The following is a 115,343-nucleotide window of genomic DNA, read 5'->3' as shown; positions in this document are numbered from 1 at the left end:
GTGAGCGACGCGCCCAAACATTGGAAGCAAGGGGCGCGGCCACATCGGTCTCAGGTCCATCTGACGAACTTCTCCTTATTGCTGTAACCACCAAAGGTGGAGGCCGGGTCAATGAACATTTCGGTCACGCGCAGGAACTACAAATTTTCTCAGTCTGTCAAAAAGGCATCGGATTGATTGGTCACCTGAAGATCGACCCGTACTGCCTTGGTGGATGGGGGGAGGAGGCTACTCTCAACAGTATCATCAATGCGCTCGAAGGCTTAGATTTGCTGATTTGTTCTCAGATCGGCAATGGCCCTACGAATAAACTCGCACGCCGAGGTGTTCGAGCAACGGGCGCTTATGGCGGCTCCTACATCGAGCAGGCAATCGACGCTCATTATAGCGCGGTGCTTCACGACGACGCTTCAGCACCACGACTTGAGACACACTTTGACTAAACCAGAGGAGCTGAATCATGGCCTTCAAAATCATCGCCTCACAATGCACCCAATGCGGCGCATGCGAATTTGAGTGCCCCTCAGGCGCAATCAGTTTCAAAACTGACAGATTCGTGATCGATCCTAAAATATGCACGGAGTGCAGGGTTGAGTTCGCCGCGCCCAAATGCAGAGCCATTTGCCCCATGCCAAACACCTGCGTCCCTGCCTGAAAAGCCGTACTAAACGATGGCAAAAGGGCTCGCCTGCGAAAGCATTTTGGCGCAGGCGGGCATCCTCCTCGACAGCAACTCTTGCTGCAACAATGAGGTGGCCGAGCGTGGCAGCATCGCCGGGTCGCACGGGTGCGAAATGGAGAAAATTTACCGGTGTGAAAAAGGAGGTACAGCCCATGAAAGCAATGATCCGCAGAAATGGGGTCTGCTTATCAATCTATATGTCCAAAAAGGATGTAGAGGAGCCGGTTGTCGCGGTGGAGAATCATGACTTGTGGGGCGGCTTTGTATTGCTGAGGAACGGGTGGCTCCTCGCCCTCCCCGACCTCCCGCGGAACACCCGCTTACCCATCACAGTCGAGGCAAAGAAGCGATCCGATCACGACTGACGCGGCACGCCGAATTTGCGGGGTTGCGCGACTGACTTGGTGACGAAATAGCCGACGGCGAACGTCCACGTCTGCTTCCGGCCACATAGCGCCATCGGCACCCCCGCCGAGCTGAGCCATAACCCCGGAAAATTCCAGCTCCCGCTGGCCCAAAATCGGGGAGCACCTCAAAGTGGGCCAGAGCTTACTTCAAAATGGATTATTTCAACGGGGCAAGCGAAGAACTTTTCAGCCGTTGCCGGGAACTACTGCGCCGATGCAAGCAAAGGCTTGTCTAATCATACAGACCAAAGCATTGATCTTCCGTCGGGATGCGCTCCACCAATGAGCGTCAGCGCAAAAGGCGGCGTCGCAGCAAGGCTGTCGATAAAAAGAATGGGATGACGATGTAGATGCAAAGTGCGCCGACGTGCAGGCAGACATCCACCACGGGGTGACCGAGCATTATCGGACGTATAAGGTCGATCGAATGCGACAGAGGAAGAAATCGCGCAGCCGTCTGAAAGACAATTGGCAGTTGATCGACTGGAAAGACGGCACCCGAGAGGAACAATATAGGTGTGATAACAAGCGTCTGATAAAAGATGAAATAATCATAGCTCGGAGCAAGGGCTGTGACGACCATCCCAAGGCTTGCAAAGGCCAAACCCGTCAGCGCGATAACCGGAAGGGCATATAGCAGCGACAGCCACTGAGTGTACCCTAGAACGGCCGCGACCATGCCTATACCGGCACCCGCCAGAGCGGCCTTCGTTGCCGCCCAGGCCATCTCACCGAGAACGATATCGCCTAGCCTCAGCTGTGTGTAGAGCATCGCTTCCCAAGTGCGCTGCCCCTCCATCCGGCCGAAAGCCGCGTAAATGGTCTCAAACGTTGCAGCCGTCATCGCACTTGTCGCGACCATTCCAGCTGCCAAGAAAGCAGTATAGGAAACGCCACCGACTCGGCCCACCATCACGCCCAAACCAGCGCCAAGGCCAAACAGGTAGATCAAGGGTTCGGCCAAGTGACCCAGAAGCGACGCCAGCGCCGCCTTCTTCCATGCAAGATAATTTCGACGCCAGACCGCAATCCAGTTCAAGCTGCCCCCTGGCAATGCCGTTACGCTATCTCCACTCATTGCTACTTCTCCATCTCACGTCCGGTTAACCGCAAGAAGACGTCCTCCAAGTTCGGCGGACGCTCGAGAAGGCGCAGACCCCTGTGTCCGCGCAGTTGCGCCCGAACCTGTTCTGGGTCGGGGGTGTAGCAGAACAGGGTCTCGCCACTGATTTCGATGCGCCTTGCGTTTGGCTTGATCAAAAGCCTAAGCTCCTGTGGGTTTCCGCCATAAATCTCGATAACGGGGCAGCCGATCTGCTCCTCTATCAGGTCAAAGGGGCGGCCTTCGGCTATTTTAACTCCACCTTCGAGCACGCACAGCCGATCACATAAGCGTTCGGCCTCTTCCATGATGTGGGTCGTCAGGAGGATCGTCTTTCCTCGTGCCAAGAGCGATCGCAAGCGTTCCCAGATCAGGTGGCGCGCGTGCGGATCGAGGCCGGTTGTCGGTTCATCCAGTATGAGGATCTGAGGGTCATTGATCAGCGCGCGCGCCAATGTGAGGCGCCGCTTCATGCCTCCCGAAAGATCCGCCACCCGCGTATCTGCCTTGGTTTCAAGCCGCGCAAATTCCAGCAAGGAGGGCACGACTGCTTCGATCTCGCGGGCCTTCATGCGGAAGTAGCGGCCGTAGACAAAAAGATTTTCCCGAACCGTGAACTCCATATCGAGATTGTCGAACTGTGAAACGACACCGATACGCGCGCGTGCCGAACGAGCCTGCCCCGGCACCTGCATTCCGAGCACCGAGATGTTTCCCGCATCAGGCAACGTCATTCCCAGAATCATACGGGTAATCGTGCTTTTTCCGGCGCCGTTCGGACCTAACAGGCCAAAACACTCTCCTGGAGCAATCTTGAAAGACAACCCGTCGACTACAGCCTTGCCCTGGTATGACTTTGTAACGCCAGCGAGCTCGACCGCCATGGAAGACATCGAGCCTAAAGGGGAGCCGAATCCGTCTGAAACCGAAAGGCACTGTCGCCCTGGAAGGTTGCTCTGGCGGCGAAGCGTCTCAGCCACAGCTGCCTGTAGATCCGATTGACCGTTCATGTGATTCCTGAGGTTTGCAAGATGCGGCGACACAGCGATCATTCGCCGCTGAAAGTAGCTTCGGGGGCCGCAAGCATTGGAGTTTCGGAGGCTTTCTGCGTCCGAACGGCGCCTGAAGCGTTGACTCCTGAGCCGCGTGACAGCCAGTCACTGTTGGACAACGTGCAGAGGGCATAAGCCTTCACGGGCAGTAAAAGAAAGACGTTCACGAGCGTGTGCAGCGAGAAGCCAAGAAATCTAAGCTGCCTGGCACGATAAGCAGCTACGCCGCATCGTATCAGTGTCAACGATCCAATCGTTCCTATCGTCCACCAGGGCAGTGAACCGGTCAGGGCGAACTGTGCTAGACCCGCCAGTACGGAGAATGCGAGCAGAAGAGGGCCGGCATTCTGCCCGACGACGTCCAAAGTCAGATACCAGTTCATGCCACGGAGGAGGTGAAGTCCGAGCAGGGTATCTCGGAATGTACTCCGTGCCCAACGCAGTTGCTGGCGCAGATAGGCAGCCAAACCGTCAGGAACGACGGTTGCGGCGATGGCGCTTGGGACATATTCGGTACGGAAGCCGGCGCTTAGCATTAGAATGGTCAGATGACGGTCCTCGCCAAAGTCACTCGGCTTTCCCCGATAAAGCTGCGTCTCGTATTGATCAAGAAGCAAGACGAAGGCGGACCGGCGGTACATGGCACAGGGTCCACAGCAACACATCACGGCACCGAAGCGTCCCTGCGCGGCGCGCTCCTCATTGCAGGCCAGCCAGTACTCCATGTCGATCAATCGGGTCAGCCACGAGTCGTTCTGATTGCTTGCTACAAGCTGCCCCATCACCGCCCCGACCGCCGGATCGCGCATTTTCTGACTGAGTTTGGAAACAACATCGCTGGCGAGAGTGGTGTCTGAATCCACATTAAGGATGAGGTCCCCGGATGATCGGGAAATGGCGGCGATTTGCGCTTTGCGCTTTCCGACATTCCTGGGCAGCATGATGAATTCAAATCTCGCGTCACCCGCATAGACGATCTGCTCGGCCACCACCGCGTCACGGTTTCTGGAACCGTCGTCAACCACAACAACGCGCAATACCCCCGGATAGTCCTGGTTGGCGAGGGATGCCAGGCAATCGGACAGGACGCGCGGGCTCTCGTTAAATGAAGGCACAATGATGTCCACACTTGGCAACGAGCTCTCCTCGACGGTGTTTTCCGCTGTTTCCGACTTGAGAGTTCGCCGAGCATGAAGGATCTGTACACTCCTATAGGCGGAGGAAAGCAGTCCATAAAGCGAGACGGCGGCGATGCTGGTTGTTTCAAGCAAGGTCATGGTTTCTCGTCGATTTAGTTTTACTGGGGAAGTGAACGAAGGGAAAATCCACGGCTATGCAGTGCCGGGATAATTGCCAAGAGCGCCGAAAGTGTTTGATCACGCAGCCCGGTGAGCTTGCAGTTCCCGACCTCATCAGGTGGGCAACCGTCGTGCAAAAGCACGATTGCACCTGGCCGAGCGGCAGCGAGTACCGCGTCAACGATAGAATCGACTCCGGGACAGGACCAGTCTCTCGGGTCTATCGACCAGTGAACAGGTCGAAGTCCGGCGTTCATGGATCTTGAAAGGACATCCGCGTTCCAAGCGCCGTATGGCGCTCGTATATGTTGAACCGCAACTTGGGGACACGCCGAGACAATGGCTTCGTTTGTATCCTTTATCTCTCGTTCGATTGCCTCCGAGTCACAGGCCGTAAGATCGGGGTGGGTCATCGTGTGGTTGCCGACCAAGTGACCTTCTGCCGCAACACGGCGGACGAGATCGGGATGGTCTTTGACATAGGCACCGAGGACGAAAAAGGTGGCTGGTACGCGGTGTTCGGCGAGCACATCCAGAATCTGGCCAGTGCATTCCGGATTGGGACCGTCGTCGAACGTCAAGTAGATGCTACGATCGTCGCTCCCGGCCTCATCAAACGGCACTTCGCTTATATAAGAGCGCCGCTTCATAGCTCGCACCCGTTTCGTTCGATCAATGATCCGGAAGGCCACTCGCTCATCGGTCGTCCTATCGGAAATACCAGGACGAGCACGTCTTCGGTGCGCGTGGAGGGCATATCGGGCAGCACATCTGGAAGCGTCGATCGTACACGAACCCCCGTGACGATATTGGAAATACCGTCTCGGCAAAATCTCTCCACGTGGTTCCGCATGGCATGTCGGACGGTGCCGAACGCGAACGGCACCGCCAGTTCCTGCAAAGCCGGAGCCAAAGCGCGGATCGAGTGAGCGATGCCAAGCCCCTCCAGATCCGGGCGCACTCCATACAAGCCAAGTTCGGCGACCAGCAAATCGGTGTCGCCGACTTTTATGAAGCGACGCAGCAAACCCATGTGGCTGGCTATGCCTTTTGAATCGTAAGCAATTGCCCGGCGTTCCGGCCTCGCACCTGCCCAACTGCGGCCAGTCTCAAAAGGTTTGGCATTGAATTCGCCGGTCGGACCATAGGTTGCTCGGAAAAATTCAGACAGTTCCGCATGATCCGACGGTTCGAGATCATTTTCCCATGTTATTTTCCACCGCACTCCAGCAGACATGCAAAGCTCCAATTCGTTTCTCAGCCACAAGTCCAACGCAGCAAAGATTGGTGCAGGCGCACACGCTGATGGGACAGATGGGACCGCTCGTCGTCAATTTGCGACAGATACGATCCGCCTCCGCTAGTTTGCTTTGGCGCCTTGATAAGTTCCGGCCTTTCTAATAAGCACTCCGAAAGATTGGTAAAATTGATTGTTTGGATCACAATCATCTACATCATGGATCGAATATGCGTTTTAAGGGCTTGGATCTAAACCTTCTCGTGGCGCTCGATGCTTTGATGACCGAGCGGAAGCTCACCGCGGCAGCGCGCAGCATCAATCTCAGTCAACCAGCCATGAGCGCAGCCATCGGCAGGTTGCGCGCCTACTTCAATGACGAGCTGTTTGTGATGCAGCAGCGCAGACTTGTCCCGACACCGCGAGCCGAGGCGCTCGCCCCTGCAGTTCGCGAAGCTCTACTGCAGATTCAGCTCTCTGTCATTGCGTGGGATCCATTGGTCCCGGCGGAATCTGACCGGCGCTTCAGAATCGTTCTGTCCGATTTCATGACGCTGGTATTCTTCGAAAAGGTCATAAAGCGCGTAGCGCGAGAGGCACCCGGCGTCAGTTTTGAATTACTCCACATGATTGATTATCCGGACGAACGTCTCCACGGCGGAGATGTGGATTTTTTGATCCTTCCAAAACAGTTCATGTCAGCCCCTCATCCCAGTGCGAAGCTGTTTGGGGAGAAACTCGTATGTGTCGGCTGCCCTAATAATCAACAGCTGCGCGGGAAGCTTTCCCTCGAGCGATTCATGTCGCTGGGACACGTCGCGACCATGTTTGGGCGTACTTTGAAGCCATCCGTTGAACAATGGCTGTTGCTAGAGCACGGTTTTAAGCGGCGTATCGAAATCGTGGTCCAGGGCTTTAACGCGATCCCGATGTTACTACAGGGGACGAATCGGATATCAACCCTTCCCTTGCGGCTTGTCAGACATTTCGAACCGACGATTCCCCTTCAGATCGTAGATCATCCACTGCCCCCTCTTTCGTTCACAGAAGCTATACAGTGGCCCTTGCTTCACAATTCCGATCCCGGCAACATCTGGATGCGTAACATAATTTTGGAGGAGGCTTCGCGCATGGAGGCATCCGCTGAAGGATGCTCTCAAGCGGCCAGAGCGGCCTAATTCTGGTCGAGCTGCATTAGCTCGAAGGATGTCGCTTCAGGTGGTGGCAACTCGCCCACTTCCTGCATTGATCAATCGAATCGGTTTTGGTTTCGCGATTGATTATGATGAAGTGGTGAAGCTGCGAAGTGCCATCGCTGAATTTCCACCCGTTACGATCCTGGAGAAGCACCGTGTGTTTTGGGCCGGCAGGCACGCCGCCCGGCTCCATCAGTGTTCGTGCCATGTCTAAATCGCGATTCCGAGCGAACCTCTCCGCGTCCTGGATCTTGCGCTTCACATGCCAGCCACATGACCAAAGGCACGAGTGATGGCGCCATCATGCGACCATTGAAGTAATTGAGAGCGCGTGGCTTATCAAATCATCCATTCTGCGGATGCTTTCGATCCAATCAATCAATTTTACCAATCTTTCAGCATGCCCCATAGCACAGGGCCAGACGTAGGGTGGGTCCCTCCGTGAGAGCATCGAGCGTGCTCAAGGGTTGCTAGGCCGGGATAATCAGCCGCGCCAGTATTGAAATGATTGAAAGGACTAAGATGGCCGATCAGCTCACAGTAGAAATTATTGCCGCAATCAAAAATCTCGCCCAATCTGAAAACGGTGGGAGGATTCCTGTAGCAATCGGAGAAATCACCGCTGATAGCGAATTGACTTCCCTTGGCATCGATTCCCTGGCTTTGGCCGATGTGCTCTGGGACCTGGAGCAGGCCTACGGCATCAGGATCGAGATGAACACGACCGATGCCTGGTCTAATCTGAAAAATATCGGCGATGTCGTCGAAGCCGTTCGCGGCCTAATCGCGAAGGAGGCATGATGGACAGGCGCGTCGTAATCACGGGAATTGGCGGACTATGCGGATTAGGAACAAACGCTTCATCTATTTGGAAAGAAATGCGGGAAGGCCGCTCTGCAATCAGCCCGATCATCACGACTGATCTCTATGATATGGAAGGCACGGTCGGTGCCGAGATCAAGGCGATACCAGCACACGCCATCCCGCGCAAACAGCTTGTCTCCATGGACCGCTTCAGCCTTCTCGCGGTGATTGCTGCAACCGAAGCCATGAGGCAGGCCGGACTTTCCTGCGATGAACAAAATGCCCACCGCTTCGGCGCCGCGATGGGTGTCGGCGGGCCTGGCTGGGGAACGATCGAAGAAACTTACCGCAGCATCCTTCTGGACGGAGTGACCCGGGCGCGCATTTTCACCGCACCAAAGGGAATGCCAAGCGCGGCTGCCGGCCAGGTCAGCATTTTCTTGGGTCTACGCGGGCCCGTCTTCGGCGTCACCTCTGCCTGCGCTGCGGGAAATCACGCCATCGCTTCCGCGGTAGATCAGATCAGGCTGGGCCGTGCAGACGTCATGCTTGCCGGGGGAAGCGATGCGCCGCTCACATGGGGCGTCCTGAAATCATGGGAAGCACTGCGCGTGCTTGCCCCTGATACCTGTCGCCCGTTCTCCGCCGATAGGAAAGGCGTTGTCCTTGGCGAGGGTGCCGGAATGGCTGTCCTGGAAAGTTACGAGCACGCTGCTGCCCGCGGTGCGACTATGCTTGCCGAGGTTGCTGGAATCGGCCTTTCCGGCGATGCCTACGACATTGTCATGCCCTCCATCGAGGGACCGGAGGCCGCAATGCGCAGCTGCCTCGCCGATGCCGAGCTAAACCCGGACGATGTAGACTACCTGAACGCACACGGCACCGGCACCGTTGCGAATGACGAGATGGAGACGGCAGCGATCAAGCGCGTCTTCGGAGACCACGCTTTTCAGATGTCCGTCTCCTCCACCAAGTCCATGCACGCCCATTGCCTGGGTGCCGCCAGTGCACTTGAAATGATTGCCTGTATAATGGCGATCCAAGAAGGTGTCATACCGCCCACCGCCAACTATCGTGAGCCTGACCCGCAGTGCGATCTCGATGTCACGCCCAATGTTCCGCGTGAGCGCAAGGTGCGCGTAGCGATGAGCAATGCGTTCGCTATGGGAGGCACCAACGCCGTCCTGGCATTCAGACAGGTGTGAAGGGGCGGACGATGTGGCCGTGAATGGTTCCAGCCGCAACCGCGAGGGCCGCTGGAGAGAAGCTAACTGGGGTGCTGTTACTAATGCAGGTCAAATCGCACCAATGGTTAGCCCACAACGGCTCGCCGGGGATTGCTCACAAGGCGGGGCGAGGAAAATATGGTTGCGTTCCGGAGTTATGATCATCCAAAAACCGGCTGGAAAGAGCGCCCGCTCCGGGTCTCGGAGCGGCTCTTCAACTACACCTGCTGTCGATTCCGCTTGCCGGCCGGGCTGGTCACTGCCACTTTCGATCCACTGCTGTCGGACGACCCTCTGGACCACGCAAACGCCGCGTTGTCGACCGATTCCTGCCGGTTCTTCTCTTCTGCGCCATGCGATGTTGAGCGTCGAGAAGAGGAGCTTATCTGAACCTCGTTCAAGCCGGGCGTCAGAGGACTAACAACTTCATCGATGAACGCGATCTGAGAACAGACAATGACACGCACTCAAAAAGAAAAGATGCTGGCGGGCGAGATGTACAACCCGGCGGACGAGGAGATTCAGACGGACCTGTTGGCCACGGGAGCTTGGCTGAAGAGATATAATGATACTCTGGGAAGTACGGCCGAGCATTGGAACGCACTTCTTCTGGAGCGACTAGGAGAGGTCGGAACTGGAGCCGTCATTCGTCCGCCATTTCATTGCGACTACGGCTTTAACATCAGGCTTGGTGCCTACGTTTACATCAATTTCAACTGCGTGATCCTTGACGTAGCAGAAGTGACGATCGGTGCTGGGACGGCAGTCGGGCCGGCTGTGCAGATTTACACCGCCGACCATCCGCATGATCCCGAGCAGCGGCAGGCTGGTCTGCAGCTAGGTCGGCCTGTCCGAATTGGTAAAGATGTCTGGATTGGTGGTGGAGCAATTATTCTCCCAGGGGTGACGATCGGCGACAATGCCGTCATCGGCGCCGGAAGCGTAGTCACCCGCGATATACCCGCGGGGGAAAAGGCCATGGGAAATCCGGCTCGGTTGAAGCGCTGAGGCAAGCCGCTGAGAACGCCATAGTCAAGGCGGTGCTTGTGAACCAAAACTCCCACTTGCCACCAAGCCGATGCGGCGTGGTTGATGCTTAAATCTTGGATATCAGACCGGCCAACGGCAACCACGACGGCTTTCTGACGGATGCACATATGTGGGCTTTGCACGTCTCGTCGAACCAGTGGAAACTGAACTCAGCTGAGAAGGCGAGGTGTTTCGCGATCAATTCAATGAAGGGTTGATGCGACATCTCCACCTGCATTGAGCGGATCTCGGTACAATGGGGCAAGCTGCATCCATAATTTGGATGTGCGCAATCACAACAATCGATTTTAAACATCTTACCGGATGCGATTAGAAGGTTCCGCAAATGGGTCGCGGTACAAAACCTCGTGGCACCTGCGTCCTTGGCACACTACAACGGAGACAGATAAATGTGTGGGATTGTCGGGATCGTAGGGCGGCACTCGGTGTCGCAGCGACTGCTCGAAGCGCTAAAGCGCTTGGAATATCGCGGATATGACTCCGCTGGAATTGCGACGATCTCCGGAGGCAGGTTGGAGCGCTGCCGCGCGCAGGGTAAGCTCGTCAATCTTGAAATGAGGCTGGAGCAACAGCCACTGAACGGAATGATCGGCATTGGCCACACCCGCTGGGCTACTCATGGGGCTCCGACTGAACGCAACGCTCATCCACATATCGTCGACGGTATTGCCGTCGTTCATAACGGTATCATCGAAAATTTCGCGGAGCTGAAGGCCGAACTGGAAGCGACTGGTGCGGATTTCGAGACGAGCACCGATAGCGAGGTCGTCGCGCATCTCCTCGCAAAATCCCGTCGCGGCGGTATGAGCGGCCGAGAGGCCATGCACGCGATGCTAAAGCGGCTGAAGGGAGCCTTCAGCCTTGCAATTCTTTTCCAGGATGAGCCAGCCACCATTATGGCGGCGCGCAATGGACCTCCGCTGGTGATTGGTCATGGCGACGGGGAAATGTTTCTGGGCTCGGACCCTATCACGCTTGCTCCCTTAACCAACGAAGTTACCTACCTGGTTGACGGCGACTGGGCCGTGATCGAGAAAACAGACTTCAGGATCTTCGATAGTGAGGGCAATGTCGTCGCACGGCCTCGACATACCTCGATGGCCTCTGTCGACCGAGTGACCAAAGGCGACTATGACCACTTCATGCAGAAGGAGATCTACGAACAGCCCGAGGTCATAGCCGGTGCTCTCGCCCGCTACATCGATATAGCCAGCAATCGGGCAGTTCAAGTATCAACGGAACTGAATTTTGCAAACGTCAGTAGCCTCGTGATCTCCGCATGCGGCACTGCCTATTTGGCAGGCCTGATCGGCAAGTACTGGTTCGAACGCTACGCACGCCTTTCAGTGGAAATCGATGTCGCTTCAGAGTTCCGCTATCGCGATATCCCCCTGTCGCCACATGCGGCGGCGCTTTTCATCTCGCAGTCCGGCGAAACCGCCGACACGCTAGCATCAATGCGATATTGCAAGGCACAAGGGCTGAAGGTCGGCGCCGTCGTCAATACAAGCGAATCGACCATTGCCCGAGAAGCCGATGTCATCTTCCCGATCCTCGCAGGTCCTGAAATCGGGGTCGCCTCGACCAAGGCGTTCACTTGCCAGCTCGCAGTTCTCGCTGCTCTCGCCATCGGTGCAGGCAAGGCGCGAGGTACTTTAACCGAGGACGAGGAGCGACAACTGGTCATGAGCTTGATTGAAATGCCGCGCATCATGAGGCGGGTGCTGCGGAACATTCGGCCAAAGATCGAACTCCTGTCGAAGGAACTTTCGGGATACTCTCATGCGCTCTTTCTTGGCCGCGGCACCAGTTTCCCTTTGGCGATGGAAGGCGCGCTAAAGCTCAAGGAAATTTCCTATATCCACGCTGAAGGCTATGCCGCCGGTGAACTGAAACACGGCCCGATCGCGCTCGTCGATAAAAACATGCCCGTCATCATTATCGCGCCACATGATCGATTCTTCGACAAGACCGTCTCCAACATGCAGGAGGTGGCCGCGCGCGGCGGCCGCGTCATTCTTCTCACCGATGAGAGCGGAGCTGCGCGTTCGAAACTCGATACCATTCACACGATCGTGCTGCCGGATGTCGAGGAAATAATCGCGCCCATCATCTTCTCTCTACCTCTACAGCTGCTTGCCTACTACGTGGCGGTCACCAAAGGAACCGATGTCGACCAGCCGCGCAATCTCGCAAAATCGGTCACTGTCGAATAATTGCATAGCTCCCGGAGCTAGCACGATTTCGGACAAATACCGAAACCCTCTCATTGGAATTTAGAATAAGTGAGGTCGTATGAATGAAATTTCGCTCGTGGATGTCTTTGGGCGAGTTGGCCAGGAAGTTGGAAGATCCGAATGGATCATGATCGATCAATCAACAGTCGATCTATTCGCGGATGCAACGCATGACCATCAGTTCATTCATGTGAATCCGGAACGCGCTGCGGTGGAAAGCCCATTTGGCGGCACGATCGCTCATGGTTTCCTGACTCTTTCACTTTTGTCGGTGATGAATTTCAGCGGGATGCCAAAAATTCGCGAGCAGACAATGGGCCTCAACTACGGCTTCGACAACGTGCGCTTCATGTCGCCCGTTAAGACTGGGAGTCGCGTACGCGGCCGCTTCGTATTGTCCGACTGCCGTTTTCGGGGCTCAAGCATGCTGGTGACGACCTACGAGGTGACGGTCGAGATCGAAAACGAGAACCGGCCCGCACTCACTGCCAGTTGGATCACGATTGTTCAGTTTGATCCAAAAGATCGGCCAAAGACGTCTCATAGTTGATCCTAGTTATAGGTATTACCCATCGATGTTGTTAACCAACGAAGGCAAACGATCTGACGGGGGATGCCAATGCCGCTCGGGTTTGCATCCGCAGGCGGCACCGGGGCGAAATCAGTCGCCAAGGCGCAAACGGCTCTTTACCTCGACGACAGGCTGTCTGAGCCTTGAGAAGCGGCAATTACACCGTCTTGGCTGCAGACAACTAACCCGTCCACCACCACACCTGACTTCTGTTCTCAATACACCGCCGAAAGGTTGCGCGGCATCTGCCGGCTAATGGACATTCATGGGACCATCCAATGAACACTCATCCGGCCACCGGAACAACTTCGACCTTTTAAGGCTCTTTGCCGCCTGCCAAGTGATGTTCAGCCACGCGTGGAATTGGCTTCACCTGGGCGATTCTTTGAACGGCACAACGGCCTTCAATCTGTTGTTTTCGACGCCGGGTGTTGCGATCTTCTTTGTAATCAGCGGCTTTCTAGTAACAGATTCTTACATCCGCTCATCGTCGGCGGCCTCTTTTTTCGTCAAGCGGTCGCTCCGAATCTTTCCTGCACTGTTCGTCAACATCGCCGTGATGGAACTTGCCCTGTTTGTGACGGGGGGATTAAATGTCACTGGCATCTTGCAGTATCTGTCTTACTTCACGGTCTACATCCTGACCGCTGCACGAATCTGGGCCGTCTACTTCACCTACGAGCCCTACACGATGAGCGGCTTTTACGGCGTCTCGGACCCAAGTGGAGTGCTGTGGACGCTGACGGTGGAGCTGACATTCTACCTCACCCTGCCAACGCTGTTGGAAATTTGGCGGCGGTGGAAACGAGCAGGGGCGCTAGTCGTTGCCGTCGCTGCTCTCGGGTCTTGGGTCATGGCGCAGCACTTCAACATAACTGATAGGTACAATCCGTTCCTGTCGGTGACAGTGGGCCCGACTTTCTGGATTTTTTCGATGGGAGTTCTTGCTCGGCTTTACTGGCATCGCGTAAGCAGGATCTTTGAGGGGAAGCTCTTGTGGTGGCTGGCAATTCATCTCACGATAACGTGGTGGGTAGCAGGGACGTCCGCTGCATTCATCTCTATCAACAATGCGGCGCCTGTCGATGCATTCCGAATCGCTATTCTTGCCGGTCTAGTCCTGTCGGCAGCGTACTCATTTCCGCGCCCTAACCTTTTGCGCGGGCAGGATCTCTCTTACGGGATCTACCTCTACCATATGCTACTCATGCACACGCTGATCGGCATCGGATGGGTCGGCCACTGGTGGCTTTGGATCGTCGAGCCGGTCGGGACCGTGGCATTAGCCGCTCTATCATGGGCGCTGATTGAAAAGCCGGCCATGAAGCTTCGCACATCGTTAGTCGCCAAAAGGCTTTCGGTCGCTTAAACGGAAAGCTCCTGTAAAAGATCGAAACGCAATCGAAGCTGCCACATTGGACGCGCCCAGATCGGGAAAATCGTCATTCGTCCATGTGATCGGGTTTTTGACTGTCGTTCGACTGTTCCTTCGTCCCAATTTCCGGGTCGGGCTATTCCCGCTGAGTTGGCCATAAGGAAAGTTGGCCCCTCCGTGAGGGCCAACCAATATCATTCGATGGGTTCATTATTCTGAGCGCCGAGAGCTAAACAACCACCGCGGAACGCCGGCTGAACGGTCGCGGCACGTCCGTCGCAGTTTTTCCTGGCGCTGGCCGGCCGCGGGATCTTTATCACGGCGGATCCGAGCATATATTCGCGATCAAAATCTTGGTATACCAACATACCGTATTATGATATACGAAACTTCGGCCGCGTTGCGGCTGCAGCCGTTTGGAGGCAAGAGGCGGCTTGCAAAACTCGTAGAGTAAATAAAAGGGGAGCTAAAGCTATGGAAATTGAGCAGCGTACGATCGACTTTATACCTGAGGCAGAACGATACGGAAAAGAACGTGATCTATTTCCGGTCTGGTTTGGGGCAAATGTCAACTTGACCTCGCTTGTAACAGGAGCGCTGCTGGTCAGCATGGGCTTGAACCTGTTCTGGGCCGTCTTTTCGATTGTTGTCGGCGTTTCCATCGGTACAATCCTTGTAGCATCCCATTCCGTGCAGGGTCCGCGGCTTGGCATCCCTCAGATGATCCAATCTCGGGCGCAGTTCGGCGTGTTGGGCGCGATCTTCCCAATGCTTTTCGTCATGTTTATCTATTTCGGCTTCAGCGTCAGCAACACCCTGCTTGCCGCACAGACGGTGTCAGGCGTCGTAGCGGTTCCACGCTCAGTCTCGATCGTGGTCTTCACTCTGCTGAGCTTCGTCATCGCGCTTTACGGCTATAAGCTGATCCATGACACGCAGCGCTGGCTCACCTGGATCGCTTGCGCGATCTACGCTGTTGTCTTCGTGATTGTGCTGAGCAATCCGCCCAGCCTCGACTATTGGCTGCCAATAGCCACAAAGCCAGCGCTTGTCTTTGCCGGTATCGGCGTAACCTGCACCTTTGCCCTGTCGTTTGCGCCATATGTCGCAGACTACTCCCGCTATCTGCCGAGCAATGTTTCTTCGAAGAAGGTGTTCTGGTACACCTTCGCGGGCATCGCTGTTGCACTCTTCGCGATGATGCTCCTCGGTGCGCTGCTGGCGATACAGATCCCCACCTTCAGTGACAACTCCGGTGGTAGTCTTGCTATGCTGTTCGGTAGTTTTTCGCCGATCTTGTATGTGCTGATCGTCTACGCGCTTCTGTGCATCAACGTGTTCAATTTCTACGGCGCGTTCATGGCAGTAGTGACGACCATACAACCCTTTGGAAATATGCGTTTTGGGTCAACGCAGCGGGCGGTTGTGATGATCGCGATTGCGATCGCCAATGCTGTCCTGTCTTATTTTGGCGACGGCGACTTCTCGACCATGTTCTTGAATTTCATCTTTCTGATGAGCTATGCACTCATCCCCTGGACCGCAATCAACCTCGTTGATTATTACGTCTTGCGGCGTGGACAATACAGCGTAGCGGACATTTTCGATCCCGACGGCATCTACGGCCGATATAATCCTATCGCGATCGGCGCGTTCGTGTTTGCTGTTCTGGCCGAAATCCCCTTCATTTCGATGTACTACTATACGGGGCCTGTGGCTGCCTATCTAGGTAACATCGACTTGGCATGGATCGTTGGCGTGCCTGTCGGAGCTTGCCTCTACTACTTCCCGATGCGAGCACGTTTGAGCCAGACGGGTCCTGTGAAGACTGCCACGAGATAGTCAACCTGAGGAGCCGCAGCGATGCGGCTTCATTCCGCAAAGGAACATTCCGTGCATCACCTCCAAACCCTGCCCATGATCGACAGGCCTGCGCTTCTAGTGGTCGATATGCAGAACGACTTCGTACGCGCTGGGGCACCGTTCGAGGTTCCGGCGGCGCGGGAAACCATTCCGTCGCAACAGCGCCTAATCGGAGCCTTCAGAGAACACGATCTGCTAATTGTATTCCTTCAATGGGTCGGAATAGAAAACGATCCGTACCTGCGCATGCAGGATAAGTTCACATGGGCGCGTCGGCTAACTGATGATATCAAGGGATGTCGTCCTGGACATCTGCGCTATTATGCTGACATAGAGGCCCATAGGGATTGTTGTGCCATCATTGATGAGCTCGCTCCCACCGCAGATGAGATTCAACTCCCCAAACGTGGCTACGGTGCTTTCTTGGGAACCGCACTGGATTCCATCCTGCGGGACCGGAATATCGATGGCGTTATCATAACCGGCGTCATGTCCGAATGCTGTGTCGAAGATACCGCGCGACAAGCCTATCAGCTTCATTATCCAGCGGTGGTGATCAATGACGCGGTGGCCACCTACGACTCGCGGGCCACAGCCACAATGCTGGATGTCGTGGATAAGAATTTCGGATGGGTTGCCGACACGATAACGGTGATCGATTGGCTAAAGGCCGCTCGGGGCCAACGTGCTTCCCAATTTATTGACAGGTCGACCAACAGCACGTTGCCTACCTAGGCCGCCACGCGAGTAGGTTTTGAGGACACGCGGCGGCCCGCTGCAGTGGGGACATGGCGATGGCAACTGAGGCGTCCAGCTATCGGGTCGTTCCAACTTCGTCAACATCTTCAAAATGTGTGCCTACACACACCCTTTCCCTCGGATCTGCATGGCTTTTGACTTCTCACGCACAGGCAAGGGACCAACAAGGCATTGCTTGAAGCTTCGGCGCCCAGGGAACGAGTGCCCCTCGCCGTCGCCGCCAACACGCGCCTGTCACGCGACTGCGCCCAGCGAAAGCTTTGTAAAAAGCAGCACGAATTTGATAATAAAAGCCCCCCGAAACCGGGATTTAGCGCTTCAACCCTGCGGAAATCGGGCGATGTAGCTAAACAACATCTCAGCAACGCAGCTCGCCACGAAGAGGCATGGCTACGATGTTGGTGCAATAACCGAGCACATGGCTATCCTTCTAATTGCTCGACCTTGGGAGATTTCGACTTGTTCCTGTGAACGTCATATCTTTTTTCAGGCGCTCTATCGCAATCGCTGTATGTCCATTGCTAGGTACCGTTACCGCCGTCGAAGCTGTGTGTCCGCCCGAAAGGAGTGCTCTCCTTGAGGCTCGTATGTCTCGAATGCCGATTGGCGCGTAGCGCCTCAATGGAAGGCGCGGGCCACACAAACTAGTTCCGGACAATGCGCGGCTCTTTGCTCCCTCTTTTAGATTTGCACCTATGATCTCGCCTTGTGAAAGAGTTCCTTTTTTCTGCGCGCCATCGCGGAAGTATCTCCTGTTTGAGAGAGTACCGATCCGCCCAGTCGTGCCCGGGAAACATCGAGCTTTGATGCGGATGGAACAGGAGGTCACTCAAGAGGCTCGTGTTCGTCTTGGACGCGCATCTTCCGTTTGGCGCGGCGCATTGTGTAAGCGAGGACATCCATACGACACAGTATACAAAATTGTCACGACATCCCGCGGCGTCAGCCACATGGTTTCTTTTTGGTCTCTTATTTTTCGGCGTCTAAATAGATGAAATACCAGCGCGTTCGACTTCGCCCGCCATTTTTGGGCGACTTGGCACGACGATTGAAAATTCTTCTCACGCAAGGACGACAACTCGTGTCGCTGGAGCATCAATTCAGAAAAAGCTCAACCGGCTGAAGGAGGTACCATGGCAACGCTCAATGAGACCTGTTTACACGAAATGCATCCGTGTCGCACCGACGATCCCAACGTTTCCGAAACGGCTCTCAAGAGCAACGCTCTATCCGGCGTTGCCGGAGCAGAACTCACTGCATCGGAGAACACGATGGTGGTTTCATTCGTAAGCCGCGACGGGTCTAGGTGGTTCCCCGAATATTTGAGCCGGATAGACGCAAGCTGCATTGGCTGCGGCCGCTGTTTCAAAGTCTGCTCGCGTGACGTCATGCACCTTGGCGGCATCACCGACTCAGGCGATATTGTAGACGCCGGGGATGGAGCAGACGATGAGGTCGAGCGATTGCTGATGATTGTCGATCATCCGGGCCGTTGTATCGGCTGCGGCGCATGCGCCCGCGTCTGCCCCAAGAACTGTCAGAGCCATATCACGTCATCCGACTGAAGAACCTAACCAGCTTGTGTTTTGGCACCCGTTCGCTCGCTTTTTCGAAAGCGCTTAGCTGGCAGTGAGGGGTTGCAAACGGAGAATACACAGCGCGAAGCTATTCCATTCCAGATCAGGTTTAGGAACTTCAATCTGTTCACATCTTCCGGCAGGGTGTCAACGGCTAACGGAGATTCACACCCAGCCGTTATTCGCGTCAATGGAGAGCCTGACATTTTTTACTCCACCTGTAACACAGCAGACGGTTGGCTTCCCGGCTGATTGCCCGCGCGTGCGACCAGCCCCGGGGCTGGTGACGGAATCGGAGCGGGCTGCCCGTGACTGGACGCTTCAGCGCTCAAACCGCTGCAGCATCCTCTTTAATTGTGTATTCTGTATCTGAAGCTTGCGCGCCAGCTGATCCCGGAGAAGCCGGATCTCTTCATCGAGATTGATTGCATCGTCAGAAGCGGCGGCGCCTCGAGACGGTGCAAGAACAACCGCGATCTCTTCCACTTTCGTGCGCCGCATGCTGCGCTTTCGCGTTTGACCCCCGCCAACTCGAGAGATCTTCGGTGCGGCACGCGCGGCTGTATTGGCCACATCGGGCAAAGCCGGATCAGCCGCTTCCGCCGACTTTGCGTCTTCGATATCTGCGCGATCGTCAACAGCGCTGCCCGCTTTGTCGGCATGATCCGGGTCGACTGACGCCGCCGCGGAACGACTGTCAAGGAGTGGCCTTTCGTCCGCTGGACGGTCTGTGGCGCCAAGCTCGTTTTTGGCTGCCGTTTCAGTCGGCTTAGCGATGGCCATGACGTCAGGCTTCACGTCATCGGTCGAGCCGTATTCTTGCCTCTGCTGCCGTTTCGGGGACACCAGCCTGGCAAGAAGTTTCCATGGAGACGCCATTGTAGTCGACCTCGGATTCTACTGCGCATGCAAACAGGGAGCGAAACGTTCGAGGCAGAACGAACCGCCGCCAAATTCCACTTCAATAAGCATGAGAATGCGGCCAGCGCTTGACCGCCTGCTGCCGATCAACCGAGGTTGAGTCGCTTTCGCAGATCGGCATTTTCAGCGCGGAGCTTTTCCGCCAGCAGCTTTCGCAGTCTCTGGTTTTCCTCTTCGAGTTGCAGAAGATCCGCGATCTCATCAACTGCAGCCACCGACGATGCAGCCGCTGCCTGCACCGCCCTCGGAGCACGATTGACAGGCGCACGTCTGGCGCTTGTCGCACCTTCGTCAGACTTTGCTTTACGTCCTCTCTTCTGCTTTCCGGGGTTAGCAATCGAAGCCGCAGCCGGTTCCAGAGAAACGGCTGCCGAGGCCGTTTCAGGCACAGCCTTCTTGGCGCGAGGTTTGCGGATTTTTTTCGGCACATCGAGCGCCGCGGCGGCCGGCGTGTCAGCATTGATCATCGTAGCGTTTTCGTCGGCCATTGTGGTCTCCTGTAAAGCCGATGCATTTGTCTCCTGCTCGATCGGCACTGTCAATAACGGCCGAGCCCGTTCTTCTTCGGATACAAGCATTTCGGTGCTTCGTGCCTGAGGAGATAATGACATAAACGGCATTGCCTCGTCCTGCAGATCTTGAGCAACGGATTTGAGATCCATGTCTCCCCAGATCGAGCTCGGCTTGGAATTGAGTATTCGCCGACCTGATTTGTACTCGACGGCAAAGCTGCGTTGCACTTTTTTCACTATGAGAAGCCTTATATCTGCGATGATGTGTCGGCGTGTTTTAGCCAATGCTGCTTGCGTCTGCAAATACCGACTCCCGCGTCGCCGGTCTAGGCTGTGGTGACAAATTAACTATTTGAGCCAAAGCATGATGCTTGCCAGCTTGATGAAGCCGAGGAAATTGGCTGCGAGTTTGTCATAGCGTGTGGCGAGGCGTCGCCATTGTTTGAGCTTGGCGAAGAAACTCTCGATGCCCCAGCGCTGCTTGTAGGCGATGCGGTTGTAGGCATGCTGATGCTTGCGATGACGTCGCGGCGGAATGACCGGTTCCCCGCCCTGATCAAGGATGATGTCATGCAGACTATCGGCATCATAGGCGCGATCGGCGAGCACCTGTTTGGCTGGCAGTCCACGAACGAGGTCGCAAGCCGGAGCCATGTCGTTCTGCTGTCCCGGGCCGAGATGGAAACGAACCGGCAGCCCGAGGGCATCCACTACAGCATGGATTTTGCTGCCAAATCCGCCACGGGAGCGGCCGAGAGCCTGGGCTTGCGGTCCCCCCTTTTGAGGCGTCCGCCAGCTGCTTGCGCCTGCGCTCGAATCACGGTGGCATCGATGGACAGCCATTCCATATCCGGATCGGCAGCCACCGCTTCGAATATCCGGTCGAATACGCCTTGATCGATCCAGCGGTAGTACCGCCGTTTGACTGTCTGATAAGGGCCGAAGCGGTCTTCAGGCAGGTCGCGCCAACGCGCACCGGAGCGGGCCAGCCACAAGATCGCATTGAAGAACCGCCGCCCGTCGCTGCGTGGACCCCGCCTGCCTTTGCGACCGCCAGGCACAAACGGCTTCAGCCGCTCCCACTGATCATCCCGGAGAACTTCACCTTCCATCGCTGACCTCCAAAAGTCAGCGTTGAATCTGATTTGCTCCTCAAACGGAATCCCAAATCATTAATTTGTCACCTCAGCCTAGACCCCTTGGCGACGCTCACCCCAACGCTACTCATCACCGAGACGCTGGACCTTGAGATTCAACAGAACGTCATTCACCGAGTGTAGAAGGGCTGCTCGATTGGGGAGGTGGTGAAGGGCAATCCGCGATAGTATGACCTCGATCGGTCTGGGGGTGTGGAATGACCTTGTCCCAGAGTCTTCCAATTAGGAATTTGCTTCGATGGTTGAGGTGCCTCCATTACATCAATATCCCGGCGATCGTGGATACCTCCTTCGACCGTTCCGTGTCGCCCAGCCCATGAACTTCCATTTCATCGCGCTAGTAGATCGGGGGCGGAGACACGACATGTCGGCGACCCTACGCGCCGCCCCGCCTTTGGTGACAATGAAACTTGAATAATTCAACGGTTCCCGGCGAAATTCGATTGGCACGAAAGGTGCTCGCAGAACCCTGTTGCCAACCCTTGAACAGCAAGGCGAGAGGGCGCCACAAACCAGGAGGAATCCGACATGACGAACGTCAACGAAACCAGACTCAATGAACTTGTAGGCTGCGTCCTTGGCGACATTGGCGGAGCGGTCAGCGTGCCGCTGGTACGGATCGGAGATGCTCTAGGGCTATACAGGAAACTTAAGGAGATTGGGCCGGTGAAGGCCGACGAACTTGCCGATGCCTCGGGATGCGCACCTCGCTATGTGCGCGAGTGGCTGGCGGCACAGGCCGCCTCAGGCTATGTGCACCATGAGCAAGGATTGTTCTCGCTCACACCCGAGCAGGCTCTCGTGTTTGCTGAACCTAACAGTCCGGTCAATCTGATCGGAGGATTCGATACGGCTGCCGCTATGGTCGAAAACCAGCCGAAGGTGCAGTCCGCCTTCAAAACCGGTCGAGGCGTCGCTTGGGGGGATCAGGCTGGCTGCATGTTCTGCGCCGTCGCGCGACTATTCCGCCCAGGATATGTCAATGCCCTCGTGCAGGACTGGCTGCCAGCGCTCGATGGCGTCGTCGACAAGTTGAAGGCGGGCGCGACTGTGGCCGACGTCGGCTGCGGACATGGGCTGTCGACGATCCTGATGGCACACGCTTTCCCGAATTCTCGGTTCATCGGTTACGACTTCCATGCGGATTCGATTGCGGCCGCGACCGCCCACGCACGGGCAGATGGCCTGACGAACGTGTGCTTCGAGATCGGCCGGGCGCAGGACTTCGACGGCCGAGATTTCGATTTGATCACCTGCTTCGACTGCCTGCACGACATGGGCGACCCAAAAGCCGCTGCGGCTCATATTCGGAAAGCATTGAATGAGGGCGGCACATGGATGGTCGTCGAACCAATGGCCGCAGACACACTGGAGGAGAATATCAATCCGGTTGGACGGCTCTACTACTCCGCCTCGACGATGATCTGCGTTCCCACCTCGCTGGCGCAGGAGACGGGATTAGCACTTGGCGCTCAGGCGGGAGAGAAACGATTGACAGAGGTGATCCAGTCAGGCGGGTTCAAGCACGTCCGGCTGACGGCCAAGACCCCGCTCAACATGGTTCTCGAAGCAACCTGATGAGAAGTCACGGCGCGCCCTTGTCCTGCCAGATGGACAGGCGCGCCGCACTCAACATCGGAAGCAAATAGCCTTGTAACTCGGACAGTCCTTGCGCGCAATTTGGGGGCGGTCGTCGCCCCCATTCCCCTACTTCACGAACGATATAGGAAGGTTACCAGTTCCAGAGCAAACCGCAGACGTAGAAGCTCACATTCTATGAATTGTCTATCGCAATCCAGGGCCAAGACGACCAACGTCGAAGGGCAGCTTGTCGTTCGGATGTCCTTTGTTGGGGACAGGAAGCCGTCTTCAAAATGACCGGCAGACAATGTTGATCGCTCATCGGTGAAGGCGGCACGCAGACCGATTCGTCCAGACGCTTCCACAAGTAGCTCTGGCCGCGACCTAGATTGGAATAATTGGCCTGCGTGTCTAAAGGCAGTGAAATATTGCCTTGGCGGCGAGATCGCGAGGCGTTCTGAAGCGTAGACGAAGGCGAAAGCCGCCTACTATCTTCTAAGCGCTGCAAGGCATACTCCACAAAGCCCTGACCACAGGGTGCTTTGCAGATCGGAAACCTCAGCTCCAGGCATGCAGAGGTGGCTTCTCGCCATTCAGGAAATACTTACCCAAGATAGCATACTTCCAGCGGACTGGGTCGTGGAGGGTATGGGTGCGGGCGTTGCGCCAATGGCGATCAAGCCCGTGCTCCGCAAGGGTAGAGCGCGTTCCCGCCAGCTCGAACAACTTGTTGGTGGCCGCAATCGCAATTTCAGTGGAGAGGATCTTCGCTTCGGCGGTAACAATCTGGGCTTCCGCAACGGTCTCCGCATTCGGATCCAGGATCGCCCGGTCAATGGCATAACCTGCCTTTTCAAGCAACGCCTGCGCCGCATGCAGTCGTAGCGTCAAGTCTCCGATCGCCTGGATCGTGTAGGGATCATCCCAGGCGTTGTCGACGCCGGAATCCACCCAGGCGCGGCTCTTGGTGCGCACAAAGCTAACGGTCTCGTCTATCGCGGCCTGCGCGATACCGGTATCGACCGCCACTTGGATAATCTGGAAGATCGCTCCGTCCGCAGTTGGCACCTCATACCCCTTGTAGCCGGGCACCACGTGCGTCTTCGGCACTTTGACATTGTCAAGCAGGACCGTCCCCGACAGCGTGGTACGCTGGCCGAAGGAGGACCAGTCGTCGATGACAGTCAAACCTGGCGCATCGCGCTCGGCAATCGCATACCAGGCTCTGCCCTCGCTATCGAGTGCAACGATCGGCACCAGATGCGCGAGCAACGCGCCTGATGAGTAGAATTTCTGGCCGTTGACAACGACATGATCGCCGGCATCGATGAACTTGGTTTCGAAATCCACCGCGCGTTTGGATCCGAATTCGGAGAAGGCATTGCCGAAGCGCGTGCCCCTCAGCACTTCGGCGAACAACAGCTTTTGCTGGGCTGGGTCCGAAACCGTCCGAATCGCGGCCACGACGCCCAGGTGGTTTTGCGCAACTTGCCCGATCGATGAATCGGCCGCCGAGATGATCTCGATCACCCTTGCAAGCGTCGCATAGGAGACTTCGGGACCGCCGAACGCCTTCGGCACGTTGATCGCCCAGAGACCGCTTTGCGAAAAGGCGTCCAGTTCCTTCACCGGCCAGATACGGTCCCGGTCGCGCACGGCCGAATCCTTGATGAACTCTGCCGCAAGTGTCTTGGCAATGGCAATCGCTTCGGCATCAGTCTTGACGATGTGGGCTGGTTCCGACGGGCGCGGAACAGGGGGTACAGCCTTTGCGGCATACTCGGTATTATTAGTGGAAAGGGTCATGGTGGTGTCTCCTCTTGAATTGTGGTTAGCCGACAACGGCCGGGATGGAGGGAGCCACGGCTCTCTTGCCGAGGTAGAAAGACTTGATATCGTCGCGCCCGCGCAGATCCTGTGCGTCACCGGTCAGCACCGTGGCGCCGTTTTCGAGAATGATGGCGCGAACGGCATATTTCAGTGCGATTGCGGAGTTCTGCTCCGCGAAAAGGATGGAAAGACCCTCTTCGCGATTGAGGTGGCGCAGCGTCCGGAAAATGTCCTGGACGACGAGCGGCGCCAATCCCATGGATGGCTCGTCGAGAACTAGAAGGCGCGGCCGCGACATCAGCGCCCGGCCGATCGCCGTCATCTGCTGCTCGCCGCCAGAGGTCAGGCCGGAAAGTACACGACGTTTTTCCTTCAACCTGGGAAAACGTGTGTAGACCTTCTCGATATCTTCGGCGATCTCAGCGCGCGTGCTGCCGCGGCCAAGCCCACCGGAGACAAGGTTTTCCTCGACTGTCAGGCTGCGAAAGCAATGGCGACCTTCAAGCACCTGCACGAGACCGGCACGCACCAGTGCAGCAGGGCTTGTGCGCAGGACATCGAGCCCGTCGAAGCAGATGCTGCCGGAAACGACCTGCCCACGTTCGGCTGGAAGCAGATTGGACAACGCCTTGAGTGTCGTCGTCTTCCCCGCACCGTTGGCGCCAAGGAGCGCCAGGATTTCACCGCGCGCCAGGTGGAAACCGACGCCGTCGAGCGCGGAGATGGCGTTGTTGTACGTCGCCTTCAAACCATCGACCGCAAGCAGGGTGGTTTCCAGAGCCATGATCGTGTTCCTCTTGCCTTGAAAGGCCGGATTGAGAGAGGGCGCGAGGTTGGAGAGGGAGGCACCACCCTCGCGCCCGGTTCTTCAAGCCTCGCCTGTTATCAGGCGCGGCTTGAAGGGATCAGTTGGTCGCCGCCTCGGCGTCCGCCGCCGTACGCAGTTTGATGCCCTTCTCGGCCGCGTAGGCTTCGGAAGACTTCTCGATGATGGGCCGCAACAGTGCCCAGTCCGGCGCGATCCAGTCAGAGACAACGTTCCACTTCTTCCCGTCCCACTGTTGGAAAGTCACGTAGCCGTTGCCCTCATGGTTATCCCAGGTGACATTGATCGAGTGGAACAGGCCCTTGGCTCCGAGCGCCTCGACACTCGCCGGATCGAGCTGAAGGTGTTCGAAGCCCCAGCGGACCTCGTCGCCGGTGAGCGTCCGCTTGCCGAACTTCTCCTGTGCGATGCGGATCGCCTCGACATTAAGGATGCCGTTGACGATACCGAGGTTGTGGTAGACCGAGCCAATACGCTTCTTGTCTTCCAGGTTCCCCTTGCCGGCGTCGTAGATCGTTTTGACGATCTCCTGAACGACCGGGTATTCGGCTCCCGAAGCCTGTGTGGTGATCGCCGTATAGCCCTTGGCTGCATCACCAGCGGGGATGACATCTTCTTCTGAATTGGACCAGACGTTTCCGATAATGTGATCCGCTGGGAAGCCAACCTTGGCTGCGGTCTTCAGCGCAACCGGGTTCATCACGCCCCAACCGCGCAGGACGACGTAGTCTGGCTTGGCGCGCCGGATCGTCAGCCACTGCGACTGCTGTTCGTTGCCTGGATGCGGTACCTCGATCTGCTGCAGCTCGAATCCGTATTTCTTCGCCAGCAGATCGTAGATGGGGATTGTCTCTTTGCCATAGGGCGAGCCGTGGTAGAGCACGGCGATCTTCTTGCCCTTCAGGCTTTCAAGCCCGCCTTCCTTGGAAGCGATATAGTTCACGATGCCGGAAGTTTCGCTGTAGGGATTAAGCAGCAGCGGGAAGACATAGGGGAAAACGCGGCCATCGGTCGAATCCGTGCGCCCATGGTTGATCGTGATCAACGGCACCTTGTCTGCGGTGATGCGATCGATCATCGCATAGGCAATGCCGACGGAAAGCGGGTTCCAGGCGGCAACGTTCGGGTTGCTTTTCAGGCGCTCGTACGCTTCGACGCCACGTTCGACCTCATACTGCGTTTCAGCTTCCGACCATGTCAGCTTAACGCCGTTGACGCCGCCGTCGCGCGTGTTGATCAGGTTCAGATAATCGATGAAGCCACCGAAGAAGCCGGTGCCGCCGGCAGCATAGGGGCCGACGCGATAGCTCTGGAGCGGAAAATATTGTTCGTCAGCATGGGCCATAGGCATGGCCACCGAAAAGGCGAGGCCGGCGGCAAGAGCCGCGATCTTGAATTTGGCGAGGATCGTCATTTTTGGACATACTCCGGGTATCGACCGGGGCAAGGCGCCGGTCCGGGTTGATCTGATGAAGGCTGTTGGCATTCTAGAGCCTTGATGGCTCCGTTTCGATCAGGACCGCACGATCGCGGCGCCGATTCGTTTTCGGACCCGATCCCAAAGGGCGACGAGCCCATCCGGTTCGAGAATCAGAAAGAGGATGATGAGCGCGCCGAGCACGATGCGCTGGCTCATATCCAGCACGCCCGAATTGAAGATATCGCCGAGCAGGAAGGAGCCAAGCCGTGACAGGACCAACGGAAACACGACGATCAGCGCCGCTCCGAAAAAGGCGCCGCGGATCGAGGCAAGTCCGCCGATGATGACGATGAACAGGACCTGGAACGATCGGTCGAGATTGAAACCGGCGGGCTCGACCGTGCGCAAATAGGCGAACGCCCACAGGACGCCGGCGATGCCGATGATGAAGGAGGAGATTGCGAAGGCCATAAGCTTGGTTTTCAGCACTGGCACGCCAATGATCCGTGCCGCTGTCTCATTGTCGCGCACGGCGATGAAATTGCGGCCGGTCTGCGAATTCACCAACCGATAGGCCAGCAAAGTGAGGACGGCGACCACCGTCAGTGCGAAATAATATCGTCCGACTGGGCCATCAAAAACTAAGCCGTAGACCGAAAGCTGCGGTGCATCGATCACGCCGGATGCGGACTCATTGGAGAACCAGCTGAATTTGGTCAGCGCCCACTGCACGAAAAACTGCGCTGCAAGCGTCGATACCGCAAGGTAAAAGCCCTTGAGGCGCAGGCTTGGAAGGCCGAATACCAGACCGATGCCGGCGGCTGCGAGACCAGCAAGAACCATGCTGACGATTAAAGGCAGACCGTCGGCGCGAAGATTGAAGTTAAACGCCGCGAAAGCGCCGACAGCCATGAAGGCAGCACTACCGAGCGAGACCTGCCCGGCATAGCCCGTCAGGATATTGAGCCCCAAACCGGCGAGGCTGAGCGCCAGGAATGGAAGCAGGATAGCCTCGAACAGATAGTCGGACGCGATAAGCGGCACAACGACATAGGAGCTGGCAAGCCAACCCAATGGCGTCGCCCAGCGCGCGGGGAAGCGGTATACCGGAAGATCGTAGTTGATCGTGGACATCGGTCAGACCCTTTCCACAAGCTTCTGGCCGAACAGGCCGGAAGGGCGCACGAGGAGGAAGGCGAGCGCGATGACATAGGCAAACCAGCCTTCGATACCGCCGCCAAAATATTCGCCGATATAGACCTCCGCCAGCTTCTCAGACGCACCGATCAACAATCCGCCAGCGATCGCGCCTAGGATAGAGTCGAACCCGCCGAGGACGAGAACCGGCAAAGCCTTCAGGACGATGAGTGACAGAGAGAATTGCACTCCGACGCGGGCTCCCCACAACAGACCGGCGACCAGCGCCACCAGGCCTGCAGCCGCCCAGACCGTCGCCCAGATCCATGGCAGCCTCAACCCGACGGCCAGTGCGGCGAACTGGTCGTCGGCGACGGCGCGAAAACCAAGCCCGATGCGGGTGTAACGGAAGAAGACAGAGAGCAGCAGCACCATCGAGGCGGCAACGATCGCTGCGAAGATGTCAAATTGACTGATGTAGACACCACCGACGTCGAACGGCACATCCTCGATACCGAGATCAAGGCCATGCACCTGCGTGCCCCAAATCAGTTGGGCAGCCCCCTCGATGATGTAGGAGAGGCCGAGCGTCGCCATGAAGAGCGTGATCGGTGGCTTGTTGGTCAGCGGCCGCAATACCGCGCGCTCGACGGCAATTCCGATGACGATCATGATCGCGAAGGTGATCGCGAATGCGAGCGGGAAGGAAATTCCGCGTTCCGTCAGGCTGACGAAGGTGAGCGCCGCGAACAGGAGCATCGCGCCTTGCGCAAAATTGAGGACGCCGGATGTCTTGTAGATCAGCACGAAACCGATCGCGACCAGTGAATACATCACGCCGGAGAGAAGGCCGCCGACGAGGACCTCGGTGAAGAACAACCAGTCGAAATCAGCCATCAGATGCCCTCCCCGTTTTCGTTCTCAGGGGCGACACCGAGATAGGCATCGATCACGCGCTGGTCGCGCTGGACCTCGTCGGGTGTTCCATCGGCGATCTTGCGACCGTAGTCGAGCACGGCGACGCGGTCGGAGAGGTCCATGACGACCCCGATATCGTGTTCGATCAACACGACTGTCGTACCGAAACGATCGCGTGCGGCGCGCACGAAATCGGCCATCTCGTTCTTTTCCGTTGCCGTCATGCCGGCCATCGGCTCGTCGAGCAGCAGGATATCGGGCTCGGCCACCAGCGCGCGCGCCAATTCCACCCGTTTTTGCAGACCGTAAGGCAGTGTACCGACCAGACGATCGCCAACATGCGAAAGGTGGAGGAACTCGAGCACCTCCAAAGCCCGACTGCGGGCATCCCTCTGTTCCGTGCGGGCTCGACCGAGGCCAACGATCTGTTCGACGAAGCTAGACCGCGTCTTGTGCGCTCGTCCAACCACGACATTGTCGAGAACGCTCAAACCCTTGAACAAGGCCAGGTTTTGAAACGTGCGAGCAATGCCGAGACGGGCAAGTTTCTGCGTCGGGACCTGGGCATGGCGCCGCCCGGAGAGCCACACATAGCCGCGATCGGGTCGGTATACGCCGCTGATCACATTGATGATCGAGCTCTTGCCAGCACCGTTAGGCCCGATAATCGCGAGGATTTCGCCGCGCCGTACGGACAGATCGATATCCTTCAGGGCGACGACGCCACCGAAGGACAGATCGATGCCGGCCAGCTTCAGAACGATGCCGTCCATTGCGCCCGCTTCAATCGGCGACGTCCAGGCCGCGCCTGTTCCTCTGTCCAAGCCTGCCAAGTGCTCCTGAACGTCCGGCGGAAACGGCGCCGCTCCCAAGCCTCCGAAGGCAAATGTCATAGTGTGCACGCCCCTGCTTTCGATGGCGCGCCACGAACCCAGCTGGACTCACAGGCGCACGCCATCCCTCCACGAACCACCGGTTCTTGGCCTGTCATTGTTTGAGGCCGCCGACTTTCCGGCCGGCCGACAACATGTTGCGATTACTCGGCGGCGACTGCCGTCGCCGTTTCGGCTTCTTCCAATTCGCGGATCAACGGGATGACGTGCTTGCCGAAATACTCGACCTCTTCCTGGAAATGCAGGAAGCCGAGAAGGATGAGGTCGGCGCCGGCGCGCTTCAGGCCCACAACTCGTTCGGCGACCTGGCGGGGTGTGCCGATGAGATTGGTGCGGAAACCATCATTGTACTGAACCAGATCCTCGAAAGAGGATTTCGCCCAGTTCCCCTCACCTTCCGGCGAGGATTTTCCGGCATTTTTCACTTCATGGCCGAAGGCGTTGACAGCCTCGGGATTGGCCTTTTCGATGATCTCGGCCAGAACGGCGCGGGCCTCCTCTTCAGTCTCGCGCACGATTGCGAAGGCATTGACGCCGACGCGCACCGAGTGGCCGTTGGCTTTTGCCTTACCTTGAATATCGGCGACCTGCTTGCTGATTTCCTCTGGCGTGTTGCCGTTGGTGAAGTACCAGTCGGAAACACGCGATGCCATGTCGCGCGCCGCGCGCGAGGAGCCGCCCTGGAAGATTTCCGGCTGCGGATCGATCGGCTTGGGCTTCAGCGAATAATTGTTGAAGCGATAGAAATCACCGTGGAACGTAAAATTGTCTTCGGTCCAGATACCGCGCAGTGCGCGGATGAATTCCTCCGATCGGCGGTAGCGCTCGTCATGGTCCAGCCAGTGCTCGCCAATCGCGTGGAACTCGCCGCGGAACCAGCCACTGACGACATTGACGGCGACACGGCCATTGGTGAGGTGATTGATCGTCGCAATCTGCTTGGCCGCCAGTGTTGGGTTCCATGGTCCGGGCAGGATTGCAGCGATCACCTTCAGTGTCGTCGTCGATTCCAGCAGCGCATGGCTGAAGGAAACAGATTCATGCTGGAATTCGGCGCCATAGCCGGCCGTGAATCGGATCTGGCTCAGCGCATAATCGAAACCGCTGGCTTCGGCGATCTGCGCCAGTTTTCTGTTGTAGTCGATTGTCCAGCTCGTACGCTGCTCGATGTTGGAAATGACGAGGCCCCCCGAAACATTGGGAACCCAGTAGGCGAATTTGACCGGCTCTGTGCTGGCATAGGACATGATACACTCCCTCTTGGAACGGCTAGGCTGACGCGGCGACGAGCGCTGGACGGTTTCCATGAGCGCGAGCGGCAGCGGTGTGATCGGAGACCGGCAGGACCTGCGCCAGTTCTGAAACGGCGCGCTCGATACGCTCGCGAACCACTGGACTGGTGATCTCATAATCCGCAAAATCGGTTTCAGTGGCGTAGATCGACGTCGGCAGCGTCAGGGCGTTGAAGAAGCCGAACAGCGGGCGTAGCTGATGTTCAGTCATCAAACCGTGCAACGGTGTGCCGCCTGTGGCAGCGAGAATGACCCGCTTTCCGGCAAGTGCGCGGTAGTCGACAAGATCGAAAAGATGCTTGAGGGCGCCTGTATACGACGCCCGGTAGACCGGCGACCCGACAACCAGCACATCAGCCGCCTCGACTGCGTCGATGATCGCCCGCCCCTCCGCATCCAGCTGATCGGATCGAAGCGCCTTGAAGAGAATGGGGGCAGCGTCAACCAGTTCTATAGTTCGCCCGTCGAGACCCAGCTTCGCTGTGGCTGCCGACACGGTTGCTTCCACTAGAGAGGCCGTTCGCGATGGTCGTTTTACGTTTCCTGCAAGACCCAGAATTTTCATGCCGGCGACACCTTTGTTTGTTGTCTTAGTCTATCGATTTTATAAACTTTAGATAATGACATGATGCCAATATTTCTTTCAATCGTGGAATCTGATTTTGAAATGGCGCCGACTGGACGAAATAAAAACTTCAGCATGGCGTTCTATGTGGCGCAACAAGCTTAAAGCCATGTCGAGAGCGAAGAACTGTCAATACCAAATGGGATGCGCTGGTGCTGGAGCCATAACGGAGCTCTCCCAACGATCGGGAGGCATATTTTCGTCCCGCCTCCCGCCCTTTGGACGGAATAATCCGAAAGTCAAAAAGGCCGAAATGCCATAGCAGTTACTTGGCGACCGGCCACCATTCCTAGACTAAAGAGGAGCATGCTCGATGGTATGCCCGAAACGCCTATCTATATGTAGCGCTATCCCGAATAAACGCATAAGCGACACAAGCAACAAACAATCAGGTCAACCATGACACCTTACCTCACGAGACAGAAGCATGCTGAGGAAAGACTCGGTACAGCGCTTCAACAAATGAATGACGCAATCCGCGACGTACACAAATCCGGTATTGACGTCGATATCAGCATCCTCACCATGCACACGCCGCGTGGCCCGATGGTTCAAGTCGACCTCAAGACGTACCGCGCATATGGCGCGTCGCCAGTGTTGCGATTGGTGGAGGAATAAATGCGGTGAGATCGCTCGTTGATCACCGTGCTGCAATGATCGCGTGGCCGGGTTTCCACCATCGGGGTCGGCAAGCTGACGCGCACGCGTCTCTTCAGAGCAAGGGTGGGACGAATGACTTCAGGCGCTAGCCAATTTATTCGCGCCAGCCGAATAGGCGGAAGCGTCCAGCCCGGCTGAGCCTGAAGCTTGGATGGCCCTATAGTCTGAGGAGCGTTGAAGGGCTTCCCATTAAGCGCGTCCCGTACCCCGGCGAGCTGCTGCAGGCACCCTCCTTATGGCAGCTGCGTAACGACTTCAGCGCGACGCGTGTTTCAAATTTTGTCTAAAACTCCCAGGGCGGCCGCGGTCCTTCGGATCCTTGACGCGTCAAAGTCCTCGTCGCTCTCAAGAGCTGTCACCTCGGCCACAGTGAGACCAGTGGTCTCTGCGACGTCGTCCAAAGAATAGCCGCGAGCCTGACGAGCCTCTGCAAGCAGGGCGCCAATGGACGGGAAAACAGGGGATTTCGCAATCTTCGAGGCCATGTTCATATCTTTGAGCTTCCTTCTGGCGGCCGGAAAACAAACGGTTTTTTAGTTCCACAGCTACCGTCCGCGTCCGGTAGCGGACGATCTCTCCAATTTCCGCGGGCGCTCTTTCTAGCAGTTTGTGCGATGGAGTACAGGTCCGAGGTGGTGAAGGATTGGACGACCCTTGCCTCCGTTCCCTGCGATCGTCATTGGCGCCCGCTAGCAGAATGACGTCTGGCTGCAATCGACATTGATCGCCGAAATCAAGTACAGGGCTTGGACAGAAGACGAGCAGCTTCGAATGCTCTTATGGGGGTCCATGAAAGATTGCGGGACAAATGCGGCCGTTTATGAGGTCGAGCAGCGCGAAGTTCGCGAGGCCGAACGGATCGAAAGGCTGGAGAAGCTCGTACGAGGTGGTTTTTGTTTGACAGAAGCAAGATTAAACTTCGGCATAGGCGGCAAGCTTCTTCGAGTGGCGGAACCGCGATATGTCGTCGATCTCCGCATCGATCAGCCTTGCGAAGAGCTCGCCGATGCCGGGGATCGTTTTCAACAGCTTGACGTTGGCATTGGCCTTGGTCATCGCCCGGATCGTTGCTTCCGACTGTTTGATCCGCATGTCGATGTCGCCGATGAAGGCGAGACCACGATCGATCTGGATGCGGTCGATCTCCGAGACGTTAACTTGAGCCAGCTGGACGCGGCCGGCCTTGCCAAACAAATCGCCAAGCTTCTTCAACTGCGCCGTCTGCTCCGGATAGCGGTCGAACACCGTGACGATGCGGTTCTTCGTCATTGTGCGCAGGCGCACGTAAAACATCCGCTCGCGCAGCGCGACGCGAAGGTCCCGCGATCTCGGCGCCCAGGCTTCGGGTACCAGATCCGCTCTGAGCAGATGTGCCAAGACTGTCGCATCGATCTTGTCGGTCTTGATCTTGGCGTCGGCGATCGCTTTAACCTTCAGCGGATGGGCGAGAACGACATCATCACAAATGTCGTCGAGCCAGTCGTACATCACCATCCAGTTGCGCGTCGCCGGCGCAAGCCAGTTTTTTTATGTCTTAGGAGCAAGGAGTGTCAGCGTTACGAACACGCGTTTATATCGACGGCTACAATCTGTACTATGGTCGTCTTCGCAAGACCGCATTTAAATGGCTGGACGTTCTCACCCTGTTCGAAACACAAATTCTGCCGTCGATCCTCTACCGGCCAGCTCCGGACGCCGCGCCGGCGACGATGACGCTGCATCCGGACTGCGCGATTAAGTATTTCACCGCAAAGATCATCGAAAGTGCCGCGAAGGGTGAGGATTCCGTATCGTCGCAGGCCCGGTGTCATAATGCCCTGACGACGCATTGCGGTGGCAAGCTGTCCTTCGTGATGGGCCGTTATTCGATCTACAAGGCCAACCAGCATATCCCGCAGACGATCCGAAGCGCTGGCCGCGCGACTGCTACAAGATCCAGGTCTGGAAGCTCGAGGAAAAGCAGTCGGATGTGAATCTGGCGCTTCACCTCTAAGACGACGCCCTAAGCGGCGACGTCGACCAGGTGGTGCTCGTCACCAACGATACTGACCTTGTGCCGGCGCTGGAGATGTTGCCGGCGCGTTCGTCTTGCTCGCTGAGATATTTGAATGGCGATGCTATAGTTCCATCATAGGACCTGAAGGGCCTGACGCAGATCGCCGATCAGATCGCCAACATCCTCAAGGCCGACAGAGAGACGGAGGAGGTCTTCCCCGACCCCTTCGATCAAGTGTGCGTCTTTCCTGATCGACTGGCGCGCCCGGGATATGCTGGCTGGATGATAGATGAGACTGTCGGTGTCACCCAGGCTTACAGCGCGCGTGAGCAACTGTAGCCGGTCGAGCATTGTCCTGGCACCGTCGAACCCAGCATGAAGGCCGAAGGCAAGCATGCCGGACCCATCAGACATTTGCTTGCGGGCGATCGTCTGATCGGGATGGGAGTCCAGGAACGGGTAACTCACCCAGGCGACGGCGGGATGCGCCTCGAGCATGCGCGCGATCGAAAGCGCCGAAGCACTATGTCTCGCCATCCGCAGAGACAGCGTCTTCAGGCCGCGCATGATGAGGAACGCGGAGTGCGGCGACAACGTCGCCCCGGTGATGTAGCGCAGGCCGGTCTCATGCAATGTATTCAGCGTTTCCGCGTCGCCCAGCAGGGCGCCACCGAGTGTGTCGCCATGACCGTTGATGTATTTTGTCAGAGAATGCAGCACGATGTCGGCGCCGTGCTCGATCGGGCGTTGCAAGGCTGGCGAGGCGAATGTGCTATCGACCGTGACTTTGACATTCCGTTTGTGGGCTCGCTCTGCGATTGCCGAGATGTCGAGAATAGCGCTCAGCGGATTGACGGGGGTCTCGAAATAGACCAGGCGGGTTTTCTCCGTGATTGCCGCGTCGAGATTGCGCGGATCTGAAAGGTCAACGGAGACGACCTTGATGCCGAAGCGAGGCAGACCTTGCTCGACCATGGCAACCGTATTGGCGTAAAGCGTCTTGTGCACCACAAGCTCATCGCCTTGCGACAACAGTGACAGGACCAGGGCGCTGAAGGCGGCCATTCCGGTCGACACCACGAGACCCGCCTCGGCTCCTTCAAGGTTTGCAAGCCTTCGCTCGAGAATTTCGGTCGTTGGGTTATATTCACGGGCATAGAGCCTGCCGCCCAGCGCTGCCGCCGCGTCATTTGCCGCCACATTCTCAAAGCCGTAGGTCGATGTCATAAAGACCGGAGGCTGGACCGCTCTCGAGAACCCAGCCGGATCGAACGCGTGATGGATTGCACGGGTATCAAACCCAAGCTGCACGCCCTGCGACGGTTCGGAGTGGTCCTGAAAATCGCCGTGTTCGCCGCTGCCAGTCATTGCTTCGCGCTATCCTCTTTGCTTTCGACCACAGTCGCAGCATACTGGTCCGCAAGAAATAGCCAGTTATGCGGAAAGAAAATGGTCCAGTTAGCAAGTCAGGATCGCGCAAGGAAGATGGGCGCGCGCCAGATTTACGAGGCGCTCAAGGACCAGATCGTGAGCCGCGTTTATGACACCGGCGGTCAACTGCCGTCATCTCGAAATCTGGCGAACGAGCTTGGCGTTTCGCGAACGACGGTGACGGTCGCCTACGAGCAGCTTTCGGCGGAGGGTTTCGTGGAACTGCGCCAGGGAGCCAGACCGCGGGTCACTGCCGTGCCCTTCGGACACCGCCTGAGAGGTGCCACGCGGCAGCAACAGAGTGCTCAGCGCCTGTCGGCCTATGGCGAACGACTTAAGGCGACACCGCCGTGGCTGGATTATCTGCCGAGCTCCGTCATGATTGATTTCCGTTATGGAGATCTCGCCCCGTCCGATTTCCCGGCGCGTGCGTGGAGGAAAGCCGTCAACGCGGTCATCGCTCAGCGACCGGGCCGATTGGCCTACGACGACCCGCGGGGATCTTTGCGGTTGCGGCAAGCATTGCAAGGGTATCTATGGCGCGCCCGCACATTGCGGTGCGAGCTGGAGCAAATCATCATCGTGAATGGCTCTCAGCAAGGGTTAGATCTTTGTGCACGGCTTCTGCTCGACCCTGGCAGCGACTTCGTTATGGAAAACCCCGGCTATCGCATGGCGCGCCAGATCTTCGCCAGCACCGGCGCCTCTCCGGTCTCCATAGCTGTCGATGGCGAGGGTTTGCAGACCGAACTTCTGACGGCTGTGCGAGCCCGGCTGGCCTATGTCACCCCTTCCCATCAATTTCCGCTCGGCGGGGTCATGCCAATTTCTCGCCGTCATCAGCTTCTTGAATGGGCGCGGGAAAACGACGCCTATGTGATCGAGGACGACTACGACAGCGAGTATCGCTACGATATCAGTCCGGTGCCTCCACTCCATAGTCTGGAAGCTGGACGCAACGTCGTTTATCTCGGGACGATTTCAAAAACGCTATCGCCGATGATGCGCATCGGATATCTCGTTGTCCCGCAGGAACTGCAAGACGTATGCGCAACCGCCAAGCAACTGTTCGACAGGCATTCACCGGTAACCGAGCAGGAAGCCCTGGCATCCTTGATCGAAAGCGGAGGCTATGAAAGCCATGTGCGGCGCGTACGGCGGCTAAACAGAGATCGCCGGGAGACTTTGTTGAACGCGCTGCAGCGCGCGTTCGGCGACCGGATTACGGTGGAGGGTGCCGATGCCGGATTGCATGTCGTGGTCTGGTTCAACGAATTGCCGAGATCGTCCGAGACACGCTTGCTGCAAATCGCGCGACGCGCCGGTATTGGCGTCTATTGCATCTCACCTCTTTATGACCCGCAACCAGGCACTGTGACGGCGGACAGGCTCGGACTTGTCATGGGCTATTCAGCCTTGAGCCCGAGGCAGATTGACCGGGGGATCCAACTGCTTCTGATAGCGATTGAGACAGTGACAGAAGAATTCTGAAGTCGCATTCGGCATATCCAAACCCAGACAATCACGACAGGCCCTCCCCCCGACGACCGCCAGTCGCATGAAAATTGAAACTGGACCAGAAACAAGTCATCAAACTGGCACTGTCGAGAAGACCAGTTCTCCGCCAAAGTTGAGGAAGAGCGGCGACGGGTGCAATGACTGTTGGGATTTGTCATCCCACAGCCGAGCACCAATATCCGGTAAACAAAGTTGAGATGGTCTTCGCTTGACGGTCCGGACCGAGGCTTGATAGGGCAGATGCATGACTTGGCAGGGTAAGCTGCTCCACATCCATATTGCGCCGGCAGCGTCCTACGAAATGGAAGAACTGGCGGAAGCGCAGCTCATTGCAGGGCGTGGAATTGTTGGCGACCGCTACTATCTTGGCACTGGAACCTATTCACCGAAACCCGATGTTCGCGACGTCACGCTGATCGAGGTCGAGGTTCTCGAGGCGATGGCCAAAGGTGAGCCACAGATCCCGGGGTTTAAAGCCGCACTTACGCCTGATGATCATAGACGCAATCTGACCACCCGCGGCGTCCCGCTCAGTCATCTTGTCGGCAAACGATTTCGGGTAGGCGAAACAATTCTTCGGGCAGCGCGGATGAACTTTCCCTGCAAGTATATCGAAGAGTTGCTCGGCATTCCCGGGCTTTACGACGGTCTTCTGCACCGCTCCGGCCTGAATTGCGCGATCGAGGTTGGTGGCATCATCCGCCCCGGCGATCCCATTCTTCCGTTGGACGAGTGAACGACATGGCATCACCACGTATCATCATGAAGCTGAAGGTTGTCGCCACCCGCAAAGAACCGGGGGGCGTGCTCGTCGTCGAACTCGAGCATCCGCGCAAACCCCTACTGCCAGCCTTCGAACCGGGCTCTCACGTTGATGTCCACCTGCCCGACGGGCGGGTTCGCCAATATTCATTGTGCGGTGACGCAACCGAGCTCTGCCGCTACACGATCGCCGTGAAGCGGGAGGCGGACGGTCGTGGCGGCTCGGCGTGGCTTCATGATGCCGTTTGCGTTGGTACCGTTTTGCCGGTTTCTGCGCCGCGCAACCATTTTCCGCTGAACGAAGGTCATGGGCCGGTCCTGCTGTTGGCAGGCGGGATCGGCATCACGCCTCTCCTGGCGATGTCAAGCGTTTTGAACCGGCAGGGCAAACCGTTCGAGTTGCACTACTTCACCCGCAGTCGCGCGCTCGCGCCCCTGTTGGCAGTGATCGAGCAGGCTATCGACGGTAGCAAACTGCGACTTCACTTCGACGACGAGCCCGAGACAAGACAGGATATCGAAGCCTTGCTCTCGGCCCGTCAAAGCGATGCGCAGGTTTATTACTGCGGTCCGCCGGGCTTCATGGCGTCAATCGCGCGAGCCACCGTAAATTGGCCGGAGGATTTGGTGCATTTCGAGGCGTTCCAGCCCGCCGCGAACGACGACAGTCCATCGGAGCCCTTCACGATCATCCTGCGCAATGGGACGGAGGTTCCGGTTCCGGCCGACACGGCAGCGCTGTCTGCAATTCGCGCGGCTGGGGTGTTATTGATGGCATCTTGCGAAAACGGCGTATGCGGGACCTGCGAGTGCGGCTTCCTGGAAGGCCAGCCGATCCACAGGGATGCGGTCCTGTCGAAAGACGCCCGCAGCCACCGGTTCATCCCCTGCGTATCGCGCGCAAAGGGTGTGCTGCGGCTAGATCTGTAAAGTCTGGCACTGGCGGAACGGAGGTGACAAGGGGAGAACGGATGAGAACGGAAATAACGTACTTGAACGAGATCGAGCGATGCGTCTCCTGGATCGCTTCGTGGACATCCACCATGCCAACCACATTCGCCAAGGCGGCGAGGTGAAGGTCGGCGGCCATCAGGCGTCTTCCGCCTCCCTGAGCACCATCATGACCACGCTCTACTATTCGGTGCTCAGGCCGCAGGACCGGGTGGCGGACAAGCCGTATGCCTCTCCGATCTCTCCCGCTATCCGAGATCTGGCAGGCAATCAGGCTTCGGCAGTCCCGACCAGGAGGACCTCCTGGTGAACGGTCTGCTGCCCGAGCTCCGGCGCCGTCAACTGATCGATACCGATTATATCGGAGAGGATTTTCGCTCCAATCTGGAGCTGCCGCCGCTTGCGTCACCGACAGCCACCCAGACATTCCGAACGGCCTGACAGCAAGCCGTTCCCAGCTTGGCACGCAAGATAGGTCTCACACGTCGCCAAAGGCTTTGACGACGTGCCGCGCCTTCTCGGCAGTCCACACCGATCGGGTGCCGGCGACCATGGTGAAGCTCGACACCGCGTTCGTGCCGAAGCGGAGAAAATAGCGGTCACATAGACACCCAACATACCAGCGCGGAACGCGATCGGGCGATGTTTCTCGGTCTTCACCAGCCGACGAGGTTGTGAATGCCAGTCTCATCCTCAAGCAGCCTGAACTCAAGGGTCCTTCATCTTTGAGGATTTGTGGAACTTCGAGCGCCCGAACATAGGATGCGGGCAAAGAGCCCGCATCCTATGTGGCGTTCGCCTCAGTTCTTGGTGACGAAGTCCTTGACGTTGGCAGGCGTCACGAGCTGGAAGGGAATGTAGACCTTCTTCTCGATCTTTTCGCCCTTGGCGAGCTTGAGCGCTGCATCGAGCGAGCCCTTGCCCTGGCCGGCGGCATCCTGGAACACCGTGACGTCGAGATCGCCCGCCTGCATGGCGGCAAGCGCGTCCTGCGTGGCGTCGACGCCGCCGACGACAACCTTGGTCATATCCTTGCCGGCTGCCTTCAGCGCCTGGATGGCGCCGATCGCCATTTCGTCGTTGTTGGAGATCACGGCGTCGAATTCGATGCCGCTGGAGAGCCAGTTGGTCATCAGGTCGGCGCCCTGGGTACGGTCCCAGTTCGCCGTCTGCTCTTCGACGATCTCCAGACCCTTGCATTCATCCGTCTTGATGACGTCATGAACGTCCTGGGTCCGCATGCGCGCAGCCTGGTTGGAGAGCTCGCCCATGATGACGACGGCCTTGCCCTTGCCGCCGAGAATACGGCAGATTTCCTTGGTTTCCAGCGTGCCGGATTCCTGCTCGTTGGAAGCGACGAAGGCCTGCTTCTCCGGCAGCGTGTCGACGTTGACCGGCTGACGGTTGACGTAAACCAGCGGAATGCCGGCATCGGCCGCAAGCTTCGACATTGCCGTGGTCGCATCGGTGTCGACAGGGTTGACGATGATTGCATCGACCTTGGAGGCGATGAAATTCTGGATCTGGCTCTGCTGCTTGGAAACGTCGTTCTGTGCGTCTTCGACCTGCAGCGTCACACCGCTGAGTGTTTTTGCGTAATCGGTCATGCCGTTGCGCAGAACCGTCAGGAAATTGTCGTCGAACTTCGCCATCGAGACGCCGACCGTTTCCGCGTGAGCCGCCGTCGACATGACGAGCGCCATCGCAGTGCCCAGGATAAACTTTTTCATTTTCACTTCCTCCACAAAGCGGTGCCCGGCTGCACCCTCCTCACGCCGGGTTTCCAGCCCACTGGCCGAAAACATTTATCGGGGCTGCCAGAAAAAGGCCGAACATCATCATAGGTATCAAGACAATCTCGATGCTGACGACTAGCCCCTCCTTCGCCGCTACGTTGACTCGCGCGAACCCCCAATTTTTTGGTGCCTAATTTGATGATTTAATTCCGCGGTCTCTAACAGCGCCAATGTCGAGCGTCTTTCACCGAAGACACCACAATGATGCAAAGCCGACACATGCCATATTGTCCAATCTCTTCGTCAGCTCTCGCGTGATCGCGAGGCAACGTGACGCAGTTTTGGTAAGCTTCTATCTATTTCACTTTGAGGTCCATTCATCGTTGTTTGTGAAGTCTCTCATTCTTGAAAGAATCGTCGTCATGAATGAGAGAACCCCATCAGTCCCCGGATTTTTTCAGGAATATCGAACCCGATGGCAGGAGAGATTAACAAGAGCGCCGCCGCAATGGAGCGGGTCGCTGAACTGGGCCGGTCGAGGCGGCAACTCTACACTCGCCCTCGCAGAGCTCCTGGCTCCGGCGCAGACCTCTCCGGAGAGGTCGTTGGCGACGACATGTCATCTGCACTTGTCGATGCAATTTTATTTCATGACCATGTCCAATCGCTGGCCATAGATTGTGCAAATACACGAGGGGTAAAAACGATCATGGCCCGAATTCTCAACCGAATGCTGACTGCCGTACCCCTGCCATGGGGACCCTGTCAGCGTCAGCGTCCGACTCCTTGAACGACGGTCGACTTCCGCGCGTTCCTCTCTGCGGCCGCGTTAAGCTCCGAGAAGGAGTGATGCATTGAGACAGCAAACTCTACAAATCCGATCGGCGACGACCGCGGGCGTTAGTGCACAGATCTGGAATTGAACGGATGGGGATCTTTGAAACGGCTGATCATGCCGAGGGTGCCTTGCGGCGGACGAATTTCGGACGTGCGCAGTCAAGCATGCGATTGAGAACGGCGCAGCCGATGACGCCTTCGGTCTGCTGACCAGGCCGCGACCTCGCCCGCAGACGCCGCCCGATGATGGACTTTCATCGCCCGATTGCCGTTTCGACCAGCGAGCGTTTGCCGTAGCCGTTAGAGAGTTGCCATTTCATGCGGCCGCCAAAGACATGAAGTGCGATATATATAGAAGTATATACAATAATATATTCCATACCTCTCGGGTTTCTCGCAATAGAGAGTAAGATCTGCCAAATTGGAAACGATATACTTTGAAATATATCCGACACATCTATTGCGTTGCTTGTCGTTTTCATCAAGTGTCCTGTTATGATGAGTTACGACAGTGCAACAGGAAGATTCTTTCCCATGAATGCTGAAATCTTGCCGGCGACGTCATCGACGGGAGGCTTGCACAAGGAGCACGACGACATGGATCACCAAAAGAAATCAGACAAGCGCCTTGGCTACTCGCATCTGCGGTTGGCAACCATCGACGGCGTGTCGCTGCCTGGTCTACAATTGTCACTCGACCGGCAGGAGGGCTCTGTGTCGACGAAGAAGACCTTCTTCGAACAATTGCTCCTGGATTTTGCTTTCGGTTGCTACCTATTTTATCCGATCCAGCTATATGAACATCCCGCAACGAGCGAGAGAACGACAAAGGCGCTAAACCGTTAAGTGAATTGGGAGAATTTGGACCGGCCGCCACGTTCCTCCTTTGAAATCCACGTCTATCGGGTTTCCATATTTCAGGATGGAAGCGTCGGCTCAGTCGCCAACGCTTGCAAACTCCAACAACAGGTCGGCGCGCGGATGGAGGATATCATCGACGACCTTGATGCGACGCAAGCAAAGGACGGCTCGGGCACACAGGCTTCAACAGGTACGAAGCAGCACCGCAGGAACATCGGAAGATGGCAAGAAGTCTATCGGGAACCCGACCGTTAAACGGTACCTGCAAGGCGCAGTTCAAATCTTGCTGCCGGTATCAAATACGCTGACAACGCGCGCTCGCCTGCCAATATCAAGGAAATTTGACGCCCAGGGTTCGCCCATCAAATTTACTGCAGAAAGGATTCGTTCTCCGTGTCATTTTGTTCTTCGAAACGCATTCGCATCGCCGCACTTGCAGCGACCGCCATCGTGCTGGGCACCCAGGTCGCAATTGCGCGAGAACCGTCTATAGGGTCTCAGTGGCTGAACTCGCCGGCATCTCGAGTGGAAGCGCTTGCGGTCCTTCAGACCTTGAATGCCAATCTCCTGAGTAACGCCAGTGCTACGTTGACCCTTGATCGCTGGTGCGCCGCGCACAAGCTCGCACCGGAAGGTTCTAAGATTGTAGCTCAGCGTGTGGGCGGGCAAGACAAGCCGGCCGATGAGCACATCCGTGAACTTCTGACCGTCGGACCCGGTGAGTTGATCGCTTATCGCCGCGTCCGCCTGGTCTGCGGCGACCGCGTCTTGTCCGAAGCCGACAATTGGTATGTACCTGCAAAATTAACTGCAGAGATGAATCAGGCGTTGAATACCAGCGATATCGCGTTTGGCAGAGCCGTTCAGGCTCTCAATTTCACTCGCACAAACCTGTCTGCCAAGTTGCTCTGGTCCCCTCTATCCGAAAGCTGGGACATGGACGGTTTAATAACGCATGAAACAGGTTCCCTTACCCTGCCGCCGTTCCTGCTCGAACATCGTGCCGTACTGAAACTTCGAGACGGCACGCCGTTTAGCGCCTTGGTCGAAAGCTACACGGACAAAGTACTAGACTTTCCAGTTCCGCGCCTGCTTTCTCAATAGCGCTTCGGTACTCAGCATACTTGCTGAACTGCGCGGGATAAAATCGACAGCCACTGCATGCGACAAAAGCGCCTGCCTTGCGGAAGCGTGCCGGTCGGGCGACTGGCTTGTCGATTCGTTTGATCGCGGCGACCACGCACGGTAGCCTGAGTGTAACCTGACCCCAAGCCGTCGCAGATTGTCGCTTGACAGTCCCCTCGGCAAGCCTCTACCCTTTTTGGCATTCACCAGGGGGGTCCCGGCAAGGGGCTGAGATACTGCTATCGCGCGCAGTGACCCGTTGAACCTGATCCAGTTCATACTGGCGTAGGGACGGTGCAAGCGCTCGAAGGCAGTGGATTCACGCGTGGAATCCGTGCCGGCGTCTTTTCATCATTCCGGCTGAGGACTGGGTCTCCAATCGAAACTTGGAGCCTCAAACCATGAGTATCGCCGCCGCCCCAACCGTCACCACCGGCCCCTTGCCGGCATCCAGGAAGATCTACATTCGGGGGGACATCCATCCCGACATTTGCGTGCCGATGCGCGAAATCAGCCTGCATCCGACATCGGGCGAGCCGCCCGTTGTCGTCTACGACTCGTCCGGCCCCTATACGATCGAGGGCGCCGAGATCCGTATCGAACAGGGGCTGCCCTCACTGCGACGTGACTGGGTTCTCGCCCGCGGCGACGTCGAGGCCTATAAGGGCCGCCATGTCCGTCCCGAAGACAACGGCTTTGCCAGCGGCGAAAGGCTGACGCCCGAATTCCCCGCGCTACGCCAGCCGCTGCGCGCAAAGGATGGCAGTGCCGTCACCCAGCTCTCCTATGCGCGCGCCGGCATCATCACGACCGAGATGGAATTCATCGCCATCCGCGAGAACCTCGGCCGCAAGGCGCAGGCGGACGCCATGATCCGAGACGGCGAGAGCTTCGGCGCCCATATTCCTGACCATGTGACGGCGGAATTCGTCCGGCAAGAAGTGGCGGCGGGTCGGGCGATCATCCCCGCCAACATCAACCATCCGGAAGCCGAACCGATGATCATCGGCCGCAATTTTCTGGTGAAGATCAACGCCAATATCGGCAACTCGGCCGTCACCTCATCGATGGCGGAGGAGGTTGAGAAGATGGTCTGGGCGGCCCGCTGGGGCGCCGATACCGTCATGGATCTCTCCACCGGCCGCAACATCCACAACATCCGCGAATGGATCATCCGCAATTCGCCGGTGCCGATCGGTACCGTGCCGCTCTATCAGGCGCTGGAGAAGGTCGAGGGCATTGCCGAGAACCTGACCTGGCAGGTCTATCGTGACACGCTAATCGAACAGGCCGAACAGGGCGTCGACTATTTCACCATTCATGCCGGCGTGCGGCTTCACTACATCCCGCTCACCGTCAACCGTGTGACCGGCATCGTCTCGCGCGGCGGTTCGATCATGGCGAAGTGGTGTCTCCATCACCATCGCGAAAGCTTCCTCTACGAGCATTTCGAGGAGATCTGCGACATCTGCCGCGCCTATGACGTCTCCTTTTCGCTCGGCGATGGCCTGCGCCCCGGCTCGATCGCCGACGCGAATGATGCGGCGCAGTTCGCCGAACTGGAAACACTGGGAGAGCTGACCAAGATCGCCTGGGCGAAAGACTGCCAAGTGATGATCGAAGGCCCCGGCCATGTGCCGATGCACAAGATCAAGGAGAACATGGACAAGCAGCTCGAAGTCTGCGGCGAGGCTCCTTTCTACACGCTCGGGCCGCTGACGACCGATATCGCGCCGGGCTACGATCACATCACCTCTGGGATAGGCGCAGCCATGATCGGCTGGTTCGGCACGGCGATGCTCTGCTACGTCACGCCCAAGGAGCATCTGGGGCTTCCCGACCGCAACGACGTGAAGGTAGGCGTCATCACCTACAAGATCGCGGCTCACGCCGCAGATCTCGCCAAGGGGCATCCGGCGGCACAGCTGCGCGACGACGCGCTCTCCCGCGCCCGTTTCGAATTCCGCTGGGAAGATCAGTTCAACCTCTCGCTGGACCCAGAAACCGCCCGCAGCTTCCACGACGAGACGCTGCCGAAGGAAGCCCACAAGGTGGCCCATTTCTGCTCCATGTGCGGCCCGAAATTCTGCTCCATGCGGATTTCGCACGATATCCGCGCCGAAGCACAGAAGGAGGGGCTGGATGCGATGGCAGCGCGTTATCGCGAGGGCGGCGACCTCTATATGCCGGTAGAAACCCTGCAGCATTCGGGCGAATGAGATGCGTGTGCTTGTCAAAGGGGCCGGCGTTGCCGGCCTGACGGTGGCGTATGAACTGCGCGCTCGAGATGCCGAGGTTACCGTGCTCGATCCATATGGCGGTTTCAGGCGTGCTGCTTCGTGGCTCGCGGGCGGAATGTTGGCGCCCTGGTGCGAGCGGGAGAGTGCTGATGACGCGGTACTCATGCGCGGTCTCACCGCCGCCGACAAATGGGAGGCAATGGTGCCGGGAGAGGTGCGACGAAACGGAACGCTTGTGGTCGCCTCGGCTCGCGATCTTGGTGAACTGCGACGCTTTGCCTGCCGCACGACGGGTTATGAATGGCTGGAAGAGCCGGCGATCGCGGCGCTCGAACCCTCTCTTGGCGGGCGGTTCCGGCACGGGCTGTTCTTTCGCCGCGAAGCCCATCTCGATCCCCGGCGAGTGTTGTGTCTGCTGCGCACCAAGCTGACGGTTCAGGGGGTCACCTTCGTGGGCGAGAGCCCGCACGAGAGCTTCGACAGTGTCGTCGATTGCACGGGCGCAGCGCGCATTGGCGATGCCGAGGAGTTACGCGGCGTCCGCGGCGAAATGCTTTACCTTAGAAGCTTTGACGTGGATCTCTCCCGGCCGGTCCGCCTGCTCCATCCGCGTTTCCCCGTCTACATCGTCCCGCGTGGAGACGGTGTGTTCATGGTCGGCGCGACAATGATCGAGACGGAATTCGACGGGCCTATTGTCGCCCGTTCACTGATGGAACTGCTCAACGCTGCATACACGCTATTTCCGGCCTTTGCCGATGCAACCATAATCGAAACGGGTGTCGGAATTCGCCCAGCCTTTCCGGACAATCTTCCACGTGCAAGCCATCAGGGAACGGTGATCTCGCTCAACGGCCTCTACCGCCACGGCTTTCTGCTCGCGCCAGCCATGGCGGCCGAGGCGGCTGAACTTGTCTTCAACCAACATACCACGGGAAGGAATGTCCCATGAAATTGATCGTTAACGGCGAGGCTCTGGATGTCGCGGCTGAGACGCTGTCGGAGCTTTTAGTCCTGATGGAATACCAGGGTGACTGGCTGGCGACAGCCGTCAACGGTGAGCTGGTCCATCGCGAAGACCAGTTCGATCGTTCGCTCAACGACAATGACAGGATCGAAATCCTATCGCCGATGCAGGGAGGCTGACGGATGCTGACGCTTTATGGGTCCGAAATTACCTCCCGTCTGCTGCTCGGCACAGCGCGATATCCCTCTCCTGCCGTCCTCTCCGAGGCCGTCAGGCAATCGGCGACGGAAATCGTCACCGTCTCACTTCGTCGTGAGATGTCTGGCGGCCGCAGTGGGGGCAACTTCTTCGAGATGATCCGCGCGCTCGGCGTTCGTATCCTACCCAACACCGCAGGTTGCCACAGCGTCGCGGAAGCGGTGCTGACCGCAAGGATGGCACGCGAGCTGTTCGCCACCGACTGGATCAAGCTCGAGGTCATTGGCAGCCATGATACGCTACAGCCGGATGTCTTCGGCCTCGTCGAGGCGGCTCGCATTCTCGTCAGCGAAGGTTTCGAGGTCTTCCCGTACACGACCGACGATCTGGTCGTGGCCGAACGACTGCTGGAGGCCGGCTGCAAGGTGCTCATGCCTTGGTGCGCACCGATCGGCAGTGCCGCCGGGCCGCTCAATCCGACAGCGCTCAGAGCAATGCGGGCGCATTTCCCTGACGTGTCGCTGATTGTCGATGCCGGCATCGGTCGGCCGTCGCACGCAACTGCGGTGATGGAGCTGGGTTTCGATGCGGTTCTGCTCAACACCGCCGTTGCCGGCGCCGGAGATCCAGTCGCGATGACAGCCGCCTTTGCCGCGGCAATCGCAGCCGGCAATCAAGCCTTTGACGCCGGCCTGATGGAGCCGCGCGACATGGCCGTACCCTCCACGCCGGTGATCGGAAAGGCGGTGTTCACCTGAAGCTCGATCCGTTCTACCTGATCGTCGACAGCGCCGAATGGATTGCCCGACTGGTACCCCTCGGCGTCAAGCTGGTGCAGTTGCGCATCAAGGATCGTCCGGAGACTGAGCTAGCCGAGAATCCCGGCTATGACGATCAATGCTGGTGCGAGGAGGACAACGCCGACGTTCTGCCGGCGTTTCTCGAATGTGGTGGCCATTTATGTCACCTCCAGGCGGCTCACCCGTGACGCTTCACGATCGCAGTAACCAACTCATGCGCTGCTGTGATTGCCTCGACGGCGGTTTTCTGGCCTTGCAGGGCCTTCTGCACTTCCGTGCCGATGGCTTGGCTAACTGTGGAGTAGACGTAGGATGGCATCGTAGGCAACGTCGACCTTTGCAGGTTGTGGTTCTGTAGTACAATTTGGGTCAACCCCACGCTCTTGGGACGCTTTCTTGCAACACCGCATTTGCTAGTTTTTCCTCTGTGGATGTCCGTGACCACTGTATTTCGGCAAATGCCGCAGTTAGCTGCTATCGCGCGCTCCCGCCGCTAATGGATATTGCGCGAGGTGGCGGCCACGTCTGAGCCAACAAGAGATTGAGGATGGTTTTTGGTTTTGCTGACACGATTGAATGCCAGCTCTTTAAGTTACGAGGCGCATCATTCGTCCCAAACTTGTCCTGCCCGGTCGTTGTCGCCGCTCTCATGGTAGTAACGGGCGATCGTCTCGTAAGACTCAGCGCGTGAGCGAGCATCCTGCTGCGGATACAGTCTCAGGATTTGTTCGCAGAGCTCTTTGCCCATCGAAAAGCGTTCCGCCATTGGAAGGCCCGCGTAATCGTAGTGTGGACCGAAGAGTTCTTGCATCGCCGCGAGAAGCCAATCTTCCGAGTTTCGTTCAATTGCAGCGCGAGCAAATCGGTCTAATGCTATCCACCCCGCCTCCATGTCGCGCATTCTTCCGATCAGTATCCCTACATGCAACTGGCGCAAGGAGATGCTGTCCGGGTTCAGCTTGATGCCCTCTGCAATTGCCGAAAGCGCCGTATTCCAGTCCTCAATCTCTATCGCCGCCGAGATTCGATCATGGAACGCTATCTCTGCGGCATAAATCTCGCCTTCAGCAATCCGCTCCTTGTCGGCCTCTTTCGCTTCCGCGCTGGTGCGCCAGCTGCCGTCAAGCACTTTCGGCAAAACATCATCAAGTTCCATCGGATGACCGATAAAGGCGATGTGGCCGTCTCGGTCGACCACGAACGACGTCGGAATCCCGAAAGAAAAGCTGGCGGTCATCCAAAGCTTGTGCATTTCGCCTGTGTCGTCGAACGCGATCCGAAAATTCAGGCGCGAGAACGTTTCGGTCAACCACGTGTCCAACATGGTTCGGGCCTCGTCGCCCGTTGCAGCGCGTTCACTTGCTGCGATTCCGATGACCTCAAGTCCGCTGTCCTTATATTTATCCTGCAGTTGCACCAGACCGGGCATCGCCCTCACACACGGCCCGCACCAACTGGCAAAAAAATCGACGATATATACCTTGCCGGACTGGAAGTGCGTGAGCGGCTCGCCAAGCACCCAGTTCGGAACTTTAAGCGAAGGAGCCGGGGACTCTAAACGCAATGCCATGTTTATCTCCATAGTTAGTAGTCAGCGTGATTTAAGAACTCTCGCCTCCCCATGTGGAAGCGCTTCCACGAAACATATTTCGACTTTCGCTTCCTCGTCAAGAAAAATGTTGGAAGCGCTTCCAAGAATTCGCTATTGGTTGTTTAGGGGATTGTTTGATCGATTCCATCAATCGTTATTAGGAGGAGCCTAGTTGGATAGCAGGGTTCGGTTGTCAGACGTCGCTAAACGGGCGGGGGTCGGCGTTGGCACGGTTTCGCGAGTTTTGAATGGCTCGGCTAAGGTTTCGGCCGCAACGCGACAAAAGGTCCGGGCCATCATTGATGAACTTGGCTACGTTCCCAACTTGGTAGCTCGGAGTTTGGCAGCTAATCGAACGGGTTTGATCGCCGCAATAATCCCGGTGATTGGCTACACGCAGCATGCTGAAATATTACAGGGCATGGCCGATGTCCTGCATAAGCACGACATGATGTTGATGATAGGGGCATCGGGGTATTCGGACCAAGTCGAACTGCAGGCCGTCAAAGCCTTTCTGGCTCGGAGGCCCGATGCCATCTATATCACAGGGGTCCGTCATACGGACGCCGTACGCTCTATTTTGCATCAATCGGGAATCCCCGTTGTAGAAGGGAGCAACTTGACCGATTCTCCTATCGACGCTGTCGTTGGATACTCCAATTTCGATGCCAGCGTCGATCTGACAAGACTGCTCATTGCTCGTGGTTATCGCCGCGTCTGGCACGTGACTGTCACCAAAGACTTCAACGACCGTATCGATGACCGCTTGGAGGGTTTCCGTTGGGTGACCTCTACGGGGACTGAAGTCGAAGCGGACGTCATCCGCTGTGAAAATAGTTTCGATGGCGGAGCGGAGGCCGTCCGGCTGGCGCTGGCGTCCAACATCAAAGTGGAAGCCCTGACGTTCGCTACTGATGTCATGGCCGTCGGAGGCTTGTTGGAGTGCCAACGGCGAGGGATCAATGTTCCCGAGCAGCTTGCTATTGCGGGTTTTGACGACCTCCCCATAGCAGCGTCGACAAATCCTTCCCTGACAACCGTGAAAGTCGACCGGGTGGGCCTTGGTCGAAGAGCTGCAGAAATTATCGTCAACCGGCTTCAAGGCAACCACACCTACTCCCAGATAGTCGACGTCGGATTCCAAGTGGTGGAACGAGATAGTACACGGCGCCCGTGATCGAGTCGCTGCAGTGAAGCTCGATGCTATGATCTCAACCTTTCTATGAAAGACTCGCACCTGTATTCCGGAGGCAATGTCCAATTCCATGGAAGCAGTTGCTCCAGTTTAATGATCGGTGCCGTCGCTGGCGCAGGAGCACGTTGAAGTATCATCCGTTAATTTTGATGGTGACCTTTTTTTCCCCGTTCAAATCAGAGGTGTTCACTTTAAACCAAACACTCTTTGTCTGTTGCTCAACGAGCATCCCCTCTCCAGCATGTTCGAAAAGCTCATCTCGAGATAACAGCACGTCCTTAACTAACCGACCAGATATAATTGCTACCCGCGCAAGGAGGTCATGCGAACGCAGTCGAAGATATATGAATTGCGGCAGCGCATACTCGTATCGTTTTGGCTTAAGAAGAATTGTTCTCTCAAGTGAGCGATTCGCATCCCATTGTCCTGATTGCTTAACCTCGATGACAGAGAACTTCCCTTCTTCCTCTGCGTCACGACTTACGCCGCCATCATCCCAAAAGAGGTCGTGCGAGTACTGATCCTCGTTGTCTTCTCCAGGCATGGGGGGGGTAAAACGAAAGCACGAGAGGCTGATCGTATTTGTCTAGAGCCTGGATATTCTTGAAAGGAACATCAAGTTTTGGAGCATGATGACGCTCCGGGATAATCGCTCCTTCCCTCACGAATATCGGAAGGGAATCGATCTTCGCCGCAATCGAGAGACGCTGCCCGCCGGTAATTGGTTTCGTGCCATCAATCAAATCACTTACGACGTCGTACTGGAACCACTTTGTAAACCGTCCCTCGCCGGTGCGAGGAAAATAGACCTCGGTTTCAGCCAAATACGATTCAGCTTGGCCAGCGGGGCTCTTCGTTAGAATTGGTGCGACAAGGACCGAGTTGGCAAGGAAGTATTGCGTTCCCAGAATATCCCGATTTTCTTCAGTGAAGATTCCTATGTCACCGTCCCAAAGGCACATGGCCCTGTTAATCGGCGCACCCGTTTGCGTGTATTCATACATTGCATCGTACAGCAGATGATGCCAGCGGACTCTGAAGCACACGAATTCCGCCATGATCTGACCGAAGTTCTTCGATCCATCGGCCGTCGCAGGACCAATGTAGTTGTAGACTTCCTGATATTGTTTCATAGCGTCATAGTGATTGCGGACCCATGGCTGTAGTGCCGCGGCCTGTGTCCAGCGCGTGATTAATTCAGGTTCGCTGATGGCGCCGATGTCGATATCTTCCGGACCAAGCACGAGGCGATCGTAGACGGCAGGATCATGGCTGCGATTTTTTTGCTCACCATAAAATGTATTTGCTGGGTTTGCCGGATCTTCACCCGGCGCGAAGCCTCCTAGATCTGCGCCTACGATAGGAATGCCGGACATCCCAAGATTCAAAATCTGCGGTATACACACCTGCAAGTGATGCCACGTGGATGCGTTGTCACCGATCCAATGTCCGGAATAATGTTGTAGGCCGGGGTAACCGCTTCGGCAAATCACGTAGCTGCGCTTGAAGTTCTTCAGCAAATCCGCGTGAGCCTCGAGACCAAATTCATATGTGGAGCGCGCCACCATATATGCATGCAAATTCCGCAGCTCCACGAACGGAGTTTTACGCCCGTCGCCGAAGCGTGGATCAGTCAACAGCAACTGTCCGTGATAACTGCGCCAGTTGAACGTATTGGATCGACGGCGATCATCCGTCGGCGCCTCGCCAGTAAGCGACCAGCCGAATTGATTGCGAGGAGAAGATGTGTCAGCAAAATTCTTGCCATCCTCCACATGTGGCATAGGGTCCGGGACTGCCATGTCCTGCCAGACGAAGCCGAGCCCGTTTCGGAAGAGGTTGGCATATTGTTTTCCCCAAAAACGCGCAGCTTCGGTTCTGCCGTAGTCAGTCACCACGGCGCCGATGGTATCCCGTTCTCCGGTCTGGGCGTTTACACCATAATCCAGCACCAGAACATTCTGATCGGGGTAGCGGACGCCCGCCAGAGAGGTGTAGGTGAGACCTGGATAGGCTGCTTCGCTGCGCGGACCGCGGAATCTCGTGATGTTGCCTTCGCCCTCATTTCGCACGCAGTAAGACTTTTCGATCAAACCCTTGGCGGTCTCATATTGGGTCTTTGCGAGATCATTTGGATCGTAAGCAATATTGTCGGCGCGAATGAATGGAGTGATGTTTGTCTGGCACTGCAGACCGTAATCTGCCGCCCAATCAAATACCGATTTGCCGCTTCCGACGGCGCCGCCGGACCAGAAGCTGCTCTTAATCGAAAACACCTTTTTGTCTTCCTGGACGTCTATATCGATACCGAGACCCTCAATCGGCACACCGAAACCACGATATCCCTCAACGATATCCTCAACATAGACATGCATCTCATCGGTATCGCCTTGCGGACGAAGCAGGCCAAGGCAACCGTATTTGGCCTGAAAATAGCCGAAAATATACTTAGGCGGCATGACTGCGCGTCGATTCAGAAGCCCGGCGGGCGCATCAGGAGAAAGAGTCCCTCGTCCCATCAGATAGGTATATGCGTCCAAAACATTGCTTGCGGTTTCGCCGAACAAGTAATGGCAGTCAAATTCACCGTGCTGCGCGCCGGCGATAACAGTCTGGGAGTCGCGAGCCACACCTTTCAGCGAAAAAAATGTTTGACCGGTATTATCAAGAAAGGCGCCGAGAAAGGCTGACTGTTCATTGATGACGGATCGCTCGATGTAAAAGGGCGCGTTCAGGTATTGCGGGACGTAATAGTTCGCCTTGAACGTATCCTTGTACGCCACGCTATTGGGGAAGACCTCCGGCTGGTTATACCAGAGGTTGTCGTAATTGTAGCAAGTTATTTCCTGCCCATTGCGATCCAGACCGGAGCGTCCGCTATGGGAATAACCGCTTGCTCCCTCTTCCGGATCGGCATTCGACGTGAGATTATAGTCGAGTACTCCACCAAGGCCGAAGTAATGCGTGGCGTCCGTTGCTTTGCGCTCCATATTGGCGACGGTACCAGTATCTTTTCCCGCATGCATTAGCGGGCCCGAGGAGATGTCGATAATACCTCCGTCACTCAGCCTCCGGAGCTGAATCGATAGGAGACCGCTCTCAGCTCGGATGAATTCGATGCTGACGGAGCGAAGTAAGATGGAGGCACCGTTGCTATTCCAGCTCAGAACAGGGGAGTACCCCAGTGTTGTTTCATGCTGCCTGATCTGTCTCAGCCTGGATGAAACGATAGGACCATACACCTTCTCGGGAAAGGCTGAAGGTGAGCTCGCGTATGGCGCAAACCGAATCCTAAAGGCGTTTTTCTGACATGACGTAACCTGCAAGACTATCGTGATCGCATGTGCGTCTTCGCTTTCGGAATCGCTCTTAGCCTGGGCATTAATGTGAATTGTCCAATCTCGGTCGAATCCCCCTGTCGATCTCGGTGCTCCGTCCCAAAAAACCGAATAGAGAACGACATCGTCGCCGACGGTCCATTCCTCGGCCGGAACATAATCATAGGTATTGTACGGCTTCCAAGAAGCCGGTAGCTTTCTGTCGGACATTCTTCATGCCTCTCAATGAAAACGGGGATTAGGGCGCTTAGGAAGCACGGTGGAACTCGAAGGCGATCCAAATGCAATCTGTATCGGAATAATATTGATGGGGCGGGTAGTAGAAGCACGGATTTTGGGCGCTCGCTGAACGCGCGACATCGGAATGCCCATCCCAGGCGTTGTAAGTTGTGACGATAGGCATCGGTGCATGTGTCGCACCAGGAGCAAGCCGATGCTCCTCATAAAGACCCGCGAAAGACGCCGATGCATCGAAGGGAAAAGAATAGTCGCTCAATGCCACGTTTGCGGGCTCGATGTTCACTGCCTGCTGCGCAGTTTTTAGGTCCCTGAATTTTTGCATGCGACCAAACCCGACGAGCTGTGTGTGGATCTCCAAAAAATTGTGGTGATGAACGTCGTGGACGCCTGCATCGGACCCGGCCGGCAACCACCAAAGATTGGCGTAAACGTTGTAACCGAGAGGTTCACTGCCAGGAGGAGATGGCTGGCCTGCCATTTTCCAAGGATCGATCTTGACGACGTGATCGAGCTGCAATTGACTTGAAATCCAGAGCGGAAGGGACGGAAATCCCTCTGGGTACGGGTAACGCGTCCAGGAATCCGCCTCAGCGAAAACGTCGGACGTGTGATTTTTTGGCTGGCGGACGTGAACAAGTGACACAAGACCGTCGGCTGATGCATTCGCGGTTGAGATGTGGACACCCGAACGGACGATTGCGCTTTGCAGCGGCTGTACAGTATGCTTGAGAGGAGAAGCCGCGGCTGGCGACTGATCGTCATCCGCGTCTGCCGATACAAAGACGGGCTGCGAACCGAGGTTGGTCAAAATGATGCTGCTGATATCACGCCCAGAAAAGAGCGTCTCTGTGTCGAAACGATAAAGGTTGCTGACGAGAAAGCCGCTCAAGTGTTTGCCGTTAAAGGGATAAGGCGTGGCAACATTCTCGCCCGACCCTGGTTGCACCACGATGGATTGCGGTGCCGCGGGGTTGGCACCAGGCCCCCTTCGCATATCCGGACCTTGGGGGCCGCGAAGATCGGCAATGAGAAGCCGTGGCGGGCGTCTGCTCGAATCATCGTTTATGGTCTCACGTGCCGGGTCTGGCGCTGCACCCGCTCGTCGCGCCAGCATCAAACCTCCTGCGATTCCTCCGCCACCCAGCAGAAGTTTGCGCCGCGAAAGGCGGCTTTCATCTACAGATTTATGATCTTCCAGTTGGCCGCCATTCGGCGTGAACATTTTCATGAGTGTCTTCCTCCGCAGTAACCTTTGCCGGAACGCCAGCGACATCATTCATGATGTGAGATGGGGAAACAGTCCAATCGAACTTCGTGTGGTCAGCCCTGCAAATCGAGATGTCCAACATTGTTGGACTTTTCGATTGCGACTCGATTGGTCATTGACTTTCGCTGCAATCCCCGCCTGGTAAAAACAGTGCCCTAGCCCGGACGGTTTATGGTTGTTCTGCGGCGGATTCCTCCGACTTATTAATGTGGCATGAAGGAGCATCAAAGGCGTGATTCAGTCTATCAAAAGAGCTCTTTTGATCCTCGAAATCATCGCGCGAGAAGGCGGATCCGCCAAACTCACGCATATTTCTGCGAAAGCCAATCTCGGCAAAACGACGACGCACAACATCCTTAAAACACTGCATTCCCTGGGCTACGTAAAAAAGGGTATTTCGACAAAACAATATCACCTAGGCGAGCGTATTTTGAACATCGCACGAACAGCCGGTGACGATGATGCATTGAAGCGGCGTCTAAGACCGACACTTGAACGGATTGCAGAAAAATCGAAGGAAACGGTTTATCTCTCTGTGTTGTGCGGAAACGAAGTTTTTTATCTTGATTCAATTGAATCAACGCAGATGCTGCGGAGCATACGGCCCATTGGTGAGCGTGAACCGGTCGGCCGTTCGGCTATCGGTCAAATCTTTCTGGCTTACGTGCCTGGGTTATCCGAGCGTCTAACGGCCGATCCTGGCAATTCGATTTCCGATGAAGTTCAGAACCAAGTGACAAGAGTGGCAAATGTCGGCTTTTCTATAGCGATGGAAATGCTCCACCCGGGTTTGAATTGTGTTGCCGTACCGTGGAGGCAGGGGGGAGAAGTACAGGCCGCCATAGGTCTCAGCGGTCCTTCATCGCGCCTATCACATGAGAAATTGCAGTCCTATGCAGTGATGATGATGAAGGAAGTTGAGCGATCCTATAACGATGATTAGCGGGCAATCACGGACCTTTATTGCAGTCAAGTTTCTCGACTGGTTCCTTATCTAAATTGTATGTCATTGTTCGACGGCCGATCGATCGCCTTGTGCCGGATCGACGCCTCGTCACCGTGCTGATCCGCCCCAGCAGCCGGCGCATCTGGCGCGTGTTCAGACCAGGCACTTGCGTCGCCGACACGATAGCCATCCGACCGTCGACGATCTTCGACCATCCGCAGCATCACACGGCGGCCAAATGGGCCTAGAGCAACAAGCGCGCGACGCAATGCCGCCAGATTAGCCGAGCCGGTGCAGAAGCACGTAACTGGGGGATAACGGTCAAAATGCGCGACAGCCGCCTTGGTGGAGAAGGCCACAGCACCCAAGATCATCATCCCGCATGATCCCATCAACAACAAACATCGCAATCGCATCGAAAGGTGCTTCAATCGCGCGAAACACTTTCGACGTTTTTAACACCCGCTAAGAGGGTGGAACTATTCGCTTCCCAGGATCTATCCATCTCGCTGCAATCATGATCTGGATCCCATGAATTTCGATCGGCCGTAGTGGTGATCAGTCCGCGGCCAGAGCCGTGGGCTCTGAAACGATTCCTGACGCTACGTGAAACTCAGCAAAGCGATTGAAGTACGACATGCACAATATGGTCCTCCCAATGCGCGAGCGTGCCAGCGTCCTCGAGGTCTTTGTTGAAGATCGTCGAGAGCGTGTATCGATTGGACAGATAGAAGAAACACAGCGAGAAAATTGTCAGAAAGATAAATAGCGAACTGACATCAGCCGGAAACCCGGCCTCGCTCCTGCCACGCTCGATTAGAGTGCTCAGCTTCCCGACGAGCTGATGATTTACCAGACGCCCGTTCGTCGATGCACGAAGGTACCTTGCCCTTTGCAGGTTTTCGGTTTCGAGCAGACTAATGATCTCCGGGTTTTGGAGGAAGTAACACCAGACGAAATGAACGATGACCTCCACGCCCTCAACGGGAGAACAATCGTCCAACTGAAGAGCTCCTTCCGCTACTCGCATCTTGTCGAGAGCATGATCCAGCACCTCGACGTACAAACCTTCCTTGTCGCCAAAATAATGATAGATCATTCGCTTGTTCGAACCCGAGCGTTCGGCAATCTTGTCGATCCGCGCACCTCCAAGGCCGTGAGCGACAATCTCTCCCATGGCGGCCTGCAGGATGGCGTCCCTTGTCCGTTCCGGGTCTCTCCGCACACCGGTTAAATCATCATTCACATGTATAGGCTCCCGCCCCCTCACATATTCGGATAGACCGGCCCCTCGCCGCCCTGCGGCGGCACCCAGTTGATGTTCTGGTTGGGATCCTTGATGTCGCAGGTCTTGCAGTGCACGCAGTTCTGGGCGTTGATGACGAAGACGTCCTTGCCGTCCTTCTCCACCCATTCGTAGACGCCGGCCGGACAGTAACGCGTCGAGGGGCCGGCATAGATGTCATGCTCGGACGACTTCTGCAGGTTCATGTCCTTGACCTGCAGGTGCACCGGCTGGTCTTCCTCGTGATTGGTGTTCGACAGGAACACCGAGGACAGCCGGTCGAAGGTCAAGACGCCATCGGGCTTCGGATAGGCGATCGGCTTGTGCTGCGACGCCGGCTCCAGGCTCTCAGCATCCGTCTTGCCATGTTTCAGCGTGCCGAAGACGGAAAAGCCGAACAGCGTGTTGGTCCACATGTCGAAGCCGCCGAGCGCTACGCCGAGCGCGGTGCCGAACTTCGACCACAGCGGCTTGACGTTGCGCACCCGCTTGAGGTCGCGGCCGATATCGCCCTTGCGCCATTCGTTCTCGATCTCGATCACGTCGTCATGGCTGCGGCCGGATACAATCGCCGCGGCAATCTTCTCGGCGGCCAGCATGCCCGACAGCACCGCATTGTGGCTGCCCTTGATGCGCGGCACGTTGACGAGACCGGCCGAACAGCCGATCAGCGCCCCGCCGGGGAAGGAAAGCTTCGGCACCGACTGGTAGCCGCCCTCGGTGATGGCACGCGCCCCATAGGACAGTCGCTTGCCGCCCTCGAAGGTGGTGCGGATCGCCGGATGCGTCTTGAAGCGCTGGAATTCCTCGAAGGGATAGAGATAGGGGTTCTTGTAATTGAGGTGGACGACGAAGCCGACGGCCACCAGATTGTCTTCCAGGTGATAGAGGAAGGAGCCGCCGCCGGTCTTCATGCCAAGCGGCCAGCCGAAGGAGTGCTGCACCAGGCCCGGCCTGTGGTTCTCCGGCTTGACCTGCCAGAGCTCCTTGATGCCGATGCCGAACTTTTGCGGTTCACGGTCTTTCTGCAGATCAAACTTGGCAATCAGCTGTTTGGCGAGCGAGCCACGCACCCCCTCGCCGATCAGCACATATTTGCCGAGCAGTTCCATGCCGCGGGTATAGTTCGGGCCGGGCTCGCCGTTCTTCTCGATGCCCATGTCGCCGGTGGCGACACCGATGACGGCACCCTCGTCATTGTAGAGCACCTCGGTTGCGGCAAAACCCGGATAGATCTCGACGCCGAGTTCTTCGGCCTTGGTCGCCAGCCAACGACAGACGAGCCCGAGCGAGACGATGTAGTTGCCATGATTGTTCATCAGCGGCGGCATCAGCACATTCGGCAGGCGAACGGAGCCGGCCGGGCCGAGCAGCAGGAAGTGGTCGGCGGTGACCTTGGTCTTGAACGGATGATCGGCCTCATCGCGCCAGCCGGGCAGCAGCCGGTCGATGCCGATCGGATCGACCACGGCGCCCGAGAGGATATGCGCGCCGACTTCAGCGCCCTTCTCCAGCACGACGACCGAGAGTTCCGGATTGACCTGCTTCAGCCGGATCGCCGCCGCAAGACCGGCAGGACCGGCGCCGACGATCACAACGTCGAATTCCATGCTCTCGCGTTCGGGCAGCTCAGTCGTCTCGGTCATCAAACCAACTTTTGCAATTCCGGCAGGGCGTCGAAGAGATCGGCGACCAGTCCGTAGTCGGCGACCTGGAAGATCGGCGCCTCCTCGTCCTTGTTGATGGCGACGATAACCTTCGAATCCTTCATGCCGGCCAGATGCTGGATGGCGCCTGAAATGCCGCAAGCGATATAGAGCTGCGGCGCCACTACCTTGCCGGTCTGGCCGACCTGCCAGTCGTTCGGCGCATAACCGGCATCGACGGCGGCACGGGATGCGCCGACGGCAGCGCCGAGCTTGTCGGCAAGCGGCAGGATGACCTCCCTGAACTTTTCCGCCGAGCCGAGTGCCCGGCCGCCGGAGATGATGATCTTGGCGGATGTCAGTTCCGGACGGTCGGAGGCCGACAACGCGTCCTTGACGAAGGTCGACAGTTCCGGATCGGAAACCGCCGGGATCGCTTCGACGGTGGCCGAACCACCCTCCGGTGCAGAGGCGAAGGAAGCGGTGCGCACGGTGATCACTTTCTTGGCATCGGTTGCCTGTACCGTCTGGATGGCGTTGCCGGCATAGATCGGCCGCTTGAAGGTGTCGGACGAGATCACCTCGATGATCTCGGAGACCTGGGCAACGTCGAGAAGAGCGGCGACACGCGGCAGAACATTCTTGCCGACCGAGGTGGCGGCAGACAGGATCGTGTCGTAGCTGGCGGAGAGCGAGACGATCAGATCGGCCAGCGGTTCGGCCAGATTGTTGGCCAGCGCATCGCTTTCGGCCAGCCGCACCTTGGAGACGCCGGCAAGCTTGGCAGCCGCATCGGCAGCAGGCTTGGCGCCCTTGCCGGCGACCAGCACATGCACGTCGCCGCCGATCTTGGACGCGGCCGTCAGCGCCTTGGCGGTCTGGTCGGAAAGGCTTGCATTGTCGTGGTCAGCCAGAAGAAGAATGGTCATGATGAGGGCTCCCTGGTTCTGGCTTAAAGCACGCCGGCTTCGTTCTTGAGCTTGTCGACCAGCTCGGCGACCGACTTGACCTTGACGCCGGCCTTGCGGCCGGACGGCTCCTCGGTCTTCAACACCTTGAGGCGCGGCGCTGTGGAGACGCCAAAGTCGGCAGGAGACTTCTTGGCGAGCGGCTTCTTCTTCGCCTTCATGATATTCGGCAGCGAGGCATAACGCGGTTCGTTCAGGCGCAGGTCCGAGGTGACCACTGCCGGCAGCTTGATCTCGATCGTCTGCAGGCCGCCATCGACTTCGCGGGTGACGGTCGCCTTGCCATCGCCGATCTCGATCTTCGAGGCGAAGGTCGCTTGGGGCATGCCAAGCAGGGCCGCCAGCATCTGGCCGGTCTGGTTCGAATCGTCGTCGATCGCCTGCTTGCCGACGATAACAAGGCCGGGCTGTTCGGCATCGGCGACAGCCTTGAGGATCTTGGCGACCGCCAGCGGCTCGACCGCATCGTCGGTCTCGACCAGGATCGCCCGGTCGGCGCCCATGGCGAGTGCCGTCCTCAGCGTCTCCTCGGCCTTGGCAGGACCGATCGACACCACGACAACCTCCTCGGCCTTGCCGGCTTCCTTCAGCCGCAGCGCCTCTTCCACCGAGATCTCGTCGAACGGGTTCATCGACATCTTCACATTGGCAAGCTCGACACCCGTGCCATCCGGCTTCACCCGGATCTTCACGTTGTAGTCGACAACCCGTTTGACTGGGACGAGTATCTTCATGAGCATGCTCCTGAACTAGCAGACGCTGCGGAAGCGTTCGACAAGTACATCGAGTACCTCGTTAGGGTCTCGTTTCCACCAATTGTTTTTAGAAAAGATTTCGACTTCGCAGACGCCGTCGTAGCCCGAGTTCTCGACAGCCTTTCTGATGCCGCGAATGTCTGAGACTCCGTCGCCCATCATACCACGGTCGAGAAGGACGTCCTTCGTGTCGGCAAGCCAGTCGCAGAGGTGAAAGCCGTAGATCCTTTGGGCTCCAGCACGGCTTAGCTGCGCTGGCAGGCCCGTATCCCACCAGACGTGATAGACGTCGACTGCGATCCCGAGGTTGTCCGCTCCGATCGTGTCGCAAAGATCGACAGCGTCACGGACTGTAACGAGGCATGAGCGGTCGCCGCCGTAGACGGGATTCAGAGGCTCCAGCGCGAGCTTCACTCCTGCCCGCGCGGCATATTCGCACGCTACGGACACCCGGTCGGCAACGATCTTCAGGCTTTCCGACATCCCCTTCGTCCCGGGCTCGACCCCTCCCACGACGATCGTGAGGACGGGCGCGGTCAGCGCCGCAGCCATGTCAATCGACGACCGGAACTCGTCGAGAACCGCTTGCCTGCCCCTGGGTGACAGGGGGCCGACGAGAAATGGTGATCGGCACAATCCGGCAATCTTCAAACCAGCGGACTTTGCCCGTTGGCCGATTGCGGCGGCATTCGCACCGATCTCTCTGCGCCAGAATACGACACCGCCGTATCCCCGCGCCGCGCATCCCTCGATCACCTGCTCGGCCGACCATCCTGCCCCGAACCCGTCGACATTGTGACCCAACGTCGCTGTGTTGAGGGCGAGCGCCGAGTGGTCTTTGGTGAAGTCACGCACTGCCGTCGACCCCGTAGACGGCAAGAAGGCGCTTGAAGCGATCCACAGCAAGTTCGGGATCCCGAAGAACGCCGCACTGGTCGGCGAGGCGGAAGACCTCCGAGAAGTAAGGGAGCGGTCTCATCGATTGGTGACCGTTCAACATAACGAAGTGATCCTGAAAGCCGTTGAGCCACGCGAGGAACACGACACCGGTTTTGTAGTACTGCGTCGGACTACGGAAAATCGTCCGGGCAAGCGGAACGGTTGGATCGAGAACCCGATGGAACCCTTCCGTGTCGCCACTTGCCAGGCGGGACATCGCAAAAGCCGCCGCACCTGCAAGTGGATCAAAGATGCCCAGCAAGGCGTGCGAAAAGCCGACGTCGTCGCCCGCTATAAGTTCGGGATAATTGAAGTCGTCGCCAGTGTACATTTTCACGCCCGACGGCAGACGTCGTCGCATGCGGATCTCCTTCTCCTTGTCCAGAAGTGAGATCTTGATGCCGTCGACCTTGCTCTCATTCTCGGAGATGATCTCAAGGCAAGTCTGCATCGCCGTTTCGAAGTCTCGTCCGCCCCAGTATCCGGCAAGCGCGGGGTCGAACATGTCTCCCAGCCAGTGGAGAATGACTGGACGGTCGCAGAGCGCCAAGGCCTTACCATACACCGAAACATAGTCCTCTGGAGACTTGGCGACGGCGGAAAGAGCGCGGCTGGCCATGAGAATGACATCACTGCCGGTCCCCTGCACTGCCTCGAGCTGGCTTGCATAGGCGCGATCAACGTCGTCGAGCGAACACGTATCCTTAGGATCCAGATGATCGGTTCCGGCGCCGCTGAAGACTAGGGCGTCAGGCAGTTCAGCCTTCGTCCGGCGCACGAGTTCAAGCGCACCCTTCCAGTCGAGCCCCATTCCTCGCTGCGCTGTATCCATCGCCTCAGCGATGCCGAGGCCAAGGCCGTGCAGGTGCCGACGGAACGCGAGCGTGGCGTCCCAATCCACCGCAGCCGCGCTGCCCGGATTCGCATCGGCGAAAGGATCTGCAACCACGTGCGCTGCGGAGAAGACGCGACGATTGAATGAGCGCGGGAAGTCGCCTTCTGGCAAAGGCTTGGCGACGAGATCGTAAGTCTCTGTGCGACCGAATTCGCTTGGTATGGCGATGCGCATTGACGAACCTTTCAAAATCTTGGGACGAGCATGCCGGCGTCCGCCGACAGGACTTGGCCCGTCATGTATGGCAGTGCCCCCGTGACGAGTGAACGCACGATCGTGCCGATGTCGTCAGGTTGGCCGAGACGTGGGAACAGTGTAAGGCCCTCCTCCGCGCGACGCTGATAAGTATCCTTCACCGCTGCCGTCATCTCGGTCTCAATGAGGCCCGGCTGCACGTCGAAGACAGCTATTCCTTCCCGACCGAGCCTCGCGGCAAAGACCTTTGAAATCATCGCCGCCGCGGCCTTGGAAGCGCAGTACTCGCCCCTGTTGACGGACACGGCGACGGCGTTCGAGGATGTCACGTTCACGATCGAATAGAAGAGTCTGGGCAGCCGCCCGCCACCAATGACACGCTTCGCGAAGCACTGCGTCAGGAAGAAGTGGGCTTTGGTGTTCACGGCCATGCATCGGTCGTAGCTTTCCTCCGTGGCCTCAAGGAGATCGCCCCGCGACAACACTCCGACGCCCGCGTTGTTCACGAGTGTCGTGAGAGGTCCAAGAGTATCCTCGGCCGAGCGCAGCAAATCCGCGTGGCCCTTCAGATCCGAGACGTCGCCCGACACGGCAACGGCTCGGACACCCTCGCCCCGGAGCGCGTCGACGGCTTCCTCAAGTCCGCCGTCGCGCCCCAGATCGTTGAGGGCTACGGAAAATCCAGCCCCACCGAGCGACTTGGCGATCGCCAGTCCAATCCCTCTGCCCGCTCCCGTGACGAGCGCGACCTGCCCGGAGCCGTCCATCACTGCGCGCCGTTCTTGATAAGCTGGCGTGCGATGATCATGCGCTGGATCTGGTTCGTACCTTCGTAGATCTGGGTGATCTTCGCGTCGCGATACAGGCGTTCAACTTCGAACCCGCGGATGTACCCGCTGCCCCCGAAGATCTGCACGGCGTCGGCCGTCCTCGCCACCGCCATGTCACCCGCAAAGCATTTCGCTATTGAGCAGGCTTTGGTGGCGTCCTCGCCGCGATCGATCTTGCTCGCCGCGCTGCGGACCAGGAGACGTGCGGCTTCGACGTCTTTGGCTATGTCGGCGAGAAGCCACTGAACGCCCTGGAACTCGGCGATGGCGGAGTTGAACTGTTTGCGCTGCACGGCGTAATCGAGCGCCGCCTCGAGGCCTGCCTGCCCGATACCCACTGCGAGGGATCCGATGCCGACACGGCCCTTGTCGAGAACGCTCATCATCATGTGAAAGCCGCGGCCTTCCTCGCCGAGCAGAGCGTCGGCCGGAAGCGATACGTTGTCGAACGTAAGCGCGCCCACCTGACTCGCACGCTGCCCCATCTTGTGTTCCTTGGGCCCCCGCTCAATGCCCTTCTGTTTCAGGTCGACGATGAAAATGCTCATGCCGCGATGTCCGGCGTTCTTATCCGTGCGGGCGAGAACGAAGCCGATATCCGCGACCGGAGCATTGTGGATCCAGATCTTCCCGCCGTTCAGCTTCCAGCCGGTACCATCGCGCTCCGCAGACGTTCGCAGGCCCGACAGATCGCTTCCCGCTTCCGGCTCTGTCAGGCAGTAAGCGACCTTCGTCCGCATCGCCATGACGTCGGCAAGCAGCCACTCGCGCTGCTCTTTCGTGCCGTGACGGACAAGCAAGGTCGTGATGAGCTCCACCAGGCCACACTGGTCAGCGATGGAAGCATATCCTCGGGAAAGCTCTTCCATGACGACCGAATACGCCAGCGTGTCAAATCCGGGACCACCCATTTCTTCCGGCACGCCGATTCCAAACAGACCCAGTTGGCCCATCTGTTCGTAAATCTCCGCAGGGAACCTCTCCTCCTCGTCCAGCTTGTGGGCGACCGGTCGGATAACATCGTCGGCGAACTGGCGAGCGGTCTCGCGAACCTGTTCATGGATCTCGGTGAGCAGCATTTTCATAACCTTAACTATGTAACTGGTTAGTTACGCGGTAACAGAGAAAGCAACTATCGTCAATAGTTTGACAGACGCCGACTGTGAATTTCTAATCCTACTGCCAGGCGAATACGACGAACGGCTCGTCGAATTTGCGAGCCTTCAAGTCCGCGTAGACAGCCCCCGGATCATCAGGGGAAGCGGTCCGGACAAGGCCGTTGGTAACGATACGACCGTCGGCCATCCACTGCAGGATCTTCGCAAATCCGGAGAATATGCTCTGGGACTGGTTGTTGTAGCCTTCGAGCAGTTCCTCCCATTTGAAGTTCCGCGAAAGGATCGGGACCTCCCACTCCCATCCGCTTCGAAGGTGGACAAAATTGTTGAACACCGCATGGAGTACATCGTGGGCATGAAGTTCGGTGAGGCGCCGCCATGGCACCCCTACCAACACAACTTCGCCATGCGGCCGCGCTATTCGGCAGCCGTCGAGGACGGCGCCCTCGTGACCGGAGCAGTCAACGACGAGAGCGGCGTTCCCTGCCAGACGCTGATCGTCGAGAGGCATCGACGCGTAGATGTGCTCGATCCCTACCGAGCTGACCTGACCGCGACGGACAGGATCGGGATCCACCACCGACACGTCGTATCCCGCGAGCCGGAATAGCTGTGCGGCAAGCAGGCCAACGGGACCGGCTCCGGTTATGACTACGACATCGCCGGGCCTGGCCCTGGTCGTCATCAACGTGGTCATGGAAACGCCCGCAAGACGCGCCAGCACAGCGGCGCTGCTCTGAAGATTGTCGGGAACGTTCAGCACGTATTTTTGATCGATCTGCTGCTCACTCCTATGCGGGCCCATGCAAAACAGGCGTTTGCCGGGGGATATGCCGACCACCTCCGCGCCGACTTCCTCTGCCTCGAAGACCGCCGCGTAGCCAGGCCGGAGAGGGAAGGAATCCCCCGAAAGCCACGCGAACTCGGTTCCGGGGCTCACAAGCGTTGCGAGTGTACGCCCCCTGATTTCGGTCGCGCCGAGCGGCGGCAGTTCGACATGCTCCAGCTCTGCCTTGTTCTTCGCTGAAAACACGATGCCCTTAGCCATTGGCATGCTCCTGGTTCGCATGGAGGGAGTTGCCCGTCTCGGTGTCGAAGAGATGCAGGCCGGAAAATTCGAAGGTCAATCCGATCGAGCTGTCGACGGCAGGCCTCATGCCAGCCGGGATCTGTGCGATGAATTCCTGACGTCCACATCGCAAGTCGATCAGCGCCTCGACGCCGAGATATTCGACCACCTCGACCTTCGCATTGATCAGCGGCTGCTCACCGGTAGCAACCAGCCGGATGTCGCTTGGTCGCACACCGAGGGTAACCGCCTGCCCCTCCCGGACGAGACCTTCGAACCTCGCGGGAAGCGGGACAGAGAAATCCTGGCATGCGATCGCCGACCCGCCCGGAGCGACCTTTGCTGTCATTTTGAAGAGATTCATTGACGGACTGCCAATGAAGGTCGCGACAAATAGGTTGCGCGGCCGCAGGAAGACTTCTTCGGGCTTGCCGATCTGCTCGATGCGTCCGTCCCGCATGATAACGATCTTATCTGCGAGCGTCATCGCTTCGACCTGATCGTGGGTGACGTAGATCACAGTAGTGCCCAGCTGCTTGTGAAGCTTGGCGATCTCCATCCGCACCTGCGTCCTGAGCTTCGCGTCGAGGTTCGAAAGCGGCTCGTCGAACAGGAACACCTCCGGCGTCCGTACCATTGCACGGCCCATCGCAACGCGCTGCCTCTGTCCGCCAGACAACTGCGCTGGGCGGCGAGCAAGAAGCGGATCGAGGCCGAGCATCCCGGAGATCTTCGCTATCTTCGCTTCGGCCTCGGGCTTGGGCAGTTTCTGCGGACGAAGCGCGAACTCCATGTTCTGTCGGACGGTCATGTGCGGGTAGAGCGCGTAGTTCTGGAAGACCATCGCGATCTTGCGGTCCTTCGGCGGCTTGTCGCTGACGATATGTCCGCCGATGCTGATGGCACCGCCGGAGATATCCTCCAGCCCGGCGACCATTCGCAGCGTCGTGGTCTTTCCACAGCCGGAAGGGCCGAGAAGAACGACGAACTCGCCATCTTCTATGTCGAGATCGACTCCGTGGACGACAGTGAGAGACCCATAGGACTTGACGACGTTGGAGATGCTTACGGATGCCATGGTGTTCCTCCCCTGCCTGCTTACTTGACGGATCCGAGAGTCAGTCCCTTCACCAGCCAGCGTTGGCAGGTGAGAACAAAGACGACGCCTGGAATGAGAATAATGAAGGAGCCAGCCATGATGCGTCCCCACTGGACGGCGTCGCTGCTCCAGAACGACATCACCGCGACCGTAGCGGTCTGGGTGTTGGATCCAGTCAGCATCAAAGCGAACAGGAACTCATTCCACGAGAAGATGAAGCAGAAGACCGCGCTCACGGCGAGGCCGGGTGCGGCCAGCGGCAGCGTGATGCGCCAGAAGATCTCGGCCACACCGTAGCCATCTACCTGTGCCGCCTCTTCGAGCGCTTCCGGAATCTCGTCGAAGAACCCCTTCATGAGCCAAACGGTCAGGGGGACGTTCGCCGTGGAATAGACGATGATCAACGCCAGCGGGGTGTCGAGCAGACCGAGCGCCTTGAAGATGATGTAATAGGGCACCACCACCGCGATCGGCGGAAACATGCGCATAGATAGGATCCAGAAGGCGACGTCCGCGATCCGGTGATGTCGAATTCTCGAAAGGGCGTACGCGCCGAGAGTGCCGAAGAAGACGCTGAAGGCCGTCGAACCAAGCGTCACGATCAGGCTGTTTATCAAGTTGCGGTGGAACGGCCTCAAGGTGAAAAGGTCCACGTAGTGCTGCAGCGTGGGCGTGAAGAAGATCGCCGGTGGCCTCGAGAACATGTCGGCGGCAGGCTTCAATGAGGATGCCACGATGAGGTAGATCGGGATCATGAAGATCACCAGCAGGATGCCGATCAGGAGATAGGTCACCACGGACTGGCGGAGGGAGAGCTTCGTCATTTTGAGAGACTCCGGTTCTATCGGCTTGCCGCGCTCTTCTGCATCGAGCGGAAGAACAAGGTGATCAGCACGGATATGACGATGAGTGAGACGAAGGAGGCAGCCGCACCGACGCCCATGCGCCAGAAGGTGAAGCTCTGCCTGTAGATGTAGAGAGCGATGGTCTCCGTGGCGTCTGCCGGGCCGCCCTTGGTCAGGACGAAGATGATGTCATAGATCTTGAAGGCGTCGATCGCACGTAGGAACATCAGGCTGATGAGCACGGGTTTCAGCTGGGGAAGCGTGACGTGGAGAAACACGTCGATGGTGGAGTTCCCGTCAATGCGGGCCGCTTCGTAGGGCTCCGGCGAAAGGCTCTGAAGCGCCGCGGCGGTTCCCATCATGATGAAGGGCGTCCATTGCCAGATGTCGGCGATCGCGATTGCCGTCAGCGCCCATTGCGTACTCGTGATCCACGGTATCGGATTGAGGCCAACCATGGAGAGGAAGTAGTTCAGGTAGCCAAGCTCCGGAAAGTAGAGGAACAGCCATACGAGGCCGACGATCACCGGGGAGATCATCATCGGGATCAGCAGCAGCGTGCGTATGAAGGCCATGCCCGGCAGCCGCTGGGTGACAAGGATCGCCATTCCGACGCCGAGGACGAACTGGACGCTCAGGGTCACCGCCATGAGCTTGAACGTTACGACGAGCGAATGAAGGAACGCGTCCGAAGTCAGGACCTCGCGATGGTTCTTCAGCCCGACGAAAATTCGGGGGATGAAGGGCTTGGCCAGATCGTAGTTGCGGAGGCTCAGCCAGAGCGCATACAGCATTGGATAGATCGTCGTCAGGAACAGGACGGCCGCCGTGGGCAGCAGAAATATGCCTGCGAGCCGGCGATTGCGGCTTCGAACGTAGGTCATCGGATTTTCCGGTCGGTTGGTTGATGCCGGTCCGTCCATTCGACGGACCGGCAGGAGCAATCACTTCGCGAGGACTGCGACGGGTTCGTCGTTGATCCACCGCAGACGCGTTTCCAGCGGAATGGATTCGAGCTGCTCGTTGACGGCGTCGCAGGCGGTCTTCAACGCCTCCTCGGCTGTCTGGGTTTCACCAGCCATGTACTTACTCAGTTCGACGCCAAAATTCTCTTCCACGTTCGCGTAGAAGGGATGGAAGATGCGCCTGCGCGCATTGTTCTGCGTGTCGAGAAGCACCTTGTAGTAGGGATACTTCACCTGCAGCGCAGGGTCAGAGAGAATTGACTTGCGGAACTGGCTGATGCCCCAACCCTCGTCGGCAAGACGGCGCATGATTTTTTCGCTGGTTCCCCACTTGATGAAGGCCCAAGCTGCCTCCTTCTCCTTGTCGGGGATCTTTGAGTTGATCGCGAAGGAGAGCGAACCTGTGTAGGTCGGTTCAGCCTTTCCATCGACGGTCGGGCTCGCGGAGAAGCCAGCCTTGCCGATGGTGGGCAGTTTCGCTTCCGCAGGATTTGTCAGGCGAACCGTGCGAACACTCCAGTAGCCTGCGATAGCTGTCTCGCCGCGCTCCATATATCCAGACTGGATGTCCCACATCAGACCCAGGTAGTCCGGCGGATTGAATGGGACGAGCGACTTCATGAATTCGGCCGCCTTGACGTGCGGCTCGCCAGTCATCGCGCATAGGCCGGTCTTAGGGTCCCAGTAATCGCCGCCAAAGGCTCGCATGATCGGAAAGTAGTCATGCGTGATTGCGCCCTGGACGCGGCTGTAGGACTGCGCGGTTCCGTAGAAGTCGGAAGCAAGCACCTTCCCTGCAAGCTTGTCGCCCTTCTTGCGCGTGAAGAACTCCGCGATGTCATGGTATTGCTCGAACGTCTTTGGCGGAGCGAGATCGTAATTGTACTTTGCCTTGAACGCGGTCTTCTCGTCTTCATTCTCGAAGAGATCCTGGCGGTAGTTCACGTGCCAGATCATCCCTGAAGCCGGGAATGCAAGCAGACGGCCCTGCCAGCTGTTCTCCTGAAGCTGGACCGGGATGATGTCGTCGAGGCCAATCTCCTTGGCGTCGCGCTTGGCGAAATCCGTCAGATCCTGCAGAGAACCCGCTTCGCCGAGGACGCCGATCCAAGGGCTGTCAACCCAGAGCAACTGATAGGTCGGATTGTCGGAGCTGGTTTCAATGGTAATCTTGTCGATGAGCCCCGGATACGGAAGCATATCGATCTGCACCTTCGCTCCAGTCATCTCCTCGAACTCGCCGGTGATCTTTGCAAGCCGCGTCACCGACGTGTCGCCGATACCAAGCATCTTCAGCGTTATTCCGCTGAACGGCTTGTCCTGGGCGATCGCGCCGGTGGCCGTGCTCAGCGCGAGCACCATACCCAATACATGTCTTCTCCATCCACTCATTGAATGCCTCCTCACATCCGGTTGAAAATGAACTCTCGGGCCAGTACGGCCCTATTCAGCGGCCCGGCTATTTCGCCGTCGCCGCGGACCTGCTTAGTCCAGCGGCGACCAGAGCCTGGGGCCGCCGTCCTTGGCGTAACCCAGTGGTCCGTTCATGCTGACAATCTCAAGGAACTGCCCCCACGGGGCACGCAGATAGAGCCAAGTCAGTCCAGCCATCGGACCGCTCTCGACGAAGGTGGGCCCATCGAGGACGTCGACGCCCTTCGAGCGCAGCCTGTCAGCCGCCGCCTTCGCATCGTCCACCTGGAACGCCACATGGAATCCACCGGGCTGGCTGTTGCGCTTCAGCACGCCTTCGTCGTCATCTCCGGAATACTCGAAGAGCTCGAGATTGCTGCCGTTGCCAACACGGAGCACCTTGATGTTTTCGATCCTGCAATGACCAGGAACCCCCAGTCGACGCTTCATGTGTTCGTCGTCTGCATCGACCTTGCCCGTTTCCAGGGCGATCACTGCGCCGAACACCGTTTCGAAGAATCCGACTGCCTCGTCGAGGTTTGGCACGGTGAAACCGAAGTGCTCCACTCCATAGACTTTCATAATTCCTCCCTGCCGACGCAAGACGTCGAAATCAATCGGTCTTTTCGCGAACTGTAGTATGTATCTAGTTAGTGCATTACATAGTGCTGATCTTCCGAATGTGTCAACCCGCGGAGATCGACAAATGTAAACAATATAGTTAAATTTCAAGCGCTTAGTCGTCACACAATAGGCACACGGAACCGTCAGGCGTCCGCTGCCGCGACGCCCAGTAGAATCCATCGAATTCGGTCCGGAAAGGCTATTTTGCCATTTGCGCCCGTTCGTTTCGTTCATGCTCGAAGACTGACGGCGGGAGAGAGGGCAGGCCGCGAACGAGATCGGACGCCTTCTCACCGATCATGATCGTCGGCGCATTGGTTTTCGATGAATTGATGAGCGGCATCACGGACGAGTCGCATACGCGCAGTCCATCGATCCCGTGAACCTTCAGCTCCGGAGAAACCACGGCCATCGCGTCATTGCCCATCTTGCAGGCACCGACAGGGTGATGGTCGGTCTTGGCGACACTGCACGCGAAGTTGAAGACCCCGTGGTCGTCTGTGACCGAAGGACCCGGGAGCGCCTCGCGCAACAGGAAAGGCTTCAAAGCCGGAGCGTTCATGATTTCGCGCGCCATCTCGAGGCCCCGAAGCGACATCTCCCGGTCGTAGGGATCTGACCAGTAATTTGGGTCTATCAGCGGTGCGGCGCGCAGGTCCGCGCTGACGAGACGAACAGTTCCACGCGAACGCGGTCTCATGAACGCGGAGTTCAGCGTAACACCCGGATTGTCGAGCTTGGAGATTCCCTTTTCAATCCCGGACCCCTGTCCGAAGTGGAACTGGATATCCGGCGACCTAGCAGAGCGATCCGCGTACCAGAAACCTCCGGTCTCGAAGAGCGACGAAGCTACTGGACCGGTCTTGAACAGCAGGTACTGGATGCCCGCCACGATCGTGCGATCGATGCGCTGGACCCTGTCGTAGCTGTAGTCGCCCGAGCACTCGCTGATCACGCTCAGGTCCAGGTGGTCCTGGAGATTCTCGCCGACACCCCTGAGATCGTGTAAAACCTCGACGCCTACGGAACGAAGATGATCGGCAGGCCCGATACCGGAAAGCAGCAGAAGCCTTGGGGATCCAATTCCGCCGGACGTCACAAGCACCTCGCGCTCCGCATAGGCCGATGTTCTCTCACCGCCCGATCGTCCGACGATCTCCACGCCCACGGCCCGGCCTCTCTCGACGAGGATCCGGGACACTTCGGAGGCCGTCAGCACCGTCAGGTTAGGGCGCGTCATCGCCGGGCGGAGAAACGCCGTCGCCGCAGAGGAGCGTGCGACGTTCTTCTGCGTCAGCTGATAGAATCCGACTCCTTCCTGGGGTCGTCGGTTGAAGTCGTGATTGTAAGGTAGCCCGCACTGCTGCGCCGCCCTGAGGAAGGCGTCGCAAATTGGCAGAGCCGCCCTCGGCATCGAGACGCCGAGTGGCCCTTCGCTTCCATGGTAGTCGTCATGGAAGCGCTCGTTGCCTTCGGCGCGTCTGAAGTAGGGCAGCACCTCGCGATAGCTCCACCCCTCGCACCCTGCCTCTGTCTCCCATGCGTCATAGTCGAGCGCGTTGCCGCGCGTATAGATCTGCGCGTTGATAGTGGATCCGCCGCCGATCACCTTTGCCTGCGTGTACCAGACAACGCGGTCGCTCATATGTCTCTGCGGAACCGTCGACCAGCCCCAGCTCGCTATGCCTTTCGTCATTTTCGCAAAGCCCGCGGGCATCCGGAAAAAGGGATGGGAATCGCGCGCCCCGGCCTCGACAAGAAGCACCCTTACCGCGGGATTTTCGGTTAATCGGCTCGCGAGCACGCATCCTGCAGGCCCAGCTCCGGTGATTATGTAGTCGTAGGTTTGCAAGAACACCCCTCCCAAAGGTCTTGTCACCCGTCATCAGATCTGTAATGTAACTAACTACATGGTGCATTAGCAAGGGAGGGAGCTTATGAATCCATCGACAAGGACAAAGTTCGGCAGAACAAACCTCGAAGTCACCGCACTCGCGTTTGGCGCGGCACCGATCGGGAATTTCTCGCGGCCGATCGACGAGGAGACCTCGGACGGGATGGCGCAGCTCGCGTGGGACGCCGGCGTCCGCTACTACGACACGGCGCCGATGTACGGCCACGGGCTGTCGGAACTTCGGTGCGGCCACTCGTTGCGCTGGAAGAACCGTGAGGAATTCGTCTTGTCGACCAAGGTCGGACGGCTTCTAAAACCCAAGAGACGTGGCGATATAGACTTCTCACCTTGGAACAATGCCGCCGCAAACGCGATGGTGTTCGACTATAGCTACGATGGAGCAATGCGCTCGTTCGAGGATTCGCTCCAGCGCCTCGCGCTCGAAAAAATCGACATCTGCTTCATCCACGACATCGATGTCTTCACCCGGGGAGCCGAACAGCCGGAAGTGTTCAAGGCCGCCATGGACGGAACCTGGAAAGCATTGTCGAAGCTGCGGGACGAAGGCGTTGTCGGGGCGATCGGTGTCGGCGTGAACGAATGGGAGGTCTGCTACGAAGCGCTGAAGCAGAGAGACTTCGACTGCTTCCTATTGGCGGGACGCTACACGCTGCTCGAGCAGGAATCTCTCGACAAATTCCTGCCTCTCTGCGAGGAGCGCGGCACCGCGGTAGTCATCGGCGGCGGCTTCAATTCGGGCATTTTGGCGACCGGGGCCGTCGAAGGCGCGAAGTACAATTACGTCCCAGCGCCGCCGGAAATACTCGGTAAGGTCAGCCGTATCGAGAAGGTCTGCAAGGAGTTTGCCGTGCCGCTGCCTGCAGCCGCAATGCAGTTCGTAGTTTCCCATCCTGCCATTGCGTCGTTCATCGCTGGCACCCGGACTGTTGAGCAGCTCCAAAAGAACCTCGACTGGTTCGGCCACTCCATCCCCGAAGACTTCTGGAAGGAGTTGAAGCGGCAGCGGCTCATCCGCGAAGACGCCCCCGTCTCGGCCTCTTGACTTGACGACCGCTCGAAGACGATGAAGGCCGGGAATGCTCCCGGCCTTTTCCATTCACGCTACACTATGAGGATCGCCCGGAAATCGTTGACGTTCGTGCCCGTTGGTCCGGGAGAGAAGAGATCGTCAATCATCGCGAAAGCCGTCCAGGCATCATTGTTCGCCAGCAGCATATCGGGATCCCCGCCCATCGCTCGAATCCTTCCGGCAGTCGCTCCGTCCGCGAACGCCCCCGCGTTCTCTTCGCTGCCGTCGATTCCGTCGGTATCCGCGGCTATCGCGTGGACACCGTCGAGACCGTCGAGGGCCAGAGCGGCTGACAACAGGAATTCAGTGTTACGGCCACCCTTGCCGTTCCCGTACAGCGTGACAGTCGTCTCTCCTCCCGAGAACAGGACCACGGGCCGCTCGAACGGTCGGTTTCGCGTCGCGATCTCCCGGGCGAGCGCTGCGTGGAATTTCCCAGCCTCCCTGGCCTCGCCTTCCATAGCGTCGGAAAGGATGACCGCGCGAACTCCATGGCTATCGGCCACGCGCGCAGCGGCTTCAAGCGATCGTCTCGCCGACGCGATGACGTGAACTGTATTTCTGGAAAACGCGTTGTCGTCTGGACTCGGAGCCTTCGCGGCATCGCTGCGCAAGAAGTTCATGATCCGAACGGGTAATTCGATGCGATGCCACTTGATCGCGGCCAGAGCGTCCTGTTGCGTGGATGCATCCGGAATGGTCGGGCCCGAAGCTACGAACGCCGGGTTGTCGCCCGGGATGTCCGAAACCACGAGTGAGACGACCCTCGCAGGCCCCGCAGCAAAGGCCAGCCTCCCGCCCTTGATGCGAGACATATGCTTTCGTATCGAGTTCATCGCGCCGATCGGCGCGCCTGATGCCAGAAGCGCCCGATTGAGCGCGATCTCGTCGTTGAGCGTAAGTCCACTCGGCGGAGCGGGCAGGAGCGCGGATCCGCCGCCGCACATGAGCGCAACGACAAGATCGTCCTCTGAAAGGCCGGACACGCTCCGCAGGATTTCTTCCGACGCTTCCAACCCCGCGGCGTCTGGGAGCGGGTGCGACGCCTCCAGAACTTTGATCCGTTCGCAAGAGGCCCCGTAGCCGTAGCGGGTCACCACGACGCCTTCGAGAGGTGCTTCCCAATTTCTTTCAAAGGCGCTGGCAAGCTGGGCGGCGCCCTTCCCGGCTCCGACGACCACCGTCCTGCCCTTGGGTTTTTGCGGAAGGAAATCGAGTATGGCCTTCTCCGGATCGGCAGCTGCCACTGCGGCATCGAAGAGGGACGTCAGAAAGAAACGTTGATCCGGAGGCATGTCAGGAACCCTTGAAGTTCGGCTTTCGCTTCTCTCTGAAGGCTGCAGCGCCTTCTGCGAGATCGTCTGTGAACGCGACGCTCATCGCTGCAACCGTGTCAAGGACGCGAGAACTCTCCTCTCCCTCCGCCACGTTGATGAGCATCTTGACGATTTCGGTGGCAAGCGGTGCACGGGACCGCAAGGTCGCGACGACCTCGCTCGCCTTCGACATTCCCTCGCCTCTGGGAACGACGATATCAACGATGCCAGCCGCGAGAGCCTGATCGGCGTTCAGCACTTCGCCAAAAAGTGCCATGCGACGGATGACTGATGGCCCGAACCGACGCACCGCACGCTGCGTCCCGGACCATCCTGGAATCACTCCGAGCCCGGCTTCCGGAAGCCCGAACTTGATGTGCTGCTCGGCGATGCGAAGATCGGCCGCTGCGGCCAGTTCCAGACCTCCGCCAAACGTATGTCCATTCAGCACGGCAATTACCGGAACGCGCAGCCGAGCGACCGCGTCGAATGCATCGTGTCCTCGACGGATCCATTGGCGGCCGAAGGCCTGGGGCGTGAGGCCGCCCCACGCCTTGATGTCGCCGCCAGCTGAAAACGTCTTCTCGCCATCACCAGTTATCACGAGTGCCCGGATGGGCTCGCGCGTTTCCATCACTCGGCACGCGTCATAGATTTGCTCGACTGCCTCGGCGTCGATGGCGTTGAGACTTTCCTTGTGCTGCAGCCTCATATGCGCGACGTCGCCGTCGAAGGTTAGGACAACCCTCGGCTCGTTTTCGCTCATGCGGCGTCTCGCTTCTGCTGCCCCTCGGATTCCGAGCCCGGCTGGAACAGCGCGCTGTCCATGACCTTGAGATCCGACGAGATGAGAAGTGGAGTCTGCGCCTGGTCGAGAATGTGGGCCTGCAGATCGACGCCCGGAGCTATCTCGGTCACCATGAGGCCGTCTGGCTTAAGCTTCATCACGCACCGTTCCGTGACGTAAGTAACGTCCTGGCCCTGCGCGACAGCGCGTTTTCCGGAGAACGAGACCTGCTCGACCTTGTCGACGATCTTCGCGATCTTACCCTCACGGTCAATAACGAGCTTGCCATCGACGATAGACAGCTTCGCCGCAGCGTTGAAATAGCCGGAGAAGACGATTTTACGTGCTCGCGAGGTAATGTCGACGAAGCCACCAGCTCCTGCGGTGACATGGGGACGAGCCGTAAGCTTGGCAACGTTGACGGAGCCGTCCTTGTCGATTTGCAGGAACGAAAGCAGCGATGCGTCGAAGCCAGCGGCCTGGAAGTAGGCGAACTGGTGGGGCGAGGCGACAAAGGCTTCCGCGTTCGAAGAGCAGCCGAACTTGAAATCAAGTAGCGGTATTCCGCCCACGGCGCCTTGCTCGATGACCCATGTGACGTCCCCGTGCCGGCCTTCTTCAAGCAGAATGCGCGGCACGTTGGCTGAAATGCCGAAGCCGATATTGACCGCCCAGCCGGGCAGCAGTTCCCGGGCGACACGGCGGGCAATCACCTTGGCTACGTCGAACTCAGGAAGACGGAAGCTTTCCAGGGGACGGAAGAGCTCGCCCGAAATTGCTGGATCGTAGGGTGTGGCTGTGGTCTGAAGCTGTTCTGGCGCCTCTACGATATAGTCCACAAGAATTCCCGGCACGCGTACGTCGTGGGGCTTGAGCGTCCCTGACTTCGCAATGCGCTTGACCTGGGCGATAACGATGCCGCCGCTGTTGTGACCAGCCAGCGCCAGTTCCATCGCGCCAAGATAGGCGCCCTCGTGCTCGAAAGTCAGGTTGCCGCGTTCGTCGGCAGTGCTCGCGCGGATGATTGCCACGTCCGGCCGGATTGACGGGAAATAGAGCCAGTCCTCTCCGGCAAAATTCTGTCGAAACACGATCGGCTCGCCCTTCGCCGCGTCATTCATCGCGCAGCCTTCCTGTTCCGGATCGACGAATGTCTCCATCCCGACCTTGGTCAGCACGCCGGGACGCAGCGCGGCGCCCTCCCGTAGAATGTCGAACAGAACGCCGCTCGGGACGTTGTAGGCGGCAATTTCGTTGCGGCCGAGCATCTGCCAGATGAGTGGAGGTTCCGCCGAGGAAGGTCCGGACGGGTAGGAACCGCCGATGATCTTTCTGATGAGGCCAGGCTGGGCGAGATGATCGACACCCTTCGTCCCGAACATGTCGCCAGCGGCGATCGGGTGAACTGTCGTGAGACCGCGCGGCGCGCCTTCGTTCCGATAGCGCTCGCCGATGGCCGCCAGCACGGCATCCGGGCAGCAGAGCCCGCTCGACGAGTTCACGGCAACAATCGCCTCGTTTTTGATGAGGGCCGCGACCTCGGCGGCATTCTTCACTTTCGACATAGGCTTCCTCCCTGCCGTTGAAAGTAACTGGTTAGTGCGTTATAGGAGGTCAAGATTAGAAGCGCAAGCTTGAAAAATAACGTGTTCAGGCTGATTTCACGAACACGGAAGTTCAAAAATACTTTTCGCGTTTTCAATGGTGGGAGAGAGAAATGTCGATTTGTTTTCGGCCCGGATACGAGCGTTCGTTTGGAACCTACCCCTTAAAAGGAGAGGATTTGACGCGGGCTTTTGCCTTTGCATATCATGTCGGCTATCGATCCTTTGATACTGCCCAGATGTATGGCAACGAGGCTGATCTGGGCGAGGCAATCAGACATGCGAACGTCGCTACGAGCGAGCTCCTAGTCACAACGAAGGTCCATCCCGATAATTTCGGCGAGGACCGCTTCCTGCACTCTGTTGAGACCAGTCTGGGGGCTCTCGGCATGTCGCAGGTGAATCTACTGCTGCTTCATTGGCCAGATCCGTCCGGCGACAACAAGAACGCGCTGCGGCTCCTGCGGGACGCCAAGCGCAAGGGTCTGGCTTCCGAGATCGGCGTATCGAACTTCACGTCCAGCATGATGAAGGAGGCACAGTCCTTTCTCGAAGGCGAGGTCGCAATCAATCAGGTGGAGTTCCACCCCCTGCTCGATCAGTCGATCCTGCTTGAGGCATCCTACCAGTGCGGAGTTCCGCTCTCGTCTTTCTGTTCGGTCGCAAGGGGCGAGGTGTTTCGTTATCCGGAGTTCGAACGGATCGGTAAATCTTACGGTAAGACAGCCGCACAGATAGCGCTGCGCTGGATCCTTCAGAAGGGCGTTGCGATCAACACCATGTCGACAAAGCTGGAAAACATGCGCTCCAACTTTGACGTCATGGACTTCACTTTGACCAGCGTCGACATGCGTTTGATTGACGCCCTCAACAAGACCAATTTCCGATGCGTCGACAAGCAGAAGGTGCCGTGGGCGCCGCAGTGGGACGGCCCCTCTCCATCCTAGGACTCGCCGGATTCACCATCACACATCATTGGACCATTCAAATTTTGTTTTCAAATTGCGACCGTCGCCGGTCTTTCGCGGCGCAGGAACTGATCCCATGTGGCCGGCATTCGCCAGCGTAGAGAAATTGCGCGTTCTCTGCGGCCTTTATCGCAACGAGGGTGCCGTACGAGAGCCGCGAGGCTCTGGCTCGCACTCGACTCCTGCGCGCGCTACGAAAGCCGCAAAGGCCATGGGCCAGTTCGAGGGCCGCATCCAGACCACGTCTTCGACTTCGCGTTCGATTGATCGCAACCGAACGGGCGCAACCGAAAGGTAATTGGTCCCCTCCGGCCCGTCTCGGGTCGGAGGAAAGTTGAGGCAAGCTCGACTAACGATTCCCCCTGATGAGATCGGAGGCATGCTCGGCAATCATGATCGTAGGCGCGTTAGTGTTGGATCCGACAAGCGACGGCATCGCCGAGCTGTCGCAGATGCGAATCCCTTCGAGGCCATGGATCCGAAGTCTCGGATCGACGACGGACATCGGATCGGTCCCCATCCTGCAGGTACAGGTCGGATGGTAGGACGTCCTCCCAAATCGACGGGCATAGTCCTCGAATTCCGACTGCGTCTGGACGTTCGCATCTGGGAAGTGCAAGGTCTTCACGTACTTCTGGAGCGACGGCTGACGCATGATTTCGCAACTGATCTTGACGCCCTCGACGGCGATCCTCAGGTCGTCGGAATCCGATAGGAAATTTGGATCGACGAGCGGAAGATCGCGAGGATCCGACGAGCGAAGTGTCACGCTCCCGCGCGACTTCGGCCTGAGGACGTAGCTGTTCAGCGTAACTCCTGAAGAGCCCTTTGGAACCGACGGAACGCCCGCCTCCGCTCCGGCCCCTGCAAGGAAGTGGAACTGCAGGTCTGGTCGCGTTTCCGACTTGTCGCCGAACCAGAAGGCGCCGCCTTCAACGACGTTCGATGTTACCGGGCCCGAATTGAACAGGGCATATTGCAGCCCGGCCCAGGCCATCCAGCAGAAGTCATTGTACTTGTCCAGACTGTCGCGGCTCCTGATTTCGGCGACGATGTCGACGCCGAAGTGATCGGTTAGATTCTGGCCGACGCCACCGAGTTCCTGCACCACGTCGATGCCCACCGATCGAAGATGTTCCGCCGGACCGATGCCCGATTGGAGCAGGAGCTTTGGAGTCCCTATCGCCCCTGCAGTAACGATCACCTCGGCACTCGCTCTCGCCAGCATTTTCCGGCCGCCGACCACATACTCGATTCCGACGGCACGCCTGCCCTCGAACACGATCCGCAGCACTAACGCTCCCGTCACTAGCGTCAGGTTCGGACGGCGGAGCACGGGTTTGAGATATCCCACGGCTGCCGAGCAGCGGCGATTGTTCCGAGTGGTGATCTGGTAGATTCCCGCCCCTTCCTGCCGATCGCCGTTGAAGTCGGGATTGTAGGGCATCCCATACTCCTGGCAGCTTCGCGCAAAGGCCTTGGTCATGACATTGGGGTCGGGGATGTTGGAGACACCGAGCGGACCGTCGGTGCCGTGCAGCGGACCCGAGTAGGCTGTGTTGCCTTCTGCCCTAAGGAAGTACTTCTGTATCTGGCTGAAGCCCCACCCTTCCGCCCCTTCCTGCTCCCAGCGGTCGTAGTCGCTCGGATGACCACGCGTGTAGACCTCTGCGTTGATGGAAGAACCCCCGCCGAGAACTTTTGCCTGGGCGTAGGGAATGACACGGTTCATAGCGTGCTTCTGGGGCACGGTCTTAAGCCCCCAGGTAAGCGGGCCGGCGGTCATCTTGGCGAAGCCAACGGGCATATGGATCAGCGGGTTCTTATCCCGATTGCCGGCTTCGATGACGCAGACCCTCGCGTCCGGATCCTCGGACAAACGGGCCGCGAGAACGCAGCCCGCCGAGCCGCCACCGACTACGATGTAATCGAAGGCTTCGGTCATCACGAGATCCAAGGCTGGCGCTTGGCGAGATCCACATGGACGGACTTGATCTGGGTGTATTCCTCGACACCGTAGACCCCGGCCTCGCGACCCCATCCTGACTGCTTGAAGCCTCCGAGCGGCATTTCCGGGCCACCCGCCATGATCGTGTTCACCCAAAACCGCCCGGCGCGAACTCGGCGGGTCACAGAGAGTGCCTTGCTGACATCCGAAGTCCACAGGCTGGCGGCAAGTCCGTACACCGTGTCGTTTGCGATCTGCACCGCCTCATCTGCGGTTTCGAACGTGAAGCTGGAAAGCACCGGTCCGAAGATTTCGTCGGTTGCGATAGCCATGTCCCGGGTGACGCCCGTGAAGAGCGTCGGCTGGATGTACTGGCCGCCCTCGTGATCGAACTTCGCGCCGCCTACCAGAACTTTCGCGCCCGCCGATTTGCCCTTCTCAATGTAGTCCAGGATCGTCTTGTTCTGAGCCTCGGTAGTTATAGCACCAACCTGCGTAGTTGGATCAAGCGGATCGCCGACAACGATCTTCTGCATCTTCGCGGCGAGCAGCTTTTCGAACTCGTTAGCCACCTTGACTTCAACGATCAGCCGACTTGAGGAAACGCAGCACTGTCCCGTGTTGAATGAGATCCCGAAAGCTGCCGCGTCCGCCGCAGAATCTAGATCCGCATCCGCGAAGACGATGATCGGGTTCTTTCCGCCAAGCTCGAGTCCGAGCTTCTTGAAGTTCGAATCCGCCGCAGCATGGACACAGGCCCGGCCGACTGCCGTCGACCCTGTGAAGGAAATCATGTCGATGTCGTGATGTTCGGTCATCGCCTGGCCGATCGTCCGGCCTGACCCGGTCACCACGTTGTAGGCGCCTCGGGGAAGACCAGCTTCCTCGAGAATTTCGGCGAGCAGCAGTGTCGTCACGCTGGTCACCTCCGAGGGCTTGACGACGAGAGTGCACCCGGAAGCCAGAATGAAGGGGACGCGTTCACAAAGTATCAGGAACGGGAAATTCCAGGGCGTGATCAGACCCACGACGCCGATCGGCTCTCTCAGAACCATGCCGAACAGGTCTTTGCCGAGATTGTTGAAGCTGTCCCCATGCAGGGCGCGTGCCGCTCCGGCGCCCGTCTCGAAGCATGCGATGCAATGTTCGATCTCCCCCAGTGCCTGAGAGATGGGCTTGCCGTTTTCGAGGACTTCCCAATAGGCGACTTCCTCGCGTCGGCGCTTCATGATCTCCGCTGTTCGGAGGAGTACGCCAGCGCGTTCCGCTCCTGAAATGTCCGCCCAAAACCCGTTTTCAAAGGCGCGGCGAGCAGCGGAGACCGCGTCGTTGAGATCATCCAACGTGCAGCGCACTGTGCGGGAGACCGCTACACCATGTCCCGGCGACGCGCGTTCGAACCTGTCCTCCCGGCTCTTCCACAGGCCGTCGACGAAGTAGCCGAATTCCTTGGGCTGATCGGGAAGTCGGTGTTTTGGTGCAAGCTGATCCATGTGATGCTCCATCTTGAATGTTCTTGTCGTCAACGCAAGGAGCGCTGGTGACGGGTTTCACGACACCCGTAGCTGGGTTTTCAGGTCGTTTGGTCGGGAAGGTAGACTGTCGAATGCCTGCTGTATGTCCGAAAGCGGATAGACCGCTCCGGTGAAAGGCGTAACGTCGAACCTGCCGTACATGAGAAGCCTTAGGGCCTGGTGCATGTCTTCGCCCATGGCTGCGACCGATCCCTTCAGGCTGTTTTCCTGGAGGACGGTCTGCAGGATCGGGACGTCAAGCTTGTCCTGTGGTCCTGTGATGCCGAAGAAGGCGACATGTCCGCCTTTCCGGATAAGATCGAAGGCGGTCTCGTAGAGCTTGACCAGGCCGACACTCTCGATGACAAGATCTGCGCCGATCGCGTCTGTTGCGCGCATCACCACATCCTTGAGTCCAGCGGGGTCTGTGACCGCGATGTCGGCTCCGACGGCAAGGGCCGCCTGGCACCGAGCTTCGGACAGATCGAATACGATGATCGGAGCCGCGCCGACGAGGCGCATCATCTGGACATGCAGATTTCCGATTGGTCCTGCCCCCAGCACCACCACAGAATCCCCGATGCCGACCTGAGCCTTTTTTGCGGCGCGAACGACGCATCCGACGGGTTCGGTCAGGGCCAGTGTTTCCACCGGAACGTCGTCGGGTGCGGGAATGACGAGTCGGGACGGCACTGCAACGAAATCCGCGAACGCGCCGTCCCGCCGAATACCGATCTGCGTGACCTCGCAGCAGTTGAGAACCTCATTGCGGCGGCACCAGTAGCAGGCTCCGCACCCGATGTTGATGTCGGAGACCACCCGCGTTCCGATCTTCACATTTTTCACGCCCTCGCCGACCGCTGCGACAACGCCGCAGAACTCATGGCCGGGTATGATCGGCAGTGCGTCGGCCGCATAGCGCCCGTGGAACATGTGTATGTCAGTTCCACAGATCCCGACCTGCGTCACCCGGACAAGGACGTCGTCGTGGCCAAGCTTGGGAACGGGAACGTCCCGGAACTCGAATTGTCCCGGTGCAACCAGCACCGCTGCTTTCATGTTTTCAGGAACGATCATGTTATTTCACCGTCTTGAGTTTGGAGCGGTCGATCGTCAGAGCGATGGCCCCGATCAGGACTAGACCGAACACCATCTGTTGCTGTGTCGCCTCAATGCCGAAATAGAGCATGGAGGAGCGAATGACGGCGACGATCATCGCCCCGATCGCGGTGTTTAGCACGCCGCCGACGCCGCCCGTGAGAGCGGTGCCACCCATCAGGACGGCAACGATCGCCGGCAGCAGAAAGCCGTTTGCGATCGTCGGCGCGCCACCCGACAGCTTGACTGCAAATAGCAACCCCGCGATCGCGGCCAAAGCCCCGGAAATCGCAAAGGCGAGGATCTTGTAGAACCCGACGTCCACTCCCGATGCCGCCGCCGCCGCCTCTCCCGCGCCGATTGCCTTGAAAACGCGCCCGAGCCGTGTGCGGCGTTCGATGAAAAGGCAGATCAGGAGAAGTCCTGCGGCAAGGAGAAGCTCATTTGGAATGATGCCGATATGCCCGATCATCCATCCAAATACGTCGTCGCGCTGCGCGGCATTCATGTTGAGTGCACGCTGCCCGGAGAGCCACTGCGCAACGGAAAACGCCAGCCCGCCGACAGCCAGCGTGGATATGAACGAGGGAACGAAGAGCTTCGTGGTCGCATAACCGGACACCATCCCAAGCAGAAACCCGCATGCGACACAGACGACAGCGACCCAAGGGCCTATGCTCGCCAGGTACACGGATGCGATTACCGTGACCATGTTGGCAATGGACTGGGCAGATAGGTCGATACCGCCTATATAGACAGCAAACGTGAGCCCGAGCGCCATGATGAACAGCGGGACAATATCGCCCGCGAGTTCAAGCAAGTTCGTTGGCCTGAGAAAGTCAGGGTTAGGGATCCCTACGATCGCCAGAAGCGCGAGCAGGGTGATCCAGGGAAGATGTGGCTTTAGCTTGTGAAAATCCATGGCACCCTCAGATCATGTAATGTAGGAGGTCGAAGAGAGACGGCTTTGCGCCCGGCGTGTAATCGAATGACTTCGTGACCCTGCCGTCCTTGATGACGAGGATCGTGTGCGCCAAGCCGATCGCTTCCTCCAGTGTGTCGGCGACCAGCACGATCCCGACGCCGCTCGCGGACATGTCGCGGATCATCTCGTAGACGTCTTCCTTGGCGCCAATATCCAGGCCGCGCGTCGGATGGTCGAGAAGCATGACGTCCGACCCGCCCGACCGCCATTTGGCCAGAACGACCTTCTGCTGGTTTCCACCAGATAGATTACCGCAGTCGGCGAACTCGGAATGAGCCTTGATTGATAGCTTGCGGATCCAGTCGCGCGCCAGCGCCCGCTCCTCTCCAACCCGCATAACGCCCCCACTCGACCGACGACCAAGCTGGGAAAGGGTCATGTTCTCGTAGACGTTCATCCCAGCCACGATACCCTCGACCTTGCGCTCGCGCGGCACATAACCGAGCCCCATCGCGACAGCCCTCATGGGGTTGAAGCGCGTCGGTTTCCTGCCCTTGATCTTGATTGTGCCGAGGACGGGCGAGAGCATCCCGTAGATCGCCCGCATGACGCCTTCACGACCGGAGCCTTCGGCACCGACTAGGCAGAGAACCTCTCCCGCGTGAACCTTCAGCGAGACATCGCGGACCTTCCCTGGCAGAGAGACATTGTCGAGTTCGACAAGCACCTTGGCAGCATCGTACGGCTGCTGCTTAGTCTCGCGATAGTATTCACGATCGATGTTGCGGCCGACCATCTTGCGCTGAATGCTTTCGACATCGGCTTCATCGCTCGCGACGACGTCGACCACCTGCCCGTCCTTCATCACGTAGACGCGGTTGCTGAGTTCCATCACCTCGTCCATGCGGTGCGAGACGAAAATGAACGAAGCGCGCGTCGTGAGTTCGCGGACAAGCTTAAACAGCAGCTTGACCTCCTCCTGGCTGAGCACCGACGTCGGCTCGTCGAGGAGAATGATAAGGTCGCCCTTCACGCGTTCCTCAAGTGTAAGGACCTTGGCCAATTCGACCAGCTGGCGCTGCGCGAAGGAGAGCTTGGACGTTGTCAACGCCGGATCGATATCGAGCTTCACCTTTGCGAGCTGGAAGCGTGCCGCCTCCGCCATCCTCCGCCAGTTTACCACTCCGGCTCTGGTGAACTGGGCTTCATAGCCAAGGAATATGTTTTCCATCACGCTCAGGTTGGTGATCAGAGACTGCTCCTGGAAGACCATCCCGATGCCATGCTCCATGGCCTGGCGGGGACTTGAGAACCGCACGGACTTGCCGTTGATCGTGACTTGGCCCGAATCCGGCTGGTACGCGCCATATATTACCTTCATGAGGCTAGATTTGCCCGCACCGTTCTCGCCCACCAGACCAACGATCTCTCCGCATCCGATTTCGAAATTCACGGCCTTGAGCGCGTGCACGCCCGGGAAGCGCTTGTCGACTGCTTTTAACTGGAACATCGCGGTCCTCACTTTACGAACGCGGTCGAGAAGCGGTCGGTCGAAAGGACGACAGACAAAATGACGAGAGCGCCAAGGACGCCCTGCTGCATGAAGTCCGGCAGCCCGATGACAACCATGCCGTTATTGATCACTCCGACGATGAGGACGCCGATCAGGGCGTTCCAGACGCCACCAATGCCGCCCCACAGCGCGACACCTCCGACAACGACAGAAGTGATGGAAACAAACATGAAATTCGCGCCAGAAATGGATTCCGCCTGGCCAATCCTACCAACGACGAGAATCGCAGCGAGCGCGTAGAACACGCCAGCAAGGCCAAAACCCAGGATCCGTACTCGGGCCACGTTCACGCCAGAGGCGTGTGCAAGATCCTCGCCGCCGCCAACGGCATAGAAGTTGCGGCCGAGGATCGTATAGCGCTGGATGAACCACGCGACGAGAAGCCCGAGGACTGCCACGTAGACCATCATGGGAAAGCCCAGAAATCGTACCGTCAGAAGGCCGCGGAAAATGGGGTCGGACACTTTGACGATGTCGCCGCCGGTCAGAAGAATTCCAGCGCCCGTGCCAATGAAGCCCATTGCCAAGCTTGCCATGAACGAAGGTATTCGGAGCTTGACGTGAACGAGCCCGTTGATGGCCCCAATGACAGCTCCGATCACTAGAGTGATTGGGATTGCGAGCGAGCCCAATCCGGCCAGCGTTCCGCCAAGTGCAACGAAGAGGTAGGCGAACAGAACGGCGGTGAGCGTCACTGTGCCTTCCATCGAGAGATCAATCGATCCCATCACAATGATGAAGGTGACGCCGATCGCGACCATAAGCGCAGGTGCGGAAGAGACGGCAATTCTTGAAAAATTCCGGACGGAGAAGAACGTCGGATTGATAGCGGTGAACAGGATCACCAAGGCCACGAGCACCAGCAACGGTGCCCATTTAATAAGATTCTCGCGCGATACCGACGCCATTCGGCCGCTCCTCCCAAGTCTATGCGATTTCTTGAAGTGGCGCGCCCGCTCCTTGAACGCGCCAACCTCCTCTGCTTAGCCGCTGTACTTGATCTGCCCCCTTGTCGGCGACCAGAAGTCCTTCCAATCGTACTTCGGCGTTTCGTCCATGTATTTTGCCTTGAAGTCGGCGGCGTCCTTCTGAGAGATCAGGATCGTCGGGCCATAGAACTCGCGGTGCTCGTTCGGCTCTTCGGATGGCTTGAACGCGCCCGTTGCGGCATAGTAGGCGAGTGCCGCCGAGATGCCGCCGCCCCAATGCGGATTCGTGAAGACGGTCGCCAGGAGCTTCCCTTCCATGACGAGCTTCACGGCGTCGGGGTTACCGTCGTACGCGACGATAGGCATGTCTTCGATGCCCTCGGCGCGCAGAGCTTCGATGACGCCATAAGCAATGTTGTCGTTGGCGCAGTGGACGCCCTTGATTTTGTCGCCATAGCGGGTCAGGAACGACGACATCAGGGCGGCGCCCTTCTGGGTGTCCCAGTCGGCAGGTTGAGCGTCGAGGATTTCGATCTTGGGATAGTCCGCTGCTGCCTTCTTCAGGCCGGCCAGGCGCTCGATCGCCGGATTGTTCGCCGCGATTCCACCGAGGTGCACGACGCCGCCTTCTCCGCCCATGGCTTCGAAGAGGATCTTCGCGGTCTGAGCGGCTGGCTCCACGTCAGACCAGGTCATGTGGCTGACGTAGTTATCGCCGAAGTCCCAAGGATGTAAATCGTCGGTCTTGTTCCAGATCGTCGACACATATGCTCCGGCGGTCTTGACCGCCTCGACGACCGGGCGCGCATTCGGGCTGTCGTTGCAGTCGGCGGCGATGGCGCAGTTGCCGTTGTTCTTAGCGATGAATGCCTTGATGTCGGCCAGAGACTTCTCGGACGACCCTTCATTGATAAGGCTGACGAGGTCGCCCTTCTGCTTGCCAATGGATTCGATGAAGGCTTCGCCACCAGACACGATGGAATTCCAGTATGCGGATGCGCGGTCACGATAGCTCCACGCGATCGCCGGGTCCTTGAGCGCGGCCCTCGCGGAGCCGTCAAGACCGGGGATGAGCATCGCGCCCATTCCCACTGCTGATGTCAGGATGAAGTTGCGGCGCGAGATCGTTTCCCGCTCGATGAAATCCTTGATAAAGGTCGACATGACTCTCCTCCCGTCTAGCCAAAAAAACGCGCCTTGGGACCAGTCCGAACGCCTCGCCATCAAGGCCGTCGGAATTCTGCTCCTCCACAGAAACGCACTAACCAGTTACTTGGGTAAGGTGCCACTAGTCAAGTCCAAACTGTTGGCGGCTATCTGCTTTCATGCACCACCTGGTTCGTGTATAACCACAGAACGATTTGCGTGTATTCGCTTGGAGGCGAACGTTGAACTCGAATGTAAAGATCAAGAGAGCTGGCAAACCGCCACGGGATGCAGAGGCTACGAAGGCCCGGATTTTGGAGGCCGCCAAAAAGGAATTCGCGAAAAATGGGCTTGCAGGTGCTCGCGTCGACGTCATCGCGGAGAGGTCGCTTAACAACAAGCGGATGATGTACCACTATTTCGAGAGCAAGGATAAGCTCTTCCAGATGGTACTCGAGCAGGCCTACGTCGACATCCGCACGGCGGAGCACAAACTGAACCTGGAGAGCTTGGATCCGAAGCAGGCGCTCGAAACATTCGTCCGATTCACCTTCGCCTACTATCTGAAGCATCCAGAGTTTATAACCTTGGTAAACAGCGCCAACCTCCATCGCGCCAAGCACCTCAAGGGATCCGAAGTCATCAGGACGACCAACCGCAAGCTCGTCAGCCTGGTCGGTGGCATATTAGCTAGGGGCGTTGAAGCCGGTGTATTTCGTGACGGAATCGACCCGGTCCAGCTGAACATCACGATCGCGGCAATCGGCTATTACTACCTGACAAACCGGTTCACTGGCTCCATTATTTACGAACGCGACCTAATGGATAAGGATGCGCTCGAAAACCGCGTGGCGTTCAACGTCGAAACGATCATGAGGATGGTCTGCGTCTAGGCGCGCCTATTCCCCGGCCAATTCAGCTTTTCGTAGAGGCTGCTGCGCGCAGGCGCCGTCTCCGAGGTTCTGCGCTCCGGACACTTGAATCTCGGTTGACGCTCTTGAAAGGATCTGAACCGGCGACGCCTTATTAGATCAGTTAGGTCGACCTTCACGCCCTTTGTTTCCCATTCCTTCATTCCGAGCATCTCGATCCCGCTCTCGACGTGTCGCTGATCGTCGACGCCGGCATCGGCCGGCCGTCGCACGCAACTGCGGTCATGGAGCTCGGTTTCGATGCGGTTCTGCTCAACACCGCCGTTGCCGGCACCGGAGATCCCGCCGCGATGGCAGCCGCCTTTGCCGCGGCAATCGCCGCCGGCAAGCAGGCCTTTGACGCTGGCGTGCTGGAGCCTCGCGACATGGCCGTACCCTCCACGCCAGTGATCGGAAAGGCGGTGTTCACATGAAGCTTGATCCGTACTACCGGATCGTCGACGGCGCCGAGTGAATTCCGGCTGGTACCTCTCGGCGTCAAGCTGGTGCAGTTGCGCATCAAGGATCGTCCGGAGACTGAACTATGCGCAGACCTACAAATAACCTAACCATGGAGTGCCTCCATCGTGTGAACGGTGAGACCGTATGTTTGATGCACAGAGCGTGGGGCCGGTGATGTCAGAAAAAGTCGCCTGACATCCGCTGTCTGCGCGGAACCGGACAATAGATGCTGCATCCACAATAGCTGCCGACGACGCTAGAAGGGCAACCTCGCGTTCTCCTTGACTTCCTTCATCACGAAGAAGGTGCGCGTCTGGCGCACGCCTGGGAGGGCGATCAGCTTCTGGCCGTGGAGCTTGTTGAAATCGGCCATGTCGCGGACGCGGATTTTCAGGAGATAATCGAAATCTCCGGCGACCAAATTGCAGTCTAGTACTTCCTTCAGCTCCATGACCGCGCCCTCAAAGGCACCAAAGCTCTCAGGCGTGGAGCGATCCAGTACCACGCCAACCATAACCATCGCGCCGAGGCCTACGGCGCCCGGCGCGACTTCCGCCCGCACGCCGGTAATGTAGCCCTCCTCGAAGAGGCGCTGAGTTCGCCTGTGGCAAGTTGCAGCACTGACATTCACGCGCTCGGCGAGATCGGCATTGCTGAGCCGGCCCTCCGATTGCAAGGCGCGCAGAATCTTGATGTCTATCCTATCGAAATCCTCTGTGGGAGACTCTTTCATTTTTACCTCATATAATTGAAGAATTGGATTCTCCTATCGAACAATTATGCCGATAAAGAAGGCTTTTAGAGCAATATTAGAGAGCACCTTTCAAACGATATCTACTAGCCTTGGGCCACAAATTCGGCACGGAGGCCCTTATCGATGTCACTGTTGGAAAAGTTCGAACGCTACCCGCTCACCTTCGGTCCGACGCCGATCGAGCACCTGCCGCGGCTGACTGCGGCGCTGGGTGGCAAGGTCGAGATCTATGCCAAGCGCGACGACTGCAATTCCGGCCTCGCCATGGGCGGCAATAAGCTCAGGAAACTCGAATATATCGTGCCCGACGCGATCGCCTCCGGCGCGGATACGCTGGTGTCGATCGGTGGGGTCCAGTCGAATCATACCCGCATGGTGGCTGCGACCGCGGCGAAGATCGGCATGAAATGTGTCGTCATCCAGGAGAAATGGGTACCGCACTACGATGCGGTCTATGACCGTGTCGGCAATATCCTGATGACGAAACTGATGGGCGCCGACAGCCGGCTCGTCGAGGATGGGTTCGACATCGGCATCCGCAAGAGTTGGGAGGATGCGATTCAGTCGGTAGAGGATGCGGGCGGCAAGCCCTATGCGATCCCGGCTGGCGCTTCGGTACACAAGTTCGGAGGCCTCGGCTATGTCGGCTTCGCCGAGGAAGTCGCGGCACAGGAGAAGGACCTCGGCTTCATCTTCGACTATATCATCGTCTGCGTTGTCACCGGTTCAACCCAGGGCGGAATGATCGTCGGCTTTGCCGCACTAGACAGGGCCGACCGGGTCATTGGCATCGATGCCTCGGGCACCCTCCAGCAGACGCGGGATCAGGTGCGGAAGATCGTCGATGCGACCTCGAAACTCGTGAACCTTGGTCGGCCGGTGCGTGAAGACGAGATCGTCATCAACCCTGACTACGCCTATCCCGCCTATGGAGTGCCCTCGGAGGAGACCAACGAGGCGATCCGGCTCGCGGCGCGCACCGAGGCGATGATTACCGACCCAGTCTATGAGGGAAAGTCGATGCACGGGATGATCGATCTCGCCCGCAAGGGCTTCTTCCCCGAGGGCTCGAAGGTGCTCTACGCCCATCTCGGCGGCGCCCCGGCGCTCAACGGCTATAGCTATTACTACAGGGACGGCTGATTGGCACCGTCAGGTTAAGCGGCCCGGGTATCGCATTAAACACAGCTGAATGGCAAGCCGAGCCGATTATGATCACGCCTCCGCAGTTCGATCCCCAGTCGATCCGACAGTGAAAACGAATGGTGTCGGATTAGGCTGTCCTCGTCGACTGTTATAACGAAAAACTCCGTGGATCCGCCGCACGTTTCCCCAGGGATGAGATAACCCCAGCGCGGACCAAACGCATAGAGCAGCAATTCGCCTTCGGCTTTTGTAACCGCTGGCCAGCATGGCGTCGTAGGAAACCCGATGCGTCTCTTTCCAACTCCGAACGTGTCTGTCGCAGTACCAATCAAGGATAACGGAGATTCAGTCGTAGCTCGCGGCAGATCGTCGAAGGGTCTCGCCCAAGGGGGCGCGCGATCTCCGCCTGACTGATCTTCTTCTCATGCATCCGCCCAACAACGCGACGTTCGTCCATACTCAACTGCACAACAGAGCGAGCCTTTCCATCCTCCTGAAATCATGGCCGATATTGTCTAAGTTGCATTTGAAAAAAGGAATCTGCCGGCATATAACTGTTGCCAGAGCGTCGGGACAACGCCGAGGTATTCCGTCTTGGCTAACGCACTGCCTCGCTAAAAAGTCGTGGTTTTACCCGCAACAAAGTGGAGCCCGTAAGATGGTAGCGCCTGAAACGCTATCTATATAACGAGGCGCACAAAGCTACCCGCATAAGCGGAAAGCGAACAGCAAACGATCAGGACAACCATGACATCTCACCTCACAAGACAGAAGCATGCTGAGGAAAGACTAGGCGCAGCCCTTCAACAAATGAATGACGCCATCCGCGACGTACACAAATCCGGTATTGACGTCGATATCAGCACCCTCACCATGCACACGCCGCGTGGCCCGATGGTTCAGGTCGACCTCAAGACGTTCCGCGCATATGGTGCGCCGCCAGTGTTGCGGTTGGTGGAAGAATAAATGCGGTGACATCGGGCATTTATTGCCGTGCCGCGATATCACTTGCCTGGGCTCCCACCAACGCGTCTCGTATAAAGTTAGAAGATGGAGGATTGGCGTAGAGACTTGTATGAAGCGGCGTTTGTCAATGCATCGTCAGCGACGGCCGCGATAGTTCGGTTCGATATGTCATGGTTCGTCATCATATGCTCGATGATGTCACTCTGCGCACCGGGAGAGTAAAATTTAAATACTGGCTGGATCGCGGGTATTTGCATCGTCGCCAACGTGCGGTTGGCTCCTGGGGTATTGTCTGGCATCCGGTAGTACTTTCTCACATAAACCCCTCTGTAAGGCGACGAGCCGGCTGAGTCGCGCGTCAAAATTCCCAATTTCGCTACGCTCGAACAATTTGTCGTGCATTTCTCGACTCATCTCTTTAAGACTGGCAAGGTTGATTGCCGCTTCATGCGGGATGTCATAGGGGCACATACCTTTCGCAATCTGCGAAACAACGTCCTTCGGGAGGTGAGCTAGTTCGGGCGGCAGCTGATTTAGTTCACTCGGGAGCTGATTAAGTCCGTCCAGGTCATCCACTGATCATAGTCCTATCCAATTTCCACTGCTCCAGCAGCTAGCATCCGCGAGCGACCTGTTGAAGCGATACCGGGTTACACTTGTAATCTGGGTGTTTTTATTCCACCATTTGATGGGTTGGATGGATTCTGAATCGGTCAAGCTCTCATACGCGAATGAGGGCGCCAGACAAGACAGGCTGGCGAGGCTGAACATGTCAGCGGCCCGCAAATGACGGCCAAGGGCGTACGTTATCGACATGATCCGGCTCCACCCAATTCCTGCTCGCTTGGCGGCTCCGCGCCAATACGGCCATCTGCGCACAGCGTTAAGTTTACGGTGCCCGCCGATCGCATTCCACCGCCGCCCCTTCCCTCGGCAGATCAGACATGCTGTCCGCCGTTGATGTGGATTTCGGCGCCATTGATGTACGAGGAGGCGTCACTGCATAGAAAGTATATTGTCTCTGCCACTTCGCGGGGCGTTCCGAGCCGACCCACCGGGACTTCTTGCTCGACCAATGCGTTGGTGCCCGGCGACAGGATTGAGGTTTCGATTTCGCCTGGAGCGATCGCGCTCCTCTTCTCTCGTTCCGTCGCTCATCCCAGGCCACCCTCGACGTCATCGTTCCAATTCATATCTCTACACCACGCCGAAGCGCCTGCGAATTTCAGCGGTGCGTAACCACGTGTCACCGGGCAAGCGTTCGATGAATGCTGCAAAAACGCTGGTAAATGCCTGGAGGGTCGTTTGGTCGGTCAGCGCTTCGGCCTGCTGTGTCGGAAGCAATGGCTGCATGTCGGTCAGAAAGCGCGGCCGGGCAAGCTTCGCGAACATCCGTTGCTCAGCCTGTGCCCGCGTGATGATCTGGCCCGTAAGTGCGACGTAGCGGCCAAAAAAATCAGCCACTTTCTCCACATTCAGGCCTTCAAACGTCTCCAGGCCATGCGCCAGGTCATAGAGATCGCGACCCTTCTCCCGCTGCAGCAGCGCGCGCAACTTGGTGGCCAACATTTCCTCACGGGAGAATGTCGGGACGGACGCATTCCCGGTGAACCATGGATTGGCCACGCCGAACGGCAAGTCGATCGGCGGATCATACGCTTCGATCTCGCTGATGTTGGTTTCGACCTTGAGGCGGATGGGCACGCCGCCGCCGTCCTCGGCCTCAATCCGGAATTTCAACTTGGGTGCGACCGGACTTGACTCGTACTGACCGTGTCCAAGCCACGGCTCGAGGACGACACGCAAGGCGTCCAGGACCGGGCCGATCGGCCCGGCCTCTGTGCGCACGAGATCAATGTCTTCCGAGTAGCGCAGCGGAGCCGGGAAGTGCAGTTTGTTGAGGGCTGTGCCGCCCCGAAACCTCAAGGCTTCGCGCAAGAAGGGGTCGGTGAATATCGCGACCACCGCCCGGCTGATAATCAGATCCTGTTCGATCTGACGTTGATCGGCCCAAGGCGCGACATTGCCCCACGCGACAATATTCTGAGCTGGTATCATTCATCGGCCTCTGGATAGCGGCGGACGATGACCCGCCAACGCGGGTCGCGCTCGAGCACTTCAGTAGAAAAGTCGGGATCGCCGGCTTCTTTGCGGTCCAGCTCCGTCCAGGGCAGGTTGCCGCGGTCCTCCAAGGCGGTACGCATCGACGCCAGGCGTGGGCCGTGACCCAGCCTGTCGAGAAGGTAGCCGAGGCGCTGCACGACCGGCCGTTCGGTGACGCGCGACAGGTTGGTCAGGCTCTCGAAATCAATCTGCGGCGCGATATCCCTGAGGACAGTGAAGATGTTATCAAGACCGCCGGCGCCACGAGAATACCGCAGAATGTCGAGCGCTGTGAGAGCTGGTGACGACACTCTCATCGAACCTGTCTCGGTTTTCTTGTCGACAACGCCCGCGGCGACGGTCTCCATATCCTTTCGGTAGTAGAAGACGACGCGGTTGCGACCGGCCTTGATCTTGGGGAGCCGTTTGGCCGCCACGACTTGAAACTCCATTACGGCCTGATGCGTGGCACCGTGCAGTTCGGCAGCCTTAAGCAGGCCGACATAATAGGAATCCCCCTCATGGCGCATCAGCGCTTCAATGTACCAGGTTGGTGGCGGAGCGCCCAATGACATGAATTGTGGAGGGACCACGATATAGAAGTCGTGGCGCGGGTTGAGGAGCAGTTTTCGACGCTGCAAACGCTCGGCTGAGTCCAGGAACGCGCCACGATTGATGCCCAGCGCTTCGATCGCCTCTCGGCCATCAAAAACCACCCGCCCCTGGGAGAGCAAGTTTGATGTATAGGCGGAAAGCGCGGCCCGTTTATCGTGAATCATGTCCAATTATCCGCTCTATATGCAGACATAGCAACACGCTTTGTTTTCCGTGGTAATTCATGTTCAGATATCCGCACTATATGCGGATTTTCCAACATGATTTCTCTCCATAGCTTGCAAATCCAGCCGTTGCGCGACCTTCGCTTTGCGCGCCGGAGGGGACTTCTCGCCAAAGCGAATGTCGACGCTTTGCATGCCGAATTTCAATTCCCGGACGCGGGCTATTTCCTAAGCCGTCAGACGCTCGTTCCCTCAAAAAGGCCAGGCAATGGTCGTGTGGGAAGCCGTGAGTGCACGGCCTGCCTGAAAAGCGCAGGCTCGGCCTCACATGGCCACATTCAAACAACGTGACAACCCCGGGCCTGAACAATCGGGCGGAGAACTCTCATCAACCCGTCCGACGGCGGGAGAGGATCATGAAGCGCTTCAAGTCAACGCGACACGTTCAGCGTTTCGTTTCCGTACACGAACCGATCGCCAACCTCTTTAACGTTCCCCGCCACGATATTCCATCCACCCACCATCGAGAATTGCGAGCAACATGGCGCCAAATCGCGCGCCTTCGCGCCCGAACGAACCAAAGCCTCACTCTCAGATCTTGTTTTCACAGCGTTAAGTTTACGCTGCCGCATCATCAGGACGGCTCGGAGAAAGAGCTGGCTGATCTTGAAGGTGAAAATCGCCATCCGAAACGGCTCATGCTCGTGAAGTTCCGTGAGGAGAACGATAGGCTCAATTCCATGCTTCGCTGTTTTGGCGGCGCATAAGCGCCAAATCCAGAGGCCATATTATGAGACGTCTTCACGGACGCGCGACGCGTTTTTGCTTAGAAGACACGCGGCGATGCGACCTGCGGTAGCTCTGGACGTCTGCGACATGCCCGCAGCGAAAGCGTGATCCAAAAAGCATGATCGTGTTCTGAATCGGAGATATTAGTTATGGTAGCAGGCCCGGGTTCGATCAAGCTCCGATACTGAACGGACGACACCGGCGGCCGTTTTGGTGATCTGCCCAAAGTGGAATACCTGGTTTTCATTTTGGCGGCGATCGAATTGACTTCGCAATGATCCCAGCTCTTTTCGACCAACAGACGAGGTCTTCACTGGGTGCAACGGATGCATATCAGAATGTGTTCGGCCTAGGCGGATTTTCGCTTACGGTTCGCCGGAGATGTCGGCAACGTTTTCTTTTGCCGAATCGGATATTAGCAAAGGTTATGAAGAGCGAACAACGACGCCTTGCCGCGCAAAAAGCCTTTGATCGTCTCCGCCGCGCGGGATTGCCGACGGAGGAGGATCCGCGTTTCCTCTTATGGATCGAACAATGGATTGCCGGCGAAATTGAAATGCAAGAGGTCCGGGAACGGTATCTTGGGTTCCTGCGAGAACAAGCTTCCGAACTCAAGCGGCGTGCGCTTTCCAGGGGCGCCAAGTAACCTTCCGATCCGGGACCGCAGCCGATCGAAGGGGTGATCGGCACGGGCGGCCACGATGCGTGCCGCATCGACTGCGGCCAGTCCACGCACCAAGCGCATGCCCAAGCGGACAGCATGGCGGCGCTCTCCCTCCAGAGCGAAAATTACGTCGAGGGACCAAGGGGAAGACCTCCAAAACTACGAATTCTCGCAGCTATCCGTCTTCGATTTTTCAACGCGCGGCGCGGCCGCCATCAACTGGCCGACCCGATCTGACTCCAACCTTGGATCGAACCGGCTAAACGCTGCTTTTCCTTGATTTTCTCCAGAAGAAAAGGAGGGCCACCATAATGAGGAATACGACAACGAGGTAACCGGAACTGTCTCCGCTCTCGCTCCCACTTCGGTTTGCGACGGGGATGGCGGGAGCCGGCGACGACACTTGCGGCGAAAGGCTCACCGACGTCCCTGAAGATCTCGTTAAACAGCAGCTTGCGACCGGATATTGGTGCAGGTCCGGACGCCTGGACCCCGCTTTTTCCGGGCTACTATCTCTATTATCCGAGCCGCCGCCAAAACTCACCTGCGTTCAAGTTCGTTGTGGAGGCGCTGCGGGTTTGATGGCGACAGTAATGAACTCTGAGCAGTCCGGCGCGCTTTGAAACTGCAGAGCGCTAGATATCTTCAGAGGGTATTGTCACGTTAACCGGGGCTGCGGTTGCCTGCCTGACGGGTTGGGCATAATTTTCGGCAGTGCAGACATCAGATATCAGTTTTAAGCGTCACCGTTTTCCCCCGCAGATCATTACTCACGCCGTCTGGCTTTATCTGCGGTTCAACCTTAGTCAGCGTGAAGTTGAGGAAATGCTGCTCGAGCGTGGAATCGACGTGTCATACGAGACAGTCCGCCGCTGGATCGCCAAGTTCGGACCCCAGATCGCACGCAACTTGCGGCGGCGGCAGGCGCGCCTCGGCGATATTTGGTATCTGGACGAAGTCGTCGTGAAATGCGCTGGAGAGAAATCCTGGCTCTGGCGTGCGGTCGATCAACATAGAACCGTTCTCGAAGAGATATTGCAGAAGCGGCGTGATAAAAGGGATGCAGCGAAGCGCGTGCTGGTGGCGTTAATGAAGCGCTATGGCTTTGCTCCCAAACGGATCATCACCGATAAGCTCCGCTCCTACGGTGCAGCAAAGGCGGAAGTGGCACCCGGCCTTGACTATTGATCGCACAATGGCCTCAATAATCGGGCCGAGAACAGCCATCTGCCGTTTCGAAAACGGGAACGAACCATGCAAGGCCACCGATCACTAGGCACGTTGCAACGGTTCGTCTCCATGCACTCAGCGACCCGCAATTGCTTTTCGGTTCCGTCCCGTCGCGGCACCGCGCAAACAATTCGCTACCATCGGCTCGAAGCTTTCGATGCATGGAAAATTGCGGCCTGTGTCGCCTGAATATCCACGAGCCGCTGACCTTTCCAGCCAGAGAAACTTAACGTGACAACACCTCAGCGGGAAAGCGATGTCGGCGATAGAGTGGATCATGGTCTGTCATGAACCTTCATCGCACATCGAATTCCACATTCCGTTAAGTTGACGATGCCGCCGGGCGTGTGGCGTAGAAGGCCTTCGCATCCGCCGTGAAGGCAGCCCGCTGATCGGCTTTCGTATAGAACATATGCCCGCCGCGATAAAGTTTTAGCCCGACGCGGCCGCCGGCAAGCGAGGGCGGCAGGTGGTCGACGACGTAGCGGCTGACACTATAAGGCGTCACCAGATCGCAGTAGCCATGCGCAATCAGCAGGCGGAAGGCCGGGTTCGCGGCGAGCAACCGCCGGATGTCGTCGGTAGCACTTGCCTGGAAGGGCGATCCGCCGCGCCATTCCCAGCGCTGGTTGATATCGGTGTCGAGCAGCGAATAGGTCATCTCGGTCTTGAAGCCGAGCTCGTTGCGGGCGTAATCGGTAAAGGCGCCGCCATAGGCGCATGTGAAGCCGTTCCAGGGATCGTCGCCGTCCCTATCCGATTCCGGATAGGGATCGGGAGCCGCAAAGGAGGCGTCGTAAGAACTCACCACTTTGCCGCTGTCCTCATCTGAATGTTTGACGAAGGAACTGCCGAGGAAGCCGCGTTTGCGGGTGACGATATCCTCCGGGATGCCCGTCAGGCGAGCGATCCTGCCATAGAAGGCGGCGGCCTCGGCGCCCGTAGGCGGCGGCCCGGCCAGCGTCGTCAGATAGTCGCCGAGCGCGAAGGTCTCTGCCTCCTTCTGCTTCTCTTCGTCAAAGGCTTTGTGCCGGTCGAGCTCTGCTGCTGCCAGCGACGGCAGCCGCAGAGCTGCACCGAGCGCGAACTGATCGGGAAGCTGGGCCTCGATCAAGGGTGAAAGCATCACTACGCCGGCGACGATGATGCCCTGGCTTTGCTGCAGCGCTGAAGCGACCTTGGCGGCGCGGAAGCCGCCATAACTTTCGCCGAGAAGATATTTCGGCGAGGTGGAGCGGTTGTTGTGCGCGACATAGAGCGCGACCGCCTTCGCGATGCTCTGGGCGTCGGTACTGACGTTGTAATAATTGGAGGCGTCGTCCGCCTTTGTCGTGCGGCTCCAGCCGGTGCCGATCGGATCGATCAGCACGAGGTCGGTGAAATCGATCCAGCTTTGCGGGTTGTCGACGAGTTTCGCATTGGCGCCGTCACGTCCATCCGGCCCGAAATCGAGCACCTTCGGCCCGACCAGCCCGAGATGGAGATAAGCGGAAGCGGCACCCGGTCCGCCGTTGAAAGCAAAGGTCAGAGGCCGGTTGGGACCGTCATCCCGCGCGACATAGGCGGTGTAGAAGATCGCGCCGGTCTGCGCCCCATCCTGGCCGAAGAGATCCAGCGTGCCGGCAGTGGCGGTATAGGCAATCTTCCGGCCACCGATCGTCGAGGCGTGCTCGGTGACGGAATCGGCCGGCAGAAGCTTCAGCACGCCGTCGCGTGCGCCGCTCTGGACATTCGCCCTCGGTGGATCGCTTTCCTTTGCATGGTACAGGGCAGGTGCCACAAAGCGATCGGAGTCAGTCATGATGGTGTTCCTTTGAGAGTGCAAATGAGTCGAAGGTCTGGGTCTCTAAGAAAGGCATTCGCATCGGGTTTCTCCCCAAACGTTCTACGGCGGCCGCGAGCTCCCCATAGCGCGGCGGCCCGAACACCGCCTCGAGTCGACGCCTCTTCCGTTGTAAGGCGCGTATTTCTATATTGTGGTACAAAAGCATCGTGATGGTTTCTATAGCGAATGTCGTTGGTAATCCATCTTTCTACCAAATATCGCTTATTTTCGTCAAGTCGAAGTGCACTTTGCCGCGCCAAAAAACTCACCGCTCCATCGGAGCAGGCCTTTCGTCAGCCTCATTGAGTTTTCTTAGTGGCGCGCAGCGAGGTTCCTAGACTGTCGGGCTGACGTCCTTGGTCGAAGATAGAATGTGGTGGTCGTCCAGAACTGGCGTTTGGGGGCATCGTCAACTTAACGGAATGTGGAACTTGATGTGCGATGAAGGTTGATGACAGACCGTGATCCACTCTATCGCCGACATCGCTTTCCCGCTGAAGTTATTGCCCACGCCGGTATTGTGACGTTAACTGGGTTGCGGTTGCCTGCCTGACGGGTTGCGCATAATTTTCGGCAATGCAGACATCAGATATCAGTTTTAAGCGTCACCGTTTTCCCCCGCAGATCATTACTCACGCCGTCTGGCCTTATCTGCGGTTCAACCTTAGTCAGCGTGAAGTTGAGGAAATGCTGCTCGAGCGTGGAATCGACGTGTCATACGAGACAGTCCGCCGCTGGATCGCCAAGTTCGGACCCCAGATCGCACGCAACTTGCGGCGGCGGCAGGCGCGCCTCGGCGATATTTGGTATCTGGACGAAGTCGTCGTGAAATGCGCTGGAGAGAAATCCTGGCTCTGGCGTGCGGTCGATCAACATAGAACCGTTCTCGAAGAGATATTGCAGAAGCGGCGTGATAAAAGGGATGCAGCGAAGCGCGTGCTGGTGGCGTTAATGAAGCGCTATGGCTTTGCTCCCAAACGGATCATCACCGATAAGCTCCGCTCCTACGGTGCAGCAAAGGCGGAAGTGGCACCCGGCCTTGACTATTGATCGCACAAGGGCCTCAATAATCGGGCCGAGAACAGCCATCTGCCGTTTCGAAAACGGGAACCAACCATGCAAGGCCACAGATCACCAGGCACGTTGCAACGGTTCGTCTCCAATGCACTCAGCGACCCGCAATTGCTTTTCAGTTCCGTCCCGTCGCCGCGCCGCGCAAACAATTCGCTACCATCGGCTCGAAGCTTTCGATGCATGGAAAATTGCGGCCTGTGTCGCCTGAATATCCACGAGCCGCTGACCTTTCCAGCCAGAGAAACTTAACGTGACAACACCGGTAAGTTTGTTGGCGCGGTAGCTCATTGGCTGTTGACTAGCCTTATTTGGGCTCATATATGCCACCGACGGTTTACAAGCCTTATATTGATATAAAACCGTCAGGAAGTACTTGTGCCACATTTTGAGAATCCGCGCATGGTCAGGGGTCCGATCTCCTTGTCTCGTGGAAACCGACTCGAAGGAGCGAGCAGCCCATGCATATCGCCGAAATTAAACAGGCTGCGATCCTGCTCGGCGGCACGGTCGCGGCGCGTCGCTCGTCGCTACTAGTCAAGGGGATGGCCAAACAGAGGAGACAGCAGCATGAGCGTCGGCCAGTACAAATCAGCCAAGACCCGCGAGATCATCGAAGACGCAATCAGCCAATTGTGCGCAGTGGGTTTCACTCTAGATGGCGCCGCCGGCCTGCTCGTCATTGAAGGGATGATCAGAATCGAAGATCGTCAAAAACGAAAAGACATGGCCGCTTTCGCTGCAAGCGAAGCGGAAGACACGATAGATTGGGGATACCCATGAAAATAATAGACCTTCAACCTGCCAGCGGCTTTGCTGGCGAGGCGAGGGTGCTCGCGCGCTTCTCACTTCAGCTCACGCCGGACGTCAAGCTATGTGGCTTGCGCCTCGATCCAACGAACGACAATTTCGACGCCCGCAGTTGCGTAGCATGGATCAAAGTACGAATGGCATGAGCACTACGAAGGGCGTTGTCACGTTGTTTGAATGTGGCCACGTGAGGCCGAGCCTGCGCTTTTCAGGCAGGCCGTGCACTCACGGCTTCCCACGCGGCCAATAAACAACGTGACAACGCCGACAGAACGGATGATGATGAACGACGCCGCTCGAAAGATTGCAGCTGTTGCCCCGTCGGAGCAGCATTATCGCGAAGCACCCAACAATATCGAAGCCGAGCAAGCGCTTCTGGGTGCGATCCTGATGAATAACGACGCCTATTACCGGGTGTCCGACTTCCTGAAGCCGATCCATCTCTATGAACCGCTGCATCGGAAGATCTTCGAGGTTGCCGGCGATATCATCCGCATGGGCAAGATCGCCAATCCGGTGACGATCAAGACCTTCCTGAAAGCCGACGAGAAAGTCGGCGACATGACGGTTTCGCAATATCTGGCGAGCCTGGTCAGCAATGCCGTCACCGTCATCAATGCCGAGGATTACGGTCGGGCGATCTACGACCTGGCGCTGCGCCGGGCGCTGATCACCATCGGCGAGGACGTCGTCAACATCGCCTATGACGCGCCGCTCGACATGCCGCCGCAGTCGCAGATCGAGGATACCGAACGCCGCCTCTTCGAACTGGCGGAAAACGGCCGCTACGACGGCGGTTTTCAGGCCTTCAACGATGCGGTCGCGCTGGCGATCGACATGGCGGCCGTCGCCAAGGAACGTGACGGCGGACTTTCCGGCATTTCCACCGGCATCCATTCGCTGGATTCCAAGATGGGCGGCTTGCAGCGGTCGGACTTGATCGTCCTTGCCGGACGCCCCGGCATGGGCAAGACTTCGCTTGCCACCAACATCGCCTACAATATCGCCGCCTCCTACGAAAGCGAAGTCCAGTCGGACGGCAGCATGAAGGCAAAGAACGGCGGAGTCGTCGGCTTCTATTCGCTCGAAATGTCGTCCGAGCAGCTCGCCACCCGTATCATCTCCGAGCAGACCGAAGTCTCCTCCTCGAAGATCCGCCGCGGCGACATCAACGATGCCGATTTCGAAAAGCTCGTCGCCTGCTCGAGGATGATGCAGAAGGTGCCGCTCTATATCGACCAGACCGGCGGCATCTCGATCGCCCAGCTTTCGGCCCGCGCGCGCCGCCTCAAGCGCCAGCGCGGCCTCGACGTGCTGGTGGTCGACTATATTCAGCTGATGACCGGCTCGGGCAAATCCAGCGACAATCGCGTGCAGGAAATCACCCAGATCACCACCGGCCTCAAGGCGCTCGGCAAGGAGCTCAACGTTCCGATCATCGCGCTGTCGCAGCTCTCACGTCAGGTCGAAAGCCGCGACGACAAGCGGCCGCAGCTGTCCGACCTTCGCGAATCCGGCTCGATCGAGCAGGATGCCGACGTCGTGCTCTTCGTGTTCCGCGAGGAATATTACGTCAAGAATTCCGAGCCGCGCGACATCCATGATCCGAAATATCCGGAATGGGAAGCGCTGTTCGACAAGGTGAAGGGCACGGCCGACGTCATCATCGCCAAGCAGCGCCACGGGCCGACAGGCACGGTGAAGCTCGCCTTCCAGGCGGAATTCACACGCTTTGCCGATCTCGCCGATCCCTCCTTCACCCAATATGAAGAGCACTGATCGCGCGGCGGCCGGACTTTACCCCCGCCAGCATTGATGTCTAATTGCGTCGTATGCGACGCTGTTAGAGGTCTTTGCTTTATGCAAGTCGTCCTCCCAAAACCGCTGCACAGTTTTGGGCAACATGCATTAGACTGACCGGCGATGTCCCGTTGTTTGATCAAGGTCGGAACAAGGCGCTTGTCTGCCCGCCGCAGACGCTTTCAATACGCGTAACCGAAGATCATCGGATCATCGCTCAGTGCTCGTGCCCTCATCCACCTCTTCGCTGTGGATGTTGAATCAGCTTCGCCGCGCCACGTCACCTCACAATCGATTCATCAATCGCAGGACCTGCTCTAGCCGGGTAGTGTCGCCTTAACATTTTCAGCGGTATTTACCGGCGGAACCCCTCAATCCAAGTGTCGGTTAACGCTCCATCACCAACTGGAACGTGTCAATGAGGATCGCCAGAAAAACGCCAGACCCAGTGATGATCACGCCATTCAGAAATAGCCGGCTTGCCTTGTCGTAGACGACTTTTTTCAGTGATGACGTTTGCAAAAGTAAAGCGAGGGAGCGCAGCTGAAAGACGATGCCTATAGTTATGACCACCAACGTCGGCAGGTCGGCAAGTCTCCACGGTATTGGATTGCTGGCCCACTGCGTAAGGAAGCCTAGGGAAAATGAAAGCACCACCCCCACGACGGTAATCGTGCCGTTGCGGAAAAGCGTTTCTATCAGGTGTTCGTCGTCATCGTTGAGATTCATTTTCGGCTTTCCATCCCGGTGACTATCCACGCTTTCCTATGACAATCAACCGTATTTGGATATCTTATCGATGAAGACAGAGCCTCGGATGCCGTCTTCTTTCGAGAATTCGGTGAATTACCGGTCTATGCCTAAACGGGCGATGTCACGTTGTCGGCAACTTAACGGGTAGCGGATAATTCGGTTGAGATGACTCATCGACCATCAGCTACAAGAACCACCGCTTTCCACCGCAGATTATCGCCGTGCGGTCTGGCTGTATTTCCGGTTCCCGTTGAGCCTGCGGCTGGTCGAGGAAATGTTGCTGGAGCGCGGTATCGTCGGCTCTTACGAAACGATACGGCGATGGGGCCGCAAATTCGGGGCAGCCTACGTCATGCAGCTGCCTAGAAAGAAGCCGTCGCGGAAAGATATCTGGCATCTGGACGAGGGTGTGCCGCGAGGCATCCACAGCAATGTGGGAGCCGAGCTGCACGGAAGATGAGGGTAGGTCCCTCGAAACCGACCGTCAGGGGTACCTCAAACTGCTGAGAAAGAGGCGGTCGCACGCATACAAACCGAAACCCCAGTGCGGCCAGAAACCGGTGGCCTGATTGGCGACCGGATCAGGCGGCCGCCTTCACATCGAACTCGAAATGAAGCTGGTCATAGGGGAATTCGACGCCGGCGTCGGTCCGGTCCAGGACACCGGCGTTGACAAGCGTCGTCACGTCCTTATGGACGGCCTGCACGTCCCGGCCGACACGTCGGGCGACTTCCCGTATCGCCAGCGGCCCCTGCCCTGCCATCGCCTTCACGATCGCAAGCCGCGGCGGCGCAAGAACCCTGTGCATTTCGTCGTAGCTTGGAAAATTCACCGACGGCGTGGCGGGAACGATGACGCCTTCCAATGCCTTCTGCCCCGCATTCACGAAGCGCGCCTTGGCATCGGCAATCGAGCTTAGTCTGATGACGAGCGTCCTCATGCGAGTATCCTTTCCATGTCCGCCTGAAACGCATCGAACAATGCTTCCAGCGTTGTGAATTCTATCGGTTCCTCGATATCACCGAGATGGCGATGATCGCCTTTGCCGCGCTCATTGTCATAGCGCATGACGCACTCGCCGTTGACGATCAGCGCCAGACGATATTTGAAATGGTGGTTGCTGCCGGGCCCGGGTATCGGCACATGCCACAGAACCGTTTCGAAAAACGCCGTATCGCTGACGGCGGTTCTGGATTTTTCGATCAGCACGGCTTCCATGTTGTTTTTAATAACATCACCCATCGTTGTTGTCAAGAACAACAGCGATGGGCTGTCTTGCACAGCAAGGCGGCGCTGGGGTTCGACGCCCCGACGCAGGCTCCAGGGGCACCGTAAAGTTAACCGACGGCTGATGAAGATGTGCGTACATGGGCCATGTCAGAAGTTGCTCGGGTGATGTCAGGTTAATTCTGCGGAGATTGTTTTGGACAGATGCGCTTGGATCAGATGGCCACGCCTGCAACGGCCTTCCAATGCGATATGGCCCTGAGGCGATGTAAATGGATGGCGATAGCTGAGCGTTTTGAGTGAGGCGGAACGAAGAGATTTCTGACCGCCGAGAAGACGGACACGAAGCGTTGCAATCCGCCTGGCGATCGAAATCCTTGCATGACCCGCTCTCTTTTTCGCAAAGGCAGATGCGAGTTCTCGGCGCGATTGTTCAGGCCCTTATGAGATCGGTGCTCGACAACCGGCATGACTTGGCGTCGTGCCGCTCCATAGGAGCGAAGCTTGTCCGTAACGATGCGCTTCGGTAGACATCCCTGCTTCTTCATCAACCGGATCAGGAGACGCTTGGCCGCCTTGGTATTGCGCCGGCTCTGGACGATCTCGTCGAGAACGTAGCCATCCTGATCGACGGCGCGCCATAGCCAGTGCTTCCTCCCGCCAATCGTCACGACCACTTCGTCGAGATGCCACACATCGCTGATGCGCGGCAATTTCCGCCGGAAACGGCCGGCATAGTCCGGGCCGAACTTTCTCGCCCAGCATCGAATCGTTTCATAAGAAACGACGATGCCGCGTTCCAACAGCATCTTCCACCAGGCGCAGGCTCAACGGAAAACGCACGTACAACCAGATTGCATGGGCAATCACAGCAGGCGGAAAACGATAACGTTTGTAACTGACAGGGGCTTGGATCATGAATGCGATTATCAACCAAGACCTTGAGCTATCATTAACTGGACATCACCCGCGCAGCATGAATAGATGAGAGCTTGTCGGTCTCTGGCTTTCGAGAGCAACGAATTGCACGCCTTGAAAGGAAACGAACCTTCAACCCGTGTGCCGGTCGATTTTACCGTAGCGCATAACGACGCTGTTCTTTAATAATCAGATTTCAGGAGGTGAGCGCATCTCTGCTTTCCTTCTAAGCATCACCCGCAGTCAAATCTTAGACCAACTCTCCGGCATGAGGCCGAGATCCGGATAGAGCCTGTCCACGGCAACAATGTCGTCATTGAGCTCTGCGATCATCCAGTCACGAACCTGTATGACGATGTCGCGCGCCGGCTTGTCCCGAAGACGGACGAGATGGCATTGGCGGCCTGTTGTCATCAGATGCTCGCGCGCCGGCACGAGTGTCTGGGTTCGCAGCCAATGCGCAACCACGTTCAGCCAGCCGAGTGCCACGCCCTGCCCCAGAAGCGCTGCCTGCACCACAATGGCATAGTCGGAAAAGATCATCGAATTGACCGCATCGCCCTCGTTTGCCGGAGAAAAGAGGGTGGACCAGTTCGGCTGGGCGTCGCTGAGATTGATCGTGGTGTCGGGGGTTCGCTTGACTTCGCCGCCATCCTGTCCATGACTTTCCCGATAGGACGGGCTGCAGATCGGGATGAGGATTTCCGGCATGATAAAAGCAGCCTCGTGCCGCTCGTCCGAACCATTCACGAAGCGCATGCCGAGATCGACGTCGTTGACCGGCCCCGCCAGCGCACCCATCACCAATTGGAAGCGCAGATCGACCGTCGGAAATTGCTTTTTGAACTCCGGCATCCGCGGCATCATCCAATGGGTCGTGAAACCGGTGGAAACTGACAGGGAGACCGTCTGGATACCGATGCGGCGATCCTCAATCTCCCGCAGCGCATTTTCGATCCCGGAAAAGCCCCGGGCGATAGCATCGAACAGTAATCCTCCGGATTCCGTCAACTCGACGCCCCCAGCCTGACGAACAAATAGCGTTGTGTCGAGATTCTCCTCAAGGCGCGCGATCATCCGGCTCACGGCAGCGGGTGTCACATTGAGTTCGCTGGCTGCCTTGGAGAAATTGCCACACCGTCCTGCGGCCTCGAAGGTAAACAAGCCATTCATGGATGGCAGCATGCGGCGCAAATTTGTCATTACACTATGTAACATTAATCTGAACTTTTTTTCAATTGCTCCTTAGGCTTTTCTTTGGTCTTCTATGTGTCACAGAAGGCGACAGACCTTCAATGAAAATCGGGGAACAGGAAACGTGAGGATGCCGGCCAAGTACGGTACGTGTGTTCAGGTTTCCGCTTAGCAACGAATGTAGCCACCTCCGACTAAACACCGGCGCGCTCAAATTGTGCAGTTGAATCAAATGTTTGTCTCAAATAAATCGGAACGCGTTGGCGTTTCAATCCGGTCGGCGACCAAGAGCTATGGTGCTTTCCTGGCTTTAAACGATGTCAGCCTGGAAGTCGCGGCGGGCGAGTTCGTCTCGATTCTTGGACCATCGGGTTCGGGAAAAACGACCTTTTTGGGAATCCTCGGAGGTTTCGTGCAGCCGACATCGGGCTCCGTATGGCTCGGCGAACGGGATATTACATTTGAGCCTCCCCATAAACGCGATATCGGAATTGTCTTTCAGAACTACGCGCTGTTCCCACATATGAGCGTCGCGGAGAATATCACATTTCCGCTGCGGGCACGCCGCCTACCGAAATCGAGCTGGCCCCAAATGCTGCGCGAAGCCCTGGATATGGTCGAGCTCGCCGGATACGAGCAGCGGCGCATCCACGAACTTTCTGGCGGCCAGCGCCAGCGTGTTGCGCTTGCCCGTGCCATGATCTTCGAGCCGGGACTGATCCTGATGGACGAGCCGCTTTCGGCGCTCGATAAACAACTGCGTGAATCCATGCAGATCGAACTCAAGCGGCTTCACCGGAAGCTCGGCGCGACCATCATCTACGTCACCCACGACCAGCGAGAGGCTTTGACGATGAGCGACCGCGTCGCCATAATGAACAAAGGCCGCTTTGTCCAAGTCGATACGCCGGAGCAACTTCACGACCACCCCGCCGATTCCTTTGTTGCCCGTTTCATCGGCGAAGCAACACTGTTGTCGGTCGAGCGCGCCAGCGACCACACCGTGCGGCTCGGCGATATCGTCCTGCGCACGTCGCACGCCGTCCCCCAGAACAACCGTCTGCATCTTGCGGTCCACTCCGAAAAGCTCGTCGTCGCCGATGGCAGCGAAGTGGCCGGCGTCAATCGACTGACCGGAACCGTGACTGAGACACTCTATCAGGGCGAAAGCATCCGGGTTTTTCTGAAGCTCTCGTCCGGTGACGACCTCAGCCTCAGGCTTGCCAGCAACCATGCCGGCCGATTGCAACTTAAAAAGCCCGGCGAAGCCATAACCGTGGCGTTGCATCCCGAAGACACGATCGTGGTGCCGGAAGCATCCTAAAACTTGCCGTTCCAACCTTACAGTCAACAAGGAAAGAAGACTATGAACCTCACCCACTTCAAGGTCATGACCTTCGATGTCGTCGGTACTTTGATCGATTTCGAAACGGGCGTGCTGAATGCCGTTCGGGCACTGGGCGGCGAAAAGGCCGCCAGCGCTTCTGACGATGCTATCTTCGAACCTTACAAGCGCGGCCGCGACAAGTTCTACGGTCGTTCCTCCTTCGCCATGAAGGATGTTTACCTGTCGCTGGCAACAGAACTCGACCTGACGCGGGACGATGCGACGGCTGAGGCCTTCCAACTCGCCGTTTTGCGCTGGCCGGCGTTTTCCGACTCGGTCGAGGCCCTGGCCCGTCTGCGCAAGAACTTCCGGCTGGTTGCGATGACCAATGCAGACCGTACTGCCTTCTCGGCCTATTCGGCGACGCTTGGCAATCCCTTCCATGACAGCGTTACCTGCGATGAGGCCGGATGCGCTAAACCCAACCCGCAGTTCTTCGCTTTCAACAAGGGCCGCCAATCGGCCTCCGGCTACAAACAGTCGGAAATCCTGCATGTTGCCCAGAGCCAGCATCACGATATCGGCGTTGCAAAAGAACTGGGCTACACGACTTGCTGGATCGAACGGCGCCAAGGCCAGCAGGGCTTTGGCGGCACGCCAGAACCCAAGGTGCTGACCAAGCCGGATTTCCATTTTTCTTCGCTAAAGGAGCTTGCTGACGCGGTCGATGCCGAATTGGCCGTAGGCATCCAGACCGCAAGCGCAGCCTGATCACGGAACCCAGAAATGATGACCGCCCATCCTCCCTTTCCTGACATTGCCTCGCTCTGGCAGGAGACAGCTGCCGACCGCCCGGTCTTCGATGCGCTGTCGGGCGGTCGTCACTACGACGTTGCCATTATCGGCGGCGGTTACACTGGGTTGTCGACGGCACGCTACCTTGCTCGCCGCGGCCTGTCGGCCGTTGTACTTGAAGCAAGCCGCATCGGCTGGGGCGCAAGCGGACGCAACGGCGGCGTGGTCTCGGGCAAGTTCCGGCTTGCCTTTTCCGAGATTGCCGCACGTTACGGCACCGACACGGCCCGACGTATGCATGATCTCGGCATCGAGGCCATCGATCATGTCGGAGAGCTTGTCGAGGATTACGGCATTGCCGCGGCCGATTATCAGCCGACCGGGTCGTTGCGCTGCGCGCATAATGCAGTCTCGCTCACTTCGCTGAAGAAGGAAGTCGAATGGCTGCATCAGGCGCTCGGTGATCGCGCCTGCTCCATTTTGTCGGCGGCCGAAATGGAGGCGGAGACCGGCTCGCGAGATTTTCTAGGCGGCATGCTCAACACCCATGGCGGCATCATCCATCCGCTCAATTTCGTATTCGGTATCGCTGCCGGCCTGAAAAAATCGGGCATCGACATCTTCGAAAACACGCCGGTGACGGGTCTCCGCCGAGAAGGGCCCGGTGTCCTCCTTGAAACACCGGGCGGAACAATCACCGCCGGACAGGCCGTGATTGCCAGCAACTCCTATTCGGACCTGACGTCCGCCACATCAGCGGTGCGCAAGGCCATCATCCCCTTCCGTTCGGCGATGATCGCCACGGCGCCGCTTTCCGGCACGCCGGGCGCCGGTCTGCTCGCGCAGGACCGCAGCTACACCGAAACCCGACGGATGATGCGCTGGTTCCGCAAGGCGGGCGACCGCCTGCTCTATGGCGGTCGCGGCGCCTTCGGCAGGACCGATTCCGAGAGCGCCTTCGCGGTACTGCATCGAGCGATGGTGCGCCAGTTTCCCGAGCTTGCGGGCGTTGCCGTCACCCATCGCTGGTCCGGCCTCGTCGCCATGACGATGGACAGCATTCCGCATGCCGGCCGGCTGGATGACCGCATCGTCTATGCGGTTGGCTACAACGGTACCGGCGTGGCGCTGGCCTCCAACATGGGCAAGCACATAGCGGCAATCGTCGTCGGCGAAAGCCCCGATCTCGGACTTCTGACTTCGGAACGGCTCAAACCCGTTCCTTTCTATCCCATCCGGGAACCCGCTGTCCGGATTGTCGCCGGCTGGTACCAGTTCCTCGATGCAATCGGGCGATAAGACCCGGCATTCAACCATCAAAACGGGGTTCGAAGCCCCGCCACAAGAGGAGAACGGATATGATACTGAAATTTTCCACACTCGTGCTTTCCGCTTCAGCCATCGCTTTTTCCGCCGGTATCGCCTCGGCTGAACAGATAACTTTCGTTTCGCAGGGTGGCGCCTACCAGGAGGCCCAGACCAAGGCCATTCTCGATCCGGTCGCCAAACTGCTCGGCATCACCGTCAATCAGGACAGCGCGCCCGACGCCTGGCCTGTCATCAAGACCCAGACCGCGACGGGAAAACCAATCTGGGATGTCATCGATACGCCGACGCAAGACTGCATTCGCGGCGGCCAGCAAGGTATGATCGAGCCTCTTGATTTCTCCAAGATCCCCAATGCCGAGAAAATGCCCGCCGAGTATAAGAGTGCCTATTCCGTTGCCTATGAGTTCTATTCCAGCGTGCTTGCCTATAACAAGGACAAGTTCGGCGAAAAGCCGCCCCAGACCTGGGCGGATTTCTGGGACGTCAAGAAGTTTCCGGGTACACGCGCCTTGCGCAACCACCCGCTGGCAACGCTTGAGGCAGCGCTTCTCGCCGACGGCGTCCCGGCCGACAAGCTCTATCCGCTGGATGTCGACCGCGCCTTCAAGAAGCTCGAAGAAATCAAGCCCTACGTTACCGTCTGGTGGACGTCGGGCGCCCAGTCGGCGCAGCTTCTCGCCGATGGCGAGGTCGATATGGAAATGGCCTGGAACGGTCGTGTGACCGCCGTCGCCAAGGAAGGCGCTCCGATCAGCTACACCTTCAACCAGGGCTTCCTGCAATATACCTCGCTCTGTATCCTCAAGGGCGCGCCCAATCTCGAAACGGCGGTCAAGTTCGTCAATGCGGCCATGACACCGGAGATCCAGGCAAACTTCCCTGCCTATATCGATTACGGTCCGGGCAACCCCGAAGCCTATAAGACCGGCAAGATCTCGGCGGAACGCGCAGCAGAAATGCCAAGCTCGCCCGAAAACGCCGCCAAGCAGGTGCTGGTGTCGGACGAATGGTGGAGCTCGCCAGCTGGCGAGGAAGCACAGAAGCGCTGGGCGTCCTTCATCCAGCAGTAACCACCGGCCAACCGAGGCCAGTGAATTGAGGAGCGTCATTGATGACCACATCGACAAGCAATCCATCGATGCAGCATGATCGCAGGGAGCAGAGGCTGATGCTGTTGCTTCTGGCGCCGGCGCTCCTCGTCAACGTCTCATTGCTGATCGTGCCGCTTGTCTGGCTCGCCTGGCAATCGATCTGGCAGGATGGCGGGTTTACGGTCATCAACTACCAAAGGTTCCTGACCGATTCCGTCTACTGGATGACATTCCTGCAGACCTTCCGCATCGCAGTCGTCGTGACCCTGGTGACGCTACTGCTCGGCTATCCCGTCGCCTATGTGGCGGCGGCTCTGCCCCAACGCTGGAGCGTGCTTGTTCTGGCAATGGTGCTGCTGCCCTTCTGGACCAGCGTCCTTGTCCGGGCCTATGCCTGGCTCATTTTGTTGCAGAGAACCGGCATCGTTAATTCCGCCCTTAAAAATGCCGGCCTGATCGATACGCCATTGCTGCTCATCAACAACGAGTTCGGTACGGTCATGGCGACGATCCATATCCTACTGCCATTCATGGTGTTGCCGCTCTACGCCACGATGAAGAAGATTCCACCCGAACTGACCATGGCCGGCGCCAGCCTTGGCGGCTCGCCAAGTCATGTCTTTACCCGCATCTTTCTCCCGTTGTCGCTGCCAGGAATGATCGCAGGAATGGTGCTGGTCTTCGTGCTCACCCTCGGCTTCTACATCACGCCAGAACTACTGGGCGGCGGGCGGACCTACATGGTTTCGATGCTCGTGTCCCGCAATATCCAGGTTTACAACGAATGGGGTGCGGCATCATCGATCAGCGTAGTGCTGATGCTCTGCGTCTTCCTGATCTTCCGACTGGCAAGCTTGCTTATTCCGTTTGAACGCATCATGGGAACGAGGTGACATATGCGCACATCCAACCTTCTTCTTTACGGCTTCGTCGCTCTCGTTCTCGCGTGGCTGATCATCCCGATCATCATTATCGTGCCGATGTCGTTTTCGAGCGCCCGCTTCCTGACATTTCCGCCGCCATCCTGGTCGCTGCGCTGGTATGAGGCCTATCTCGGCAACGCCGCGTGGATGCAGGCCACGCGGGTCAGCCTGATCGTTTCGGTTTCGAGTGCGATCCTGGCAACTATTCTCGGCACGGCGGCGGCCTATGCGCTGAACATGACATCCTCCCGGCTGGTGCGCAGCCTGCAGATGCTGTTGCTGCTGCCGCTGGTCGTGCCGATCGTCATCACCGCCGTCGGCGTCTTCCTCGTCTATGCCCAGGTCGGTCTCCTCGCCAGCATGACCGGGCTGATTCTCGCCAACATGATGCTTGGCCTTCCCTATGTGGTTATCTCCGTTCTGGTAGGCCTAAGGAAGTTCGATGCGACGCAAGAGATGGTGTCACGCAGCCTTGGCATGAACCGGCTGCGCACCTTCTTCGTGGTCACCCTGCCGCAGATCCGCCCGAGCGTGATTTCCGGCATGCTGTTTGCCTTCATCTCGGCCATCGACGAAACCGTCGTATCGCTGTTCATTTCTGGCGGCGAATACCAGACCCTTACCAAGCGCATGTTCACTGCACTGCGCGACGAGATCGATCCCACGATCGCCGCAATCAGTTCGCTGCTGACGGCGATTTCCTTCATTCTGGTGATGCTGGTGGCGCTCAACGCTCGCAGCGCCGATCGCAAGCAAGGCAAGGTGGCATGATCGCCGATCATCTGATCCTCGGCGGCGGCTCTGCAGGCTGCGTGCTGGCGGCGCGGCTGTCGGAAGATCAGAACCGGACTGTTGTGCTGGTCGAGGCCGGCCGTAACATCGCCGCCGGCGACATTCCCGACGCGGTGCGCAGCCGCTATCCCGGCCGCGCCTATCTCGACACACGTAACATCTGGGCTTCCCTGACCTCGCTAATGGGCTATTCAGGATCGAACAGCGCGCCCCGGACAGCCCGCCGCTACGAGCAGGCAAAAATCCTCGGCGGTGGCTCGGCCATCAACGCGCTGATGGCCAATCGCGGCGCGCCCTCCGACTATGCCGAATGGCAAGCGTTAGGCGCCGACGGCTGGAGCTGGGAAGATTGCCTGCCCTATTTCCGCAAGATCGAGACCGACCGCGATTTCAGCGGTCCGCTTCACGGAACCGACGGGCCGCTGACGATACGGCGGATCACAGGCGAGAAGATATCGCCGTTTGTCGATCGCGTCATGCAGACGTTGGAGGCGCGCGGTCACCCGATCCGTCCCGATCAGAACGGCCCCTGGCAGGACGGCACTTTTCGCGGCGCGGTTGCCGTCAGTGATGCCGGCGAACGCCTGCCGACCTCGATAGCCTACCTGACGCCGGACGTCCGCCGCCGTCCAAATCTTCGCGTTATCACCGATAGTACGGCGACCCGCATTCTCTTCGACGGCGTGACGGCGATTGGAGCCGAGATCGCCGGCACCGTGTCCCAAACGATCATGGCGCAGGAGGTCATCGTCGCATCGGGCGCTATCCATTCGCCGGCTTTGCTGCTGCGCTCCGGCATCGGCCCCGGCGCCGATCTGGCGGCACTCGGCATTCCTGTCATTTCTTCGCGTTCCGGCATCGGCCGCAACCTGATGGAGCACCCTTCTATAGCGGTCGCCGCTTACCTGCCGCCATCCATGCGGGTGCGCGACCGGGCAGAACACCATGAACAGGCAATCTGGCGCTTTTCGTCGGACCTGCCGGGCACACCCCAGGGCGACATGCACGCTGCCATCCTGTCGCGCTCCGGCTGGCATTCGGTCGGTCTGCGGATGGGCAGCTTGTTCTTTTGGGTCAACAAGTCCTACTCGCGTGGGTTCCTCAAACTTGCCTCCGCTGACCCGCTTGTCGAGCCCGAAGTGGATTTCCGGATGCTGAGCGATGTGCGGGATCTGGAACGGCTGAAGATGGCCCTGCGCATGGGCGCGCAAACCCTGCGCGACCCACATATGAACTCCTATCGGGGCGTTGTGTTTCCTTCCAGCTACTCCCCCCGCGTTGCAAAAGTCGCCGTCCCCGGCGCCTGGAATGCGTTGCAGCGCGGTGTGCTGTCGGCCATGCTCGATCTTGCTGGGCCGCTGCGCGCCGCACTGGTCCACTCCGCCGTCACGCTCGGAACCACTCTCGATGATCTGCTTGCTGACGATGCGGCGTTGACCGAATTCGTTCGTCGGCATGTCGGCGGCACGTGGCATCCCTCCGGCACGTGCCGCATGGGCGCACCCGCCGATCCGATGGCCGTCACCTCGCCGTCCGGCCGGGTCTATGGCGTCGAGGGACTGCGGGTCTGCGACGCATCGCTGATGCCGTCCATTCCCTGCGCCAATACCAACATACCGACAATCATGATCGCCGAGCGGATCGCCGATTTCATCCGCAACGGGCAGTAAGCGGCGATGGAGACAGCAATGAACAATGCACAGAAATTCTACATCAATGGCGAATGGGTCGAGCCGATCGGCCGACGGACGCTGGATGTCATCGATCCGGCCACCGAACAGCCTTTTGCAACAATTGCCATGGGAACCGTCGCCGATGCGGAGAGGGCGGTTGCCGCTGCCAGATCAGCCTTTGCCTCTTTCTCCGAAACCTCGAAAACCGAGCGCCTTGAACTGCTCAATCGCATCCTCGTCATTCTCAAACGCCGCAACGACGAGATCGGCGATATCATCTCAAAGGAAATGGGCGCGCCTGTTTGCATGGCCCGCAGCCAACAGGCCGGCATAGGACTTTCGCATTTCGCCGAAACGATCAAGGC

Annotated in this window: 98 protein-coding genes, 15 pseudogenes and 1 riboswitch (2 of these 114 only partly in view); of the genes and pseudogenes, 50 read left to right on the top strand and 63 right to left on the bottom strand. The window is 57.9% G+C overall.

Going from position 1 to position 115,343, the window contains the following annotated elements:
• The 3 genes from nifB to nifT all read left to right on the top strand — a co-directional run.
• Positions 1-443, top strand: the 3' end of a protein-coding gene (gene nifB / locus NE851_RS08565; protein ID WP_254956656.1) for a nitrogenase cofactor biosynthesis protein NifB. It extends 1,045 nt beyond the left edge of the window; 443 of the gene's 1,488 nt are visible here — the last part of the coding sequence; its start codon lies beyond the left edge, outside the window; its stop codon occupies positions 441-443.
• Positions 444-460: 17 nt separating this feature from the next.
• Complete coding sequence (locus tag NE851_RS08560) at positions 461-655, top strand: 4Fe-4S binding protein (protein WP_254956655.1); 195 nt, start codon at positions 461-463, stop codon at positions 653-655.
• Between the two features lie 179 nt (positions 656-834).
• Positions 835-1,047, top strand: coding sequence for a putative nitrogen fixation protein NifT (gene nifT / locus NE851_RS08555; RefSeq protein ID WP_254956653.1), 213 nt, complete (start codon positions 835-837; stop codon positions 1,045-1,047).
• Between the two features lie 331 nt (positions 1,048-1,378).
• On the opposite strand, the gene NE851_RS08550 is transcribed toward nifT, so the two are convergent.
• Genes NE851_RS08550 through NE851_RS08530 form a run of 5 tightly spaced genes read right to left on the bottom strand, consistent with a single transcriptional unit; the run spans position 1,379 to position 5,778 of the window.
• Positions 1,379-2,167: an ABC transporter permease gene (locus tag NE851_RS08550; protein ID WP_064649247.1), complete on the bottom strand. Its 789-nt coding sequence runs from the start codon at positions 2,165-2,167 to the stop codon at positions 1,379-1,381.
• Positions 2,168-2,169: 2 nt separating this feature from the next.
• Entirely contained in the window at positions 2,170-3,201 is a 1,032-nt protein-coding gene (gene nodI / locus NE851_RS08545; RefSeq protein ID WP_081295651.1) for a nodulation factor ABC transporter ATP-binding protein NodI, read from the bottom strand.
• A 38-nt stretch (positions 3,202-3,239) separates the two neighbouring features.
• Positions 3,240-4,520, bottom strand: a complete 1,281-nt coding sequence (nodC, locus tag NE851_RS08540) for a chitooligosaccharide synthase NodC (RefSeq protein ID WP_128408916.1) — start codon at positions 4,518-4,520, stop codon at positions 3,240-3,242.
• A 20-nt stretch (positions 4,521-4,540) separates the two neighbouring features.
• Positions 4,541-5,191: a chitooligosaccharide deacetylase NodB gene (nodB, locus tag NE851_RS08535; protein ID WP_082229752.1), complete on the bottom strand. Its 651-nt coding sequence runs from the start codon at positions 5,189-5,191 to the stop codon at positions 4,541-4,543.
• Positions 5,188-5,778: a NodA family N-acyltransferase gene (locus NE851_RS08530; protein ID WP_128408917.1), complete on the bottom strand. Its 591-nt coding sequence runs from the start codon at positions 5,776-5,778 to the stop codon at positions 5,188-5,190. Before NE851_RS08530 ends, nodB begins: the two co-directional genes overlap by 4 nt.
• A gap of 230 nt (positions 5,779-6,008) precedes the next feature.
• Here NE851_RS08530 and NE851_RS08525 point away from each other — a divergent pair, with 230 nt between their 5' ends.
• The 10 genes from NE851_RS08525 (at position 6,009) to fdxB (ending at position 18,424) form a co-directional block, all read left to right on the top strand.
• Positions 6,009-6,956 (top strand): LysR family transcriptional regulator, encoded by a 948-nt coding sequence (locus tag NE851_RS08525; protein ID WP_130692192.1) that lies wholly within the window; start codon positions 6,009-6,011, stop codon positions 6,954-6,956.
• Positions 6,957-7,496: 540 nt separating this feature from the next.
• Positions 7,497-7,775 (top strand): phosphopantetheine-binding protein, encoded by a 279-nt coding sequence (locus tag NE851_RS08520; RefSeq protein WP_033181209.1) that lies wholly within the window; start codon positions 7,497-7,499, stop codon positions 7,773-7,775.
• A complete protein-coding gene (locus tag NE851_RS08515) occupies positions 7,775-8,983 on the top strand; it encodes a beta-ketoacyl-[acyl-carrier-protein] synthase family protein (RefSeq protein WP_130692194.1) in 1,209 nt (402 codons plus the stop codon). The genes NE851_RS08520 and NE851_RS08515 overlap by 1 nt, the downstream gene beginning before the upstream one ends.
• 477 nt (positions 8,984-9,460) lie before the next feature.
• Entirely contained in the window at positions 9,461-10,012 is a 552-nt protein-coding gene (locus tag NE851_RS08510) for a sugar O-acetyltransferase (protein ID WP_017968972.1), read from the top strand.
• A 431-nt stretch (positions 10,013-10,443) separates the two neighbouring features.
• The gene (glmS, locus tag NE851_RS08505; RefSeq protein ID WP_130692196.1) at positions 10,444-12,270 is read left to right on the top strand and encodes a glutamine--fructose-6-phosphate transaminase (isomerizing); all 1,827 of its coding nucleotides are present in this window, start codon (positions 10,444-10,446) and stop codon (positions 12,268-12,270) included.
• A 79-nt stretch (positions 12,271-12,349) separates the two neighbouring features.
• On the top strand, positions 12,350-12,841 hold the full coding sequence (locus NE851_RS08500; protein WP_017968974.1) for a MaoC family dehydratase: 492 nt from the start codon (positions 12,350-12,352) through the stop codon (positions 12,839-12,841).
• A 286-nt stretch (positions 12,842-13,127) separates the two neighbouring features.
• Entirely contained in the window at positions 13,128-14,231 is a 1,104-nt protein-coding gene (gene nodX, locus NE851_RS08495) for a nodulation protein NodX (protein ID WP_130692198.1), read from the top strand.
• 480 nt (positions 14,232-14,711) lie between these two features.
• A complete protein-coding gene (locus NE851_RS08490; RefSeq protein WP_254956628.1) occupies positions 14,712-16,079 on the top strand; it encodes a purine-cytosine permease family protein in 1,368 nt (455 codons plus the stop codon).
• A 21-nt stretch (positions 16,080-16,100) separates the two neighbouring features.
• Positions 16,101-16,835 (top strand): cysteine hydrolase family protein, encoded by a 735-nt coding sequence (locus tag NE851_RS08485; RefSeq protein ID WP_254956626.1) that lies wholly within the window; start codon positions 16,101-16,103, stop codon positions 16,833-16,835.
• 1,295 nt (positions 16,836-18,130) lie between these two features.
• A complete protein-coding gene (gene fdxB / locus NE851_RS08480) occupies positions 18,131-18,424 on the top strand; it encodes a ferredoxin III, nif-specific (protein WP_128404923.1) in 294 nt (97 codons plus the stop codon).
• 333 nt (positions 18,425-18,757) lie between these two features.
• Here the strand turns inward: fdxB and NE851_RS08475 are convergent, their stop codons facing one another.
• The 3 genes from NE851_RS08475 to NE851_RS08465 form a co-directional block, all read right to left on the bottom strand.
• The gene (locus tag NE851_RS08475) at positions 18,758-19,315 is read right to left on the bottom strand and encodes a hypothetical protein (RefSeq protein ID WP_130824936.1); all 558 of its coding nucleotides are present in this window, start codon (positions 19,313-19,315) and stop codon (positions 18,758-18,760) included.
• 128 nt (positions 19,316-19,443) lie between these two features.
• Complete coding sequence (locus tag NE851_RS08470) at positions 19,444-20,106, bottom strand: transcriptional regulator (protein WP_130692322.1); 663 nt, start codon at positions 20,104-20,106, stop codon at positions 19,444-19,446.
• Between the two features lie 111 nt (positions 20,107-20,217).
• Positions 20,218-20,981, bottom strand: a protein-coding gene (locus NE851_RS08465) for an IS5 family transposase (RefSeq protein ID WP_130790495.1) whose coding sequence is annotated in 2 segments (ribosomal slippage) — positions 20,218-20,654 and positions 20,654-20,981 — 765 coding nt in all. Because the reading frame shifts where the segments join, the coding sequence is not laid out codon by codon here.
• Positions 20,982-21,554: 573 nt separating this feature from the next.
• Here NE851_RS08465 and NE851_RS08460 point away from each other — a divergent pair.
• Positions 21,555-22,604 carry a class I SAM-dependent methyltransferase gene (locus NE851_RS08460; protein WP_128409190.1) on the top strand — a complete coding sequence of 350 codons (1,050 nt, stop codon included), beginning with the start codon at positions 21,555-21,557 and terminating at the stop codon, positions 22,602-22,604.
• 561 nt (positions 22,605-23,165) lie between these two features.
• Here NE851_RS08460 and NE851_RS08455 read toward each other — a convergent pair.
• The 10 genes and pseudogenes from NE851_RS08455 to NE851_RS08410 form a co-directional block, all read right to left on the bottom strand.
• Positions 23,166-24,413, bottom strand: coding sequence for an SfnB family sulfur acquisition oxidoreductase (locus NE851_RS08455; protein ID WP_130697520.1), 1,248 nt, complete (start codon positions 24,411-24,413; stop codon positions 23,166-23,168).
• Between the two features lie 25 nt (positions 24,414-24,438).
• Entirely contained in the window at positions 24,439-25,221 is a 783-nt protein-coding gene (locus NE851_RS08450) for an ABC transporter ATP-binding protein (protein WP_254956608.1), read from the bottom strand.
• A 121-nt stretch (positions 25,222-25,342) separates the two neighbouring features.
• Entirely contained in the window at positions 25,343-26,677 is a 1,335-nt protein-coding gene (locus tag NE851_RS08445) for an ABC transporter substrate-binding protein (protein ID WP_254956606.1), read from the bottom strand.
• A 99-nt stretch (positions 26,678-26,776) separates the two neighbouring features.
• Positions 26,777-27,817, bottom strand: a complete 1,041-nt coding sequence (locus NE851_RS08440) for a branched-chain amino acid ABC transporter permease (RefSeq protein ID WP_254956604.1) — start codon at positions 27,815-27,817, stop codon at positions 26,777-26,779.
• 3 nt (positions 27,818-27,820) lie between these two features.
• Positions 27,821-28,717 (bottom strand): branched-chain amino acid ABC transporter permease, encoded by an 897-nt coding sequence (locus NE851_RS08435; protein WP_254956602.1) that lies wholly within the window; start codon positions 28,715-28,717, stop codon positions 27,821-27,823.
• On the bottom strand, positions 28,717-29,631 hold the full coding sequence (locus NE851_RS08430) for an ABC transporter ATP-binding protein (RefSeq protein ID WP_130729914.1): 915 nt from the start codon (positions 29,629-29,631) through the stop codon (positions 28,717-28,719). Before NE851_RS08430 ends, NE851_RS08435 begins: the two co-directional genes overlap by 1 nt.
• Before the next feature lie 143 nt (positions 29,632-29,774).
• Positions 29,775-30,878 carry a dimethylsulfone monooxygenase SfnG gene (gene sfnG, locus NE851_RS08425; protein ID WP_254956598.1) on the bottom strand — a complete coding sequence of 368 codons (1,104 nt, stop codon included), beginning with the start codon at positions 30,876-30,878 and terminating at the stop codon, positions 29,775-29,777.
• A gap of 22 nt (positions 30,879-30,900) precedes the next feature.
• Positions 30,901-31,488: an FMN reductase gene (msuE, locus tag NE851_RS08420; protein WP_254956596.1), complete on the bottom strand. Its 588-nt coding sequence runs from the start codon at positions 31,486-31,488 to the stop codon at positions 30,901-30,903.
• 992 nt (positions 31,489-32,480) lie between these two features.
• A complete protein-coding gene (locus NE851_RS08415; RefSeq protein ID WP_063474951.1) occupies positions 32,481-32,699 on the bottom strand; it encodes a helix-turn-helix domain-containing protein in 219 nt (72 codons plus the stop codon).
• Positions 32,700-33,129: 430 nt separating this feature from the next.
• A pseudogene (locus NE851_RS08410) lies at positions 33,130-33,717 on the bottom strand (IS110 family transposase); the annotation flags it as partial.
• 38 nt (positions 33,718-33,755) lie between these two features.
• Between NE851_RS08410 and NE851_RS08405 the strand changes: the two are divergent.
• Positions 33,756-34,181 (top strand): PIN domain-containing protein, encoded by a 426-nt coding sequence (locus NE851_RS08405; RefSeq protein ID WP_254956585.1) that lies wholly within the window; start codon positions 33,756-33,758, stop codon positions 34,179-34,181.
• A gap of 155 nt (positions 34,182-34,336) precedes the next feature.
• Here the strand turns inward: NE851_RS08405 and NE851_RS08400 are convergent, their stop codons facing one another.
• Positions 34,337-35,572, bottom strand: coding sequence for a trans-sulfuration enzyme family protein (locus NE851_RS08400; protein ID WP_254956583.1), 1,236 nt, complete (start codon positions 35,570-35,572; stop codon positions 34,337-34,339).
• A gap of 81 nt (positions 35,573-35,653) precedes the next feature.
• Between NE851_RS08400 and pdxR the strand changes: the two genes are divergently transcribed.
• The 5 genes and pseudogenes from pdxR to NE851_RS08375 all read left to right on the top strand — a co-directional run.
• The gene (gene pdxR, locus NE851_RS08395; RefSeq protein WP_254956581.1) at positions 35,654-37,126 is read left to right on the top strand and encodes a MocR-like pyridoxine biosynthesis transcription factor PdxR; all 1,473 of its coding nucleotides are present in this window, start codon (positions 35,654-35,656) and stop codon (positions 37,124-37,126) included.
• A gap of 271 nt (positions 37,127-37,397) precedes the next feature.
• Complete coding sequence (locus NE851_RS08390; protein WP_254956579.1) at positions 37,398-37,889, top strand: MOSC domain-containing protein; 492 nt, start codon at positions 37,398-37,400, stop codon at positions 37,887-37,889.
• A 5-nt stretch (positions 37,890-37,894) separates the two neighbouring features.
• Entirely contained in the window at positions 37,895-38,845 is a 951-nt protein-coding gene (locus tag NE851_RS08385) for a PDR/VanB family oxidoreductase (protein WP_254956578.1), read from the top strand.
• Between the two features lie 41 nt (positions 38,846-38,886).
• Positions 38,887-39,140: pseudogene (locus NE851_RS08380) on the top strand (transketolase); the annotation flags it as partial.
• A pseudogene (locus NE851_RS08375) lies at positions 39,140-39,307 on the top strand (LLM class flavin-dependent oxidoreductase); the annotation flags it as partial. The pseudogenes NE851_RS08380 and NE851_RS08375, both read left to right, overlap by 1 nt.
• A 37-nt stretch (positions 39,308-39,344) precedes the next feature.
• Here the strand turns inward: NE851_RS08375 and NE851_RS08370 are convergent.
• From NE851_RS08370 to NE851_RS08360, 3 genes and pseudogenes are all read right to left on the bottom strand, one after another.
• Positions 39,345-39,557, bottom strand: a complete 213-nt coding sequence (locus tag NE851_RS08370; RefSeq protein WP_254956576.1) for a hypothetical protein — start codon at positions 39,555-39,557, stop codon at positions 39,345-39,347.
• A gap of 109 nt (positions 39,558-39,666) precedes the next feature.
• Positions 39,667-40,596 carry a sugar ABC transporter substrate-binding protein gene (locus NE851_RS08365; protein ID WP_026230977.1) on the bottom strand — a complete coding sequence of 310 codons (930 nt, stop codon included), beginning with the start codon at positions 40,594-40,596 and terminating at the stop codon, positions 39,667-39,669.
• Between the two features lie 956 nt (positions 40,597-41,552).
• Positions 41,553-41,765: pseudogene (locus NE851_RS08360) on the bottom strand (IS5/IS1182 family transposase); the annotation flags it as partial.
• A 208-nt stretch (positions 41,766-41,973) separates the two neighbouring features.
• Between NE851_RS08360 and NE851_RS08355 the strand changes: the two are divergent.
• The 6 genes from NE851_RS08355 (at position 41,974) to NE851_RS08330 (ending at position 47,588) form a co-directional block, all read left to right on the top strand.
• Entirely contained in the window at positions 41,974-42,285 is a 312-nt protein-coding gene (locus NE851_RS08355; RefSeq protein ID WP_254956565.1) for a hypothetical protein, read from the top strand.
• Between the two features lie 408 nt (positions 42,286-42,693).
• A complete protein-coding gene (locus NE851_RS08350) occupies positions 42,694-43,404 on the top strand; it encodes a hypothetical protein (protein ID WP_254956564.1) in 711 nt (236 codons plus the stop codon).
• Positions 43,405-43,623: 219 nt separating this feature from the next.
• Positions 43,624-43,735: riboswitch (TPP riboswitch) on the top strand.
• A gap of 91 nt (positions 43,736-43,826) precedes the next feature.
• Positions 43,827-45,644: a phosphomethylpyrimidine synthase ThiC gene (gene thiC / locus NE851_RS08345; RefSeq protein ID WP_254956563.1), complete on the top strand. Its 1,818-nt coding sequence runs from the start codon at positions 43,827-43,829 to the stop codon at positions 45,642-45,644.
• A 1-nt stretch (position 45,645) separates the two neighbouring features.
• Positions 45,646-46,617 (top strand): glycine oxidase ThiO, encoded by a 972-nt coding sequence (thiO, locus tag NE851_RS08340; RefSeq protein ID WP_254956562.1) that lies wholly within the window; start codon positions 45,646-45,648, stop codon positions 46,615-46,617.
• Positions 46,614-46,811 (top strand): sulfur carrier protein ThiS, encoded by a 198-nt coding sequence (gene thiS / locus NE851_RS08335; RefSeq protein ID WP_254956561.1) that lies wholly within the window; start codon positions 46,614-46,616, stop codon positions 46,809-46,811. Before thiO ends, thiS begins: the two co-directional genes overlap by 4 nt.
• 3 nt (positions 46,812-46,814) lie before the next feature.
• The gene (locus tag NE851_RS08330; RefSeq protein ID WP_254956560.1) at positions 46,815-47,588 is read left to right on the top strand and encodes a thiazole synthase; all 774 of its coding nucleotides are present in this window, start codon (positions 46,815-46,817) and stop codon (positions 47,586-47,588) included.
• A 646-nt stretch (positions 47,589-48,234) separates the two neighbouring features.
• Here NE851_RS08330 and NE851_RS08320 read toward each other — a convergent pair.
• The gene (locus NE851_RS08320) at positions 48,235-49,200 is read right to left on the bottom strand and encodes a TlpA disulfide reductase family protein (RefSeq protein WP_254956558.1); all 966 of its coding nucleotides are present in this window, start codon (positions 49,198-49,200) and stop codon (positions 48,235-48,237) included.
• A gap of 193 nt (positions 49,201-49,393) precedes the next feature.
• On the opposite strand from NE851_RS08320, the gene NE851_RS08315 reads away from it, so the two are divergent.
• Entirely contained in the window at positions 49,394-50,398 is a 1,005-nt protein-coding gene (locus tag NE851_RS08315) for a LacI family DNA-binding transcriptional regulator (protein ID WP_254956556.1), read from the top strand.
• A gap of 509 nt (positions 50,399-50,907) precedes the next feature.
• Here NE851_RS08315 and NE851_RS08310 read toward each other — a convergent pair.
• Positions 50,908-53,964 carry a TIM-barrel domain-containing protein gene (locus NE851_RS08310; protein WP_254956554.1) on the bottom strand — a complete coding sequence of 1,019 codons (3,057 nt, stop codon included), beginning with the start codon at positions 53,962-53,964 and terminating at the stop codon, positions 50,908-50,910.
• Positions 53,965-54,001: 37 nt separating this feature from the next.
• Positions 54,002-55,222, bottom strand: coding sequence for a hypothetical protein (locus tag NE851_RS08305; protein WP_254956552.1), 1,221 nt, complete (start codon positions 55,220-55,222; stop codon positions 54,002-54,004).
• A 271-nt stretch (positions 55,223-55,493) separates the two neighbouring features.
• Between NE851_RS08305 and NE851_RS08300 the strand changes: the two genes are divergently transcribed.
• The gene (locus NE851_RS08300) at positions 55,494-56,204 is read left to right on the top strand and encodes an IclR family transcriptional regulator (RefSeq protein WP_254956550.1); all 711 of its coding nucleotides are present in this window, start codon (positions 55,494-55,496) and stop codon (positions 56,202-56,204) included.
• A 260-nt stretch (positions 56,205-56,464) separates the two neighbouring features.
• Here the strand turns inward: NE851_RS08300 and NE851_RS35460 are convergent.
• The 16 genes and pseudogenes from NE851_RS35460 to NE851_RS08220 form a co-directional block, all read right to left on the bottom strand.
• Positions 56,465-56,578: pseudogene (locus NE851_RS35460) on the bottom strand (type 2 isopentenyl-diphosphate Delta-isomerase); the annotation flags it as partial.
• A 242-nt stretch (positions 56,579-56,820) separates the two neighbouring features.
• Complete coding sequence (locus NE851_RS08290; RefSeq protein ID WP_254956548.1) at positions 56,821-57,453, bottom strand: TetR/AcrR family transcriptional regulator; 633 nt, start codon at positions 57,451-57,453, stop codon at positions 56,821-56,823.
• A 20-nt stretch (positions 57,454-57,473) separates the two neighbouring features.
• Positions 57,474-59,138: an electron transfer flavoprotein-ubiquinone oxidoreductase gene (locus NE851_RS08285; RefSeq protein WP_254956546.1), complete on the bottom strand. Its 1,665-nt coding sequence runs from the start codon at positions 59,136-59,138 to the stop codon at positions 57,474-57,476.
• A complete protein-coding gene (locus NE851_RS08280; protein ID WP_254956544.1) occupies positions 59,138-60,067 on the bottom strand; it encodes an electron transfer flavoprotein subunit alpha/FixB family protein in 930 nt (309 codons plus the stop codon). Before NE851_RS08280 ends, NE851_RS08285 begins: the two co-directional genes overlap by 1 nt.
• 23 nt (positions 60,068-60,090) lie before the next feature.
• Positions 60,091-60,840, bottom strand: coding sequence for an electron transfer flavoprotein subunit beta/FixA family protein (locus tag NE851_RS08275; protein WP_254956542.1), 750 nt, complete (start codon positions 60,838-60,840; stop codon positions 60,091-60,093).
• 15 nt (positions 60,841-60,855) lie between these two features.
• Positions 60,856-61,716: a sugar phosphate isomerase/epimerase family protein gene (locus NE851_RS08270; protein ID WP_254956540.1), complete on the bottom strand. Its 861-nt coding sequence runs from the start codon at positions 61,714-61,716 to the stop codon at positions 60,856-60,858.
• Complete coding sequence (locus tag NE851_RS08265; protein WP_254956538.1) at positions 61,709-62,869, bottom strand: dihydrodipicolinate synthase family protein; 1,161 nt, start codon at positions 62,867-62,869, stop codon at positions 61,709-61,711. The genes NE851_RS08270 and NE851_RS08265 overlap by 8 nt, the downstream gene beginning before the upstream one ends.
• Positions 62,870-62,880: 11 nt before the next feature.
• Positions 62,881-63,657: a 3-ketoacyl-ACP reductase gene (locus tag NE851_RS08260; protein WP_254956536.1), complete on the bottom strand. Its 777-nt coding sequence runs from the start codon at positions 63,655-63,657 to the stop codon at positions 62,881-62,883.
• Positions 63,657-64,799, bottom strand: coding sequence for an acyl-CoA dehydrogenase family protein (locus NE851_RS08255; RefSeq protein ID WP_254956534.1), 1,143 nt, complete (start codon positions 64,797-64,799; stop codon positions 63,657-63,659). Before NE851_RS08255 ends, NE851_RS08260 begins: the two co-directional genes overlap by 1 nt.
• 97 nt (positions 64,800-64,896) lie before the next feature.
• Positions 64,897-65,886, bottom strand: a complete 990-nt coding sequence (locus NE851_RS08250) for a zinc-dependent alcohol dehydrogenase (protein ID WP_254956532.1) — start codon at positions 65,884-65,886, stop codon at positions 64,897-64,899.
• Positions 65,879-66,985 (bottom strand): ABC transporter ATP-binding protein, encoded by a 1,107-nt coding sequence (locus NE851_RS08245; RefSeq protein ID WP_254956530.1) that lies wholly within the window; start codon positions 66,983-66,985, stop codon positions 65,879-65,881. Before NE851_RS08245 ends, NE851_RS08250 begins: the two co-directional genes overlap by 8 nt.
• A 20-nt stretch (positions 66,986-67,005) precedes the next feature.
• Positions 67,006-67,830: a carbohydrate ABC transporter permease gene (locus NE851_RS08240; RefSeq protein WP_254956528.1), complete on the bottom strand. Its 825-nt coding sequence runs from the start codon at positions 67,828-67,830 to the stop codon at positions 67,006-67,008.
• Positions 67,831-67,847: 17 nt separating this feature from the next.
• Entirely contained in the window at positions 67,848-68,735 is an 888-nt protein-coding gene (locus NE851_RS08235) for a carbohydrate ABC transporter permease (RefSeq protein ID WP_254956526.1), read from the bottom strand.
• A 60-nt stretch (positions 68,736-68,795) separates the two neighbouring features.
• Positions 68,796-70,178: an extracellular solute-binding protein gene (locus tag NE851_RS08230; RefSeq protein ID WP_254956998.1), complete on the bottom strand. Its 1,383-nt coding sequence runs from the start codon at positions 70,176-70,178 to the stop codon at positions 68,796-68,798.
• Positions 70,179-70,301: 123 nt separating this feature from the next.
• Positions 70,302-70,811: a VOC family protein gene (locus tag NE851_RS08225; RefSeq protein WP_254956524.1), complete on the bottom strand. Its 510-nt coding sequence runs from the start codon at positions 70,809-70,811 to the stop codon at positions 70,302-70,304.
• 241 nt (positions 70,812-71,052) lie between these two features.
• Positions 71,053-72,705, bottom strand: coding sequence for a GMC family oxidoreductase (locus tag NE851_RS08220; protein WP_254956523.1), 1,653 nt, complete (start codon positions 72,703-72,705; stop codon positions 71,053-71,055).
• 85 nt (positions 72,706-72,790) lie between these two features.
• On the opposite strand from NE851_RS08220, the gene NE851_RS08215 reads away from it, so the two are divergent.
• Entirely contained in the window at positions 72,791-73,810 is a 1,020-nt protein-coding gene (locus NE851_RS08215; RefSeq protein ID WP_254956522.1) for an aldo/keto reductase, read from the top strand.
• Positions 73,811-73,869: 59 nt separating this feature from the next.
• Here the strand turns inward: NE851_RS08215 and NE851_RS08210 are convergent, their stop codons facing one another.
• The 3 genes from NE851_RS08210 to NE851_RS08200 are packed head-to-tail and all read right to left on the bottom strand — an operon-like array spanning position 73,870 to position 77,505.
• Positions 73,870-75,132, bottom strand: a complete 1,263-nt coding sequence (locus NE851_RS08210) for a glycerate kinase type-2 family protein (RefSeq protein WP_254956521.1) — start codon at positions 75,130-75,132, stop codon at positions 73,870-73,872.
• Position 75,133: 1 nt separating this feature from the next.
• The gene (locus NE851_RS08205; protein WP_254956520.1) at positions 75,134-75,919 is read right to left on the bottom strand and encodes an enoyl-CoA hydratase/isomerase family protein; all 786 of its coding nucleotides are present in this window, start codon (positions 75,917-75,919) and stop codon (positions 75,134-75,136) included.
• On the bottom strand, positions 75,916-77,505 hold the full coding sequence (locus NE851_RS08200) for an acyl CoA:acetate/3-ketoacid CoA transferase (RefSeq protein WP_254956518.1): 1,590 nt from the start codon (positions 77,503-77,505) through the stop codon (positions 75,916-75,918). Before NE851_RS08200 ends, NE851_RS08205 begins: the two co-directional genes overlap by 4 nt.
• 152 nt (positions 77,506-77,657) lie before the next feature.
• Between NE851_RS08200 and NE851_RS08195 the strand changes: the two genes are divergently transcribed.
• Positions 77,658-78,491 (top strand): aldo/keto reductase, encoded by an 834-nt coding sequence (locus tag NE851_RS08195; RefSeq protein WP_254956517.1) that lies wholly within the window; start codon positions 77,658-77,660, stop codon positions 78,489-78,491.
• Between the two features lie 370 nt (positions 78,492-78,861).
• Here NE851_RS08195 and NE851_RS08190 read toward each other — a convergent pair whose 3' ends face one another.
• From NE851_RS08190 to NE851_RS08160, 7 genes are all read right to left on the bottom strand, one after another.
• Positions 78,862-80,457 (bottom strand): GMC family oxidoreductase, encoded by a 1,596-nt coding sequence (locus NE851_RS08190; protein ID WP_254956516.1) that lies wholly within the window; start codon positions 80,455-80,457, stop codon positions 78,862-78,864.
• Positions 80,457-81,953 (bottom strand): aldehyde dehydrogenase family protein, encoded by a 1,497-nt coding sequence (locus tag NE851_RS08185; protein WP_254956515.1) that lies wholly within the window; start codon positions 81,951-81,953, stop codon positions 80,457-80,459. The genes NE851_RS08190 and NE851_RS08185 overlap by 1 nt, the downstream gene beginning before the upstream one ends.
• A gap of 57 nt (positions 81,954-82,010) precedes the next feature.
• Positions 82,011-83,051: a zinc-dependent alcohol dehydrogenase gene (locus tag NE851_RS08180; protein WP_254956514.1), complete on the bottom strand. Its 1,041-nt coding sequence runs from the start codon at positions 83,049-83,051 to the stop codon at positions 82,011-82,013.
• A gap of 1 nt (position 83,052) precedes the next feature.
• Positions 83,053-83,994, bottom strand: a complete 942-nt coding sequence (locus NE851_RS08175; protein ID WP_254956513.1) for an ABC transporter permease — start codon at positions 83,992-83,994, stop codon at positions 83,053-83,055.
• A 7-nt stretch (positions 83,995-84,001) separates the two neighbouring features.
• Complete coding sequence (locus NE851_RS08170; protein ID WP_254956512.1) at positions 84,002-85,507, bottom strand: sugar ABC transporter ATP-binding protein; 1,506 nt, start codon at positions 85,505-85,507, stop codon at positions 84,002-84,004.
• An 8-nt stretch (positions 85,508-85,515) separates the two neighbouring features.
• On the bottom strand, positions 85,516-86,478 hold the full coding sequence (locus NE851_RS08165; RefSeq protein ID WP_254956511.1) for an ABC transporter permease: 963 nt from the start codon (positions 86,476-86,478) through the stop codon (positions 85,516-85,518).
• Positions 86,479-86,553: 75 nt separating this feature from the next.
• Entirely contained in the window at positions 86,554-87,663 is a 1,110-nt protein-coding gene (locus NE851_RS08160; RefSeq protein WP_254956510.1) for a sugar ABC transporter substrate-binding protein, read from the bottom strand.
• 224 nt (positions 87,664-87,887) lie between these two features.
• Here NE851_RS08160 and NE851_RS08155 point away from each other — a divergent pair, with 224 nt between their 5' ends.
• Together NE851_RS08155 and NE851_RS08150 are read left to right on the top strand one after the other, a co-directional pair.
• Entirely contained in the window at positions 87,888-88,538 is a 651-nt protein-coding gene (locus tag NE851_RS08155; protein ID WP_254956508.1) for a TetR/AcrR family transcriptional regulator, read from the top strand.
• A 206-nt stretch (positions 88,539-88,744) separates the two neighbouring features.
• Positions 88,745-88,990 (top strand): annotated as a pseudogene (locus NE851_RS08150) (thiazole synthase); the annotation flags it as partial.
• 284 nt (positions 88,991-89,274) lie between these two features.
• Here NE851_RS08150 and NE851_RS08140 read toward each other — a convergent pair.
• On the bottom strand, positions 89,275-89,751 hold the full coding sequence (locus tag NE851_RS08140) for an Lrp/AsnC family transcriptional regulator (protein WP_254956506.1): 477 nt from the start codon (positions 89,749-89,751) through the stop codon (positions 89,275-89,277).
• Positions 89,752-89,895: 144 nt separating this feature from the next.
• Here NE851_RS08140 and NE851_RS08135 point away from each other — a divergent pair, with 144 nt between their 5' ends.
• Positions 89,896-90,915 (top strand): 1-aminocyclopropane-1-carboxylate deaminase, encoded by a 1,020-nt coding sequence (locus NE851_RS08135; RefSeq protein WP_254956504.1) that lies wholly within the window; start codon positions 89,896-89,898, stop codon positions 90,913-90,915.
• A 15-nt stretch (positions 90,916-90,930) separates the two neighbouring features.
• On the opposite strand, the pseudogene NE851_RS35320 reads toward NE851_RS08135, so the two are convergent.
• Together NE851_RS35320 and NE851_RS08130 are read right to left on the bottom strand one after the other, a co-directional pair.
• Positions 90,931-91,112 (bottom strand): annotated as a pseudogene (locus NE851_RS35320) (DUF4158 domain-containing protein); the annotation flags it as partial.
• 149 nt (positions 91,113-91,261) lie between these two features.
• Positions 91,262-91,375: pseudogene (locus NE851_RS08130) on the bottom strand (helix-turn-helix domain-containing protein); the annotation flags it as partial.
• 290 nt (positions 91,376-91,665) lie between these two features.
• On the opposite strand from NE851_RS08130, the gene NE851_RS08125 reads away from it, so the two are divergent.
• Complete coding sequence (locus NE851_RS08125) at positions 91,666-91,884, top strand: hypothetical protein (protein WP_254956501.1); 219 nt, start codon at positions 91,666-91,668, stop codon at positions 91,882-91,884.
• A 938-nt stretch (positions 91,885-92,822) separates the two neighbouring features.
• On the opposite strand, the pseudogene NE851_RS08120 reads toward NE851_RS08125, so the two are convergent.
• The 3 genes and pseudogenes from NE851_RS08120 to NE851_RS08110 form a co-directional block, all read right to left on the bottom strand.
• Positions 92,823-93,023: pseudogene (locus tag NE851_RS08120) on the bottom strand (SDR family oxidoreductase); the annotation flags it as partial.
• A 58-nt stretch (positions 93,024-93,081) separates the two neighbouring features.
• The gene (locus tag NE851_RS08115) at positions 93,082-93,942 is read right to left on the bottom strand and encodes a nucleotidyl transferase AbiEii/AbiGii toxin family protein (RefSeq protein ID WP_254956498.1); all 861 of its coding nucleotides are present in this window, start codon (positions 93,940-93,942) and stop codon (positions 93,082-93,084) included.
• The gene (locus NE851_RS08110; RefSeq protein WP_254956496.1) at positions 93,939-94,766 is read right to left on the bottom strand and encodes a type IV toxin-antitoxin system AbiEi family antitoxin domain-containing protein; all 828 of its coding nucleotides are present in this window, start codon (positions 94,764-94,766) and stop codon (positions 93,939-93,941) included. The genes NE851_RS08115 and NE851_RS08110 overlap by 4 nt, the downstream gene beginning before the upstream one ends.
• A 356-nt stretch (positions 94,767-95,122) precedes the next feature.
• Between NE851_RS08110 and NE851_RS08105 the strand changes: the two are divergent.
• From NE851_RS08105 to NE851_RS08090, 4 genes and pseudogenes are all read left to right on the top strand, one after another.
• Positions 95,123-95,231, top strand: a pseudogene (locus tag NE851_RS08105) (DDE-type integrase/transposase/recombinase); the annotation flags it as partial.
• 751 nt (positions 95,232-95,982) lie between these two features.
• Positions 95,983-96,201, top strand: a complete 219-nt coding sequence (locus NE851_RS08100; protein ID WP_082849680.1) for a hypothetical protein — start codon at positions 95,983-95,985, stop codon at positions 96,199-96,201.
• 504 nt (positions 96,202-96,705) lie between these two features.
• Positions 96,706-96,801, top strand: a pseudogene (locus NE851_RS08095) (LysR family transcriptional regulator); the annotation flags it as partial.
• Positions 96,802-96,933: 132 nt separating this feature from the next.
• Positions 96,934-97,638, top strand: a pseudogene (locus tag NE851_RS08090) (IS6 family transposase).
• A 133-nt stretch (positions 97,639-97,771) separates the two neighbouring features.
• Here the strand turns inward: NE851_RS08090 and NE851_RS08085 are convergent.
• A complete protein-coding gene (locus NE851_RS08085) occupies positions 97,772-99,250 on the bottom strand; it encodes a S10 family peptidase (RefSeq protein ID WP_254956493.1) in 1,479 nt (492 codons plus the stop codon).
• A 600-nt stretch (positions 99,251-99,850) separates the two neighbouring features.
• Between NE851_RS08085 and NE851_RS08080 the strand changes: the two are divergent.
• From NE851_RS08080 to NE851_RS08070, 3 genes and pseudogenes are all read left to right on the top strand, one after another.
• Positions 99,851-100,556, top strand: a pseudogene (locus NE851_RS08080) (IS6 family transposase).
• A 359-nt stretch (positions 100,557-100,915) separates the two neighbouring features.
• Positions 100,916-101,128, top strand: a complete 213-nt coding sequence (locus NE851_RS08075; protein WP_063474880.1) for a hypothetical protein — start codon at positions 100,916-100,918, stop codon at positions 101,126-101,128.
• 309 nt (positions 101,129-101,437) lie between these two features.
• On the top strand, positions 101,438-102,934 hold the full coding sequence (locus NE851_RS08070) for a replicative DNA helicase (RefSeq protein WP_130827579.1): 1,497 nt from the start codon (positions 101,438-101,440) through the stop codon (positions 102,932-102,934).
• A 408-nt stretch (positions 102,935-103,342) separates the two neighbouring features.
• On the opposite strand, the gene NE851_RS08065 is transcribed toward NE851_RS08070, so the two are convergent.
• Entirely contained in the window at positions 103,343-103,684 is a 342-nt protein-coding gene (locus tag NE851_RS08065; RefSeq protein ID WP_105009777.1) for a hypothetical protein, read from the bottom strand.
• A 203-nt stretch (positions 103,685-103,887) separates the two neighbouring features.
• Here NE851_RS08065 and NE851_RS08060 point away from each other — a divergent pair.
• Positions 103,888-104,120: pseudogene (locus NE851_RS08060) on the top strand (IS6 family transposase); the annotation flags it as partial.
• A gap of 169 nt (positions 104,121-104,289) precedes the next feature.
• Here the strand turns inward: NE851_RS08060 and NE851_RS08055 are convergent.
• From NE851_RS08055 to NE851_RS08040, 4 genes and pseudogenes are all read right to left on the bottom strand, one after another.
• On the bottom strand, positions 104,290-104,649 hold the full coding sequence (locus NE851_RS08055) for an HVO_A0114 family putative DNA-binding protein (RefSeq protein ID WP_128408993.1): 360 nt from the start codon (positions 104,647-104,649) through the stop codon (positions 104,290-104,292).
• Positions 104,646-104,927, bottom strand: coding sequence for a toxin-antitoxin system TumE family protein (locus tag NE851_RS08050; RefSeq protein WP_254956467.1), 282 nt, complete (start codon positions 104,925-104,927; stop codon positions 104,646-104,648). Before NE851_RS08050 ends, NE851_RS08055 begins: the two co-directional genes overlap by 4 nt.
• Before the next feature lie 224 nt (positions 104,928-105,151).
• A pseudogene (locus tag NE851_RS08045) lies at positions 105,152-105,854 on the bottom strand (IS6 family transposase).
• A gap of 243 nt (positions 105,855-106,097) precedes the next feature.
• Positions 106,098-107,057: a LysR family transcriptional regulator gene (locus NE851_RS08040; protein WP_130713727.1), complete on the bottom strand. Its 960-nt coding sequence runs from the start codon at positions 107,055-107,057 to the stop codon at positions 106,098-106,100.
• 223 nt (positions 107,058-107,280) lie between these two features.
• Here NE851_RS08040 and NE851_RS08035 point away from each other — a divergent pair, with 223 nt between their 5' ends.
• The 8 genes in view from NE851_RS08035 to NE851_RS08000 are tightly spaced (at most 59 nt apart) and all read left to right on the top strand, a layout consistent with a single transcriptional unit that may run on beyond the window.
• Positions 107,281-108,372 (top strand): ABC transporter ATP-binding protein, encoded by a 1,092-nt coding sequence (locus tag NE851_RS08035; RefSeq protein WP_254956463.1) that lies wholly within the window; start codon positions 107,281-107,283, stop codon positions 108,370-108,372.
• Between the two features lie 42 nt (positions 108,373-108,414).
• The gene (locus NE851_RS08030; protein WP_130784857.1) at positions 108,415-109,146 is read left to right on the top strand and encodes an HAD-IA family hydrolase; all 732 of its coding nucleotides are present in this window, start codon (positions 108,415-108,417) and stop codon (positions 109,144-109,146) included.
• A gap of 15 nt (positions 109,147-109,161) precedes the next feature.
• Positions 109,162-110,469: an NAD(P)/FAD-dependent oxidoreductase gene (locus NE851_RS08025; protein ID WP_130784858.1), complete on the top strand. Its 1,308-nt coding sequence runs from the start codon at positions 109,162-109,164 to the stop codon at positions 110,467-110,469.
• A gap of 59 nt (positions 110,470-110,528) precedes the next feature.
• The gene (locus tag NE851_RS08020) at positions 110,529-111,569 is read left to right on the top strand and encodes an ABC transporter substrate-binding protein (RefSeq protein WP_130790854.1); all 1,041 of its coding nucleotides are present in this window, start codon (positions 110,529-110,531) and stop codon (positions 111,567-111,569) included.
• Positions 111,570-111,610: 41 nt separating this feature from the next.
• Positions 111,611-112,483, top strand: a complete 873-nt coding sequence (locus NE851_RS08015; RefSeq protein ID WP_254956458.1) for an ABC transporter permease — start codon at positions 111,611-111,613, stop codon at positions 112,481-112,483.
• Between the two features lie 3 nt (positions 112,484-112,486).
• On the top strand, positions 112,487-113,284 hold the full coding sequence (locus NE851_RS08010; RefSeq protein WP_130784860.1) for an ABC transporter permease: 798 nt from the start codon (positions 112,487-112,489) through the stop codon (positions 113,282-113,284).
• A complete protein-coding gene (locus tag NE851_RS08005) occupies positions 113,281-114,975 on the top strand; it encodes a GMC family oxidoreductase (protein WP_027686906.1) in 1,695 nt (564 codons plus the stop codon). The genes NE851_RS08010 and NE851_RS08005 overlap by 4 nt, the downstream gene beginning before the upstream one ends.
• A gap of 18 nt (positions 114,976-114,993) precedes the next feature.
• Positions 114,994-115,343 carry the 5' portion of an aldehyde dehydrogenase family protein gene (locus tag NE851_RS08000; RefSeq protein WP_254956455.1) on the top strand. It continues 1,090 nt past the right edge of the window, so only the first 350 of its 1,440 coding nucleotides appear in the window; its start codon is at positions 114,994-114,996; the stop codon falls past the right edge of the window.

The organism is Rhizobium anhuiense bv. trifolii (assembly GCF_024346605.1).
Taxonomy (GTDB): Bacteria; Pseudomonadota; Alphaproteobacteria; order Rhizobiales; family Rhizobiaceae; genus Rhizobium; species Rhizobium anhuiense.
The sequence above is the reverse complement of the archived record's forward strand: the minus strand, read 5'-3'. Positions and strand labels throughout refer to the sequence as shown.

What these genes read in the sequence shown, in the direction of transcription:
- NE851_RS08560 (WP_254956655.1), top strand. Translation starts at nt 461, where the DNA reads ATGGCCTTCAAAATCATCGCCTCACAATGCACCCAATGCGGCGCATGC.
- nifT (WP_254956653.1), top strand. Translation starts at nt 835, where the DNA reads ATGAAAGCAATGATCCGCAGAAATGGGGTCTGCTTATCAATCTATATG.
- NE851_RS08550 (WP_064649247.1), bottom strand. Translation starts at nt 2,167, where the DNA reads ATGAGTGGAGATAGCGTAACGGCATTGCCAGGGGGCAGCTTGAACTGG.
- nodI (WP_081295651.1), bottom strand. Translation starts at nt 3,201, where the DNA reads ATGAACGGTCAATCGGATCTACAGGCAGCTGTGGCTGAGACGCTTCGC.
- nodC (WP_128408916.1), bottom strand. Translation starts at nt 4,520, where the DNA reads ATGACCTTGCTTGAAACAACCAGCATCGCCGCCGTCTCGCTTTATGGA.
- nodB (WP_082229752.1), bottom strand. Translation starts at nt 5,191, where the DNA reads ATGAAGCGGCGCTCTTATATAAGCGAAGTGCCGTTTGATGAGGCCGGG.
- NE851_RS08530 (WP_128408917.1), bottom strand. Translation starts at nt 5,778, where the DNA reads ATGTCTGCTGGAGTGCGGTGGAAAATAACATGGGAAAATGATCTCGAA.
- NE851_RS08525 (WP_130692192.1), top strand. Translation starts at nt 6,009, where the DNA reads ATGCGTTTTAAGGGCTTGGATCTAAACCTTCTCGTGGCGCTCGATGCT.
- NE851_RS08520 (WP_033181209.1), top strand. Translation starts at nt 7,497, where the DNA reads ATGGCCGATCAGCTCACAGTAGAAATTATTGCCGCAATCAAAAATCTC.
- NE851_RS08515 (WP_130692194.1), top strand. Translation starts at nt 7,775, where the DNA reads ATGGACAGGCGCGTCGTAATCACGGGAATTGGCGGACTATGCGGATTA.
- NE851_RS08510 (WP_017968972.1), top strand. Translation starts at nt 9,461, where the DNA reads ATGACACGCACTCAAAAAGAAAAGATGCTGGCGGGCGAGATGTACAAC.
- glmS (WP_130692196.1), top strand. Translation starts at nt 10,444, where the DNA reads ATGTGTGGGATTGTCGGGATCGTAGGGCGGCACTCGGTGTCGCAGCGA.
- NE851_RS08500 (WP_017968974.1), top strand. Translation starts at nt 12,350, where the DNA reads ATGAATGAAATTTCGCTCGTGGATGTCTTTGGGCGAGTTGGCCAGGAA.
- nodX (WP_130692198.1), top strand. Translation starts at nt 13,128, where the DNA reads ATGGGACCATCCAATGAACACTCATCCGGCCACCGGAACAACTTCGAC.
- NE851_RS08490 (WP_254956628.1), top strand. Translation starts at nt 14,712, where the DNA reads ATGGAAATTGAGCAGCGTACGATCGACTTTATACCTGAGGCAGAACGA.
- NE851_RS08485 (WP_254956626.1), top strand. Translation starts at nt 16,101, where the DNA reads ATGCGGCTTCATTCCGCAAAGGAACATTCCGTGCATCACCTCCAAACC.
- fdxB (WP_128404923.1), top strand. Translation starts at nt 18,131, where the DNA reads ATGGTGGTTTCATTCGTAAGCCGCGACGGGTCTAGGTGGTTCCCCGAA.
- NE851_RS08475 (WP_130824936.1), bottom strand. Translation starts at nt 19,315, where the DNA reads ATGGCGTCTCCATGGAAACTTCTTGCCAGGCTGGTGTCCCCGAAACGG.
- NE851_RS08460 (WP_128409190.1), top strand. Translation starts at nt 21,555, where the DNA reads ATGACGAACGTCAACGAAACCAGACTCAATGAACTTGTAGGCTGCGTC.
- NE851_RS08455 (WP_130697520.1), bottom strand. Translation starts at nt 24,413, where the DNA reads ATGACCCTTTCCACTAATAATACCGAGTATGCCGCAAAGGCTGTACCC.
- NE851_RS08450 (WP_254956608.1), bottom strand. Translation starts at nt 25,221, where the DNA reads ATGGCTCTGGAAACCACCCTGCTTGCGGTCGATGGTTTGAAGGCGACG.
- NE851_RS08445 (WP_254956606.1), bottom strand. Translation starts at nt 26,677, where the DNA reads ATGACGATCCTCGCCAAATTCAAGATCGCGGCTCTTGCCGCCGGCCTC.
- NE851_RS08440 (WP_254956604.1), bottom strand. Translation starts at nt 27,817, where the DNA reads ATGTCCACGATCAACTACGATCTTCCGGTATACCGCTTCCCCGCGCGC.
- NE851_RS08435 (WP_254956602.1), bottom strand. Translation starts at nt 28,717, where the DNA reads ATGGCTGATTTCGACTGGTTGTTCTTCACCGAGGTCCTCGTCGGCGGC.
- NE851_RS08430 (WP_130729914.1), bottom strand. Translation starts at nt 29,631, where the DNA reads ATGACATTTGCCTTCGGAGGCTTGGGAGCGGCGCCGTTTCCGCCGGAC.
- sfnG (WP_254956598.1), bottom strand. Translation starts at nt 30,878, where the DNA reads ATGTCCTATGCCAGCACAGAGCCGGTCAAATTCGCCTACTGGGTTCCC.
- msuE (WP_254956596.1), bottom strand. Translation starts at nt 31,488, where the DNA reads ATGAAAATTCTGGGTCTTGCAGGAAACGTAAAACGACCATCGCGAACG.
- NE851_RS08415 (WP_063474951.1), bottom strand. Translation starts at nt 32,699, where the DNA reads ATGAACATGGCCTCGAAGATTGCGAAATCCCCTGTTTTCCCGTCCATT.
- NE851_RS08400 (WP_254956583.1), bottom strand. Translation starts at nt 35,572, where the DNA reads ATGACTGGCAGCGGCGAACACGGCGATTTTCAGGACCACTCCGAACCG.
- pdxR (WP_254956581.1), top strand. Translation starts at nt 35,654, where the DNA reads ATGGTCCAGTTAGCAAGTCAGGATCGCGCAAGGAAGATGGGCGCGCGC.
- NE851_RS08390 (WP_254956579.1), top strand. Translation starts at nt 37,398, where the DNA reads ATGACTTGGCAGGGTAAGCTGCTCCACATCCATATTGCGCCGGCAGCG.
- NE851_RS08385 (WP_254956578.1), top strand. Translation starts at nt 37,895, where the DNA reads ATGGCATCACCACGTATCATCATGAAGCTGAAGGTTGTCGCCACCCGC.
- NE851_RS08370 (WP_254956576.1), bottom strand. Translation starts at nt 39,557, where the DNA reads ATGAGACTGGCATTCACAACCTCGTCGGCTGGTGAAGACCGAGAAACA.
- NE851_RS08365 (WP_026230977.1), bottom strand. Translation starts at nt 40,596, where the DNA reads ATGAAAAAGTTTATCCTGGGCACTGCGATGGCGCTCGTCATGTCGACG.
- NE851_RS08355 (WP_254956565.1), top strand. Translation starts at nt 41,974, where the DNA reads ATGAATGCTGAAATCTTGCCGGCGACGTCATCGACGGGAGGCTTGCAC.
- thiC (WP_254956563.1), top strand. Translation starts at nt 43,827, where the DNA reads ATGAGTATCGCCGCCGCCCCAACCGTCACCACCGGCCCCTTGCCGGCA.
- thiO (WP_254956562.1), top strand. Translation starts at nt 45,646, where the DNA reads ATGCGTGTGCTTGTCAAAGGGGCCGGCGTTGCCGGCCTGACGGTGGCG.
- thiS (WP_254956561.1), top strand. Translation starts at nt 46,614, where the DNA reads ATGAAATTGATCGTTAACGGCGAGGCTCTGGATGTCGCGGCTGAGACG.
- NE851_RS08330 (WP_254956560.1), top strand. Translation starts at nt 46,815, where the DNA reads ATGCTGACGCTTTATGGGTCCGAAATTACCTCCCGTCTGCTGCTCGGC.
- NE851_RS08320 (WP_254956558.1), bottom strand. Translation starts at nt 49,200, where the DNA reads ATGGCATTGCGTTTAGAGTCCCCGGCTCCTTCGCTTAAAGTTCCGAAC.
- NE851_RS08310 (WP_254956554.1), bottom strand. Translation starts at nt 53,964, where the DNA reads ATGTCCGACAGAAAGCTACCGGCTTCTTGGAAGCCGTACAATACCTAT.
- NE851_RS08305 (WP_254956552.1), bottom strand. Translation starts at nt 55,222, where the DNA reads ATGAAAATGTTCACGCCGAATGGCGGCCAACTGGAAGATCATAAATCT.
- NE851_RS08285 (WP_254956546.1), bottom strand. Translation starts at nt 59,138, where the DNA reads ATGACCGAGACGACTGAGCTGCCCGAACGCGAGAGCATGGAATTCGAC.
- NE851_RS08280 (WP_254956544.1), bottom strand. Translation starts at nt 60,067, where the DNA reads ATGACCATTCTTCTTCTGGCTGACCACGACAATGCAAGCCTTTCCGAC.
- NE851_RS08275 (WP_254956542.1), bottom strand. Translation starts at nt 60,840, where the DNA reads ATGAAGATACTCGTCCCAGTCAAACGGGTTGTCGACTACAACGTGAAG.
- NE851_RS08265 (WP_254956538.1), bottom strand. Translation starts at nt 62,869, where the DNA reads ATGCGCATCGCCATACCAAGCGAATTCGGTCGCACAGAGACTTACGAT.
- NE851_RS08260 (WP_254956536.1), bottom strand. Translation starts at nt 63,657, where the DNA reads ATGGACGGCTCCGGGCAGGTCGCGCTCGTCACGGGAGCGGGCAGAGGG.
- NE851_RS08255 (WP_254956534.1), bottom strand. Translation starts at nt 64,799, where the DNA reads ATGCTGCTCACCGAGATCCATGAACAGGTTCGCGAGACCGCTCGCCAG.
- NE851_RS08250 (WP_254956532.1), bottom strand. Translation starts at nt 65,886, where the DNA reads ATGGCTAAGGGCATCGTGTTTTCAGCGAAGAACAAGGCAGAGCTGGAG.
- NE851_RS08245 (WP_254956530.1), bottom strand. Translation starts at nt 66,985, where the DNA reads ATGGCATCCGTAAGCATCTCCAACGTCGTCAAGTCCTATGGGTCTCTC.
- NE851_RS08240 (WP_254956528.1), bottom strand. Translation starts at nt 67,830, where the DNA reads ATGACGAAGCTCTCCCTCCGCCAGTCCGTGGTGACCTATCTCCTGATC.
- NE851_RS08235 (WP_254956526.1), bottom strand. Translation starts at nt 68,735, where the DNA reads ATGACCTACGTTCGAAGCCGCAATCGCCGGCTCGCAGGCATATTTCTG.
- NE851_RS08230 (WP_254956998.1), bottom strand. Translation starts at nt 70,178, where the DNA reads ATGGTGCTCGCGCTGAGCACGGCCACCGGCGCGATCGCCCAGGACAAG.
- NE851_RS08225 (WP_254956524.1), bottom strand. Translation starts at nt 70,811, where the DNA reads ATGAAAGTCTATGGAGTGGAGCACTTCGGTTTCACCGTGCCAAACCTC.
- NE851_RS08215 (WP_254956522.1), top strand. Translation starts at nt 72,791, where the DNA reads ATGAATCCATCGACAAGGACAAAGTTCGGCAGAACAAACCTCGAAGTC.
- NE851_RS08210 (WP_254956521.1), bottom strand. Translation starts at nt 75,132, where the DNA reads ATGCCTCCGGATCAACGTTTCTTTCTGACGTCCCTCTTCGATGCCGCA.
- NE851_RS08205 (WP_254956520.1), bottom strand. Translation starts at nt 75,919, where the DNA reads ATGAGCGAAAACGAGCCGAGGGTTGTCCTAACCTTCGACGGCGACGTC.
- NE851_RS08200 (WP_254956518.1), bottom strand. Translation starts at nt 77,505, where the DNA reads ATGTCGAAAGTGAAGAATGCCGCCGAGGTCGCGGCCCTCATCAAAAAC.
- NE851_RS08195 (WP_254956517.1), top strand. Translation starts at nt 77,658, where the DNA reads ATGTCGATTTGTTTTCGGCCCGGATACGAGCGTTCGTTTGGAACCTAC.
- NE851_RS08190 (WP_254956516.1), bottom strand. Translation starts at nt 80,457, where the DNA reads ATGACCGAAGCCTTCGATTACATCGTAGTCGGTGGCGGCTCGGCGGGC.
- NE851_RS08185 (WP_254956515.1), bottom strand. Translation starts at nt 81,953, where the DNA reads ATGGATCAGCTTGCACCAAAACACCGACTTCCCGATCAGCCCAAGGAA.
- NE851_RS08180 (WP_254956514.1), bottom strand. Translation starts at nt 83,051, where the DNA reads ATGATCGTTCCTGAAAACATGAAAGCAGCGGTGCTGGTTGCACCGGGA.
- NE851_RS08175 (WP_254956513.1), bottom strand. Translation starts at nt 83,994, where the DNA reads ATGGATTTTCACAAGCTAAAGCCACATCTTCCCTGGATCACCCTGCTC.
- NE851_RS08170 (WP_254956512.1), bottom strand. Translation starts at nt 85,507, where the DNA reads ATGTTCCAGTTAAAAGCAGTCGACAAGCGCTTCCCGGGCGTGCACGCG.
- NE851_RS08165 (WP_254956511.1), bottom strand. Translation starts at nt 86,478, where the DNA reads ATGGCGTCGGTATCGCGCGAGAATCTTATTAAATGGGCACCGTTGCTG.
- NE851_RS08160 (WP_254956510.1), bottom strand. Translation starts at nt 87,663, where the DNA reads ATGTCGACCTTTATCAAGGATTTCATCGAGCGGGAAACGATCTCGCGC.
- NE851_RS08140 (WP_254956506.1), bottom strand. Translation starts at nt 89,751, where the DNA reads ATGAAAGAGTCTCCCACAGAGGATTTCGATAGGATAGACATCAAGATT.
- NE851_RS08135 (WP_254956504.1), top strand. Translation starts at nt 89,896, where the DNA reads ATGTCACTGTTGGAAAAGTTCGAACGCTACCCGCTCACCTTCGGTCCG.
- NE851_RS08125 (WP_254956501.1), top strand. Translation starts at nt 91,666, where the DNA reads ATGACATCTCACCTCACAAGACAGAAGCATGCTGAGGAAAGACTAGGC.
- NE851_RS08115 (WP_254956498.1), bottom strand. Translation starts at nt 93,942, where the DNA reads ATGATACCAGCTCAGAATATTGTCGCGTGGGGCAATGTCGCGCCTTGG.
- NE851_RS08110 (WP_254956496.1), bottom strand. Translation starts at nt 94,766, where the DNA reads ATGATTCACGATAAACGGGCCGCGCTTTCCGCCTATACATCAAACTTG.
- NE851_RS08100 (WP_082849680.1), top strand. Translation starts at nt 95,983, where the DNA reads ATGAAGAGCGAACAACGACGCCTTGCCGCGCAAAAAGCCTTTGATCGT.
- NE851_RS08085 (WP_254956493.1), bottom strand. Translation starts at nt 99,250, where the DNA reads ATGACTGACTCCGATCGCTTTGTGGCACCTGCCCTGTACCATGCAAAG.
- NE851_RS08075 (WP_063474880.1), top strand. Translation starts at nt 100,916, where the DNA reads ATGAGCGTCGGCCAGTACAAATCAGCCAAGACCCGCGAGATCATCGAA.
- NE851_RS08070 (WP_130827579.1), top strand. Translation starts at nt 101,438, where the DNA reads ATGAACGACGCCGCTCGAAAGATTGCAGCTGTTGCCCCGTCGGAGCAG.
- NE851_RS08065 (WP_105009777.1), bottom strand. Translation starts at nt 103,684, where the DNA reads ATGAATCTCAACGATGACGACGAACACCTGATAGAAACGCTTTTCCGC.
- NE851_RS08055 (WP_128408993.1), bottom strand. Translation starts at nt 104,649, where the DNA reads ATGAGGACGCTCGTCATCAGACTAAGCTCGATTGCCGATGCCAAGGCG.
- NE851_RS08050 (WP_254956467.1), bottom strand. Translation starts at nt 104,927, where the DNA reads ATGGAAGCCGTGCTGATCGAAAAATCCAGAACCGCCGTCAGCGATACG.
- NE851_RS08040 (WP_130713727.1), bottom strand. Translation starts at nt 107,057, where the DNA reads ATGACAAATTTGCGCCGCATGCTGCCATCCATGAATGGCTTGTTTACC.
- NE851_RS08035 (WP_254956463.1), top strand. Translation starts at nt 107,281, where the DNA reads ATGTTTGTCTCAAATAAATCGGAACGCGTTGGCGTTTCAATCCGGTCG.
- NE851_RS08030 (WP_130784857.1), top strand. Translation starts at nt 108,415, where the DNA reads ATGAACCTCACCCACTTCAAGGTCATGACCTTCGATGTCGTCGGTACT.
- NE851_RS08025 (WP_130784858.1), top strand. Translation starts at nt 109,162, where the DNA reads ATGATGACCGCCCATCCTCCCTTTCCTGACATTGCCTCGCTCTGGCAG.
- NE851_RS08020 (WP_130790854.1), top strand. Translation starts at nt 110,529, where the DNA reads ATGATACTGAAATTTTCCACACTCGTGCTTTCCGCTTCAGCCATCGCT.
- NE851_RS08015 (WP_254956458.1), top strand. Translation starts at nt 111,611, where the DNA reads ATGACCACATCGACAAGCAATCCATCGATGCAGCATGATCGCAGGGAG.
- NE851_RS08010 (WP_130784860.1), top strand. Translation starts at nt 112,487, where the DNA reads ATGCGCACATCCAACCTTCTTCTTTACGGCTTCGTCGCTCTCGTTCTC.
- NE851_RS08005 (WP_027686906.1), top strand. Translation starts at nt 113,281, where the DNA reads ATGATCGCCGATCATCTGATCCTCGGCGGCGGCTCTGCAGGCTGCGTG.